The 115,343-nt window shown below is 65.3% G+C and carries 99 protein-coding genes, 2 tRNA genes, 3 pseudogenes and 1 riboswitch (2 of these 105 only partly in view); of the genes and pseudogenes, 54 read left to right on the top strand and 50 right to left on the bottom strand.

Features of this window, described 5'->3' with window-relative positions; genetic code table 11:
• Positions 1-28 carry the beginning of an alpha/beta hydrolase gene (locus F2P44_RS10365; protein WP_167086630.1) on the bottom strand. The gene continues 788 nt to the left of window position 1, outside the view, so the window shows 28 of its 816 coding nt (coding positions 1-28); it begins with the start codon at positions 26-28; the stop codon falls past the left edge of the window.
• A 160-nt stretch (positions 29-188) separates the two neighbouring features.
• Between F2P44_RS10365 and F2P44_RS10370 the strand changes: the two genes are divergently transcribed.
• Positions 189-623, top strand: coding sequence for a hypothetical protein (locus F2P44_RS10370; RefSeq protein WP_167086631.1), 435 nt, complete (start codon positions 189-191; stop codon positions 621-623).
• A gap of 10 nt (positions 624-633) precedes the next feature.
• Here F2P44_RS10370 and F2P44_RS10375 read toward each other — a convergent pair whose 3' ends face one another.
• The 3 genes from F2P44_RS10375 to F2P44_RS10385 form a co-directional block, all read right to left on the bottom strand.
• The gene (locus F2P44_RS10375) at positions 634-1,905 is read right to left on the bottom strand and encodes a hypothetical protein (RefSeq protein ID WP_167086632.1); all 1,272 of its coding nucleotides are present in this window, start codon (positions 1,903-1,905) and stop codon (positions 634-636) included.
• A gap of 237 nt (positions 1,906-2,142) precedes the next feature.
• The gene (locus F2P44_RS10380; protein ID WP_167086633.1) at positions 2,143-2,682 is read right to left on the bottom strand and encodes a hypothetical protein; all 540 of its coding nucleotides are present in this window, start codon (positions 2,680-2,682) and stop codon (positions 2,143-2,145) included.
• A gap of 209 nt (positions 2,683-2,891) precedes the next feature.
• Positions 2,892-3,365 carry a cache domain-containing protein gene (locus F2P44_RS10385; RefSeq protein ID WP_167086634.1) on the bottom strand — a complete coding sequence of 158 codons (474 nt, stop codon included), beginning with the start codon at positions 3,363-3,365 and terminating at the stop codon, positions 2,892-2,894.
• Between the two features lie 136 nt (positions 3,366-3,501).
• Between F2P44_RS10385 and F2P44_RS10390 the strand changes: the two genes are divergently transcribed.
• The 22 genes from F2P44_RS10390 (at position 3,502) to F2P44_RS10495 (ending at position 31,118) form a co-directional block, all read left to right on the top strand.
• On the top strand, positions 3,502-4,074 hold the full coding sequence (locus F2P44_RS10390; protein WP_167086635.1) for a histidine phosphatase family protein: 573 nt from the start codon (positions 3,502-3,504) through the stop codon (positions 4,072-4,074).
• Between the two features lie 147 nt (positions 4,075-4,221).
• Entirely contained in the window at positions 4,222-5,790 is a 1,569-nt protein-coding gene (locus F2P44_RS10395) for a DUF2138 family protein (RefSeq protein WP_167086636.1), read from the top strand.
• A complete protein-coding gene (locus F2P44_RS10400; RefSeq protein WP_229423488.1) occupies positions 5,790-6,455 on the top strand; it encodes a DUF1175 family protein in 666 nt (221 codons plus the stop codon). The genes F2P44_RS10395 and F2P44_RS10400 overlap by 1 nt, the downstream gene beginning before the upstream one ends.
• Positions 6,452-11,041, top strand: a complete 4,590-nt coding sequence (locus F2P44_RS10405; RefSeq protein WP_167086638.1) for an alpha-2-macroglobulin family protein — start codon at positions 6,452-6,454, stop codon at positions 11,039-11,041. The genes F2P44_RS10400 and F2P44_RS10405 overlap by 4 nt, the downstream gene beginning before the upstream one ends.
• Positions 11,041-12,729, top strand: coding sequence for a DUF2300 domain-containing protein (locus F2P44_RS10410; protein ID WP_229423489.1), 1,689 nt, complete (start codon positions 11,041-11,043; stop codon positions 12,727-12,729). The genes F2P44_RS10405 and F2P44_RS10410 overlap by 1 nt, the downstream gene beginning before the upstream one ends.
• On the top strand, positions 12,726-13,499 hold the full coding sequence (locus F2P44_RS10415) for a YfaP family protein (RefSeq protein WP_167086639.1): 774 nt from the start codon (positions 12,726-12,728) through the stop codon (positions 13,497-13,499). Before F2P44_RS10410 ends, F2P44_RS10415 begins: the two co-directional genes overlap by 4 nt.
• A gap of 138 nt (positions 13,500-13,637) precedes the next feature.
• Positions 13,638-14,003: a hypothetical protein gene (locus tag F2P44_RS10420; protein ID WP_167086640.1), complete on the top strand. Its 366-nt coding sequence runs from the start codon at positions 13,638-13,640 to the stop codon at positions 14,001-14,003.
• Between the two features lie 67 nt (positions 14,004-14,070).
• Positions 14,071-14,436 (top strand): hypothetical protein, encoded by a 366-nt coding sequence (locus F2P44_RS10425; protein ID WP_167086576.1) that lies wholly within the window; start codon positions 14,071-14,073, stop codon positions 14,434-14,436.
• A 54-nt stretch (positions 14,437-14,490) separates the two neighbouring features.
• Positions 14,491-14,717: riboswitch (cobalamin riboswitch) on the top strand.
• Positions 14,718-14,868: 151 nt separating this feature from the next.
• On the top strand, positions 14,869-15,066 hold the full coding sequence (locus F2P44_RS10430) for a CbtB domain-containing protein (RefSeq protein WP_167086641.1): 198 nt from the start codon (positions 14,869-14,871) through the stop codon (positions 15,064-15,066).
• The gene (locus F2P44_RS10435) at positions 15,057-15,809 is read left to right on the top strand and encodes a CbtA family protein (RefSeq protein WP_167086642.1); all 753 of its coding nucleotides are present in this window, start codon (positions 15,057-15,059) and stop codon (positions 15,807-15,809) included. The genes F2P44_RS10430 and F2P44_RS10435 overlap by 10 nt, the downstream gene beginning before the upstream one ends.
• Positions 15,810-15,812: 3 nt before the next feature.
• Positions 15,813-16,151, top strand: coding sequence for a (2Fe-2S) ferredoxin domain-containing protein (locus F2P44_RS10440; protein ID WP_167086643.1), 339 nt, complete (start codon positions 15,813-15,815; stop codon positions 16,149-16,151).
• The gene (locus F2P44_RS10445; protein ID WP_167086644.1) at positions 16,138-20,211 is read left to right on the top strand and encodes a cobaltochelatase subunit CobN; all 4,074 of its coding nucleotides are present in this window, start codon (positions 16,138-16,140) and stop codon (positions 20,209-20,211) included. The genes F2P44_RS10440 and F2P44_RS10445 overlap by 14 nt, the downstream gene beginning before the upstream one ends.
• 10 nt (positions 20,212-20,221) lie before the next feature.
• The gene (locus tag F2P44_RS10450; RefSeq protein WP_370662668.1) at positions 20,222-22,105 is read left to right on the top strand and encodes a magnesium chelatase subunit D family protein; all 1,884 of its coding nucleotides are present in this window, start codon (positions 20,222-20,224) and stop codon (positions 22,103-22,105) included.
• A 28-nt stretch (positions 22,106-22,133) separates the two neighbouring features.
• Positions 22,134-22,838, top strand: a complete 705-nt coding sequence (locus F2P44_RS10455; RefSeq protein WP_099880323.1) for a cobalt-precorrin-7 (C(5))-methyltransferase — start codon at positions 22,134-22,136, stop codon at positions 22,836-22,838.
• Positions 22,835-24,445, top strand: a complete 1,611-nt coding sequence (locus F2P44_RS10460) for a precorrin-8X methylmutase (RefSeq protein ID WP_167086646.1) — start codon at positions 22,835-22,837, stop codon at positions 24,443-24,445. The genes F2P44_RS10455 and F2P44_RS10460 overlap by 4 nt, the downstream gene beginning before the upstream one ends.
• Positions 24,432-25,580: a cobalt-precorrin-5B (C(1))-methyltransferase CbiD gene (gene cbiD, locus F2P44_RS10465; protein ID WP_167086647.1), complete on the top strand. Its 1,149-nt coding sequence runs from the start codon at positions 24,432-24,434 to the stop codon at positions 25,578-25,580. The genes F2P44_RS10460 and cbiD overlap by 14 nt, the downstream gene beginning before the upstream one ends.
• Positions 25,577-26,314, top strand: coding sequence for a precorrin-2 C(20)-methyltransferase (cobI, locus tag F2P44_RS10470; protein WP_167086648.1), 738 nt, complete (start codon positions 25,577-25,579; stop codon positions 26,312-26,314). Before cbiD ends, cobI begins: the two co-directional genes overlap by 4 nt.
• Entirely contained in the window at positions 26,315-27,097 is a 783-nt protein-coding gene (gene cobM, locus F2P44_RS10475) for a precorrin-4 C(11)-methyltransferase (protein WP_167086649.1), read from the top strand.
• A complete protein-coding gene (locus F2P44_RS10480) occupies positions 27,094-27,849 on the top strand; it encodes a cobalamin biosynthesis protein (RefSeq protein WP_167086650.1) in 756 nt (251 codons plus the stop codon). The genes cobM and F2P44_RS10480 overlap by 4 nt, the downstream gene beginning before the upstream one ends.
• Positions 27,849-29,402 carry a precorrin-3B C(17)-methyltransferase gene (cobJ, locus tag F2P44_RS10485; protein ID WP_167086651.1) on the top strand — a complete coding sequence of 518 codons (1,554 nt, stop codon included), beginning with the start codon at positions 27,849-27,851 and terminating at the stop codon, positions 29,400-29,402. The genes F2P44_RS10480 and cobJ overlap by 1 nt, the downstream gene beginning before the upstream one ends.
• On the top strand, positions 29,399-30,502 hold the full coding sequence (locus F2P44_RS10490) for a CobW family GTP-binding protein (protein ID WP_167086652.1): 1,104 nt from the start codon (positions 29,399-29,401) through the stop codon (positions 30,500-30,502). The genes cobJ and F2P44_RS10490 overlap by 4 nt, the downstream gene beginning before the upstream one ends.
• 43 nt (positions 30,503-30,545) lie before the next feature.
• Positions 30,546-31,118, top strand: coding sequence for a HupE/UreJ family protein (locus F2P44_RS10495; protein WP_167086653.1), 573 nt, complete (start codon positions 30,546-30,548; stop codon positions 31,116-31,118).
• Here F2P44_RS10495 and F2P44_RS10500 read toward each other — a convergent pair.
• On the bottom strand, positions 31,115-31,831 hold the full coding sequence (locus F2P44_RS10500; RefSeq protein ID WP_167086654.1) for a hypothetical protein: 717 nt from the start codon (positions 31,829-31,831) through the stop codon (positions 31,115-31,117). The two genes, F2P44_RS10495 and F2P44_RS10500, sit on opposite strands and share 4 nt — an antisense overlap.
• A 601-nt stretch (positions 31,832-32,432) precedes the next feature.
• On the opposite strand from F2P44_RS10500, the gene kaiC reads away from it, so the two are divergent.
• The 4 genes from kaiC to F2P44_RS10520 all read left to right on the top strand — a co-directional run bounded on the left by kaiC (position 32,433) and on the right by F2P44_RS10520 (position 38,090).
• The gene (kaiC, locus tag F2P44_RS10505; RefSeq protein WP_167086655.1) at positions 32,433-34,178 is read left to right on the top strand and encodes a circadian clock protein KaiC; all 1,746 of its coding nucleotides are present in this window, start codon (positions 32,433-32,435) and stop codon (positions 34,176-34,178) included.
• Between the two features lie 2 nt (positions 34,179-34,180).
• A complete protein-coding gene (locus F2P44_RS10510) occupies positions 34,181-34,468 on the top strand; it encodes a circadian clock KaiB family protein (protein ID WP_167086656.1) in 288 nt (95 codons plus the stop codon).
• Positions 34,465-37,209, top strand: coding sequence for an EAL domain-containing protein (locus tag F2P44_RS10515; RefSeq protein ID WP_167086657.1), 2,745 nt, complete (start codon positions 34,465-34,467; stop codon positions 37,207-37,209). Before F2P44_RS10510 ends, F2P44_RS10515 begins: the two co-directional genes overlap by 4 nt.
• Before the next feature lie 92 nt (positions 37,210-37,301).
• Complete coding sequence (locus F2P44_RS10520) at positions 37,302-38,090, top strand: substrate-binding periplasmic protein (protein WP_167086658.1); 789 nt, start codon at positions 37,302-37,304, stop codon at positions 38,088-38,090.
• A gap of 24 nt (positions 38,091-38,114) precedes the next feature.
• On the opposite strand, the gene F2P44_RS10525 is transcribed toward F2P44_RS10520, so the two are convergent.
• From F2P44_RS10525 to F2P44_RS10550, 6 genes are all read right to left on the bottom strand, one after another.
• Positions 38,115-39,935, bottom strand: coding sequence for a sensor histidine kinase (locus F2P44_RS10525; protein WP_167086659.1), 1,821 nt, complete (start codon positions 39,933-39,935; stop codon positions 38,115-38,117).
• Between the two features lie 155 nt (positions 39,936-40,090).
• Positions 40,091-43,633, bottom strand: coding sequence for a pectinesterase family protein (locus F2P44_RS10530; protein ID WP_167086660.1), 3,543 nt, complete (start codon positions 43,631-43,633; stop codon positions 40,091-40,093).
• A gap of 12 nt (positions 43,634-43,645) precedes the next feature.
• A complete protein-coding gene (locus F2P44_RS10535; protein ID WP_223165019.1) occupies positions 43,646-44,194 on the bottom strand; it encodes a PEP-CTERM sorting domain-containing protein in 549 nt (182 codons plus the stop codon).
• Between the two features lie 104 nt (positions 44,195-44,298).
• Positions 44,299-46,119 (bottom strand): glycoside hydrolase family 28 protein, encoded by a 1,821-nt coding sequence (locus F2P44_RS10540; protein ID WP_167086662.1) that lies wholly within the window; start codon positions 46,117-46,119, stop codon positions 44,299-44,301.
• Positions 46,120-46,135: 16 nt separating this feature from the next.
• Positions 46,136-48,841, bottom strand: coding sequence for a TonB-dependent receptor (locus F2P44_RS10545; protein WP_167086663.1), 2,706 nt, complete (start codon positions 48,839-48,841; stop codon positions 46,136-46,138).
• 201 nt (positions 48,842-49,042) lie between these two features.
• Complete coding sequence (locus F2P44_RS10550; RefSeq protein ID WP_167086664.1) at positions 49,043-49,747, bottom strand: FadR/GntR family transcriptional regulator; 705 nt, start codon at positions 49,745-49,747, stop codon at positions 49,043-49,045.
• A gap of 273 nt (positions 49,748-50,020) precedes the next feature.
• Here F2P44_RS10550 and F2P44_RS35435 point away from each other — a divergent pair, with 273 nt between their 5' ends.
• On the top strand, positions 50,021-50,269 hold the full coding sequence (locus F2P44_RS35435) for an IS66 family transposase (protein WP_502572631.1): 249 nt from the start codon (positions 50,021-50,023) through the stop codon (positions 50,267-50,269).
• 15 nt (positions 50,270-50,284) lie between these two features.
• Positions 50,285-50,845: a PEP-CTERM sorting domain-containing protein gene (locus F2P44_RS10560; protein ID WP_167086666.1), complete on the top strand. Its 561-nt coding sequence runs from the start codon at positions 50,285-50,287 to the stop codon at positions 50,843-50,845.
• Positions 50,846-51,484: 639 nt separating this feature from the next.
• Here the strand turns inward: F2P44_RS10560 and F2P44_RS10565 are convergent.
• From F2P44_RS10565 to F2P44_RS10590, 6 genes are all read right to left on the bottom strand, one after another.
• Entirely contained in the window at positions 51,485-51,940 is a 456-nt protein-coding gene (locus tag F2P44_RS10565; RefSeq protein WP_167086667.1) for a cache domain-containing protein, read from the bottom strand.
• Positions 51,941-52,040: 100 nt separating this feature from the next.
• Positions 52,041-53,423, bottom strand: coding sequence for an MBL fold metallo-hydrolase (locus tag F2P44_RS10570; RefSeq protein WP_167086668.1), 1,383 nt, complete (start codon positions 53,421-53,423; stop codon positions 52,041-52,043).
• A gap of 12 nt (positions 53,424-53,435) precedes the next feature.
• Positions 53,436-53,939, bottom strand: a complete 504-nt coding sequence (locus tag F2P44_RS10575) for a flavin reductase family protein (protein WP_167086669.1) — start codon at positions 53,937-53,939, stop codon at positions 53,436-53,438.
• Positions 53,940-54,024: 85 nt separating this feature from the next.
• Positions 54,025-54,765, bottom strand: coding sequence for a substrate-binding periplasmic protein (locus F2P44_RS10580; protein ID WP_167086670.1), 741 nt, complete (start codon positions 54,763-54,765; stop codon positions 54,025-54,027).
• A gap of 37 nt (positions 54,766-54,802) precedes the next feature.
• Positions 54,803-55,021, bottom strand: coding sequence for a TOBE domain-containing protein (locus F2P44_RS10585; protein ID WP_054267531.1), 219 nt, complete (start codon positions 55,019-55,021; stop codon positions 54,803-54,805).
• Positions 55,022-55,053: 32 nt separating this feature from the next.
• On the bottom strand, positions 55,054-55,881 hold the full coding sequence (locus F2P44_RS10590; RefSeq protein WP_167086671.1) for a class II glutamine amidotransferase: 828 nt from the start codon (positions 55,879-55,881) through the stop codon (positions 55,054-55,056).
• Positions 55,882-56,092: 211 nt separating this feature from the next.
• On the opposite strand from F2P44_RS10590, the gene F2P44_RS10595 reads away from it, so the two are divergent.
• Together F2P44_RS10595 and F2P44_RS10600 are read left to right on the top strand one after the other, a co-directional pair.
• Entirely contained in the window at positions 56,093-56,902 is an 810-nt protein-coding gene (locus tag F2P44_RS10595; RefSeq protein WP_167086672.1) for an EAL domain-containing protein, read from the top strand.
• 133 nt (positions 56,903-57,035) lie between these two features.
• Positions 57,036-58,766: a TonB family protein gene (locus F2P44_RS10600; protein ID WP_167086673.1), complete on the top strand. Its 1,731-nt coding sequence runs from the start codon at positions 57,036-57,038 to the stop codon at positions 58,764-58,766.
• Here F2P44_RS10600 and F2P44_RS10605 read toward each other — a convergent pair.
• The gene (locus F2P44_RS10605) at positions 58,763-60,838 is read right to left on the bottom strand and encodes a hybrid sensor histidine kinase/response regulator (RefSeq protein ID WP_167086674.1); all 2,076 of its coding nucleotides are present in this window, start codon (positions 60,836-60,838) and stop codon (positions 58,763-58,765) included. The genes F2P44_RS10600 and F2P44_RS10605 overlap by 4 nt on opposite strands.
• Before the next feature lie 179 nt (positions 60,839-61,017).
• Between F2P44_RS10605 and F2P44_RS10610 the strand changes: the two genes are divergently transcribed.
• The 6 genes and pseudogenes from F2P44_RS10610 to F2P44_RS10630 all read left to right on the top strand — a co-directional run bounded on the left by F2P44_RS10610 (position 61,018) and on the right by F2P44_RS10630 (position 67,979).
• Positions 61,018-62,139, top strand: coding sequence for a polysaccharide biosynthesis/export family protein (locus F2P44_RS10610; protein ID WP_167086675.1), 1,122 nt, complete (start codon positions 61,018-61,020; stop codon positions 62,137-62,139).
• A gap of 21 nt (positions 62,140-62,160) precedes the next feature.
• Positions 62,161-64,437: a polysaccharide biosynthesis tyrosine autokinase gene (locus F2P44_RS10615; protein ID WP_167086676.1), complete on the top strand. Its 2,277-nt coding sequence runs from the start codon at positions 62,161-62,163 to the stop codon at positions 64,435-64,437.
• A 291-nt stretch (positions 64,438-64,728) separates the two neighbouring features.
• Positions 64,729-65,685: pseudogene (locus F2P44_RS10620) on the top strand (right-handed parallel beta-helix repeat-containing protein); the annotation flags it as partial.
• A 500-nt stretch (positions 65,686-66,185) separates the two neighbouring features.
• Positions 66,186-66,254: pseudogene (locus tag F2P44_RS36555) on the top strand (hypothetical protein); the annotation flags it as partial.
• A gap of 279 nt (positions 66,255-66,533) precedes the next feature.
• The gene (locus F2P44_RS35445) at positions 66,534-67,211 is read left to right on the top strand and encodes a choice-of-anchor Q domain-containing protein (RefSeq protein ID WP_229423497.1); all 678 of its coding nucleotides are present in this window, start codon (positions 66,534-66,536) and stop codon (positions 67,209-67,211) included.
• A 54-nt stretch (positions 67,212-67,265) separates the two neighbouring features.
• On the top strand, positions 67,266-67,979 hold the full coding sequence (locus F2P44_RS10630; RefSeq protein WP_167086677.1) for a class I SAM-dependent methyltransferase: 714 nt from the start codon (positions 67,266-67,268) through the stop codon (positions 67,977-67,979).
• 377 nt (positions 67,980-68,356) lie between these two features.
• On the opposite strand, the gene F2P44_RS10635 is transcribed toward F2P44_RS10630, so the two are convergent.
• From F2P44_RS10635 to F2P44_RS10705, 15 genes are all read right to left on the bottom strand, one after another.
• On the bottom strand, positions 68,357-69,670 hold the full coding sequence (locus F2P44_RS10635) for an acyltransferase family protein (RefSeq protein ID WP_167086678.1): 1,314 nt from the start codon (positions 69,668-69,670) through the stop codon (positions 68,357-68,359).
• Positions 69,574-70,176 (bottom strand): phosphatase PAP2 family protein, encoded by a 603-nt coding sequence (locus F2P44_RS10640; protein WP_167086679.1) that lies wholly within the window; start codon positions 70,174-70,176, stop codon positions 69,574-69,576. The genes F2P44_RS10635 and F2P44_RS10640 overlap by 97 nt, the downstream gene beginning before the upstream one ends.
• Before the next feature lie 10 nt (positions 70,177-70,186).
• A complete protein-coding gene (locus F2P44_RS10645; protein ID WP_167086680.1) occupies positions 70,187-70,777 on the bottom strand; it encodes a sugar transferase in 591 nt (196 codons plus the stop codon).
• Positions 70,774-71,970, bottom strand: a complete 1,197-nt coding sequence (locus tag F2P44_RS10650) for a DegT/DnrJ/EryC1/StrS family aminotransferase (RefSeq protein WP_167086681.1) — start codon at positions 71,968-71,970, stop codon at positions 70,774-70,776. Before F2P44_RS10650 ends, F2P44_RS10645 begins: the two co-directional genes overlap by 4 nt.
• 453 nt (positions 71,971-72,423) lie before the next feature.
• A complete protein-coding gene (locus tag F2P44_RS10655; RefSeq protein WP_167086682.1) occupies positions 72,424-73,656 on the bottom strand; it encodes a glycosyltransferase family 4 protein in 1,233 nt (410 codons plus the stop codon).
• 28 nt (positions 73,657-73,684) lie between these two features.
• Positions 73,685-74,458, bottom strand: coding sequence for a polysaccharide deacetylase family protein (locus F2P44_RS10660; protein WP_167086683.1), 774 nt, complete (start codon positions 74,456-74,458; stop codon positions 73,685-73,687).
• On the bottom strand, positions 74,455-75,159 hold the full coding sequence (locus F2P44_RS10665) for a hypothetical protein (RefSeq protein ID WP_167086684.1): 705 nt from the start codon (positions 75,157-75,159) through the stop codon (positions 74,455-74,457). Before F2P44_RS10665 ends, F2P44_RS10660 begins: the two co-directional genes overlap by 4 nt.
• Positions 75,160-75,388: 229 nt before the next feature.
• Complete coding sequence (locus F2P44_RS10670; protein ID WP_167086685.1) at positions 75,389-76,534, bottom strand: glycosyltransferase family 4 protein; 1,146 nt, start codon at positions 76,532-76,534, stop codon at positions 75,389-75,391.
• A complete protein-coding gene (locus F2P44_RS10675) occupies positions 76,440-77,705 on the bottom strand; it encodes an O-antigen ligase family protein (RefSeq protein WP_167086686.1) in 1,266 nt (421 codons plus the stop codon). The genes F2P44_RS10670 and F2P44_RS10675 overlap by 95 nt, the downstream gene beginning before the upstream one ends.
• Positions 77,702-78,952, bottom strand: coding sequence for a lipopolysaccharide biosynthesis protein (locus F2P44_RS10680; protein WP_167086687.1), 1,251 nt, complete (start codon positions 78,950-78,952; stop codon positions 77,702-77,704). The genes F2P44_RS10675 and F2P44_RS10680 overlap by 4 nt, the downstream gene beginning before the upstream one ends.
• 13 nt (positions 78,953-78,965) lie before the next feature.
• Complete coding sequence (locus tag F2P44_RS10685) at positions 78,966-80,081, bottom strand: DegT/DnrJ/EryC1/StrS family aminotransferase (RefSeq protein ID WP_167086688.1); 1,116 nt, start codon at positions 80,079-80,081, stop codon at positions 78,966-78,968.
• Between the two features lie 25 nt (positions 80,082-80,106).
• On the bottom strand, positions 80,107-80,712 hold the full coding sequence (locus F2P44_RS10690) for an acyltransferase (RefSeq protein WP_167086689.1): 606 nt from the start codon (positions 80,710-80,712) through the stop codon (positions 80,107-80,109).
• 2 nt (positions 80,713-80,714) lie between these two features.
• A complete protein-coding gene (locus F2P44_RS10695) occupies positions 80,715-81,776 on the bottom strand; it encodes a Gfo/Idh/MocA family protein (RefSeq protein WP_167086690.1) in 1,062 nt (353 codons plus the stop codon).
• A 24-nt stretch (positions 81,777-81,800) separates the two neighbouring features.
• The gene (locus tag F2P44_RS10700; protein WP_167086691.1) at positions 81,801-83,129 is read right to left on the bottom strand and encodes a nucleotide sugar dehydrogenase; all 1,329 of its coding nucleotides are present in this window, start codon (positions 83,127-83,129) and stop codon (positions 81,801-81,803) included.
• A gap of 85 nt (positions 83,130-83,214) precedes the next feature.
• Positions 83,215-85,212, bottom strand: coding sequence for a polysaccharide biosynthesis protein (locus F2P44_RS10705; RefSeq protein ID WP_229423490.1), 1,998 nt, complete (start codon positions 85,210-85,212; stop codon positions 83,215-83,217).
• A gap of 476 nt (positions 85,213-85,688) precedes the next feature.
• Here F2P44_RS10705 and F2P44_RS36560 point away from each other — a divergent pair, with 476 nt between their 5' ends.
• The 3 genes and pseudogenes from F2P44_RS36560 to F2P44_RS10715 all read left to right on the top strand — a co-directional run bounded on the left by F2P44_RS36560 (position 85,689) and on the right by F2P44_RS10715 (position 87,695).
• Entirely contained in the window at positions 85,689-85,925 is a 237-nt protein-coding gene (locus F2P44_RS36560; protein WP_370662670.1) for an Hsp70 family protein, read from the top strand.
• Positions 85,865-86,923 (top strand): annotated as a pseudogene (locus F2P44_RS10710) (Hsp70 family protein); the annotation flags it as partial. The gene F2P44_RS36560 and the pseudogene F2P44_RS10710, both read left to right, overlap by 61 nt.
• A 112-nt stretch (positions 86,924-87,035) precedes the next feature.
• Positions 87,036-87,695 (top strand): glycoside hydrolase family 19 protein, encoded by a 660-nt coding sequence (locus F2P44_RS10715; RefSeq protein WP_167086692.1) that lies wholly within the window; start codon positions 87,036-87,038, stop codon positions 87,693-87,695.
• Positions 87,696-87,783: 88 nt separating this feature from the next.
• Here the strand turns inward: F2P44_RS10715 and F2P44_RS10720 are convergent, their stop codons facing one another.
• The gene (locus F2P44_RS10720) at positions 87,784-88,806 is read right to left on the bottom strand and encodes an N-acetylmuramoyl-L-alanine amidase-like domain-containing protein (protein WP_370662664.1); all 1,023 of its coding nucleotides are present in this window, start codon (positions 88,804-88,806) and stop codon (positions 87,784-87,786) included.
• 630 nt (positions 88,807-89,436) lie between these two features.
• Between F2P44_RS10720 and F2P44_RS10725 the strand changes: the two genes are divergently transcribed.
• Entirely contained in the window at positions 89,437-89,595 is a 159-nt protein-coding gene (locus tag F2P44_RS10725) for a hypothetical protein (protein ID WP_167086694.1), read from the top strand.
• Positions 89,596-89,690: 95 nt separating this feature from the next.
• Entirely contained in the window at positions 89,691-89,867 is a 177-nt protein-coding gene (locus F2P44_RS10730; protein WP_167086695.1) for a hypothetical protein, read from the top strand.
• Between the two features lie 112 nt (positions 89,868-89,979).
• Here F2P44_RS10730 and F2P44_RS10735 read toward each other — a convergent pair whose 3' ends face one another.
• Entirely contained in the window at positions 89,980-90,879 is a 900-nt protein-coding gene (locus F2P44_RS10735; protein WP_167086696.1) for a LysR family transcriptional regulator ArgP, read from the bottom strand.
• Between the two features lie 108 nt (positions 90,880-90,987).
• Here F2P44_RS10735 and F2P44_RS10740 point away from each other — a divergent pair, with 108 nt between their 5' ends.
• From F2P44_RS10740 to F2P44_RS10760, 5 genes are all read left to right on the top strand, one after another.
• Entirely contained in the window at positions 90,988-91,602 is a 615-nt protein-coding gene (locus F2P44_RS10740) for a LysE/ArgO family amino acid transporter (protein WP_167086697.1), read from the top strand.
• Positions 91,603-91,729: 127 nt separating this feature from the next.
• Complete coding sequence (locus F2P44_RS10745) at positions 91,730-92,104, top strand: LiaF transmembrane domain-containing protein (RefSeq protein ID WP_167086698.1); 375 nt, start codon at positions 91,730-91,732, stop codon at positions 92,102-92,104.
• Complete coding sequence (locus tag F2P44_RS10750; protein ID WP_167086699.1) at positions 92,094-92,852, top strand: LiaI-LiaF-like domain-containing protein; 759 nt, start codon at positions 92,094-92,096, stop codon at positions 92,850-92,852. Before F2P44_RS10745 ends, F2P44_RS10750 begins: the two co-directional genes overlap by 11 nt.
• A 17-nt stretch (positions 92,853-92,869) precedes the next feature.
• A complete protein-coding gene (locus F2P44_RS10755) occupies positions 92,870-93,934 on the top strand; it encodes a sensor histidine kinase (RefSeq protein WP_308610084.1) in 1,065 nt (354 codons plus the stop codon).
• The gene (locus tag F2P44_RS10760) at positions 93,922-94,644 is read left to right on the top strand and encodes a LytR/AlgR family response regulator transcription factor (RefSeq protein ID WP_167086701.1); all 723 of its coding nucleotides are present in this window, start codon (positions 93,922-93,924) and stop codon (positions 94,642-94,644) included. The genes F2P44_RS10755 and F2P44_RS10760 overlap by 13 nt, the downstream gene beginning before the upstream one ends.
• Positions 94,645-94,808: 164 nt before the next feature.
• Here F2P44_RS10760 and F2P44_RS10765 read toward each other — a convergent pair whose 3' ends face one another.
• From F2P44_RS10765 to F2P44_RS10805, 9 genes are all read right to left on the bottom strand, one after another.
• A complete protein-coding gene (locus F2P44_RS10765) occupies positions 94,809-97,064 on the bottom strand; it encodes an ATP-dependent DNA helicase (RefSeq protein WP_167086702.1) in 2,256 nt (751 codons plus the stop codon).
• A 7-nt stretch (positions 97,065-97,071) separates the two neighbouring features.
• The gene (locus F2P44_RS10770; RefSeq protein WP_167086703.1) at positions 97,072-98,724 is read right to left on the bottom strand and encodes a VRR-NUC domain-containing protein; all 1,653 of its coding nucleotides are present in this window, start codon (positions 98,722-98,724) and stop codon (positions 97,072-97,074) included.
• Between the two features lie 102 nt (positions 98,725-98,826).
• Positions 98,827-99,621, bottom strand: coding sequence for a hypothetical protein (locus tag F2P44_RS10775; protein WP_167086704.1), 795 nt, complete (start codon positions 99,619-99,621; stop codon positions 98,827-98,829).
• Between the two features lie 443 nt (positions 99,622-100,064).
• Positions 100,065-100,610, bottom strand: a complete 546-nt coding sequence (gene phaP / locus F2P44_RS10780; protein WP_167086705.1) for a TIGR01841 family phasin — start codon at positions 100,608-100,610, stop codon at positions 100,065-100,067.
• Positions 100,611-100,681: 71 nt separating this feature from the next.
• Positions 100,682-100,888 (bottom strand): hypothetical protein, encoded by a 207-nt coding sequence (locus F2P44_RS10785; RefSeq protein WP_099880217.1) that lies wholly within the window; start codon positions 100,886-100,888, stop codon positions 100,682-100,684.
• Positions 100,889-100,971: 83 nt separating this feature from the next.
• On the bottom strand, positions 100,972-102,072 hold the full coding sequence (locus F2P44_RS10790; RefSeq protein ID WP_370662665.1) for an ATP-binding protein: 1,101 nt from the start codon (positions 102,070-102,072) through the stop codon (positions 100,972-100,974).
• A 21-nt stretch (positions 102,073-102,093) separates the two neighbouring features.
• On the bottom strand, positions 102,094-103,149 hold the full coding sequence (locus tag F2P44_RS10795) for a serine hydrolase domain-containing protein (RefSeq protein ID WP_167086706.1): 1,056 nt from the start codon (positions 103,147-103,149) through the stop codon (positions 102,094-102,096).
• Between the two features lie 126 nt (positions 103,150-103,275).
• Positions 103,276-103,360, bottom strand: a tRNA-Leu gene (locus F2P44_RS10800).
• Positions 103,361-103,438: 78 nt separating this feature from the next.
• Positions 103,439-103,523: transfer RNA gene (locus F2P44_RS10805), tRNA-Leu, on the bottom strand.
• A 357-nt stretch (positions 103,524-103,880) separates the two neighbouring features.
• Between F2P44_RS10805 and rnr the strand changes: the two genes are divergently transcribed.
• From rnr to F2P44_RS10825, 4 genes are all read left to right on the top strand, one after another.
• Positions 103,881-106,403 carry a ribonuclease R gene (gene rnr, locus F2P44_RS10810; protein WP_167086707.1) on the top strand — a complete coding sequence of 841 codons (2,523 nt, stop codon included), beginning with the start codon at positions 103,881-103,883 and terminating at the stop codon, positions 106,401-106,403.
• A gap of 3 nt (positions 106,404-106,406) precedes the next feature.
• Positions 106,407-107,156, top strand: coding sequence for a 23S rRNA (guanosine(2251)-2'-O)-methyltransferase RlmB (gene rlmB / locus F2P44_RS10815; RefSeq protein WP_167086708.1), 750 nt, complete (start codon positions 106,407-106,409; stop codon positions 107,154-107,156).
• A 280-nt stretch (positions 107,157-107,436) separates the two neighbouring features.
• Positions 107,437-108,177 (top strand): serine O-acetyltransferase, encoded by a 741-nt coding sequence (gene cysE / locus F2P44_RS10820; protein WP_167086709.1) that lies wholly within the window; start codon positions 107,437-107,439, stop codon positions 108,175-108,177.
• 10 nt (positions 108,178-108,187) lie between these two features.
• Positions 108,188-108,868, top strand: coding sequence for a YceH family protein (locus F2P44_RS10825; RefSeq protein ID WP_167086710.1), 681 nt, complete (start codon positions 108,188-108,190; stop codon positions 108,866-108,868).
• Here the strand turns inward: F2P44_RS10825 and F2P44_RS10830 are convergent.
• Genes F2P44_RS10830 through F2P44_RS10840 form a run of 3 tightly spaced genes read right to left on the bottom strand, consistent with a single transcriptional unit; the run spans position 108,849 to position 109,833 of the window.
• Positions 108,849-109,373, bottom strand: coding sequence for a glycosyltransferase (locus tag F2P44_RS10830; protein ID WP_167086711.1), 525 nt, complete (start codon positions 109,371-109,373; stop codon positions 108,849-108,851). The two genes, F2P44_RS10825 and F2P44_RS10830, sit on opposite strands and share 20 nt — an antisense overlap.
• Positions 109,374-109,428: 55 nt before the next feature.
• On the bottom strand, positions 109,429-109,650 hold the full coding sequence (locus F2P44_RS10835; protein WP_167086712.1) for a hypothetical protein: 222 nt from the start codon (positions 109,648-109,650) through the stop codon (positions 109,429-109,431).
• A gap of 45 nt (positions 109,651-109,695) precedes the next feature.
• Positions 109,696-109,833 (bottom strand): hypothetical protein, encoded by a 138-nt coding sequence (locus tag F2P44_RS10840; protein WP_167086713.1) that lies wholly within the window; start codon positions 109,831-109,833, stop codon positions 109,696-109,698.
• A 6-nt stretch (positions 109,834-109,839) separates the two neighbouring features.
• On the opposite strand from F2P44_RS10840, the gene F2P44_RS10845 reads away from it, so the two are divergent.
• Positions 109,840-110,358: a TetR/AcrR family transcriptional regulator gene (locus F2P44_RS10845; protein WP_167086714.1), complete on the top strand. Its 519-nt coding sequence runs from the start codon at positions 109,840-109,842 to the stop codon at positions 110,356-110,358.
• A gap of 70 nt (positions 110,359-110,428) precedes the next feature.
• Here F2P44_RS10845 and F2P44_RS10850 read toward each other — a convergent pair whose 3' ends face one another.
• Genes F2P44_RS10850 through F2P44_RS10860 form a run of 3 tightly spaced genes read right to left on the bottom strand, consistent with a single transcriptional unit; the run spans position 110,429 to position 112,604 of the window.
• Positions 110,429-111,388, bottom strand: coding sequence for a hypothetical protein (locus F2P44_RS10850; RefSeq protein WP_167086715.1), 960 nt, complete (start codon positions 111,386-111,388; stop codon positions 110,429-110,431).
• Complete coding sequence (locus F2P44_RS10855; RefSeq protein ID WP_167086716.1) at positions 111,385-112,242, bottom strand: ABC transporter ATP-binding protein; 858 nt, start codon at positions 112,240-112,242, stop codon at positions 111,385-111,387. Before F2P44_RS10855 ends, F2P44_RS10850 begins: the two co-directional genes overlap by 4 nt.
• The gene (locus F2P44_RS10860; protein WP_167086717.1) at positions 112,239-112,604 is read right to left on the bottom strand and encodes a GntR family transcriptional regulator; all 366 of its coding nucleotides are present in this window, start codon (positions 112,602-112,604) and stop codon (positions 112,239-112,241) included. The genes F2P44_RS10855 and F2P44_RS10860 overlap by 4 nt, the downstream gene beginning before the upstream one ends.
• Before the next feature lie 212 nt (positions 112,605-112,816).
• Here F2P44_RS10860 and F2P44_RS10865 point away from each other — a divergent pair, with 212 nt between their 5' ends.
• Complete coding sequence (locus F2P44_RS10865) at positions 112,817-114,937, top strand: NHL repeat-containing protein (RefSeq protein WP_167086718.1); 2,121 nt, start codon at positions 112,817-112,819, stop codon at positions 114,935-114,937.
• 130 nt (positions 114,938-115,067) lie between these two features.
• Positions 115,068-115,343, top strand: the start of a protein-coding gene (locus tag F2P44_RS10870; protein WP_167086719.1) for an NHL repeat-containing protein. It continues 1,761 nt past the right edge of the window; 276 of the gene's 2,037 nt are visible here — the first part of the coding sequence; its start codon is at positions 115,068-115,070; its stop codon lies off the right edge, out of view.

Below are 115,343 nucleotides of genomic sequence, written 5' to 3' on the forward strand. Positions count from 1 at the left end.
AGCCGGTCAGCAGACCGACCAGCAGCATGCCTGTCCGCCTGCGGTCAATGATATGATCGAATAGCATTGGGTCGCCATGTTTGAATACTTGATGGTCGATTATTGTCGGAACAGGACCGCATTGCCAAGTTTTAAATGTGCCGTTTCAGGGATTGATCGGGCCGGCCTGCCACCATGAATGAGCGAGTATGACGACTCCAGAGAATCCCTACACACCGCCAGCATCGATGCCGGCCCGCCGCGTTTCCTCGCGCATGCGCCAGTGTGGGTATGCGCTGGGACTGCTGGTTGCGGCGCACCTGCTGGCGGCGATCATGTACGGCAGCGACTACGTGGCGCTGGCGTCTACCGGTGCGGTATCGAGCATCAATCTGTTTGCGAGTACGGCGGCAGGCCTGTGCCTGTATATCGGTACCCTGCGGCTGCTGCGGCTGCTGCGGGAGGGTGGAGGTGGCCGGGTTTTTTTCATCGTTGCCGTGGGAGGATTCGTGATGTCGCTGCGCGGCTGGTGGACGTTCGGCGACGCGTCCATGCTCGTCATCAGCGGCATCGGACTGGCGGCCGCCGGCGCCTGGCTTGCTCACCTTTCGCAGCAACAGCTGCGCGACGCGGAACTGCGCTGACCGGCATCGGTCAGGGCTGTTCGTGCACGAGTTTGCGCAGGTCTTCCAGCGCGTCGAAGCGGCACTCGGCGGCAATGTGCGGCGGCAGGCGGTGCCATTCCTGTAGTTTTTCGACTGCACGCCGGCGGCAAATGGCGCACGGGTTGGTGCGGTAGACCCATTCGGCAACGCCGGCCAGTGCGGGTGAATCGGCACTGTTGCAGATGTCAATGGCGCAGGTCCCGAGATAGTGCGCCTCGTCTCCATCGACCGTCTGCCGTTCCAGCGCGGCCAGGATCAGCGTTTCGTCACCGGGCTGATAATTGTTCTTGAATAGGTCGAGTTCTTCGGCGTAGTCGCTCGAAAAGCCCGGGGCGCCGACGCGTTCAAGCGCCAGTTCGCGTACGCGCGGGTCGCTTGTGTGGGACAGTGCCACGGCTGCCGCGTTGCGTACATCGGCCGCACTGTGGCAGGCCAGTGCCCAGACGCATTCGTCCAGGCGCGGCAGTTGCCTTCGTCTGAACGCCCATAACAATTTTTCGCACGCTTCCGGCTCGCTCTCGATGCGCAGACGGTCGAGGATGCGGTTCAGGTCATCTTCGCTTGCCCAGCGGCCAAACTGCATGAATCGTCCTCGTCCGCCCGACTTGCTTGTAGCGGCGGCCAGGATCGTGTCGAGCGGATTGTCTTGCATGAACGCGTCGCCGCGCCGCCTTGCGCTTGCGGCCGGGTCTTCCTTCGACCAGTCAGGTCGATTGCTGCTGGCGATCCTTTCCGCTTCCTCCTTGGCAACATAGGCGGCAACCGCCTCATCGCAGGCCGCGACCCGCTTGAGTTCGGCAAAAACCTCGTCGAACGGGAATGGATCATCAACCAGGTAATCCAGGGGATCGACCCACGCCTCGGGATCTTGCTGGAGGACTTTGCCCAGGCGTCGTGCGATCTCGACGATGGCGGGAAGCCCGTCGAGGTTTCTGATGGGCCTGGCGCCGAGCACGCGGTCGGCCGAGAACGCCTGCCCCCACACGAACGCGCGCAGGGCAGCGGCTGCCTCAAGGTCGCCATCGCGTCCCATCAGGCTGGCCAGCTCGCGTTGTTGATCGCCATCGTAGTCATCGGTACTGGATATCATTGCCGCGAGGATCGCCGCAGCGAAGCGGGGATGTGCTGGCGTCCCCTTGAACAGGCTGTATATCCAGACGGCGCGGCTGCCCTCGCACTGCCTGTCGTAGGTCTGGTTTTCAAGACAGGCGGCCAGCACCAGGTCTTCCACGCCGTCCAGGCCATGCTCTTGTACATGCATCACCGCAGTGCCACGGCCATGCCGCAGGGCGACGGCGAACGCGTCGCGGCTGAGTTTTGTCGATTGAATAGGGCGCTCCGGGAAGTTGGCATGCGGGCTGCATGCATCGGCCATTGTAAGTGATGCGTCCCCGCGAGCGCCGATGTGAATGCGGCGTGGTGCGCCGGAGCGTCCGCCGCACGGTCGGGGAAGCGTGCTTCCCGTCGCCTGCAGCGGACGCGTTGCTACCTCCTTGGCTTATTTGGGGGCCGGGCAGGAGCCATAGTTGACCGACTGCTTCGACGGATAAGCCGCAACAGGACCGATTCCATTGGTCACATCACTGATGGTGATGTTAGTCCAGCTCACGCTTTCCAGCACCAGTGACATCGAGTCCGGGCATGGGTTTTTGGCCGGTTTTGGCACTTTGAGCGTGATGCATGCGGACACCGTACCGTGCTTGTCGGGCGAGTACGTGGCCGACGTGGCAACGGTTTGCTTGACGACCGTATCCTTGCCCGGAGGGCAGTTGCCGCCGTGATTGCGGCAGGCGTACGATGCCACCACCGATGCCTTGGCGGTGTAGGTGACGGCTTTGTTTTTCAGGTTGATTTCCTTGAAGCAGACTTTCACGTCGCCGGTTTTCGGATCGATCGACGAGGTGACCTTCCCCGAGAACTGAGGTTTATGCTGAGGCTGAGGCTGAGGATAGGTATTGGCCTCGGCCGTGCCGAACGCGCAGATGAGCGCTCCACACACGGCCAGCGTGCGTGCAAAATGGTTGACTGTGGAATTCATGGTGTTGCCCCTTAAAAGGTCCAGGTGTGAATGCCGCTTGACGGCTACCGCGCGCACACGTTTCCAGCGATCAAACGATCAGCCAGACCGCCAGTGCGCGCTTTTAGAGTAGGCCGCTGGAGCTGCGGAACTTTGTCCGGTCGCAGACCATGTGGTTGACGGCGGCGATATCGCGCCAGGAGATTTTTGCCGCGTCCGCCTTGGTGCCGCTACTTGATATACACCCCGCCGCACACCACCAGATCTTCGTACGGTTGGCAATACATCGCCTTGGGTTCGGTCTTTTTGCTCAGCGGATTGGTGAACTTGTACTCTTGCCAGAACGGCGCATTTTTCTTGGCCAACTCGATGCGTTCGCGCACGAATTCCTTGCCCTCGACATCCTTGATCTCCATGAGATTTCGGTTAAGCATTCTGAGATTGGCGCCGTGCGCGCGCACCACGCCGTCGGTGCCGTACACGGTGATGTAGAGGTCGCGGTCGGTGAAGGGACCATCCTTGCGGTTGATCTCGGCGTAGGTTTTTTCCCTGCCGTTGGTCTTGAGGTAGGCAAGGGTCTTCTTCACCATCGCCTCGGCCTCCGGCTTGGTGACGAGCGGGTCGGCGGCAGCGGGCAGGACCAAGGTCGTGCAGAAGATTAGCGGCAACAAGGTGCGCACACGCAAGGCTGGAAGGATGTACATTGAAACTCCCTGGAAAATGCGCCCCGGTGGCGCATGGTTCACGCTAGCAGCCATGTGGCCGTGGCGGTACACTCAGCTCTGCTAGTGGCCCAACACCGCGCCCTGCCCACTGGCGGCGCCCGACCGGAAAAACCCGATGATCAAACACCTGCTCATGCTCCTGGCCTGCCTGGCCATCGCTCCCGCCCGCGCCGCCGGCGACGACGCCTTCTGGGACCTGCTGAAAGGGGGAGGGCAGGTCGTGCTGATGCGCCACGCCCAGACCGATCCCGGCGTCGTCGACCCGCCCGGTTTCCAGCTGGCCGATTGCGCCACCCAGCGCAATCTGTCGGTGATCGGGCGTGCCGATGCCGTTCGCATCGGCGCCCGGTTCCGGCGCCATGCGATCCGGGTAGGCGAGGTGCTGACGAGCCACTGGTGCCGCTGCGTGGACACGGCGCGGCTGGCGTTCGGCAAGGCGGCGCCGGCCGCCATGCTCGACTCTGTCTTCGACGAGCGCGCGCCGGCCACGGCCGACACGAGCAATGCGACCATCGCCTGGCTCGCGCGCCATCCGCGCTCCGCCGCGCGCGGCAACGTGGTGCTGGTCACCCACGCGGTCAACATCCACGCGCTGACGGGCGTCTCGCTCAACCCGGGCGAGATGATCGTTGCCACGCTGGACGGCCCGCGCAGGCTCAAGGTGCTGGCGCGCACCCGGGTGCATTGACTCACGCCTTGTCGCCGAAAACGCACGGCGCGGTGGTATCCCATCGCCTTCCGGAATGTTTCCTTTCTTTCATGACATGAAAATGATACTCTTCGCTATTATGCGAAAAACATCATTCCGACTGTCGCCAGTCACCATCGACACACTATGAACAAGAAAAAGTTGGGTATCATCGCCGCCGGCCTCGCCGTGTGCGTGGCCGCCGTGGCCGGTTACGCCATGTTTGGCTGGAAGCGCCTGCACCATGGCCACTCCCTGAACCTGGACCTGTCGCAGCCCGATGCGCTGATCGTAACCAGGAGCCTGTCGTCGCTGCCGCGCGACCTGCTCGCCATCCCGCTGGCGCGCGACGTGCTGCGCGAAGACTTCGTGTTTTATTATGAGCAGAACGGCGACAAGCTGGGCCTGCAAGGCACTTTACGCCGCATCGCCTACGAACATGAACTGGGCTGGGGCGACCAGATGATCCGCATGGTGCTCGACGAGCCGGCCGACGTGGCCCTGTGGCGCGAGGAAGACGGTTCGCTCAAATACTTCGCCATCGCCGTCTCGCGCAACAGCATGACGCGCATGCTCGAACAGGCCGGCAAGGTCGCGCTCAAGGACACGCAGATGAAGCTGGCCGGCGAGATCCGGGTCGACGGCGACAAGGTGCCGGTATATGCGCTCAACTATGCCCATAAACGCACCTTGCTGATTGCCGCGCGCGGCACGCGCATGGTGATCCTGTCCGATCCGGGCATGGTATTCGGCGCCGACGGCAAGGCTGACGGCAAGGCCGAAACGACGGTGGCCGGCCTGCTGGCTGCCGATCCGAAAAAGCAGCAAGTATTCCGCCAGCAGTTCCATCTCGACGCCCAGCCTACCGATGGCCACAGCGTGGCGGTCAAGGCCGACGTGCTGGCGTTCGGCTATCAGCCCTTCTTCGGCGCGCTGGACGCGCTGCGCTTCGATTTCAGCAAAGGCCAGTGGCAGACGCGCGCGCTGGTCGACGCCGGCAAGCTGGCCGCCGGCGGCTACGACAACAGCGCCCTGTGGCCGGTCCTGCCGCACAATCCGGCCGCCTGCTTCGCCTTGCCCGCCAACTGGGCAGAAATGAAGCCGGTGCTGGGTGACGTCGACGCTTCCGCGCTGACCGAACAACTGAGCGGCCCGGCCGCGGTCTGCTGGTATGGCAGCTCGCGCCTGTACACGCCGCTGGTGGTAGCGACCCGCAAGCCTGGCGGCAGCGATGAACCCTACGGCGCGCTGTTCAAGGCTGCCATCGGCAACAAGAAAAGCGGCGCGGTGGAGAAGCCGGCCGGCCCGAATGGCGCCACCCTGTGGCAGCGCGAAGTCGCCACCGGTATCGGCGCGCAGCATCCGACGCTGGCGGTCAGCGGCCAGACCGTGCTGTTTTCACCCGACCGCAAGCTGGTAGAGCAGGCGCTGGCGGTCAGCCGCAAGCAGGCCCCGGCGATTGCCGACCGCCTGAACGACCCATCGCGCACGGTGGGCCTGATCGCGCCCGCGTCGCTGGCGGAATTGATCCGCAAGGAAGCCTTCGATGCGCTGCCGTCCGCGCGCGAGCCGGTACTGCGCGCCGCCGCCGACGCGCACCTGGTGCCGCGCCTGAACGCGCTCAAGAAATATCCGCCGTACCGGCTGGTGCTCAAGTCGCTGCCCGCCAGCGGCATGGGCTGGCAACCGGTCGAATGGCAGGCGCTGGAGAAGTGATGTCGCCGACTCGCCGCCACCTGCTTGCCCTTGCCGCCGGCAGCGCCGTACTGCCCTGGGGGCGCGCGCTCACCGGCGCGCCGGCGCCCGATATGCCGGCGCGACTGTCGAAGGCGCAGAGCCGCGCCTTCCAGGCCTGGATGCTGCGCATCGTGAACGCCCAGATGGAGCAGGGCCCGTCGCCGCGCTGGCAGCACCGCGACTGTGCGGGCCTGGTGCGCTTCGCCGTGAACGAAGCGCTGACCGTGCACGACGCCAAATGGATGCGCGCCAACGGCATCGGCAGCGATGGCCAGCTGCCGCCCGAACTCGAACTTACTCCGGCCCAGCAAGCCTTGCGCAACCGCTGGGTGCAGACCGGCGGCACGGTCGGGCATTACGTCTCGGCCATCGGCCTGGTTCAAAACAACAGCCGCTTCATCGGACGCGACCTGAATCAGGCGCAGCCCGGCGACCTGCTGTTCTTCGACCAGGGCGACGAGCACCACCTGATGGTGTGGATGGGAGCGCGCATCGCCTACCACACCGGCACCGTCACACCGAACGACAACGGACTGCGTACCGTTGATGTCCCACAACTCAAAACCTGGAAGGACACGCGGTGGCAACCAGCGGTCGACAATCCCAACTTTGCCGGCATGTTCCGGCTGGCGTTTTTAACATGAACAATCCAATCACACGCGCCCTGGCGCTGCTGGTGCTGGTGTGCGGCCTGATGCCCGCGCTCGCGCCAGCCCAGGAAGCCGAAGCGGCCGATACCGCAGCCAAGCCGGCCGGCGCCAGCGCCGCGCCAGGGGGGAGCAATTACAGCACCTTCAAGGGCGAACCCTTTTTCCTGTTGTCCGATGCGGCCTATGGCAGCGGCGACGTGGCCAAGGTGCGCCTGGAAGTGCCGGGACGCGACTATGCACGCTCGAACCTGGAGCAGTACGGCGGCGTCGACGTGCTGGTGTACCGCGTGCCCGAACCGCTCGAATTCCTGAAAAAGCAGCGCAACCTGCACCGCGTGCAGGTCAATGGCAACTACAAGGGCGAGGGCTTGCTCAATACCCTGACCATGCTGTGGGACCGCTGGTGGAAGCAGTCGCGCATGGCCTGGCGCAAGCTGTTCTCGAACGACGCGCGCACCGCCGTCACCAGCGCCCAGCCCAAGCTGGCCACCAGCGACGCGATCACGCGCCCGGTGGCGTTCCGCCAGCAGCCGCAGTACGAGCCGCTCAAGGGCTACGACCTGGTCGACCGCTTCCGCTATCCGGTCTGGAAGGCGCAGATCATCACGCCGCCGGCCGGCTTGAAGATGGAAGGTTCGAGCAGCGAATTCACCGCCAGCAGCGCCGGCAACGTGATGATCCCGATCGGCCAGCGCAAGCCCGGCCTGTACCTGGTCGAGGCGATCATCGGCGAGCACCGCGCCACCACGCTGGTGTTCGTGTCCGATACGATGGCGATCACCAAGGTGTCGGCCAGCCAGATGCTGGTGTGGGCCGCGCGCCGCGATAACGGCGCGGCGGTCGCCGACGTCGACGTCACCTGGACCGACGGCAGTGGCGTGCTGCAATCGGGCCGCACGGGCGCCAACGGCGTCGTCTCGCTCGATCGCGGCAGTCCCGAACACACGTATGTGATTGGCGAAGACCGCAGCGGCGGCGTGTTCGTGTCCGAGAATTTTTACTACGACAGCGAAATCTACAACACCAAGGTGTACGCCGTCACCGACCGCCCGCTGTACCGGCCGGGCGATGAAGTGAACGTCAAATTCATCGGCCGCGAATTCACGGGAGCGCGCGCGTCGCAGGCAGCGGCCAGCGCGCCGCTGTCGCTCACGGTGTTTGATCCGAACGGCACGCCGCTGCTCACGCAGGCGCTGCAACTGAGTGGCGAGACCGGCAGCGACACCCACTTCCGCCTGCCGGACAACGCCGGTGCCGGCGGCTACGAGCTGCGTTTCACTTACCGCGACACTCAGTACGGCGCTGCCTTCCGCGTGGCCGACTACGTCAAGCCGCACTTCGAGATCAACCTGGTTCCGGCCAAGGCCGACTTCAAGACCGGCGAGGACGTCAAGGGCCGCATCGAGCTGCGCTACCCGGACGGCACGCCGGTCGCCAAGGCCAGCCTGTCGCTGACCCTGCGCGCCCAGAAGAACGCCATGGTCGAAGGCGAATTGCGCTACAGCGGCGCGTTCCCGGTCGAACTGAAAACCCAGGAACTGGTCAGCGACGGCAAGGGCAATGTCGACTTCGTGCTGCCGCAGGCCAAGGACCCGTCGCGCTACATTCTCACCGTGCTGGCCTCGGACGGCGCTGCCTACCGCGTCAGGAGCACGACCGAACTGATGATCGAACGTTCCGCCAGCCAGTACACGCTCAAGGCGCAGCGCCGCTTTTCAAGCCCTGGCGAGACGGTGCGCTTCGACGTGGCGGCGGACGGCAGCGCCGGCGCCAAGCCGGTACGCTGGGAGATGATCAAGCTCGAAAAGCAGACCAGGACGGAAGGCACCTTCGACGCCGCCAAGCCGACCTGGGACGTCAACTTCCCCGCATCCGGCTCGTATCAACTGAGCCTGCGCGACGCCCAGAACAACCTGGTGGGCGGTACCAGCCACTGGGTCAGCGGCCAGGGCCTGGCCGCCACGCCGGGCAGCATCGAGATCGTGCTTGACCATGAACGCTACCGCGCCGGCGACACCGCCGAAGCGCTGATCACCTTTGCCGACCCGGTCGAGCAGGCCTTGCTGACGCTGGAGCGCGACAAGGTCGAACAGGTCGGTCTATTGACCGCCGGCGCCGACTGGATCAAGCCGGTGCGCGTGGCGCCGAACCAGTGGCGCGTGCGCATTCCGGTCAAGGACGACTACGGCCCGAACATCACGTTCTCGGTGGCGTACACGCGCAAGGGCGACTTCGTGTTCCAGAACGCCGGCATCCAGATCGTCGAACCGCGCATCGCGCTGCAGTTCAAGACCGACAAGGAAGTCTATCAACCGGGCGAGAAGGTCACCATCGACGTTACCGCGCAGATGGACGGCAAGCCGGTATCGACGCTGGTCACGCTCGGCGTGGTCGATGAAATGATCTATGTGCTGCAACCGGAAATCGCACCCGACATCGGTGACTTCTTCTATCACCCGCGCCGCAACAACGTGCGCACCACGGCCAGCCTGTCATTCATCAGCTACGACCTGGCGGCCGGCCGCAGCGCCGGCGCTCCCGCGCGCCACAACTATAACGAGCGTGGCGTCAAAGTGCTGGAACGCCCGCGCCGCGACAACGTCGATACGGCCCTGTGGGCGCCCGCGCTCAAGACCGATGCGGAAGGGCGCGCGCGCGTCACCTTCACCATGCCCGACGCGCTGACGCGCTGGCGCATCACCGGCCGCGCGATGGATGCGCAGGGCCGCGTCGGCCAGCGCAGCGCCTATCTGCGCTCGGACAAGAGCTTCTTCGCCAAATGGACCGCGCCGGACTGGATGCGGACCGGCGACGCGCCGCAGGCGTCCGTAGCGGTGTTCAACCAGACCGCCAGCGAACAGGCCATCGAAGTGACGCTCACCGCCGGCACCGTCGTCAAGACCGAGAAAATCACCGCCCGGCGCGGTGTGAACTACGTCCAGTTCCCGCTGGCGGCAAGCACTGGCCCGATGCGGCTGGAAGTCAAACAGGGCGGCAAGGTGGTCGACGCACTCGACACCGACGTGCAGGCGCTGCCTGCCGCGTGGAGCAGCCCGCGTACCCTGAGCGTGCCGCTGACCGGCGCCACGGTGCCGCTCAGCCTGCCGGCGGACGCGCGCAATATCCGCGTTTCGTTCGCCAGCGGCGCGGCCAGCCACTTCGCGCGCATCGCCGATGACCTGATCGAGTACCCGTACGGCTGCGTCGAGCAGACGTCGAGCCGCCTGATTCCGCTGGCGCTGGGATTGCAGAACCTCGGCCCCGAAGCCGGCGCGGTCCAGCTGCGTCTTTTGAACACCTTGCAGGCGCAGCGCCTGCGGCTGGTGTCGATGGCCGGCCCCGAGGCCCAATTCGGCTGGTGGGGCAACGCCACGGCCGGCAACTCGCTGATGACGGCGTACGCCTATTACGCCGACTGGTATGCCGCGCGCGCGCTGCGCATCGAGATGCCGCCCGAGCACTGGCAAGGCTTGCTGGCCATGTACGGCAAGGAAGGCCTGAAAGAGCCGGTGCTGCACCGCGCGCTGACCCTGTGGCTGGCGCAGGAAATGGGCTTGCCGGTCAAGACCCTCGCTTCCGGCCTGGCCGACGAACTGGCCAAGACGAAGCTCGACGCCAAGGCGGCCGCGCTGGCCCCGACCAGCAGCATGCTGTTGACGGCGGAAAGCGGCAATTCGCAGGCGCTGACGCTGGCGCTGCTGTCGGTCGTCGCCACCAACGACGGGGTGGCCATGCCGCCCGAATTGCAGGAGCGGATCGGCGCCGCCTGGACCACGCTGCGCGCCAATCCGGCGCCGCTGGCGCAAGCTTTGCTGATGCTGGGCGGGCAACTGCCGGCCAGCCAGGCCGACGCGGTGCTGGGCGCGGTGAGCGCCGACATGGCGACCCTGGACCGTGCACTGACCTTGGTATGGGTGCAGAAGAAGCTGGGCGGCCCGCCGGCGGCGAAGGATGCCGGCGTGGCCTTGAGCGGCACCTGGCAAAAGAGCGCCAGCCCGCTCGGCCAGGCGCTGTTCCGCTGGCAGCCGGCCAAGGGCGCACCAAACCAGCTGCAACTGGCCGAAGCGCCGCCGGCCAACACCGTCGCCATCATCCAGTACGAAAGCCGCGTCGCCGAAACGCATACGCTGCCGGTGAAGATCGAACGGCGCCTGATGCGCATGGAGCAGAAAGACAAGGACTTCACGCCGGTGCCGGTCAAGAACGGCGAAGCCCTGCGCACCGACGCGCTGTACATGGATGAAATCACGCTCACCCCCGCCGCCGGCGCCAAATACCGCTACGGTTTGCTGGAAGTGGCGCTGCCGCCCGGGGCATCGGTCGAAGCGACCACCTGGGGCATGACCCTCGCCGGCGAAAAGAAGACAGCGCTGGAAGCTGCGCGCCATGAGTCGCGGCGCGAAGGCTATGTGGTGCCGGTCGAACCGCTGGCCGAACCGCTCAAGGTCCGCCACCTGCTGCGTTTTGCGCAAAAAGGCAGTTACGTGCTGCCGCCGGCGCGCTACTACCGCATGTACCAGCCCGAAAACAAGGCGCTGGAAGGCGAGGGCAAGACCATGCGCACGCTGCAGGTCGAGTAATGCTGTCACGCGGCCTGGCTCTGGTGCTCGCGATGTCGGCGCCGCTGGTGCAGGCGGCCACGCTCGACGTGGCGTGGTGGCGCGACGGCCAGCTTACCGCGCTCCAGCTGGACGAGCATGGCGCGAGCCGCCGTGCCGCCTTCGACGGCGCGCGCCAGGTTCCGCTGGGCAGCCTGTGGAAGCTGTTTGTGTATGTGTACGCGATCGACAAAAAGGTAGCGACGCCCGACTACACCTGCGGCGGTCAAAAGAACGAGGAAGTGTATTGCTGCGCCGCCGGCAAAAGCATCGGGCGCGACCTGGCGCTGGCGCAGTCGTGCGGCCTGTTCTTTTCGCCGGCGCGGCTGATGCTCACGCGCCGACTGTGGCAGCAATACTGGAGCGAGGTACTGGGACGCGCCCCTGCCGGAGAATACGCCTGGCTCGCCGATCCCGCGCAACTGGCACCGGAACGCCTGGTCAGCCTGCGCAGCCTGATGGTGGCGCTGGCAGCCATTCCGGCCGCCAGCCGGGCCGAGGCCGAGTCGGCGCTGCTGCACGTGGTGCTGGGTGCGCGCGGCGTCAACACGGCCAGCTGGTTCGGCAGCCGCCTGCGCGTGAAGACCTACTCGTGGCACCATCCGCAGCGCAGCGGCGAGCGGCTGGGCGGCGCGGCCGGTTGGCTGGCCGACGGCACGCCGCTCTGGTTCGGCGGCGCCGACACCAGTAGCCGCATCCTGGAAAAATGGGCGCCGCGCCTGGCCAATACCTTGCCGGCGGCGGCACCGCGCGCCGATGCGGGCTGCGTGGTAATCGACTATTTTGCGCGCTATCCGATCAAAAGCGTGGCGGCCGGGCGGACCGCCGCCGTGCCGGGACTGTTGAACGGACCTTACCAGGTGCGTTTCGAGAACGGCCGCAGCCTGGCGTTTTTCAGCCAGAACGACATGCTGCTGGCGCGCGACGCGCAGGGCCGCACGCGCCTGACGGGGCGCTTCGGCGTCAACGATTACGTGGCGCGCGTGATCGACCGCGAGGGCGGCACCGGCGCGCCGGAGGCGGCCAAGGCGCTGGCCGTGGCGGCGCGCACCTACCTGCAACAGAACGCGCAGTGGGCCGAGGGCTGCCAGCGCATTGCCGACAGTAGCGCGACGCAGCGCGTTAGTCCGCAGCCGGCCAGCGTGGAGGCGCGCGCCATCGCCAACTGGACCGACCAGCTGGTGCTGTCCGGGGTGAACGTGCGCTATCACGCCGATACGGCCTCGCAAGACACGATGGCGTGGAGCCAGGCCGTGGCGCAGGCGGGGCAGGGCCTGCGTTTCGACCAGATCCTGGCGTCGGCCTATCCGCGCGCCGACCTGACCACGCTCTCGGGCGGCGACTCGCAGCAGTGCGTGCGCCTGGCCGGTGCCGAAGCGTGGCTGGCGCGCGAACTACCGCAGTGGGAGCGCGTACTGCGCAAGGAAGCGGGCTACGAAAAGCCGTCTGCGCTGCCGGCGGTGTGCCAGCTGGCGCGCGGCACACCGTATTCGGAGCAGTCGCGCAACCGGATTTATGTGCGTGGCCTGGCCAGCCGCGAAGACCGCATCACCCTGGCGCACGAGTTCCTGCATCTGGGTCTGCGCAATCACCCGCGCGGGCAGGATGAAGCGCTGGTCGAACAGCTGGCGCGGCGCCTTGTCGATACTCGCCTCGAAATGAGTCAATGAATACTACGAAGCTGATCATGAAACTATTGCTGATACCCGCACTGCTGCTGTCCACCGCCGCCCTGGCACAGGTAAAAATCGACTCGCCCAACAGCGGCTGGCGTAATTCCAAGGGCGCCAAGGAAGCGTACACGCAGGACGTGAACTATCCGGCGGCGTCGGTCAGCGTGCAGGCGGGGCAAAGCCCGACGGCCGAAATCCGCGGCCGCATCGCCGGCAAGGCCAAGGACAAGCCGGCCACGCTGGTCGTCAACGGCGTGGCGATGCCGATGGCGGTCCAGGAAGACGGCAGCTTCGCGCGGCCGTATGCTTTCGGGCGCGGCTCGAACAGCGTGGAGGTGCGCTCGCCCGACGGCAAGGCGCGCAGCCGCAGCCAGTTCCTCGACTCGTACGCCGGCAAGACCCAGTCGCGCCTGCGCGTAGTGCTGTCGTGGGACAGTCCCGGCACCGACGTCGACCTGCACGTGGTCGCGCCGGACGGCGGACATTCCTGGTACGGCAGCCGCGTGATGCCCAACGGCGGTGCGCTCGATATCGACGTCACCACCGGCTACGGGCCGGAGATCTTTTCCAGCGCCGCACCGCCGAAAGGGAACTACCACGTCTATGTGAACTACTACGGCGCTGGCCAGGACACCGGCATCCTGACGGTCGCGCAGGTGGCCATCATCACCAACGAAAATTCGCCGAACGAGCGCCAGGAAGTGGTCCGCGTGCCGTTGCGCGCGCCGGGAGAGCTGACATTGGTCAAGTCATTCGTGTTTCCGTGACCCGCCGCCAAGCTCTGAAAACAACGCCCCGCATCGACGCTTTGACAGTTTTTGAACGGCATGTAAAACTGTCGTCAGGAAATATGATCCTGGCTGCGCATGGACCGCGATGGCCATTCTGACGAAACGGGAGTGCAAGTGAGTACTGCAGCATGGATCTACGATGCCAGCATCGTTATCAGGAACGCCAGGCAACCGGCGGCGTTCAACGCGATTCGCACATCGTTCGAAGGTTGCGACTCCTTTTTCGCCGAGCGCGCACGCGCCGAACGCGATTTCCCGGCATTCCTTGAATCGATCGGTTTCACCAGCCAGCGCCAGGAGGGCGCGCTGCTGATCGATGGCGGCGACATCGACATCATTACCAACTGGCTCATTCGCCTGTTCGACACGCTCGGGCCGTTCGTCGAAGCCGGCGGTGTGCTGGAAATCCGCGATGAAGAGGGCGAGCAGATGACATTTTGCTACGACGGCAAGCAGATGGACATCGAATTCAGCGAGTAAGGTGGCGCGGCGGCGCGCCGCTTCATGCTACATTGGCACTCCCAAAACCATGCAGGAGTGCCGCCCCATGCATCCCAATCCCAGCATCGCCTCGATCCGCGCCCGCCTGCTAGGCGAGATGGCTGCCTACATGCGGCGCTGCGCCGAAGACCCGGCTAGCGAAGCACCGTACACCCAGGCCGAGATCGACGAATGCGCCAGCATTCTCGACACCTACGCCGCCGCCATGGAAAAGCTCCCCAAACCCGCTGCCCCGGCCGCGATCATGAAAGAAGTCGAACGCGTCGTCCTGGCCCTCAATGCGCTCGATGAACGCGCCAGCATGATCGAGACCGAAGAGCGCGAAAGCCTGTGCGACATCATCTTCCTGATCGCCAAGGACGCCGGCCTGGAAGCCGACGAGGACATCACCGAGCAATGGCGCGATTGGTAAGTCCCCGCCCGATACGCACAACCTTGCATTTTATATAGTCCAGACCTATACTTCGCCGGTAGTCAAGCTTCTGGTTCTGGCAAACGATCGTTTGCCGGATTAAATGGGAAGCCGGTGCGATCCTCCAAAGGAGGCAAAGCCGGCGCTGCCCCCGCAACGGTAAGCGAGTCAAGGATGTGCATGATGCCACTGTGCTTAGCATGGGAAGGCGCATATCCGGGAAGAGGGCGTTTGCCCCACCACTCGCCAGCCCGGAAACCAGCCGAAGCGGTAAGTCGTTTGTATCGCGGAGGGCGATCCAGGTGGATCGCTGCGTTCCGCATCCCATCTTATGTTCCTTCTCCCCGTACAAGCCCCCGGTTGCCGGCCATGGCAAGACGCGCGCGTCTGCATTGGCCAGGCTCTATGCGCAGTGCTTTAGGAAGGAATGCCATGTCGTCGATCCGCAGCGTCATCACCACCGCCGATGAACAAGTCCCGTTTGCCGCCATCAAGGAGCGCATCGTGCAAGCCATGTGCGCTGCCAGCCTTGGCGCCGTGCTGCTGTTCGGCGCCGGCTTCGCCTCGATGGAAGCGCTGCACAACGCCGCGCACGACAGCCGCCACTCGGCCGGCTTCCCATGCCACTGATTCGTACCGCGCCCGCAGCAGGCCTGGGAACCTTCAACCGCATTCTCGCCAGCGCAGCGGCGGCCGGCGTCCTGGCCGGCCTGCTGCTGACCGGCGTTCAGCAACTGCAAGTGGCGCCCATCATCCTGCAGGCGGAGGTGTTCGAGAGCGCCGCGCCGAAGCCATTGGAGGTGGCCGCACCGCACAGCCACGCCGACGCCACCCCGCACGAGCACGCGCAAGAGGGCGCCCATGAACATGGCGGCTGGCAGCCGGACGACGGCTTGGAGCGCACCTTCTACACGGCGGTAGCCAATATCAGCGCGGGCGTCGGCTTCGCGCTGCTGCTGGCGGCTGCCATCAGCCTGCATGGCGGCGCGAGCGGCTGGCGCGCGGGCCTGCTGTGGGGCGCGGCCGGCTACACGGCGTTCTTCGTGGCGCCTTCGGTCGGCCTGCCGCCCGAGCTGCCCGGCACCGTCGCGGCGCCCCTGCTGGCGCGCCAGATGTGGTGGACCGCTACCGTCATGGCCAGCGCCGGCGGGCTGGCGCTGCTGGTCTTCGCCAGGAACTGGCCGCTCAGGATCGCTGGCGCGCTGCTGCTGTTCGTGCCGCACCTGGTCGGATCGCCCCAGCCCGCAGTCCATTCGAGCAGTGCACCGCCCGACCTGGCGCGCAGCTTCCTGTACGCGACCTTGCTGGCCAACGCCGCCTTCTGGCTGGCCATGGGCGCGCTGGCTGGCTACTGCTACAAGAAATTCGGCTGACCGATGCGCACCCATGACCGGCACGTTTTCATGTGCGTGGGCCCGCGCTGCACCGAAAACGGCGTGCAGGCGCAGGCCGTTTTCGAGCACATGGGGCGCGAGATCGACGCGCATCCGGAGCTGTGCGTCAAGCGCACCCGCACGCATTGCATGGTCGCGTGCCGCAATGAAGGGCCGATCGTGGTGGTGTATCCGGAAGGTGTGTGGTACCGCCGCGTCGACGAAGCGGCGGCCGCGCGCATCGTGGCTGAGCACCTGATCGGCGGCGCCGAAGTGGCGGACCTGATTTTCCATCGCATCTGCGAAGGCGACACACTCGTGGCGGACAATGACATCATCTGATTTTCCTCAAGGCCCGGCGCACATCGCGCTGCTTACCCATGCATCGAACGACCTGGCTGTCCTGCACCACGCAGTAGGCCAGCTGCCGCCGGAATTCGGCGCGGTGGCGGGCGTGAGCCTGCAGGGGCTCGACGCCGACGGCGGCGCCACGGCGCTGCTCGCGCGCGAGGTGCAGGGCGCGCGCATCATCATCCTGCGCGTGCTCGGGCGGCTTGGCAGCGTGCCCGGTTTTACCGACCTGGTCAGCCACGCGCGCCGCCACGGCCAGCACCTGATTGCAATCAGCGGCACCGGCGAGCCCGATCCCGAGCTGGCTGCGGTATCGACCGTCGCACCCGACGTGCTGCAACAGACCCTGAATTACTTCCATTGCGGCGGCAGCGGCAACCTGGCGCAGTTGCTGCGCTACCTGTCCGACCATCTGCTGCTGACTGGCTTTGGCTTTGAAACCGCGCTGCCGCTGCCGGAACACGGCATCTATCACCCGGACCTGGCGCAAGGCGCCGGCATCGACGACTGGCTGGCGCTGCGCAAGTCCGGCGCGCCGAGTGCCGGCATCGTGTTCTACCGCGCGCACTGGATGAGCGGGAATACGCGCTTCATCGACGCGCTGCTGGACGCGCTGGAAAAGCGTGGCATGAACGTGCTGCCGGTGTTCACGTCCTCCTTGCGCAGCGGCGCGGGCGCTGGCGGGACGCTGCCCGACGCGCTGCGCTACTTCAGCGACGCGCGCGGCGTGCATATCGATGTGCTGATCAACACCACCTCGTTTGCGATGGGCGAGATCACGCCCGGCGGCCCCACGCCTGCCGGATGGTCGGTCGGCGTGCTGGAAGCGCTGAACGTGCCGGTGCTGCAAGCCATCACCAGCGGCATGACCCTGCCGCAATGGGAGCAGTCCGCGCGCGGCCTCAATCCGCTCGATACTGCCATGAACGTGGTGCTGCCCGAATTCGACGGGCGCATCATCACCGCGCCGGTGTCGTTCAAGTCGCGCGCCGCCGGCTTGCAGGGTGACGCGGTCGAATACGAACCGGTGCCGGACCGGGTGGCGCGCGTGGCCGGCGTCGCCGCGCGCTTTGCACGCCTCAAGCAGGTACCGAACGCCGAGAAGCGCGTTGCCTTCATGTTCACCAATTCGAGCAGCAAGGCTTCGCAGATCGGCAATGCGGTCGGACTGGACGCGCCGGCCTCGCTGATGCGCATTCTCGACGCCATGAGCACCGCCGGCTACGATGTCGGCCAGCCGCCTGCCGACGGCACCACCCTGATTCACGACCTGGTGGCACGCTGTTCGTACGACCAGATTTACGTGACGACGGAGCAGTTGCGCAACGCCGCCGGCCGCGTGCCCGCCGCGCAATACGCAACCTGGTTCGCCGAACTGACGCCCGACATGCAGGAAAAGATGAGCACCCAGTGGGGCGCCGCGCCTGGCGAAGCGTATGTGTGCGACGGCCACCTGGCGCTGGCCGGCATCGAATTGGGCAATACCTTCGTCGCGCTGCAACCGCCGCGCGGCTACGGCATGGACCCGGATGCGATCTACCACCAGAGCGACCTGCCGCCGACCCACCATTACTATGCCTTGTACCGCTGGCTGCGCGATGTCTGGCGCGCCGACGCCATCGTCCACGTCGGCAAGCACGGCACCATGGAATGGCTGCCCGGTAAGGGCGTGGGCCTGTCGCAGAACTGCTTCCCGGACGCCTTGCTGGGCGACCTGCCGCTGTTCTACCCGTTCATCATCAACGATCCGGGCGAGGGTTCGCAGGCCAAGCGCCGCGCGCACGCCGTGGTGGTCGACCACCTGACGCCGCCGATGACCACCGCCGATACCTACGGCGCGCTGGCGCAGCTGACGCAGCTGGTCGACGAGTATTATCAGGTCGAAGTGCTGGACCCGGCCAAGCTGCCGCTGCTCCAGCAGCAGATATGGGAACTGGTCAAGCAGACCAACCTGAATGCCGACCTCCAGGCGCGCCTGCTGCACCACGATCATGACCACGACCACGACCATGGGCACGGCCATCACCACCATCACGATCATGACCATGACCACGACCACGATCATCACCACGAAGACGATGGCGAACTCCCGGCCGCACTGGCGTCGATGGGCGGTTCCGACGTGGCCCACCTGATCGAAGACCTGGACGGCTACCTGTGCGAACTGGGATCGGCCCAGATCCGCGACGGCCTGCACATTCTCGGTGGTGGCCCTGACGCGCAGCAGATGCCGGCCATGCTGGTATCGCTCACGCGCCTGCCCAACCTGGATATTCCGGGCCTTCAGGCCGAGGTGTCGAAGCTGTTCGGCCTGACGATGGACCTGCTGCTCGACCAGAAGGGCCGCCGCATCAACGTGGTTCCCGCACTCGCGCGCCTGGCGCAGTGTGCGGTGGTCACGCGGTCGGACGCGCTCGATGCCATCGATGCGCTGTGCCTGCGCCTGTTTACCGAACTTGCGGCGCGCGATTATCGCCCGGCCGGCATCGATGAAGTGCTCAACCTCGTCTTCGCCGATATCGACGGCGACGCGGCGGCCGCGCCGCTGCTGCAACCGGCCCTGCGCGCCAAATCGACTGTGCTGTCGCAAATGGGCAAGCCGCGCGTGGCGCCGGTGCGCGTCGCCGCAGCCCCGGCCGCGCCGGCATCGAACCGCTTCGACGCGCTGCGCAAGGTGCTCGGTTTCGCCTGCAGCCAGCTGGTGCCGAACCTGGCGCGCGCCACCGACGAAATCGATAACCTGATCAACGGCCTGTCCGGCCAGTACGTGCCGGCCGGCCCAAGCGGCTCGCCTACGCGCGGCATGGCGCACATCCTGCCGACCGGCCGCAATTTCTACTCGGTCGACCCGCGCAGCGTGCCGTCGCAATCGGCCTGGCGCGTTGGTCTGCAACTGGCGCACGAGGTATTGACGCGCCACGAGCGCGAAACCGGTGAGTATCCCGAAAGTGTCGCCATCAGCATCTGGGGCACCAGCGCGATGCGCACCCACGGCGACGACGTGGCCCAGATCCTGGCGCTGCTCGGCGTGCGCCCGGTGTGGCGCGCCGAAAGCCGCCAGGTGAGCGGCGTCGAAGTGATCCCGCTCGACGAACTGAAACGCCCGCGCATCGACGTCACGACCCGTATCAGCGGCTTTTTCCGCGATGCGTTCCCGCAGCTGATCGACCTGATCGACGACGCCGTGAACACGGTAATCCAGCTCGACGAACCGCTCACGCACAATTTCGTGCGCAAGCACTACCTGGCCGAACTCGGTGGCTGGATCGAACAGGGCTTGAGCCAGGAAGAGGGCGCGCGGCGCGCATCGTACCGTGTGTTCGGCGCCAAGCCGGGCAGCTACGGCGCCGGCATCCTGCCGCTGATCCAGCACAAGAACTGGGACGCCGACGCCGATTTCGCCGAAGCCTACGTCAACTGGGGCGGCTACGCCTATGCGCGCGGCGAACAGGGCGCCGACCAGCGCGAGGCCTTCAAGGTGCGCCTGTCCGGCGTGCAGGTGGCACTGCACAACCAGGACAACCGCGAACACGACATCTTCGACAGCGACGACTACCTGCAATTTCATGGCGGGATGATCGCCACCATCCGCGCACTGACCGGCCAGCAGCCGCGCCACTACTTCGGCGACAGCCACGACCCGGCGCGCGCCCAGGTGCGCGACCTGAAAGAAGAAACCCTGCGCGTGTTCCGCTCGCGCGTGGTCAATCCCAAATGGCTGGCCAGTATCCAGCGCCATGGCTACAAGGGCGGGCTGGAACTGACGGCCACCGTCGACTACCTGTTCGGCTACGACGCCACGGCGCAGGTGATGGACGACTGGATGTATGAAGACGTGGCCCAGGCCTACGGCTTCGACGACGACATGCAGCGCTTCCTGGAAGAAGCCAACCCGTGGGCGCAGAACGCCATTGCGGAGCGCTTGCTGGAAGCGGCCAGCCGCGGCATGTGGGCCGAGCCGCGCCCGGAAACGCTGGCCAAGCTGCGCGAGCTGTATCTCGATAGCGAAACCCTGCTCGAAGCGCGCGGCGAAACGGCACGTAATGGATAAGATGAACATCATGAATTTCCCGTTTGCGGCCATCGTCGGCCAGCCGCAGTTGCAGCGCGCGCTGATGCTGTGCGCGGTCGATCCCGGCATGGGCGGTGTGCTGATCCGGGGCGACAAGGGGACCGCCAAGAGCACGGCGGCGCGCGCGCTGGCCGACGTGCTGCCGCACATCGGCACCGTGGCCGGCTGCGCCTACAATTGCAGCGCCGGCGCCCCATCCGAACATTGCGAGACTTGCGCCACCGGCACGCCGCGACTGGCCCCCGTGCCGTTCGTGACCTTGCCTTTGGGCGCCACCGAAGACCGCGTGATCGGCAGCGTCGACCTGGCGCGCGCATTGCAGGGCGGCCAGCGCGTGTTCCAGCCAGGCCTGCTGGCGGCGGCGCATCGCGGCGTGCTGTATATCGATGAAGTCAACCTGCTGGCCGACCATCTGGTCGACGTGCTGCTCGATGTGGCGGCCATGGGCGTCAATTCGGTGCAGCGCGAAGGGCTGTCGATCCGCCACCCCGCGCGTTTCACGCTGGTTGGCACCATGAACCTGGAAGAGGGCGACCTGCGTCCGCAACTGCTGGATCGCTTCGCGCTGATGGTCGAAGTGGCGGCGCCGCGCGACAAGAAGGTGCGTTCCGAAGTCGTGCGCCGGCGGATTGCCTTCGAGGCCGATCCGGCCGCTTTCGGCGCCGCGTGGGACGAACAGCAGCAGGCACTGCACCGCCAGCTGCTTGAGGCCCAGCGCCTGCTTCCGCAGGTAACGCTGGACGACGCCATGTTAGAGCTGATCAGCCATTTGTGCTGCGAGTTCGAGGTGGCCAGCCTTCGTGCGGACATCGTCATGCATAAAGCATCGCGCGCGCTGGCAGCGCTCGACGGCCGGCTTCAGGTGACGCCGGCCGATTTGCGCAGCGCGGCCGAACTGGTGCTGCCGCACCGGCGCCGCCGCAAGCCCTTCGAACAACCCGGCCTCGATCATGACCGGCTCGACGAATTGATGCGTGATGCCGCGCCCCCGCCGCCTGCGCAGGATGACGCCGGTGAAGCGGACGACGGCGAACAAACGCCGTCCGGCGAGCAGGGCGAAGAGCAGGTGTTCGCCGCCGCGGCCAGCCCCGCCGCGCCGCGCATCGTGGTTGAATCGGCCGCAGGCCACAGCAGCGCGGGCCGCCGCAGCGAAGCGATGGGCGCCGCGCGCGGACGCGTGGTGCGGGCCGTGCCCGACGAGCAGCCGACCAGCATCGCCATCGGCGCCACCTTGCTCAGCGCCGCGATGCGCGAGCCGGGCCACGTGCAGGTCACGCGGGCCGACCTGCATCAGCAGATCCGGGTCGGCAAAAGCGCCAACCTGATCCTGTTCGTGGTCGACGCCTCTGGCTCGATGGCTGCGCAACGCCGCATGGAAGCGGTCAAGGGCGCAGTTCTTGCTTTGCTGACCGATGCCTACCAGCGGCGCGATACGGTGGCCGTGATCTCGTTCCGTGGCCAGTCGGCGCACCTGCTGCTGGCGCCGACGGGTAGCGTCGAGCGCGCCGAACAGGGCCTGTCCGAGTTGCCGACCGGCGGGCGCACGCCCTTGCCGCACGCGCTGCACCTGGCGCTGGAAACGCTCGAAAAATCTGCCCATCGCGCTCCGGCGCTGCTGGTGCTGCTCACCGACGGCAAGGCCAACGTGGCGCTGGCGGCCGATGGCGATGCCTGGCGCGAGTCGCTCGACCTGGCCGGAAAGCTGGCCGAACGCGGCGTGCCGGCGCTGGTGCTCGATACCGAGAGCGGCTACCTGCGCCTCGGACGCGCCGCGCAACTGGCGCAAACCCTGGGCGCCGAGTGCCTGACGCTGGAGCAGCTATCGGCCGACAACCTGGCGCTGACGATCCGCGCGCGCCTGGCACCAACCTGACAATACGCATATTTAGGAGCAGTTTCACATGATCATTTGCATAGGCGCGGGACCCGGCGACGTCGGCTACCTGACGCAGCGCGGCGCGCAGCTCATTCGCGAGGCCGATGTGGTGGCCGGTTTCGACGCGGTGCTGAACGTGGTCCAAAGCCTGATTCCGGCCGAGGCCCAGGTCATCGGCATGGCCTACCGCGACCAGGTCGCGCAGCTCGATGAGGTGGCGCGCCTACATCATGCAGGCAAGCGCTGCGTGGTCGTATTCATGGGCGATATCCATTTCAGCGGCTTCCAGTACCTGGAACGGGTCGAACGCGCCTGCGGTCACCCGGTCGAATCGCTGCCCGGCATTTCATCGGCCCAGATCCTGGCATCGCGCGCCAAGGTATGCTTCGACGAGACCACCTTCATCACCTTCCACCGGCGCGGCGACCTCGATCCCTTCAAGCGTCATCTGGTGCACGTGCTGCAGGACCAGCGCAACGCGATCGTGATCCCGTGTCCGTGGGATGCGGCGCGCTCGTTCATGCCGTGGCATATCGCGGCCTACCTGCTGGAAAACGGCATTTCGCCCGATCATCCGACCGAAGTGTGGGAAAACCTGACGCGCGGCGAAGCCGAATGGCATGGCAGCCTGCTGGAATGCGCCAGCCATACCTGTTCCGACATGAGCATCATGCTGATTCGCACGCTTGCGCCGATGGCCAGCCAGATCGAGGCGGCGCCCGCACCATGACCCAAACAGAAAAACCCGGCATTGTCGTCGCGGGCCACGGCAGCCGTGACCCGGACGCCGTGCGCGAATTCGAGGCGCTGGTCGAACTGGTACGCGCGCGCGCGCCGGACGACGTGGTGACCCACGGTTACCTGGAGTTTTCCAGCCCGACCATTGCCGAAGCGGTGCAGGCCAACCTTGCCGCAGGCACGCGCCAGGTGGCAGTGGTGCCAGGCGTGCTGCTGGCCGCGCGCCACGCCAAGAACGACATGCCGGCAGAAGTGCAAGCCATGGCGCGCGATTATCCGGACATCGATTTCCATTTCGGCGCGCCGATGAACCTGCATCCGCAGTTGCTGCAACTGGCGCAGGAACGCATCGTCGAAGCCGAGGCCACGTCGCCGCTGACGGTGCGCCGCACCGACACCTGCCTGGTGCTGGTCGGGCGCGGCACCACCGACCCCGACGCCAATGGCGAAGTGTCCAAGCTGGCACGCATGCTGGAAGAGGGAATGGGCTTCGGCGGCGTCTACGTATGCTATTCGGGCACGGCGACGCCGCTGGTGGCCGACGGCCTGCGCGCGGCTGCCCGCATGGGCTACCAGCGCTTGGTGGTCTTGCCCTTCTTTTTGTTCGACGGCGTGCTGGTCAAGCGCATCTACGCGGCTGCCGACGATTTGCGCGAGCGCGAACCGGGCCTGGAAGTGCTCAAGGCCGGCTACTTCGGCGTGCATTCGCATGTGGCCGACGTGATCATCGAACGCGCGCGCGAGGCGGTGGCCGGGCGCGCCGCCATGAACTGCTCGCTGTGCAAATACCGCGTGCAGATCGTCGGCTTCGAGCAGCAGGTGGGCGAGCCGCAACGCGCGCACCATCTCGCGGTGCGCGGCTTGCTGGCGCAGGTGCCCGCTACGGCGTCCGCTACGGCGTCCGCTACGGCGCCCGCTACGGCGCCCGAGACGGCAGCCGCGCCAAGCTATGCCCCGTACGAGCCGCATCCGATCGAGGCGGAGAGCTTCCGCATCATCGCCGCTGGGCGCGACTGGTCGGGCTTCCCCGCCTCCCATTTGACGGTGCTGCAACGGCTGGTGCACACCAGCGGCGACTTCGGCGCCGTCGACGATATGTACTTTTCGCCGGGCGCGGTGGAAAGCGGCATCCTGGCGCTGCTGCGCTGCAAGCGCGTGCTGACCGACGTGACCATGGTGCAGACTGGCCTGAAGCGCCAACTGCTGGAACAACTCGGCATCGACACCTGGTGCGGCGTGCATGACCGCGAAACGCACCTGATGTCGGCGGCGGAAGGCATCACGCGCTCGGCGGCGGGCGTGCGGCGCGGCTGGCAGAAGTTCGGCAATGACGTGGTGCTGGCCATCGGCGACGCGCCAACGGCGATTGCCGAAGCGGCACGCCTGATCCGCGACCATGGCTGGCGCCCGCAACTGGTGATCGGCCTGCCGGTCGGCTTTGTCGGTACGCGCGAAACCAAGGACGAACTGCGGCGCTGCCTGCAAGTGCCGCGTATTACCAACAGCGGCACGCGCGGCGGTTCGCCATGGGCGGCGAGCGTTGTCAATGGCCTGATGATTGACGCGCTCAATCAGCTTGCAGGGTATGAAGCACGTTGAACGGGTCCAGTTCGATCTTGCCATCCCGGCCTTAAATGGCCTGCGGCGCGGCCGCACGACAGGCAGTTGCGCCACTGCGGCGGTCAAGGCGGCACTCGACCTGCTGCTGCACGGCGCGCGCCGCGATACGATCAGGGTCAGCCTGCCCGACGGTGTGCATTATCTTGAAGTGCCGCTCCAGATGGTCGATTGGACCGATAGCGGCACGGTGCGGGCCGAGGTGCTGAAAGATGGCGGCGACGATCCGGACAACACGCACGGCGCCACCATCTTTGCCGAAGTACGGCGCAACGATGCGCGCGCGGTGCGCTTTTTTGCCGGGCGTGGCGTGGGCACGGCGACCCGTCCCGGCCTGCGTGTCGCCGTAGGCGAGCCGGCGATCAACCCGGTGCCGCGCCAGATGATGCGGCGCGCGGTGGAAGAAGTGCTGGGCGACGCCATGGCGGAGCCGCCCGACAGCGGCTTCGACCTGACCATCGGCTGCGAAAACGGGGAAGTCATCGCGCGCAAGACTTTCAATCCGCGCCTGGGCATCGTGGGCGGTATTTCGATACTCGGCACCTCGGGGATCGTCGAACCGATGTCGCTGTCGACGTGGATTGCGTCGGTCGAGGTGTATGTGCGGGTGGCGCTGGCGGCGAGCACCGAGAGCGTAGCTTACCTGCCTGGGAAGATCGGGCGCGAATTCGCCAGCGGCGTTTTGGGGCTGCCGGACGAACGCTCGGTGCAGATCGCCAATTTTCTCGGCGACGCGCTGGACTTCACCGAAAAGGCGCTGCGGGAGGATCGGCGCAGCCTGGACGTGCTGTGGCTCGCCGGCCACCCCGGCAAGCTGGCCAAGGTGCTCGACGGGTTTTGGGATACGCATTCGAGCAAGAGCAACATGGCAATGGCCGGCGTCGCGCGCGTGGTCGCGCAGATGGGTGGCGACGCGCAACTGGTACACGATATTGAAAATGCAAACACAGTGGAAGCAGCAATGGAACGTTTAAAGAGTGAGCCTTTCGCGCAAGCGGTGTGGATCGAGATCGAACGCCGCATCGGCATGCTCGCGCACGCGCGCGTGCCGTCGGTGAAGCGCCTCGAAGTCCGCCTGTTCGACCTGGCCGGCAACGCGCTCGGGGTGGACGCATGAGTATCGGCACCCGCATCGGCACCCTGTGGGGCATCGGGGTCGGCCCCGGCCCGGCCGGCTACCTGCCGCTGGCGGCGCTGGACGCATTGCGCCGCGCCGACCTGATTTACGCGCCGCGCGCGCGCGGGGCCGAGCTGTCGGTTGCGCTCCAATGCCTGGCCGGGATCGATATCGACCCCGCCAAGCTGCGCGAGATCGAATTCAACATGGACCCGGACCGTTCGGTCCTGAGCGAGCATTATGCGCAACTGGCCGACGCCATCGCGCAGGAGCTGTGCGCCGGACGCGACGTGGCCTACCTGACCATCGGCGATTCGCTGACCTATTCGACCTACGGCTATGTGCTGGCGGCCCTGCGCGCGCGCATTCCGGACCTGCCGCAACGCACCTTCCCGGGCATTACCAGCTACGCGGCCGCCGCGTCGGCGCTGGCATGGCCGCTGGGGGAGGGCAAGGAACGGGTGTTGATCTTGCCATGCCCCGAAACTGCGGAAGAACTGCGCAGCGACATTTTGACCCACGACATCGTGGTGCTGATGAAGGTCGGTGCGCGCCTCGGCTGGGTGCTCGACCTGCTGCGCGAGATGGGCATTGCCGATCACTGTGCTTTTGCGCGCCGCATCGGCCTGCCCGGCGAGCTGCTCGCCTCGGGCGTGGGCGACCTTGTGGCAAACGATGCGATGGGCTACCTGGCCACCTTGCTGGTGCGCCGTCAACCACGGCAGGAGAGATAAATGAAAGTGTACTTCGTTGGAGCGGGCCCCGGCGCCGCCGATTTGATCACCCTGCGCGGCGCGCGTTTGCTTGGCAGCGTCGACATGGTGCTGTACGCCGGTTCGCTGGTGCCGATCGAGATGCTGACGCACTGCCGCGCGGATGCCGAAATCATCGATACCGCCAAGCTCGATCTGGAGCAGCAGCAGGCTTGCTACGTGCGCGCCAAGGAGATGGACATCGACGTGGTGCGCCTGCACTCGGGCGATCCGGCCATCTACGGCGCCACCGCCGAACAGATGCGCCGTCTCGATGCGCTGGGGATCGCGTATGAAGTGGTGCCGGGCGTATCGTCGTTTACGGCGGCAGCGGCGGCCATCAGCGCCGAACTGACCAAGCCGGAAGTGTCGCAGAGCGTGATCCTGACGCGCGTCTCGGGCCGCGCATCGGCCGTGCCGGAACTCGAATCGATTGCGCGCCTGGCCGAACACCGCGCCACCATGTGCATCTTCTTGTCCGGGCCGCACCTGAAAAAGATCGTCGGCGACCTGTCGCTGCACTATCCGCAGGAAACGCCGGTGCGCCTGGTGTACCGCGCCACCTGGCCGGAACAGAAAATCTACCAGGGCACGCTCGGTACGGTGCTGGAAGATACCAAGCGTGGCGAGTGGAACCTGACCACCATGATGCTGGTCGGCGCGGCGCTCGACAAGGAGGTCGCCGTCGAATCGAGCCTGTACTCGAAGGACTTTACGCACCTGTTCAGGGTCGTCAAGAAGAACAAGGCGGAGGCGGCGTCGTGAACCCGGCGCCGGCCATCTGGCTGGTGCGCGCGCATGGCGAGGAACTGGCGGCGGTGCTGCAAGCGGCGCTGGGAGCCGAGGTGTATCGCCCGTGGCTGCGCGATGGTGTCAGCCACAAGGTGCAGTTTGGCGAATGCTACCGCCGCCACGCGCAGTGGATCGTGATCGGCGCGACCGGGATTGCGGTGCGTTTTCTGGACGGCCTGGCGCTTGATAAACACACCGACCCGGCGGTCGTGGTGCTGGACGAAGCGGGGCGCTTTGCCGTGTCGCTGCTGGCCGGGCATGAAGGCGGCGCCAATGCGCTGGCCTACAAGGTCGCGCGGACGGTCGGTGCGGCGCCGGTGGTGACCACCGCGACCGAGGCCCTGAAACCGCTGGTGGTCGGCATCGGCTGCCGCAAGGGCGTGCCGGCCGAGCGGATCGAGGCGGCGGTGCGCCATGCGCTCGGCCAGAGAAGTATTGAAGACGTGCGCGAAATGGCGACCGTGGACCTGAAAGCGAATGAACCAGGCCTGCTGGAATTTTGCAGCCGGTATGGGTTGCCGCTGCGCGTATTCGCGCGCGCCACGCTGGCGGCGCGCCCGTGGGTCAGCGTGCCGTCGGATTGGGTGCGCAGCAATGTGGGCCTCGATGGCGTGTGCGAACCGTGCGCGCTGGTGGCCAGCCCGCGCGGCGCGCTCGTGGTGCCAAAAACGTGCCTGGACGGCGTGGCCGTCGCGGTAGTGGAAGATAAATGGATGGAGATCTGATGAGTGGTGTATTGAATCTGGTGTCGGTCGGTCCCGGTTACGAGGACCTGATCGCACCGCGCGCGATTGCGGCGCTGAAGGACAGCGACGTGATCGTGGCGTATGAACTGTATTTGCGCTGGATCATGCCGCATGTGGAGGGCAAGGAAATCAACACGCCGCCGCTGACGCAGGAGCGTGAACGCGCCTTGCTGGCGATTGAAAAAGCCCGTGGCGGCGCGCGCGTGTCGCTCATTTCGAGCGGCGACATCGGCATCTACGCGATGGCGGCGCTGGCCTACGAAGAAATGAGCGAGGACGACACCTACCAGGTCAACCTGATCCCTGGGATCACTTCCGCCAACGCCTGCGCCTCGCTGCTTGGCTCCCCGCTGTCGCATGACTTTGCCACGCTCAGTTTGTCGGACCTGCTGTGCCCTTGGGAGTGGATCGAGCACCGCGCGCGCCACATCGCCCAGGCCGATTTGGCGTGCGTGATGTACAACGTGCAGAGCGCCAGCCGCCAGCAGGGCGTGTACCGCGTGCTCCAGCTGATGCTCGAATCGAAGGCGCCGCATACCCTGTGCGGCGTGGTCAAAAATGCATATCGTCCCGGGCAGGAAGTGAGCATCCACCGGCTCGACGAACTGCCGTCGCTGCAGTTCGACATGCTTACCACCATCGTGGTCGGCAACCGCTTCACCCAGCGCAAGCGCGGGCAAATCTTTACGCCGCGCGGCTACAACGACTGGGACGCCAAGGCCGACAGCACGCTGCCGCAGCGCCAGGAGCTGCCCGCTGGCGGCGTGTGGGTGTTTTCCGGCACCAGCGACGGCAATGCGCTGGCGGCGAAGCTGGCAACGAGCCAGTCGCGCCCGGTGGTGGTGTCGGCGGCCACCGACCATGGCGGCGACGTGGCGCTCAAGGCCTGTCCCGGCGCCACCGTCTGGGCCGGCCGCCAGGGCATCGAGGCGCGGCGCCAGGCGCTGGTTGCCAGCGGCGCGAAGGTGCTGGTCGACGCCACCCATCCTTACGCGACCAGCATGTCGGAACAGTTGATCGGCCTGTCGCGCGAACTGGGCATCCCCTATCTGCGTTACGAGCGGCCAAGCAGTTTCAGTGCGCTCGACGGCACCTTGTGCACCTCGCCAAAAGACGCCGCCGAACGTGCCATTGCGCTGGGCAAGCGCATATTCCTGTCCACCGGGTCGAAAGACCTTGCGACCTTCCTGCATGCCGATGGCACGGGCGACAAGCAGTGGTTTGTACGCTTGACGGCCGAACCGGAATTTATCGAGCGCGCGGTCGCCCTGGGCATTGCGCGCGAACGCATCTGCGCCATGCAGGGACCGTTTTCCGCCGATTTCAACATGGCCTTGTGGCGCGACTGGCACATCGACTGCGTGGTGACCAAGGATTCAGGCGATGCTGGCGGCTACGCGTCCAAGGTGCATGCTGCAAAAGCCCTCGGCATCCCGCTGCTGGTCATTGCCCGGCCGCGGGTCGACTACCCCGCCATATGCCGCAGCCTGGACGATCTGACCGCGCAGCTGGCGGCGCTGGACCTGGCATGAAGCAGCCGATTCCCGTCACCATCGTGACCGGCTTCCTGGGGTCGGGCAAAACGACCTTGTTGCGCAGCTTGATCGAAAAACGCCAGAGCCGCCGCCTGGCGCTGTTGATCAACGAGTTCGGCGAGATCTCGATCGATGGCGCGCTGGTGCGCGGCGAAGCCGGCCCCGACGACCAGGTACGGGTGCATGACTTTCCGTACGGGCTGATCGCGTACGGCGACGATGAACTGTTTTTGCCGACCATGCAGGCCATCGCCGCGCGCCGTGCGAACGTCGATCACGTGCTGATCGAAACATCCGGCCTGGCGCTACCGACCGCCATCATGGAGATGCTGCAAAGTCCCGAACTGGCCGGTGACTTCATCCTCGACGCGACGCTGGCGGTGGTGGACACGCCGCTGCTGCTGTCGGACCAGTTCGAGGCTGGCACCGGCAGCGACGCCGCCGCCACGGTGTTCGGGCAGCAGCTCGAATTTGCCGATGTGGTGGTGCTTAACAAGATCGACGCGTTAGACGACGACGCGCTGCTGCTGGCCGAGACGCGGGTGCGCGAGCGCGCGCCCAAGGTGCGTTTCCTGGAACTGGCGCACAAGGCCCAACTCGATATCCGCCTCGCGCTCGGCCTGCGCCTGCACCAGCCCACCCGCACCGAGCACGCGCACAGCTATACGCCGCTGGCCACCATGCCCGGCCCCGGCGCCGGGGTGCTGGCCGAGCAGGGACGCCTGAACGGGCATGCGCATTCCGGCCTCGCCGCGCATTCTCACGGGCTGGCCACGCACAAGCATTTTCACGAGCAGGATCCGGGCTGGCTATCGTTCGTGCTGCGCAGCGACGCGCCGCAAAGCGCCGACAAGCTGCGCCACGCCTTGCAGGAAGCGGTACGCCTGGAGCCGGTCTTGCGCAGCAAGGGGTTTATCCGCACCAGCGAGAGCGATCAGGCGGTGCTGGTGCAGGGCGTGCGTTCGCGTGTGATGATCAGCGTCGACGCGGTGCGGCCGGCCGCACGCCGCTCGGAACTGGTCATCATCGGCTATCACGCCAGCCGCACGCGCGTGGCGGCGCTACTATCGGAACTGACCGGCACCAATTGGCGCTAAGCGCGCCAGGCCATTTATTCTTTTTTCCATCTGGGAGCTTCACATGCAATCGACATTCATCCGTACCCTGGCGCTGGCGCCCTTGTTTTACTGCGGCGCGGCGTTGGCCCATCCCGGCCATGACGGCGGCTTGCTGGCCGGCCTGGCGCACCCGTTCTCGGGCCTGGACCACATGCTGGCCGCCGTCGCCGTCGGCATCTGGGCCGCGCAGCTGGGCGGGCGCGCCAGGTGGCTGCTGCCGCTGAGCTTCATCGCCTTGCTCGCCGCCGGCGGCATGATGGGCATGGCGGGCGTGGGCATCGCCGCACTGGAAAGCGCGATTATCGCTTCGGTGCTGGTGCTTGGCCTGTCGATCGCCTTCAAGGTCAAGCTGATGCCGGCGGCCGGCGCTTTGCTGGTCGGCGCGTTTGCGCTCGTTCACGGCCTGGCGCATGGCGCCGAAATGCCGGCGTCGGGCAGCGCCGGCTTGTATTTCATGGGTATCCTGGGGTCGAGCGCGGTGCTGCTGGCCGCTGGCATGCTGGGCGGCGCGGTACTGCGCCGGCAGCAGGCATGGCTGCGTGGCGCCGGCGCGCTGATCGCCCTCGGCGGGGTGTGGATCGGCGCCGCTTTTTAAGCAGGCTGCGCGTCCGCTGCGCTCATTCCCAGGGCCAGCGGGCCGCGCGCGCACAGGGCAATGTCCCAGTGCTGCGTTGTCAGGGCCGGGAACAGGACCGCGCCGGCCAGGACCAGGCGGCTGATCGCTTTCCACAGCGGGACCGGAATGTCGGCATCCATGCCGGCCAGGGTCCACGCGGCACGCAGGATGTGCGGGCCGTGCGCCGACATGGCCACGCTCACCCGCAGGCCGCCATGGCGCTGCGGCGCTGCCAGCTCCCGCAGCAGGTAGCCGCGCGCGCATGGCAGCTCAAGCAGCTGTACCAGATCGGCCAGCGCAATGAGCGCGCCGTTGCCGAGCACCGCCGCATCGCTGCTTCTCTCATAACTGATCGCTGAAAAGGTCTGCGCACCACCGTCGCCGCACACCGGCACGAACTGCAGGGGATAGACCGTCGTGTCGCTCAGGTAGCGGCGCGCATCGGCCGCGGTGTGCAGGGAGCGCACGCCGTCCAGCGCGCGGCCGGCGCAGTTGAACAGGGCGGCCACGCGCGGGCAGGGCAGGCTGTTCTTTTGCAGCGCGGCGTGGAACGCGATCTGGTCGGGCGCGCAGGCGCGCTGCCGCACTGGCGGGGGCGCAGCCGGCACGGCGTGCAAGACCCGCTGCACCAGCTCGTGCGCCTGCGTGAACACGCTTTTGTGCGCGTCGATGGCATCGCTGAGATAGGACATGGCGTTCCCCTTGCTGCGCGGTCGCGATCTGTGGAAATTGTGGAGTTACAATATTTCTTTAGATCAAGGTAACGCGAACAATCTGCAAGGAGTATGAGCTAAGCCAAGGTTTGCGTTGCCAGTGCGAAAAACCCACACCGCACTATCCGCCAGCAATGAATGGGGAATGCCGAAGTGATTTGATATTAACAAGGGATATTGTTGTTTTGGTCTGTTCATCGACACCAAGTAACATTACCGGAGCACGCGCGAGATTATGTCGGGAATGATGCGGCCGTTACCGGCGCCACAGCCGGATTGTCATGGCGCGACAGCGTGCGCGCCGCGCGTGCGCCTTTAAAACCGCCTGTTGTGGTGGCGGTTGTACAAAATTCCGCATTTCAACGTTAGAGCAATATTTCGAAATTTTTCATGCTATAGTTAATTGGCAATGTGTCTCCGAATGCTGCCATGGCAAGTCGCAAACCATCCTTCGGATTCCTGGCTTATTGGACGAAATCAATTTGTTATTTGAATTGTTGACTTGATATCGCGGTGCCCTCACGTGCCGTTTGTCAGCAATGGGACTGAGATGCATTTCTCAAATGAGAGTGAGCCTTCCATGCTACAAGCGCCAGTGTCGATACCGCAGCCGGATGCCTCCAAGGCGCGCTCGGGAATTACCGGGCTCGATGAGATGACCGGCGGCGGCCTGCCCCGCGGGCGCACGACGCTGCTGGCCGGCGGCCCCGGTTCCGGCAAGACCGTCGTGTCGCTACAGTTCCTGGTCAACGGCGCCCGCCAGTGCAAGGAGCCGGGCATCTTTGTCGCCTTCGAGGAATCGTCGCAACGCATCGCAGCCAATGCGCAAGGCTTTGGCTGGGGAATCGATGAATTGCAGAAAAACAAGGAGCTTTACTTCGTCGATGCCCAGCCCGCGCCCGATCTGGTCCTAACCGGTAATTTCGATTTGAGCGGCATGCTGGCGGTGCTCGACGTGCAGGTCAAGGCACTCAAGGCTAAACGGGTGGTGGTCGATGCGCTCGATATCGTGCTGGCGCTGCTGCCCGATCCCATGTCGAAGCGGCGCGAGATTTACCGGCTACACGACTGGTTGCTGGTGAATGGCTTGACCGCCATTATCACGGCCAAGGCTGGCGGCGACGCGACCGGTGCAATGGTCGAGCAATCGCTCGGGTTCATGCAGTTCATGGTCGACTGCTCGATCCTGCTCAATCATGGCGTGGTCCTTGGCGTGTCTCAACGCAATATCCGCATTCAAAAATACCGCGGCGCGGTGTTCGACGAGAATGAATCGCCTTTTTTGATCAGCAAGAATGGCTTCGAAGTTGCCGTCGCGCGGACCCTGGGCCGGCTCGATACGCTGGTCTCCAACGAACGGGTGTCGAGTGGCGTGGAGCGGCTCGATACCATGCTGGGCGGCGGCTATTACCGCGGCGCCAGCGTACTGATCACCGGCTTTCCCGGCACCGCCAAAACCACCCTGAGCGGCGCATTCGCCGAGGCCGCCTGCCAGCGCGGCGAGCGCACGATGTTCGTCAGCTTCGATTCCGACGGTTCCGAAGTCGTGCGCAACCTCAATTCGGTGGGCATCCGGCTCGAACCTTACGTCAAGAGCGGCGTGCTGCGCATGATCTCGGCGCGCACCATCACCGGCAGCGCCGAGACTTACCTGGGGCGCATCAAGGCGCTGGCCGAGGAACACGAGGCGCGCTGCCTGGTCATCGATCCGGTCTCGACCCTGTCGAAGTCGGGTAACGAGCTGACCGCGCACAACGTCGCCGAGCGCCTGATCGACTGGTCCAAGGGGGCCGGCACCACGCTCGTGTGCACCAGCCTGCTCGATGAAATGGCATCCCAGAGCGAGGGCAGCTCGCCGCTCCAGATATCGACCCTGGCCGATACCTGGATTCACCTGAACTACCTGGTCCAGGGCGGCGAGCGCAATCGCGGCATGTCGATCATCAAGTCGCGCGGCACCTCCCACTCGAACCAGGTGCGCGAACTGATCCTGAGCGACAAGGGCGTGACCCTGGCCGACACCTATACCGCCGGCGGCGAAGTCTTGATGGGCACGATGCGCTGGGAAAAGGAGAGCGCGGAACGGGTGGCCGCCGAAGTGGCCGAAGCGGCCGCCAGGCTCAAGAAAGTCCGGCTCGACGCCGAGGAGGCCGAGCTGGAGGTGCGGGTCAAGTCCCTGCAGTCCGAACTGATTGCCAAGCAGGCCGAGAAGGCCTTGCTCGCCAGCACCACCGAGGGCCGGGCCCGCGAACTGACGCGCGGACGCAGCGAGATGGCCGAACTGCGCGGGGCCGATGCGGCGCACCCGCCATCCGGTGCCGCGTAAGCATGCGTACGCCCACCTACATCTTCCACCTCTATGTGGCGGGCGACGCCCAGAATTCGGTGCTGGCGCGGGCCAACCTGCGCGCCTTGTGCGAAACCTACCTGCCCGAGCAGCACCAGATCGAGGTGCTCGACGTGTTTCGCGAACCGACGCGGGCGCTGGAGGATGCCATCTTCATGACCCCGACCCTGATCAAGCTCGCGCCCGCCAGCGTGCGCCGCGTCGTCGGCACGCTCAGCCAGACCGAGTCGGTCTTGCTGGCCCTTGGGCTGGACGATTGCCTGCCATGAACAGCGCCCAGGAGACCGAGCTGCGCTACGCCGAGGTGAGCGTCCTGATCGCCGCGCTGCACGCCAACGTGGCGCGCCTGGAGGAATTGACGGGCGGCGAACTCGATACCATCACCGACCACCAGGGCCAGCCATTCCTGCTGCGCCGCGCCCAGGCGCAACTGCGCCTGAACGATGCCAGCCGGCTCGATGCGATCCTCAATTCGCTGCCCGCCTGTATTGCGATCCTCGACGCCGATGGCGCCATCATGTCGGTCAACCTGGCGTGGGCGGCGTATGACACGCCGCTGGCCCTGGCCGCCGCCGGTCCGGGCCATGCGGTCGGCACCAAAGTCCTTGCGCAATGCGCGCTGGCCGGCGGCGACGGCGCCGCCCAGGCGCGCCAGGTGGCGCACGGGATCGGCCAGGTACTGTGCGGCGCCAGCCATCACTGGTCCTTCGAGTTGGCATGCAGGCCGGGAGGGCTGCCATCATGGCTGCTGCTCACCGTCACGCCCCTGGCCGACGAGAACCTGCACGGCGTGGTCGTGATGTACATGGATATCAGCGAGCGCAAACGGGGCGAGGACGAGCTGCGCCGCTTCCGCACGGCGATGGATTGCACCGATGATGCGATTTTCCTGGTCAATTGCAGCACCACGCGCTTTGTCGAACTGAACGCCGCAGCCAGCACGATGCTCGGCTATTCGCGCGAGGAATTGCTGGGCATGGGGCCGCGCGACGTCAGCGCCGAGTCGACCTGGTCCGAGATGGCGGCACTGTACCAGCGTCTCGTGGCCAATAGCGGCAGCAGCCTGTCGGACGAAATGGCGCTGATCCGCAAGGATGGCTCGCTGGTGCAGGTCGAGTTTCACCGGCAGGCCTTGCAGTCGGGGCCGGACTGGATCATCGTGGCCGTGGTGCGCGATATCAGCGAGCGCAAGGAAGCGGCCTTGCGCCTGCAGTACCAGGCCCATCACGACGGACTGACCGGCTTGCCGAACCGCACGCTGTTCTACGATAGCCTGACCCGCACCCTGCACCAGGCCTCCCAGCATGGCTGGATGGTGGCGGTGCTGTTTATCGATCTCGACAACTTCAAGACCGTCAACGATACCCTCGGCCATGGGGTGGGCGACGACCTGCTGGTCCAGTTCGCCAATCGCCTGCTTGGATGCGTGCGCGCGCGCGACACGGTCGGGCGCCTGGGCGGCGACGAATTCGGCGTGATCCTGGTGATGCAGGATGAAGTGAACGATGCCGCCGGCGTGGCGGGCAAGATCCGCGACGTGCTGCGCGTGCCCTTCGTGCTGGGCCAGCACGAACTGAACGTGACGGCCAGTATCGGCATTACCATGCACCCGCTGGACGCCTCCCAGCCCGACGAACTGATCAAGTACGCCGACACTGCGATGTACCGCGCCAAGCAGGCCGGACGCGATACCTTCCGCTTTTTCACGGCCCAGATGAATGTCGAAGTGCTGGCCCGGCTCGATCTGGAAAAAGCCTTGCGCAGGGCGTTCGAGAATGGCGAATTCGTCCTGCATTACCAGCCCAAGGTCGCGCTCGACAGCGGCTGCGTGGCTGGCCTGGAAGCCTTGCTGCGCTGGGAGCGGCCGGGCTATGGCCTGGTCGCGCCGGATGTGTTCATCGGTTCGCTCGAAGAAACCGGGCTCATCTTGAAGGTAGGCAGCTGGGTCATCGACCAGGCCTGCCGCCAGGTCGGTCAATGGCTGAACTCGTCCGTGGGGGCGCTGCAAGTGTCGGTCAATGTGGCGGGACGCCAGCTGGCCGAGGGCGACGTCGATGGCGATGTCATCGCCGCGCTCGAACGCCATGGGGTGCCGCCCGAACTGCTGGAGCTGGAATTGACGGAAAGTTCCCTGATGGTCAACACGGAACGCACGATCAAGACGCTCAAGGATTTGAAACGGCGCGGGGTGCAGGTGTCGATCGATGACTTCGGCACCGGGTATTCCAGCCTGGCCTACCTGCGCCGCTTCCCCATCGATAAACTGAAAATTGACATCGCCTTTATCCGCGAAGTGATCAGCAATCCGGACGATGCTGCCATCGTGCAGGCGATCCTGGGCATGGCCCGCAGCCTGAAACTGCAGGTCGTCGCCGAAGGCGTCGAGACGGCCGCCCAGCTGGCCTTTTTGAAACGCAATCGCTGCGACCAGGTGCAGGGCTATTTCTTCAGCCGGCCGCTGGCGCTGCCGGAACTGGAGGCGCTGCTGCGCAAGGACCGCCAGATGCAGCTGCCCGCGCCGGCCGCGCCGTCCTACCGCAAGACCTTGCTGCTGGTCGACGACGACACGCACCTGCTCTCCTCCTTGCGGCGCCTGCTGCGCGACGACGGCTACCATATCCTGTGCGCGGGTTCGGCCGCCGAAGGGTTCGACCTGCTGGCGCGGCACTGCGTGCAAGTGATTATCTGCGACCAGCGCATGCCGGACATGAGTGGCACGGAATTCTTCGACCGGGTCAAGGAAATGTACCCGGACAGCTTTCGGATCGTGCTGTCCGGTTATACCGACCTGGACTCCATCATGAAGGCCGTGAACAAGGGGGCGATTTACCGTTTTTATACCAAGCCATGGGATAACGCGGTGTTGCGCGCGGACTTGCGCGAGGCGTTCCGGCACTATGGCCTGTTGCATAATATTCAAGCGGGCGACAACAAGTGCGACTGCTCGGCCGGCGGCCGGCTGCCGGAGGCTGCCGCCCAGCTGTCGGGAGCGGAGAGCCCTCCGGCGTGAGCGGCGGCCCGCGTGCGTCCGCCATACAAGAATGGACGGTCTTGCTCAATCAGCGTATGCGATCCATGACATGCCAGCCAGGATGGCGCCGCTTGGCCGCCATCGCGGCGTTCAAGGGCGTGCTTGCCGGTGCGCTGTGCGGGTGCTGCGCCGCCGCCCATGCCGCGGGCGCGCTCACGCTGTATGCCCTTGAGTGGGCTCCGTATAGCTGGAAACACCCGGGCAGCGGCAAGGTGGGCGGCATCGCAAGCGATATTGTCGAGGAGCTCATGCGGCGCGCCGGTGTGCATGCCGGCCCGATCGACACCGTTCCCTGGGCTCGTGGCCTGGCATTGACGGCGGCTACCCCGGATACCTGCCAGATCATGGTGGGCAGGACCGCGGAGCGCGAGCAAAAATTCAAGTGGATCGGCCCGATCGGTCATAGCCGCTGGATGTTTTTTGGCCTGCGCGACAGCAACATCAGACTGCGCCAGCTGCACGACGCCCGCCCTTATCTGGTTGGCACGATCATCGACGATCTTTCCATTCCCATCTTAAAGAGCAATCACATCCGGGTTGCGCTGGTGGCCGCGGATCATCTTAATCCGCCAAAATTGCTCAGGCGCCGGATTGACCTGTGGGCGAGCGCCGAGCTGCCAGCCACTTATCTGATGCGCGAACAGGGCTTGGGCGAGGTCGCGCCGCTGCTAACGTTTGCCACCATCCCCATGTTCGTTGCTTGCAACAACAGCATGCGCGATGACGAGGTGGCCCGGCTCAATGGCATCGTCAATGCCATGATTGCCGACAAGAGCATCGAGCGGATTTATCACGCGTACGGGTTCAGGGATGCGGCGCCGGGCGCGCCGGTGCCGGAACGGCGCCGCCAGAGCCTGTAGCGGCCGGCGCTGCGGACGGGCGCCTCAGGCCACGCTGGCGCCTTGCGCCATGGGCATCGCGCTCATGTCGGCTGCGCGCATGTCCGCCGCCGGCAGTTCGATGGTGAAGCGGCTGCCCTTGCCCACGCCCTCGCTGTAGGCCATCACGCTGCCGCCGTGCAGTTCCACCAGTTTGCGCACCAGCGCCAGGCCCAGTCCCAGGCCGCCGGTGGTCCGGTCCGGCGTGCGCCGGCCTTGCGAAAACAGCTCGAAGATGCGCGGCAGCAGTTCCGGCTCGATGCCGTTGCCGTTGTCGCTCACCTCGATGCTGATGCGCTCGCCGTCACGCGCCAGCGTCACCCTGATCGCCGATTGCGGCGGCGAGTACTTGGCGGCGTTGACCAGCAGGTTGGTCAGCACCTGGATCAGGCGCGTGGCGTCGCCGCGCACCCAGTATTCTTCCTCGCCGCAGACGGTGTCGAACTGGTGCCCGCCCTTGTGCATGCTGCCCATGGTTTGCTCGACGGCAGCGGCCAGGATGGCGCGCAGCGATACCGGTTTCTTTTCCAGCGTGATCAGGCCGCGCGTCACGCGCGAGACGTCCAGCAAGTCGTTGACCAGGTGGTTCATATGGTCGACCTGGCGCGAAATGATCTCGCCCGCCTGGCGCATCTGCTCGGGCGAGATATTGGGCATCCTGAGCAGATGGGCGGCGGTGCTGATCGGCGCCATGGGATTGCGCAATTCGTGGCCGAGCATGGCGAGGAATTCATCCTTGGAGCGGTTCTGGCCCTCGGCGATTTCGCGCGCCTGCTGCGCTTCGGACAGCAGCCGTTCGCGCTCGGCCGAGGCGCTGGCCAGCAGGTGGGCGCCGAGGTACACGTTCTGGTCGAGCCGGTCGACTTCGGCAATGCCGGAATACTGGGGCAGCCGGGTCGGCCCGCCCACCATCGCCCGCGCCGCGTCGCCGGTGCGGGCAATCGCCTTGCTCACGCGCGCGCTGAACAGCAGGGCGGCGGCGCCGGCCAGCAGCAGGGCGATCAGCAAGCCCGACACCGAATACAGCACCGTGCGCCGCGCGGTGCCGTCGATGGTGGCGCGCGGCGAGGACATGGCCACCCACCAGCCCGACACGGTGGACGCGGTCAGCATCGCGTAGCGGCCGTCCGGCGTCTTGACCAGGCCGTTTTCGCGCAGGCGGATGGCGACCAGCACCGGCGGCGGCGCCAGGCTGCCCACGGCCGCGTGCTTGCCGTTGCTGGCCAGCAGGCGGCCGTTGCGGTCGTACACGGCAAAGTGGTTGCCCTCGGCATCGGGCGCGGGCAGGGCGCGCATCAGGTCGTCGGCGTCAAAGCCGTAGCCGAGCACGTAGCGCACGCCATTCTCGAGGAACACCGGGTAGTTGACTTCGACCACGTACGTGTCGGGCAGTTTGCCTGGTAGCAGGTCGGAGATGGCATACGCCGAGCTGGAGAGCATGTGCTCGATGCGCGCGCGCTGCCTGGCGCGGGTATCGGGCAGGTGGGTGTCGGACGCGATGGCGGTATCGACCAGCAACTGCCCGGTATCGTCGTACAGTTCGATGTAGGCGCCTTCGTTGCCGGCCATGGTGCGCGCCTTCATGCCGAACTGGGCCAGTTGGCCCGATTCCAGCTTGTGCGAGCTGCTCAGCCCGCGGATGAGGCCGATGGCCTGGTGCCACTGGCTGTCGACCGCGATCGAGGTGGCGCGCGCCGCCAGTTTCATGGAGAGGACGGCGGCGTCGCGCTCGGCCTGGATCAGGCGGCTCAGCGGCACGGTGGAAAACAGGATCACCGGCGCCAGCGCCGCCACGATCATCATCGCAAGGAAGGACCGAATCTTCATGTTGACTCTTTCGGGAGAACATTTCAGCGAGCGAACCCGCTTAGGCGTTGCATCCCGTCAAGCTTAGCATGTCTTGACCGTCAACATTCCTATTAGTATTTACCCGTTGTTGGATCGAGGGGTAACGCCACTTGACGCGGCGTTCCCCATGCGTTCTATGGATTCCAGCCGAGTCCGCTATTCCATGCGGAAAACACCTTGGCGCGGGTGGCAAACCCGGCCGCCACTTCCTCGTCGCTCAGCAGGTAGCCGCCGGTGCGCGCCGCCAGGTTCAAGGGCGCGCCTTGCAGGTCGGTGCTGCCATGCTCGCGCCAGCCCGACCCGGCACCCGGCTGGACCGGGTTGGGCGCCGGCTGGCCGTTCACGCCCAGGCCCGCCCAGCCGGCCGGAGCGACGTGCGCATCCATCTTGCAGTTGATGAAGGCGATATTGTCCCAGCTGGCCGTGCCGCCGGGGCTGCGCGCGAGCCAGGTGGCGCCATTGGGGATGTCGCCGTGCAAGGGGCCGGGTCCGGGACCGTGGGTCAGGCTGCTGTTGAGGAAAACGAAACCTTTGTCGGCGGCGTTCGGCACGCGCGCTTGCAGCACGTAGCCGCCACCGGTTGCGCTGGTGCTGTCGCCGACGCTGCGGATCTCGCTTTCCTCGAACAGGGCGGCGCGCGCGCTGCCCCAGATGAAGTCGACGTTGCCCGCCACCAGCGAACGGTAAAACCAGGCGTAGCCCTTGAGGTTCAGGGTGTCCTGCTCGCTGAAGAAGCTGGCGTTGGTGGCTACCAGGCGGCCATCGCTGTTGAAGTAGAGTGCTTCGGCCTGGGATGACATGGCGGGCGAGCGCAGGGTGGTGTTGTTCAGGGTCAGGGTGTCGAGCGTGACCATGTCGGCCGCTTCCACCAGCAGCACGGAACGCCCGCCCAGCGGCGCGCCGCTGGCGCCCGGCGCTTCGCTCGCGCCGGTGCCGGGGTTGAGCGTGTCGTAGTTGGCGTAGTGGATCACCACGCCGTCGCGGCTTTCGCCCTTGATCGTGAGCTTATCCTTGCCGCGCAGGTAGAGCAATTCTTCGTAGCTGCCGTTGCGCACGCTGATGGTCACCGGCTCGGCTTTGGCGAAGGCGGCGCTGGCGTGGTTGAGCGCGCCCTGCACGGTGCGGAAATCGGCCGGGCCGTCGTCGTCCACGCTCAGGCTGGCGCTGGCGGGCGCGGCGGCCTTGGTCGTGAAGCTCCAGCCGCCCGCCTTGCCGATGCCGCGAAACGGCGTGCCGCCCAGGGTGGCGCCCTTGAATACGCCGTCGGCAATGGCCACGTAGTAGGCCGTGCCGTAAGCGAGGCGGTTGTTGTGCGGCTTGATGGTCACCGTGCTGCCGTTGACGTGCAGCGGCAGGTAGCGCACGCGGCGCAGGCGGTCTTGCCCGGCGTGGCCGATGGTATCGACTTCGTCGCTCAGGCGGATCACGTCGACCAGCGCATCGTCGCTCTTGCGGAAGATGCGGATGGTGCCGCCCGTGCCCAAGGTCGGCGGGTGGTCGAAGGTCAGGGTCAGCCCACTGTCGATGGCTTCATCGATGGAACCCACCGCCGGCAAGCTGGCGCCGTCCAGCCGGTAGGTCTGGGTCGGCTGCACGAAGCCCGGCGCGATGGTGGCGCTGATGCTGCGGCTCAGGCTTGGATCGGCGCCGCTGGTGACCACGATTTTGGCGCTGCCGGCTGCCAGCGGGGTCAGGGTGAGGGTGGCGCCATCGGTGGCCACGCCCACCACGCCCGGCCGGCTCGACTCCACCGTGAAGGTGTCCAGGCTGCCGTCGCCTTTTTTCGCGCCCACCTTGACAAGCAGCGGCGCGTCGCCCGCTTCGGCCGTGTAGGCCAGCGGATGCGGGTTCAGGGTCAGCTGCACCGGTTTCATCTGCGGATCGCCCACCCGCACATCATCGATCTGGAACGATTTGTTGGTCGTGTACAGGCCGATCAGGCCGCGCGCGGCGAAGCTGGCGTCGGTCACCGAACCGAGATTCTCTCCATCGAGATACAGGGTCAGGGTGTTGCCGATCATCTCGAAACGCACCGTGTAGAACTGCGCATCCATGGCGATGGCGCGCTTGGCTTGTTTGATCTTGCTCAAGCTATTGCCCAGCATGCGGGCGATGTCGACTTGCGTGCTGCTGGTGGCATTCTGCACGTTCAGGCCCGCGCCGTACCAGTTGGCCGGATCGACGTAGCGCGTGATCAGGTACAGCTGCTTGTTGCCGGTGGTGCTGTTGGCCAGCGGGCGGATGCGCGCTTCCACAAAATAGTCGCCCGATGGCACGCCCTTGAACGCGTCCGGCTTGACCAGCGCCAGGATGCCGCCGGTGCTGGCGGCCGTGTACTGCAGCACCTTGTTGGTGGTGCCGGAGGCGTCCAGCTGCACGCTGAAGGCGCCGTTCGGGCCGGCGAGCGGCAGCAGGTTCCAGCGCGCGCTCGATCCATCCTGGAAGTCGTCGCAAAAATACAGGCCGCTGGCGGGGCAGAACAGGGTCGGCACGGTGTCGGTGCTGGTGTCGCCGCTGCCCGTGATGCTGGTGCTCAGCCTGCCACCGCCGGCTTGCGCCAGGGCGTTGGCCTTGACCAGCGCTACCGGCCGTGGCGTGAACGCGTACGGCGCGCTCCAGGCGGCCGGTGCGACCGCGCACGCTGGCAGTAGCGCGCCGTTCAGCAGCGAGCCCTTGTCGCTGAAGGCGCCGCCGCTGCCGCTGGGCGAGGACACGATATCGGCGCAGCTGCTGGCGCCGGCGATGGCAAAGACGTTGTTATTCGACAGGATTTTGGCGCTCTGGCCCACGCCCACGCTATACATATGGGGATAAATCGGCGCCGACTTGCTGCCGGTGTAGTAGTTGTTGAACAGATGGACCAGCCCGAAGCGCACCCGTGGCGAGCGCTGGGTGACGTCGGCGAACACATTGTTGCTGAAAGTGACGCGCAATTTGCCTTCGTCGGTGGTGGAGGTGTCGCTCGACCCGATCAGGTTGTTCTTGTTGTGCTGGCCAAAATGGTTGTACGACACCGTGACGAAGTCGGACGCGTTGGTGATGTCGACCGTGCCGTCATGGCATTGCTTGTGCTTGCCATTTTCGATGGGCTGCAAGTCGTCGGTCAGCGGGGCGTCGGTAAAGCTGTTGTGGTCGACCCAGATGTGGTGCGAATTGGAAATGCCGATCGCGTCGTAGGCCGAATTCCAGTTGCCGCTGGCGCCGTCGAGCGGGTCCCAGATGGGGCCGGCGTCGCAAGGGTTCATGATGTTCAGGTTGCGAATGATCACCTGCTCGACGTTCTGCACCGCGATGTGGCCGTTGACGATGCCGGCATTGGCGCCGGCGCCGATCAGGGTGGTGTTGCTGCCGAGGCGGATGGCGCCGCGCGCGGCCTGGTCGCCGGTGCTGATGTAGGGCACGCCACCGCTCATGTCGATGACGCCGGTCAGCTTGATGATCTTGCTGATGTTGCCGCCGTTGCGCAGGGCGGCCAGCAGCTGGGCGCGGTCGGCCACGGTGTAAATCTGTTCGGGGACGGCGTTGGCGCCGCCCATGGTGCCGCCGGACTGGCTGGCCCAGCCGTCGGCGGGAGCGCCCTGGCGCGCGGAGTCAAAGGCGGCGCCGGCCTGGCTACAGGCGGCCGCCATCAACAGGGCGGCGCCGATGGCGGCGGCCCTGATAGGTGCTTCATTCATGGGATTCTCCGGTTACTGGGCTGTTGAGGCGCGGCGGCGCGCGAACACGATGCTGGCCAGGCCGGCCAGCATCAGGGTGACGCTGGCCGGTTCCGGCACGGGCGAGGGCGCCGCGTCGAGGCGCGCGCTGAAGCTGGTAAAGCCGGCGCCCCAGTCGAGCGCGGACAGGTCGAGGCTGATGGTGTGGCCATCGATCAGGTTCAGCACGGGAATGCCGCCCACGGCGCTGCTGTCGATCAGCGTGAAACGGGTCAGGGGCGCGGCCAGGCTGGCGCCGAAGTCGAAGCGCATGCTGTACGCCCCGGCGGCCACGGGGCCATTGTTAAAGACCGTCATCACGCCGTCTTCGGCGAAGTCGATCCCGAACAGGAAGTCGGCGCTGAGAAATTCAACCCCGTTGGCGCCGCCGGGATCGATGGCCGTCACGTTCGAGCCGGGCACCGGCGCGAACAGCTGGTCCAGTCCCAGCATGCCATCGGCGGAGCCGTTATAGGCCGCGCTGATGGTGCTGTGTTGCAGCGGCAGGGGTGCCGCATGGGTTTGCCCCGCGGTCAGTGCCACGACCGCGAGTGTCTCCAAGATTATTTTTGTTGTCATTTTTTTGTCGTCCAGTAAAGTGAAACCGCAGGCTACATCGTTATTTCCTCATCAAAAAACAGAATTGCTCACGCCGTCACGGTGGTGTTGTACACCTTGCCGCCGATGGTCACGTTGCTCAGTTTTGCCGACTTCACGTTGTAGGCGAACCAGGGATTCCCGGCGTTGGCGGGGGTGCCGAAGTCGCAGTCGGTGATGGTGACGCCGGTAATCGGCACGATCAGCGACGGGTCGTTGCCGTTGTAATCGAAGGCGACCGGGCCGAGCAGCATGATGGCCTGGTAGCACGAGAACGTGCCGGCCGCAGACTTCACATTGCCGACCTTGACGTTGGAAATGTGCACGTCCGACACCACCGGCGGGCGCGTGCGCACGTTGTCGGCGGTGGGCATGTAATCGCAATCGATGGTGATCACCGCGCCAGCCGAGGACGACACCGTTTTTGGGGCGATGGGCGAACCGGGCAGGGGATTGTAGAACTGCGGCGTGGTCTGCACCCCATTCGGCATGCTCACGTTGCGCACGTAAAAATGCTTGAGGAAGCCGCCCCGGTTCATGTTCGTCTTCATGCGGATGGCCGTGGCGAGCGGGCTGGTGGCCCAGTTCACGTTGCGGAATTCGATATCCTGCGCGTACACATGCTCGATGCCGCCCGACATTTCGCTGCCCAGGGTCACGCCGCCGTGGCCGCTGTTCATGATGCATTTCTGGATCAGCACGTTCTGGGTGGGACCGTATTGCGTATCCAGGTTCTTGCCGGCCTTGATCGCGATGCAATCGTCGCCGGTATTGAAGGTACAGTCTTCGACCAGCACGTTGTCGCACGCTTCCGGATCGAAACCGTCGCTGTTCGGGCCCATGCTGTCCATGTGGACCTGGCGGATTTCCAGGTCGCGGCAGGCCACCGGGTGGTGCAGCCAGAACGGCGCCTGGTTGACCTGGTAGCCCTTGAGCAGCACCCTGGCGCAATCGATGAATTCGATCATGCACGGGCGCAGGTAGTGGCCGCGCCCGAACACGCGCTTGCCGACCGGCACGCCCGCTTCCGACAGCGATGGCAGGTAGGCTTCATCGCTGCGCCAGCGGCTGCTGTCGCCTTCGATCAGCCTGACCTGGGCGGCGCCCAGGTCGGCCGCCACGGCCAGGATGCTGGCCGGGTTGGCCGGGTTGACCGCCACTTGCGAATGCGGCGCGCTGGCTCCGCTGCGCTTGCTCTTCCAGTCCCACCAGCAGTCGCCGCCATTCAGGGGCACGCCGCCCTGGCCGTCGAGAATGCTGGTCCAGTCTTCGCCGGTGAGGGCGATATTGTTTTGCTTGTGCGCGTACACGAGCGGTGAATAGTTCAGGCAATCGTTGCTCTGCCAGCGCGACAGGGTCAGCTTGCCGTTCGGGCCGCAGTCGACCTCGCCGTACCTGGCGAAATCGTCCGGGTCGTTGCTGAAGAAGACGTGCGCGCCGGATTTCAAATGCACGTGCACGTTCGAGCGCAGCACGATCGGGCCTTTGCACAGCCAGGCGCCGGCGGGAATCACCACCCGTCCGCCGCCCGCCTTGGCGCAGGCGGCAATCGCCGCGCGAATGGCCGGATAGCAGTCGTGCGCGCCGGCGGCCGGCGTGGCCACCATGCCGGTCTCGTGGTGGCCGGTGTAGCCTTTCACGCTGCTCACCTTGCACGGCTTGGCGCCGTGCGCGGTGATCGGGAAGTCTTGCTTGCGAAATAGCAGCGGCGTCTTGAAGCTGGCGGCGATGGCTTGCGCCTTTTGCCACGGGTCGGACGGCTGGTCGTTGGCCAGGGCGGGCAGGGCGATGCCGCCGCCCAGGGCCAGGCCGGCGGCCCCGGCGCCGCTCAGGAGGGCGCGGCGCCGGGTGTCAATCGGATGCTTGTTCATGAAAATGCCTTCCTGGTCAGAAGTTGTACGTCATGCGCAGATTGTATGAGCGGCCGATCGGGCTGGCTGCGCTGCTCAGGTACCCGAAGGTGTAGCCGCTGTGGTTGGTGACCGGCGGATTTTCATCGAACATATTGGTGACCCCGGCCACGATGCTGATGTTCTTGAAGCCGCTGTAGGTGCCGGTCAGGTTCCACACCGAGTAGGGCTTGATCTCGCGCTGGTATTCGGCCGCCACCAGGTTCTGGTCGTCGTAGTGGGAGTTGTAGTTCTGGGTCAGCTGCGAACTCCAGTCGCCGCGCTTCCAGTTCATTTTCAGCGTGTGCTTCCAGCGGTAGGTGATGATCGGGAAGTTGCTGGTGGTGCCGTTGCTGGCCAAGCCGAAGCGGCCCACGTTCGACACGTACGGGCTGTCTTTTTCCAGCTGGTTTTCGAACTGGGTCAGGTAGGTGCCGTCGAGCTGGAAGTTGAACTCGCCGATGTCCATGCGCGGCAGCGCGTAGGTGGCGGTCAGGTCGATGCCGGCGGTTTTCTGGCCGCCCAGGTTCATTGTCACGTTCTTGATGTAGGCCAGGGTGCCGTCCGGATTGCGCACGAACAGGTCCTTGTACTTGGCCGGGTCCTGGAAGTAGGCTTGCTCGGGCAGGTTGGCCAGCATGTCCTTCATGCGGATGTTCCAGTAGTCGAAGGACAGGGTCAGGTTCTTGACTGGTTCGACCACCATGCCCAGGGTCCAGCCGCGCGAGGTTTCCGGGGTCAGCTGGTCGTTGCTGCCGGTCTGCTTGGGCAGGGCCACGTTGCACACTTCCGAGGCCACGCTGCCCGCCACGGCGGTGCCGCTGCCGGCCACGCCCGGTTTGCCGCCAGGGCACAGGGTTGGATCATCCCATTTGGCGGCGGTGTTGCCGTTCGCGCCCGGCAGGCGGTAGCCGTAGCGGTCGAACAGGGTCGGCGCGCGGAAGCCGGTGTTGGCCGAGCCGCGCAACATCAGGGTTTTCGACGGCTCGTAGCGGAAGCTCGCTTTCGGGTTGAAGGTGTTGCCGAAGTCGCTGAAATAATCGTCGCGCGCGGCCAGGTTGACCGTCAATTGCTTGCTGATCGGGATATCGAGCTCGGCGTACAGGGCCGAGACGTTGCGCGCGCCTTCGCCGTGCGAGGACGAGGCGTTGGCGTAGCTCACTTCATTGGTGATCGGCAGGCGCGTGTCTTCGGTGGTGTCGCGGTGGATGTCGATACCGACCGCCATTGCCAGCGAGCCGCCCGGCAGTTGCATCAGCGTGCGGCTGGCGGTGGCATCGACACCGGCGAAGGTACTGGTCGAATCGCGGTTCAACTGGCCGTCGACCGAGATGTCGCGCAGGTAGCCTTTGCCGGCTTCGTCCTGCAGGCTGAACGGGTTGAGCACGCCGCTGGCCAGGCCGTTGTTCAAGCCGGGACCGCTCACGTAGCCGGTGTTGTAGTAGTTCTTGCGTCCGCTGTGGCCGTACACCAGGCCGGTCTTGTAATCCCACTCGCCGATCTTGCCTTCATCGACCAGCGCCAGGCGCTGGTTCAGCTGCACGTCCTTGTTGCTGGCCAGGCCGAGGTCGGCCACGCTCCAGGTCACCGTCAGCGGTTCGCCTTTCAGGCCGGCCATGGCGGGCACGCCGCCGGCGCCGCCCGGATACCATTTGCTGCCGGCCGGCACGCGCGCGGGCATGCCCTTGGCGGTCACGCTTTGGGTCGGATTGCGCGCCGAAATGATGGTCGACTCGCCGCGCATGTAGTCCAGGCTCAGGGTATGGTCGTCCGAGATCTGCTTGGTACCGCGTGCGTAAAAGGTCAGCTGCCTGGTTTCGTGCAGGGCGGTGCCGTACTCGTTGTTGTCGATGATGCAGGTGTTCTTGGCGCCCTGGATCGAGTAGGGGGCCTGGCAGCCGGTCTTGTAGTACGGGTTGGCTGCGGTCTTGTTGCTGGGGGTGGTGAAGTTGGCCGGGGATGCGTAGCCGCCGCTGGCCAGGGTCGGGGCGCGCCCGATGCTGGCCAGCAGTTCGTTCGAGCTCAGGTCGGCGCGGTCGCGCGCGGCCAGGCGGCTGCGCTGGCGGCCATCGATGGTGGCGTAGAGATTCCAGCCGTCGCTGGCCAGCTTGCCCTTGCCGAAGGTGGCCGACAGGCGCTGCTCGTCGCCGCCGCCGGATTTTTCAGGCTGCACGTACTGGGCGGTGATGCTGCCGCCTTCGACGCTGCTCTTGGTGATGAAGTTGACCACGCCGCCGATGGCGTCCGAGCCGTAAATCGAGGAAGCGCCGTCGCGCAGGATTTCCACGCGCAGCAGGGAGCTCATCGGGATGACGTCGAGGTTGGCGTAGCCGTCGGCGATCGCTTCATTGGCCAGGCGGCGCCCGTTGAGCAGCACCAGGGTGCGGTTCACGCCCAGGCCGCGCAGGTTGATGTTGGTGCCGGAGCCGGCGTTGGACGGGGCCAGCGAGTTCGATTGCGGCAGCGCCATCATGACGTCGGCCAGGCTGGTCATGCCGCGCTTGGTGAATTCATCGGCCTTGATGGTCGATACCGGCAGCGCCATCTCGGTCGCCAGGCGCTTGATGCTCGACCCGGTCACTTCGACGCGCTGCATGCCGGACTCAAGCTGTTGGGCCGCGGCCTGGTTCATCATCGTCAGCACCGCAAGGGTAATGGACGACAATACGAGTTTCGAATGGGTCGAGCTGGTTTGCTTGTTCATGTGAGACGGTCTCCTGCGGATTATTGTTTGTCATCAAAAGCTCCCGGCCGCGGCGCGGAAGCTGGTCAGGACACCTCGCGTATCCTGTGCCGCGGCGACGAAGGCGTGAGCCGGGGTCGACGTGGTCAATAACGTTTGCCTTGCCTTGTGGTGCGGCGTTCTGCGCGCCTGCTGTCCACTGTTCAAAAGGTCGCTGTGTCTTTATCCTCGCGAAAAGGTGCGCGTGACCCGTTCCAGGTGGGCGCGCATGGCGGCGTGCGCGCCGGCCGGATCGCGTGCCACGATGGCATCGAGGATGCGGCGGTGGTCCAGCAAGGTCGCCTGGCGCAGTTCTTCGGTCTGGAAATGTTCTTTGAGCTTGTGCCACAGGCGCCCGCGCTGTTTCCACAGGTGGTCGACGGCGCCGACCATGGCGCTGTTGCCGGTGGCGCGGGCGATGGCCAGGTGGAAGTTGCGGTCGAGCTGCTCGTTGCTGCTGTAATTGTCGTGCTCGCGTTCCATGTCGAGCACGGCGCGGCGGATGGCGTCGATGGCGCTGTCGCTGGCCATGCGGGCGGCGCTGGCGCACACCTCGGCTTCGACCAGGCGGCGCGCGGCCAGCACTTCGAACGGCCCGGGGCCGCCTTCGTCGATCTCGGCGGAGGGCGGCTGCAGGCGGCTGACATACACGCCGGAGCCGCCGCGTACGTCGACCACGCCGCGCAGTTCCAGGGCAATGAGGGCTTCGCGCAGCGAGGCGCGGCTGACCGCCAAGCGGGTCGCCATCTCGCGTTCGGACGGCAAGCGTTGGTCGGCGCCGATCGCTTCGTCGCGGATCAGTTCCTCGATGCGGCCGGCGACAATGCGGTACAGCCGCGGTTCGTGCGCGGGGGAGCTGTCGGGAGCGAGTGTGACGTTCTTGAGCATGGAGGCCTGCACATCTTTTGGTCAGGCCATTTTAAAGTGGTCTGACCAATCGCGCAAGGTGCTCATGCCAAAATAATCAATATGGGCGTCCAAGGACATGGACAGTTGCCGTACAGTTCAATATACCCGGTTCTTGCATGGACAAGCTGCAAGCTCAAACCCTGAAGAGAGCGGACTGGTAGCGCTTGAGCGCCGTGCGCGCCGCCTGCAGGGCCGGATCGCGGCGCGCCTGCTCGCGCCCGGCCGCCAGCAGGCGTATCGCTGGTCGAACCGATCTTCGCCGCCCAGGTGGAATCGGTGCGGCGCTCGCGCGTGATCGCAAGGGACGAAACGTCGATCAAGGCCGGCCGTGCCGGCGCGGGCAAGATGAAAGCGGCGTATTTCTGGCCCGTGGTAAGTGAACAGGATGAAATCTGCTTTCTGTACCAGCCCAGCTGTATTGAATTAACGACAAATTTAACAAATAATTACTGGTATCGAAAAGTACAGGTAAACCCTGTACCATCATCACCTATCCACTAACATGAAGGAAGCATCATGATTCGCAAGCTAGCCGCATTAGCGGCCCTATTGTCGCCACTGTGCAGCGCACACGCCGAGCAAAACACTTGGTCATTCGTCTATACGGGCTTTGATGTCACCACCATTAGCTGGCAGGGCGACACCACGAAGTGGGATCCCGCCGCCAACATCAAGGGCACGTTCAGCGGTACCGACAGCAATGGCGATGGCAAGCTGGTGTTTTCCGAACTGAGCTTGCTCCAGGTCGGCGGCTTCGACTACGTCGGCTGCTCATGGGGAAAGTGCGGTTCGGACTATACCTTCAGCTACACCCCGAACGGCCAGCTCGATTTCAATGTAAGCCGCTATAGCAACGATCCGGAGGGCTATGTTTTCTGGTCCACCGTGTACGAAACCGGCGCGAGTGCGGATTTCAAAACATACACCTTGGGCACGCCGAGCGGGGCGAGTTATGTTTGGACGCCGCAGACTACCCTGTCGATTACCTCAGCGGTTCCAGAGCCATCGACTTACGCCATGCTTGTGGCAGGCTCGCTGCTGGTGGGCGGCGCAGCACGCGCTCGTCGCGTCAGGTAAGGTGATGTATTTGCGACTAATTTAGCAAATGTTTACCACGTCGAAAAGCGTGCGTACCCAGCCTGTGCCATGAGTGCGTTTTAGTTAAGCCAAATTCGGCATCATGATGCGCAAGCTGGCGGCATTGGTATCTCACTGTGTATCGCCCAAGCTGCGGAAAACACCCAGTACACGGACGGAACCACCGCAACCAAGCACTTGTTCGTTGTCTATGACGCCAGCAATGTCGGCAAGGTCTACAGCGTGGTCGATGGCGCTGCAAGCGCCGTGGCGGTCACGCTGGTAGGCGGCGTGGATTTGTCCGGTACGCCCTGAACGGCCTGATAGCCAGCAACGTCGCCTGGGATCGGCAGCTTGGCGCTGACAGCGCTGGGACATCCGTGATCACCCATGCCCAATTGCTGGGCACTGCGACACCGTTTTGATAGCGCACCCGCTGTGGCTCGTTGTCCATCAGGCCCATGGCATTCTCCCTGCGATCGAGACTGTTGGTCCCCACGGTGAACCGGTTCGAGTTCGCTTCGGAGAACGTGGCCAGCGTGTTTCGGGGTGTTCCCGGCAAACGTCGGTAGATCATCGCGCCCAGCTGCAAGTTCAATCCCATGAGACAGGGCCGGCGGCAAGCGTGTTCGCCCGGCTTTACTTGCCTTTGTAGATCCCGGCCTCGAGGATGACATCGCCGCTCTTGACGAAATACGTCGATTTCTTCTCGATCTGCCCGCTGGTCGGATTGTTATAACGGTAATCAACCCAGCCCTTGCCGCTCTTTTTTGCCTGGTCGATAATGTCCTTGCGGAACAGCTTGCCGTCGGCATCAGGCAGCACCACCATGTTCTTGCCCACCAGCTTGGGATTGGTCGGGTGCGCCAGCTGGGTACCGTCGAGGGCGCGCATGGTCAGGTAGGTCGTCTCGTTGACGAACTCGGGACTCTTGCTGTTGATGGCGGTGAGCAGCGCGTCCTTGCCATTCTTTTGCAGGAAGACCACGCCCTTATTCACCATGGCGACCGCATCGGCGCTGGTGTCGGCCGCCTGCGCAGCAAAGGACGTCGCGAACGCGGCGCCGGCAAGAACGGCCCTCATCATGGCTTTCATGGTCATCTCCCTGTTTTACCGTTACCCGGAATGGGTAGCTGCTGGAGAAAATGTACCATGGGCCGAACTTGCTGCGAAGAAGTATTTACGGTGTTGTGGCTTACTTCGCCATGTGCCGCTGCATGGCCCCCAGGCGGCGCAGCAACCGGCTGATCAGGCTGGCGCCCAGGTAGCGCAGGGTGGCCAGCGGATGCTGCACGCCATAGCCCTGGCGGCCCAGGTTCTGGGGCATGAAAAAGCGGCTGAAACGCTGCACGGCGCCACAGTCGCTGGCGCGGAAGCGGCCGTTGACGTGGGTCGTGTTGAAGCCGTATTCGTTGGCGAACAGGAACACCGCGCTGGGCGAGGTCATCGAGATGTCCGCGAACTCGTCGTCGTGCAGTTCGGCGCAGCCGCGCAGATACGACACGCGGATGGTCATGGCGATGTCGGGAATGCGGATCACTAGCGGCTTGATCAGTCCAGCCAGTTCGAGCAGGCAGGGCAGCCCCAGCAGGTTGGCGATGGCGCCCTTGCGGTATTGCTCGGCGGCGGCGCGCACCTGGGCCGCCGTGGCGGGCGGCTCGGACGGTAGCAAGTCGCACGGCACCGCCAGCAGGCGTTCCCAGTGCTCGACGGCGGCATCGCTGGCCCAGGCCAGGCTTTCGGCCGTGTCCACCCCCAGCGCGATGGTATCGCCCGGTTGCAGGAAGCGCACCGCATCGGTGGCGCGCGACAGCCGCGCCCACTGCGCCACGCGGCGCGGCGTGTTCTGGTGGTCGTTCATGTAGCAATTGTCGATGTGGGAAAAGGCGACGAAGGAAGCGAAGGGCACCGTGATTTTCGGCGTGAAAGCCGCGATCTGAAGCTTGATGCGGTGCAGCTTTTCGGCCGCGGCGGCACAGCGCAGCTCGGCCTGGAAAGGATTGCCGACCCAGTTGGCGTAGCCGAACTGGGTCATCAGGACGTCCACCCGTTCGCACAGCAGCGCGATGCTGGCCTTGACGGCGGCGCACTGGGCGGCGCTGCCCAGGGCGCAGTCATTCAGGTTGAGCAGGTGCCGTCCGTCCGAATTGATCAGGCAGTACGAATCGCCGTCGGCGTGGGGAAACACGGTGATGCGCATCTTGCTGTCGAGTGCGACCGGCGCGCCGGGCAGGCATTCGATGACATCGAAGCCGTTATTGCGCAAGAAATTGAGCACGCGCTTGTCCTTGGTGTGCTGGAACAGCATGGTGAGCTTGCCGGGGAAGTCGCGCCGCAGCCGCTTGACGAAGGGTACCGAAAAATGATCGGGATGCTCGTGCGAGAACCAGATGAAGGTGTTGCGCTTGAGCGCGGCCAGGTCGCGGATCAACGCCGCGTTGGAGGTGCTGGTGTCGAGCAGGCTCCAGCCATTGTTGAAGACCGGCCCCTCGACCCAGGGATCGGCCAGCAGCACGGTGTTGTCGTTGGCGAGGTGGAAGCAGGCGTGGTTGACGAAGGTCAGCAGGTTATGGCTCATGGCGGCACCCGGTCAGCTGATAGCGATAAACCGGCCGCGGTGAAACCCGAGCGGCCGGTGCGGATGGAACTGGCAGCGCTCGACCGCGCCGACGAAAATCACATGGTCGCCCTCGGCATAGCGGCTGCGCGGCCGGCATTCGAATGTCGCCACAGTGCCGGCCAGCACCGGCACGCCTTGCGGCGAGAGCGTGAAATCGACCGTGTCGAAGCGGTCCTCGCCTGGGCGGGCAAAGCGTTGCGCCAGCTCGGCCTGGTTGTCGGCCAGCACGTTGATGACGTAGCCGGCGGCCGCCTGGAACGCGGCCATGCTGCTGGCCGTGTGGGCCAGGCTCCACAACACCAGCGGCGGGTCGAGCGAGACCGAGCTGAAGGAATTGATGGTCACGCCAACCAAGCGGCCGTCCGCCAGCGCGGCGGTGACGATGGTCACGCCGGTGGCGAACTGCGACAGGGCCTGGCGGAAATGCAGGCTGTCGACAGCGGCCGACGGGACGCTCGGAGAAAGGGAAGGCATGGCTGGCCTGCGCGTGGTGGACGTCAGCTCATACTAAATGCGGTCGGGTGCGCGGCTTTGATCCCGCACAAGCGGCCTGAACGGCTCAGTTGGCGGGCTGATAGCTCTCCAGAATGGCTTGCATCCTGCCATTCTTGCGCAGCGCCATAAGGGCGCGGTTTACTTGCGCCAAAGTCAGCTTGCCGCCGGGCGGCAGCGCGCAATAGGTGTCAAACGGTTCGACCACCAGGGCTGCGCGGCTCAGGCGCGCACGCTCGGGATGGGCGCGCCGCTGATAATCGTAATACAGGGAATTGGTGAGCATGTAATCGAAGCGGCGGCGCAGCAGCTTGCGCAGGTTCAGGTCGTCGCTGGTGGTGTCGTCGCGCACGAATTGCGGTCCCAGTTCGTGTTCCAGCGGGGGATAGCGGTAGCCGGTGATGGTGCCGGTGCGCTTGCCGGCCAGTTCGCGCAGGACGGACAGGGGCGCGGTGTCAATGCGGACGACAATGATCTGCTTGTTGGAAAAGACGGTGTCCGACCATTGCCAGCGCTTGCTGTCGAGCCATTCGGGACGCAGGTCGCACAGCAGGTCCACCGTGCCGCTGGCCAGCGCGACTTCGACCCGCTTGCGCGGCAGGGTCAGGTAGCGCGGGCGCACGTTCAGTTCGCGCGCCAGGGCGTCGCCCACATCCTTGAGCAAGCCGCCGGTCAGCTCGTCGTGCTGGAAGCGGGTCATGGGCATGGCGCTGCCGGTCGAGACGCCGAACACCAGCTCGGCACCGCGCGCGGGCAGCGCCATGGCACAGGAAAACAGGGATGACAGCAGCAGGAAGCCAATCTTCATGCCGCCATCATACCTTGGCGTGGCGGACGGGGGCGGCCTACTGAATCTTGGCGATCGATACCTCCGTCGATTTGACCAGGGCGATGACTTCGCTGCCGACTTTCAGGTCCAGGTCCTGGATGGAACGGCTGGTGATGACCGAGGTGACGATGCCATGCGCCGTTTCGACGTCGACTTCCGACACCACCGGGCCGGCGATGATTTCCTTGATCTTGCCCCTGAACTGGTTGCGTACATTGATTTCCGAGATAGCCATGCTGTTCCTTCAGGTTGGTGGGGGAGGGTGAATCAGTAACTCATGAGCAGGCGCAGCGGTTTGCTGCCGCTGTCGCTGCCGGGTCCGGGGTGGACCGCTTGCGGTGCGCCGCCGGCAAACAGTTTCAGTTCGCCCGGCTCGAAGCGCTGCCACTGCTCGCCGGTGGTCAGGGGCAGGGTGGCGATCACGCCGATCTGGTCGTCCAAGTGGTTATGCTGGCGAAAATCGATCTGCAGGTCGCAATCGACCAGGCTGGCGCTGGCGAAGGGGTAGGCGCGCACCACGTAATGCAGCTGGGTCGAGCAGTGCGCCAGCAAGAAGTCGCCGTTCGACAGGATGACATTGAAGCTGCCGTGACGGGCGATCAGCGCCGCCATCGTCTGCACCGCTGTAAACAAGGCTGCGCGCGAGGGCGGCTGCACCGGAAAGCGGCGCCGCAGGCCGGCCAGCAGGTAGCAAAAGGCGCGCTCGCTGTCGGTTTCGCCGGCCGGGACAAAATGCGGGTCGGGCGCCGGGCGGAAGCTGCTCAGGTTGCCGTTGTGGGCGAACGACCAGGTCGTGCCCCACAGCACGCGGGTGAAGGGATGGCTGTTTTGCGGCGCCACTTCGCCCTGGGTCGCCTTGCGGATATGCGCCACCACATTCCTGGCCTTGACCGGATTGTGCTTGAGGGCGTGCGCCAGCGGCGAATCGATGGACGGGCGGTGGTCGACGATCAGGCGGCAGCCGGACGGTTCGTGGAAGGCGATGCCCCAGCCGTCGCGGTGCTCGCCGGTGCGCCCGCCGCGCTCGCTGAAACCGGCGAAGCTGAAGTTCAGCGCCGCTGGCTTGCTGCTGTTCATTCCGAGTAATTCACACATGGGCATCGCTTCCTTTCTGCATCTGTCGCCCCCAGCGTAGCCTTGCCGGGCGCATCTGCAAACGACTATTTTCGCGTTTCGATAGATGCATTTTGCGCATAAGAACTTGGGGCGATATACGCCGTCCGCATATCGATTGGCGAAACGATTCCTTCGCCGGCGCAAGGGGCGGGGCTAGACTTTCCGCTTTATACCAATAGCGAGACATGCAATGCCTTTCCCTACCTTGAACACTTACCTGGCCCATTTGTCCGATCCGGACCGTCCGGCCAGCAGCGTCTGGCTGGACTCGGCGGGCCGCGCCCAGGGCAAGTATTTCAACTGCACCATCACCAGCGCTTTCCAGCCGATCCGCGCGCTTGGCAGCAGCCGCATCGTGGCCTACGAGGGATTGGCGCGCAGTGCCTCGGCGGGCGATGCCGGGCTGTCGCTATGGAAACTGCTCGACCATGCGGCCAGCGACGACGAGTCGATCGAGCTCGACCGGCTGTGCCGCATGCTGCACGCGATCAATTTCTTCCGCCAGGACGAGGCCGGGCAGAGCGACCTGTACCTGAACGTGCACGACCGGCTGCTCAGCGCGGTCAGCAGCAACCATGGGCATGCCTTCAAGCGCATTCTCGACGCCCTCGACCTGCCACTCGGCCGCATCGTGCTGCAACTGCCCACCACCACGCCGCAGCAAGGGTGGCTGCTCAATTACGTGGCCGACAATTACCGGCGCAACGGCTTCCGGCTGGCGCTCAACGCGGCCTCGCTGGCGCAGGCGCTGGCAATGGTGTCGGAGCAGCGGCCCCATGCGATCAAGCTCGACGCGCGCTACCTGTCGGGCGGCGTCTCGCTCGAACCGCTGGTGGATGCGGCGCAGGCGGCCGGGGTCAGGCTGATTTTCAAGCGGGTCGAGACGGCGCCGGCGGTTGCCGCGGCTGCCGACATTCACGGTTTGCCACTGTACGCACAAGGCTACTTCCTCGACCAGCCGCAAGCGGGTCTGGTGAGCGACGCGGCGCTGGCCGCCTGAGCCGGGGGTGCACGGGACGCAAGTTTATTCCTCAGCGAAATGGGCTTTTCGCTTAGAATTCGGGGGCTATTAACGAATTTTGGGCAGGGGCAGGTATGGCATCAGCGGCGATTTGGCGTAACGATATGGTCGCATGCGTCCTGGCGCGGTAGGGCGGCGCCGCCCGCCGCGCGAGCAGGGCACGCGCCGCCTGCTCGGCGCCGTGCTCGTTTCGCTGCTGGTGCACGGCGTGATCTTGTCGCTCCAGTTCGGCATTCCCGCGCTCGGCTTGCCCGGTTCGGCCACGCCGATCGAGGTGCGCCTGCTTGACGCCGCGATCGATCCCGTGCCCGCGCCGACGCCGTCGGCGCCTGTCGTGGAAGTTGCGCCATTGCCGCTTCCGGCGGGCGCGACGCCGCCGGCGCCGGCCAGCGGCATGCGCCTGGTCGATCCCGTGCCCGCGCCGGCACCCGTTCCCGCTCCCGTCACGCCGCGCCTGGCTGTCAAGAAGGATAAGCCGCGCAAGGCTAAACGCATCAGCCCGCCATTGCCGGCCAGCGACGCGCTGGCGATGGATACCCGCGTGATCGCGCAAGATGCGATCGTGAATGAGTTCTCGGTGCCGATGCCGCGCCCGGAAGAGGCGCAGCAGAAAACCATCGATCTCAAGGAAGCCCAGCACGGCACCGACGATGGCACCGAGGCGACCAGTGCGGCCGATGTTGCAGAGGCGGCGCGCGCGGCCCAGCTGGCCGATACCCTGCGCAAAGAGGAGAAAGCCGCGCGGCAGGCGGCGCAACGCAAGCTGGACGAGGAAGAGAAGGAGCGCAAGCTGGCCGAGCTGCAGGCACGCCAGCGGCAGGAACAGGCGGCGGCCGAGGCTTCCCAGGAGCAGGAAACGCAAGCGCGACTGGCGCAGCAGGTGCAGGCCGAGGCCGATGCCGCGCGCGAGCGCGCATCCGCGCTCAAAGCCGAACAGCAGAAGGCGGAACAGGTGGCCGCCCAGCAGAAACTGGCGCTTGAAAAGGCCGATCAGCTGCGCGCCGACCAGCTGAAGGCGGAACGGCAGAACGCCGATCAGCAACAGCTGGCGCAGAAACTGGCGGAACAGCAAGCTGCACAAAAACTCGCGGAGCAATTGGCAGCCCAAAAACTGGCGGAGCAGCAAGCGGCGCAGAAGCTCGCGGAGCAACAGGCCGCGCAGAAACTGGCCGAACAGCAGGCTGCCCAAAAACTGGCGGAGCAAGCCGCCCAGAAACAGGCCGCCGAGCAGGCTGCGCAGAAGCAAGCCGCACAAGCCGCCCAGGCGGCCCGGCAGGCTGCGCTGGAACGCGGGCGCGAAGGCAGCGGCAGCCAGGCCGCCATCACGCCTCCCGGCGGCACGGCGGCGGGCGCGGGCAGTGGCGCGGGCGGCAAGATCATGGTCCCCAAGAACCTGCTGGGCAGCGACCTGTCGAACCGCGCGCGCGAGATGGTCAAGGGCCTCGACATCCTTTCCGGCACGCCGCCACCGCCGATGCGCGACGAGCGCCGGGTCGCCGTCGGCGCGGCCGAACGCGATGTGCCGCTGCGCATGTACGTGGAAAGCTGGCGCCAGAAGATCGAGCGCAATGGCAGCGTGAACTATCCGCGCTCGTGGGCCGACGTCGAACACACCGATGCGCTGGTCAACGTGGCGGTGCGCAGCGACGGCAGCGTGCAGGACGTGACGATCCTGCGTTCGAGCGGGCGCGCGGACATGGACGACGCGGTGCAGCGCATCGTGCGCGTCAACGCGCGCTACTCGCCGTTCCCGCCGAATATCGCCTCGCGCTACGATGTGATCGATATCCGCCGCGTGTGGCGTTTCGACGAGTCGCTCAAGCTGATGGAAGAACTGCGCTAGCCTTTGCGGCTGGCTGCCAGGCCGGCCAGCAAACGTTCCACCGCCTCCAGGTTGGCCGGTTTGATCAGGTGATGGTCGAACCCGGCCGCCTTGCTGCGCGCGCGGTCGTTGTCGTCGCCCCAGCCGGTCAGCGCCACCAGCACCAGCGGTTCCAGGTGCGTCATCGCGCGCAGGCGCTGCGCCGTTTCATAGCCGTTCATGCCGGGCATGCCGATATCGAGGAAGACCACCTCGGGCCGGAACTGTTCGGCCAGCGCCAGCGCGCGCATGCCGTCGTTGGCCACGCGGCTGGTGTGGCCGATGATATCCATCAGCTCCGAGAGCATGTCGGCGGCATCATGATTATCGTCGACCACCAGCACGCGCAAGCCGCTGCCGCGCGGGTCGGCGCCCTGGCCGGCGCTGGGCGCCTGCGCCGCCACCTCGGGCGCGAGCGGCAGGCGGATGTCGAAGCGGCTACCGCTGACCGTCTCGTCGCGTACCAGGTCGATGGTGCCGCCGTGGAGCTCCACCAGCCGGCGCGCCAGCGACAGCCCGATTCCAAGTCCGCCCTGGGCGCGGTCGAGCGAGGCGCCCACCTGCGAAAACATCTCGAATACCGTCAGCGCCGATTCGGGTGGGATGCCGATGCCGGTATCGCGCACCGACAGCACCGCCTGCGCGCCGTCGCGCCAGCCCAGCAATGTGATGCGCCCGCCGGCCGGCGTGTACTTGGCGGCGTTATTGAGCACATTGCCGATCACCTGGGCGATGCGGGTCGGGTCGGCGTCGAGCATGAGCGACTCGGGCGCCACGTCCACCGTCAGCGCGTGGCGGTTGGCGTCGACCAGCGGCATCGAGGTTTCGACCGCGCTCGATATCAGCTCGCGCAGTTCGACCCGCACCGGCTTGAGTTCCAGGTTGCCGCGCGTGATGCGGGCGATGTCGAGCAGGTCGTTGACCAGGGTGACCATCTGCGTGACTTGGCGCTCCATCATGTCGCGCACGCGCGCCACGGTGGCCTGGTCATGTTCGGCCATGCGCATCACTTGCAGGCCGTTGCGGATGGGAGCGAGCGGATTGCGCAGTTCGTGCGCGAGGATGGCCAGGAACTCGGTCTTGCGGCGGTCGGCCTCGCGCAGCGCCTCGGTGGCGCGCACCCGTTCGATGTGGGCCCAGGAGCGTTCGACGGTCTGTTCGACCAGCGCCACGTCGGCATCGGTCCACTGGCGCGGACGGTCCTGGTGCACCGCCATCATGGCCACCAGCTTGCCTTCCTTGACCAGCGGGCAGCAGATGATGGCACGGCAATCGATGGCGTTGAACATGGCGGCGCCGCCGGCTGCATCGAGTTCGCGGTCGACGTCGCAGATGCGCAGGGTGCGGCCTTCGCGCATGTCGCTGGCGGCGCGCGCGCCGAACAGGTCGAGCGAATAGACCCCGACGGTGCTCATGGCGCCGGGCGCGGTCCAGTCGTGGCGGATGGTGAAGCGGTCGTTGTCGGCTTCGACGTCGGCGTAGGGACAGCGCGTGACGTCGAGGTGCTGGCCGAGCAGGCGCGTGGTGACCTCCATGATGGTCTTGGGATCGTCCGCGTTGCGGGTGGCCTGGCTCATGGCGTCGAGCAGGCGCAGGCGCTCTTCGACCCGTTTGCGCTGGTCGATGTCGATATGGATGCCGATCCACTCGGTGATGGCGCCGGCGGCGTCGAAAATCGGCACCGCGCGCGCACTCATGTAGCGGTAATGGCCGTCGGCGCGGCGCAGGCGGTGTTCGATCTGGTACATGCTGCTGGCGGCCAGCGCGGCGCGCCAGGCGGCCGCCGTACGCTCGCGGTCGTCGGGATGGATGGCGTCGAGCCAGCCCCAGCCGCCGAGCTGCGCGCCCGACTGCCCGGTAAATATGCTCCAGCTGGGCTGCTCGCCTTCGAGCTGGCCGGCCGCCGAGGCCAGCCACATGATGGTGCTGCTGGCCTGCACCAGCGAGCGGTAGCGCGCCTCGCTGGCGCGCAGTTCGTCGGCCGCCTGGCGGATGGCCGCCAATTCGGCGGCTGCGGACAGGCTGGGGTCAAGCGGGGGCAAGTCTGGAGACATGGTTCTGTTTGCACGGAGAGAAAGGCGGTCGCATTTTAGCCATGAGCTTGCCAGAAAACGATTTTTCCTGTCGCCACTGCTGTAAAAAAATGCTTACAGACGGGGTTTGATGTGCAGCAAGACCGGGCCGGGTGCGCTCACTTACTCTGAACTGGACAATGTTGATCTTGACAAGCACCATGAAAACTCACACAAACTCACTCAAGACGCTGGCGGCGCTGCTCTTGCTGGCCAACCTGGCCGGCTGCGCCGGCGTTCGCATCGGCGGCGACGCGCGCTGGGGCGACCCCCGTTCGGGCATCGCCAGCGAGCCGGTGCCGCCGACCCAGCTGATCACCACCGAACTGATCGACGCCGAAAAAGCCTTGCGCGCGCGGCGCAGCAGCGACAGCCTGGCCCACCTGATCGTGCGCGATCCGCCGCCCTACGCGATCGGGCGCGGCGACATTTTGTCGATCGTGGTGTGGGACCATCCGGAACTGGCGGGCCAGGGCGTGGCGGCCTCGGCCACGGCGGCCGACGCCCAGGCGCCGAGCGCGCCGGCGGCCGGCTTCGTGGTCGACCATGAGGGGCGGGTCCAGTTCCCCTTCGCCGGCCCGCTCACGCTGGCCGGTTTGACCGAGGACGAGGCGCGCACGCTGCTGACCAAACGGCTGGCGCGCTACATCGCCAATCCGCTGGTGACCTTGCGCGTGCAATCGTACCGCAGCAAGCGCGTGTACGTCGATGGCGAGGTGCGTTTGCCTGGCTTGCAGTCGATTAACGATATTCCCATGACCCTGCTGGAGGCGCTCAACCGCGCCGGCGGCATGCTGCCCAGCGCCGACCAGAGCCGCATCGTGCTGGAGCGGGGTGACGCCCGCTACCAGGTCGGCCTGCGCGGTTTGGTGGCGCGCGGCATCAATCCGGGCAGCATCCTGCTGGGGCCCGGCGACGTGGTGCGGGTCCACTCGCGCGACGAGAGCAAGGTGTTCGTGTCGGGCGAGGTGGTCACGCCCAAGGCGCTGACCATGCACGATGGCCGCCTGACCCTGAACGAGGCACTGGGCGAGTCCGGCGGCATCAGCCCGGTCAGCGGCGATGCGCGCCAGGTGTATGTGATCCGCAGGGCGCTCGACGGCACCCGCGTCTACCAGCTCGACGCGCGCCGCGCAGGGGCGCTGGCGATGGCGGAAGCCTTCGAGCTCGAACCGCGCGACCTGATCTACGTGGCTGCCTCGCCGCTGGCCAACTGGTACCGCAGCGTGAGCATGCTGTTCCCGGGCGCGCTGACGCAGGTGGTCAATCTCAGCCGCCCCTGAACCCGCTTCAAGGACCTTCCCATGAACCATGCCGACCAAGCTCAACCGCTTTCATCTTCCCCCAGCACCTTGCCGATGCCCGGCCTGCCGCCGGCCGCGCCGCCGTCCGGATGCGAGGCGCAGCCGCACGACATCGACTTGCAGGGCTATGTCAATATCCTGTACGACAGCCGCTGGCTGATCGGCGCCGTCAGCGCGCTGGTGACCTTGCTGGCGCTGATCTACGCGCTCGTCGCCAGCCCGGTGTACGAAGCGAACCTGATGATCCACGTCGAGGAAGAAAGTCCGAACGCGTCGAAGAATATTCTCAGCGAAGTATCGTCCCTGTTTGAAACCAAGAAGGCGGCCATCGCCGAAATGGAGCTGCTGCGCTCGCGCATGGTGATTTCGCATGCGGTCGACAACCTGCAGCTGTTTATTGACGTGCGGCCCAAGTATTTCCCGGTGGTCGGGTTCTGGTTTGCCAACCGCAAGTCGGACGAGTTGTCCGAACCCGGTATCTTCGGGCGCGGCGGCTACGTGTGGGGGCCGGAAAAGGCCGAGGTGTCGGTGTTCGAGGTCCCGCAAGCCTGGTACAACCGCGAATTCACCGTGACCGCACGCGGCAACGGGCGCTACCACCTGTCCGGCGGCGGGCTGGCGGCCGTCTATGAAGGCATGGTCGGCACCACGCTCAGGATCACGGCCCGCGGCGCCAGCCTGGAATTGCGGGTCGACCGGCGGCGCGCGCAGCCGGGCGCCCAGTTCCGCCTGATGCGCAGCTCGCGCCTGGCGGCGATCGAGCGCATCCAGACGGCGCTGATCATTACCGAGCAGGGCAAGCAGTCGGGCATCATCGAAGTGCGCTTGCAGGGAGCGGATGCGCAGCGCATCAACAGCCTGCTGGCCGAAATCGGACGCGAATACATGCGCCAGAACCTGGCGCGCAAGACCGAGGAGGCCGAAAAGTCGCTGGCTTTCCTGAACTTGCAGTTGCCGGCGCTCAAGCGCCAGCTGGAAGAGTCCGAGGAAAAATACAACGGTTTTCGCAACAGCAAGGGCAGCATCGACATGCGCGAGGAAGCGCGCATCAGCCTGCAACAAGCCGCCGCGGCGCAGACCCGGCGCCTCGAACTGGAGCAGCGCAAGACCGAGTTGCTGACGCGCTTTACCGAAAACCATCCGGTGGTGCTGGGGATCACCCAGCAACGGCGCGAAGTCGATGCCGAGATCGCGGAAGTGGCGCGGCGTATTCGCACCCTGCCGGTGCTGGAGCAGGACGAATCGCGCCTGCTGCGTGAGATCAAGGTCAATACCGACCTGTACACGGCGCTGTCGAACACGGCCCAGCAGCTGCGCCTGATTTCGGTCGGCCGGGTCAGCAATGTGCGCCTGATCGATGCCCCGATGGCGCCGGAGCGCGCGCTCAAGCCGAACCGGCCGCTGATCGTGGCGCTGGCGGTGGTGACCGGCATGTTCCTGGGCGTGATGCTGGCGTTTGCGCGCAAGGCCTTCTTCGGCGGCATCGACAATCCGCAGCGCATCGAAGCGATGCTGGGCGCGCGCATCGTGTATGCCAGCATTCCCCACAGTACGCTTCAAGGGCGCCTGCTGCGCCGCGCCCGTGGCGGCACCGTGCTGCCGATCCTGGCGCAAGAGGCGCCGGAAGATATCGCCATCGAGAGCTTGCGCAGTTTCCGCGCGGCACTGACGTATGCGATGCCTTCCCTCAGGAACAATATCGTGATGCTGGCCGGGCCGGGCAGGGAGTTGGGCAAGTCGTTTCTGTTGGTTAATTTCGCTGCCGTGATGGCGGCCAGCGGCAAGCGCGTGCTGCTGATCGATGCCGATTTGCGCAATGGCCACTTGCACCGCTATTTTGGCGTCAGCCGCGAGCAGGGGCTGACCAAGGCGATTGCCGGCTCGCTGCCGCTGGACCAGGTGATACATCGGGGTGTGCTGGACAACCTCGACTTCATTCCCACCGGCGCGCTGCCACCGAACCGCTCCGAATTCCTGCAGCACTTGAATTTTGCCAATCTGCTCGACGTGGTCAGCAGCCAGTACGACATCGTGCTGATCGATCCGCCGCCGATCCTGGCGGTGTCGGATGCGCTGATCATCGGCGCCCACGCCGGTGCCGTGTTCATCCTCGCGCGCGCCGGGGTAACGACCGAGGGCGAGATCACGGAATCGATCAAGCGCCTGAACCATGCCGGCATCGCGCCGCAGGGCGTGCTGTTCAATGACATGGCCTTGCGAGTCGGCAGCTATGCATATCAATTCAAGTACACCCAGGCGCCGCAGCTGGAGCGCTGAACGACTTGCCATGCGGATAGTGACTGGCGCGGCGGGCGCAGTCCACCCATCATAAAAATCTTTCCCTTCGAGAAATGCGACATGCCATGCCGGGCGTGTCGCGTTTTTGCGTTGAAATTTCTTTCAGGAAAATGATTTTAATCATTTGATTACGGAGGTAAATTTACTTGGGTAAACGCTGAACCTAAACATTTGACGCAGATCAAACCTTGTTCATTTACTTGATTGAACGAGGAACTTTTGATGAACAAGCTATCCAGTTTTGCGTCTGATTTCCGCTTCAACGCCACCATGTGCAGCGGCGTCGCCGTGCTGCTGACCGCGTGCGGCGGCAGCACCAGCAACAACGGCAATAATGCGACTCCGGCCCCGCAGTTCGCCGCCGTCACCTACAACGGCACCCTGGCGCCGCTCGACCTGTATGTGTCGCCCAGCGGCGCCGACACCAATGCGGGGACCCAGGCCGCGCCGTTCAAGACCATCGCCCGCGCCGCCCAGGCGGCCACGCCGGGTGTCACCATTCGCGTGCTTCCGGGCACCTACGCCGGGGGCTTTCGCACCACTGCCAGCGGTACCGCCGAAGCGCATATCCGCTATGTGTCCGAAGTGAAATGGGGCGCCAAAATCGTGCCGCCGGCCAACTCCGCCAGTACCTTCGCCTGGGACAACCGCGGCAGCCATGTCGACATCGACGGCTTCGAGGTCGATGGCAGCGCCGCCCAGGCCGGCGTCAAATGGCTGATCGGCCTGTACACCGCCGGCTCCTACAGCTCGCTGCGCAACAATCACGTGCATCACATCGCGCGTACGGTCCCCTGCGCCGGCAGTGGGGGTGGCATCGGCTCGGACAGCTATTACAAGGGCAGCGCCAACGATGTCAGTGCGAATGTCGTGCATGACGTCGGACCGGCCGCCTGCGCCAGCTATTTCGGCATCTTCATCAACACGGCCAGCAGCCGGGTGGATAACAACCTGGTGTACGCGGTCAGCGAAGCTGGCATTCGCTTGTGGCACGACGCCACCCGCAATGTGGTGGTCAACAACACCGTGTTTAACGCCAGCACGGGGATCGTGGTCAGCGGTGATGGCGGTTACAACGGCAGCGTGCCGAACGACAACACACGTGTCAGCAACAATATTCTTTACGACAATACGCGTTATGGCGTGCTGGAAGTCGGCCCGACCGGCGTTAACAATCGCTACAGCAACAACCTGGTTTTTCGTAACGGCACGCCATTCATGCTGAACAACGGCTTGCAGCCGGTCGCCACGGTGGCGGCCGAACCCCAGTTCGTGAACTACGTGCGCAGCGGCGGCGGCGACTATCGTCCGGCCGGCACATCGCCGGCAAACGGCGCGGCACTGATGGCGGACGCGCCCGCCACTGACCTCGACGGCAAGCCACGGACGGCGGAGACCGGTTTCGACATCGGCGCCTATCAGCATGCGGGCGGCACGACGCCAACGCCAACCCCAACCCCAACCCCGACGCCAACGCCGACGCCGACGCCAACGCCAACCCCGACGCCAACCCCGACGCCGACGCCCACCCCCGCCCCCGCGCCCGCCCCGGCGGCGGCCCCGGGCCCGGCGCCCGCGCCGGCGTCGGGGCGGGCCACGCCCCGCCCGCGCCGGCGGAGCCGCGGGCGCCCACGCGCCCCCCTCCGCCAACGCCGACGCCGACGCCAACGCCAACCCCGACGCCAACCCCGACGCCAACCACGCCGCCAACCACGTACAACTATTACGTGGCGACCACCGGCTCGGACACCGCAAACGGCACGTCGGCGGCGCCGTTCAAGACGATCGCGCGGGCGTCGCGCAGTGCGCTGCCCAGCACCACGATTCACGTGGCGGCGGGTACGTATCCGGGCGGCTTCAAGACCACGGTCAGCGGCACCGCTTCCGGGCGTATCTATTACGTGTCAACCACCAAATGGGGTGCTAAAATCGTGCCCCCGGCGAACTCCTCGAACGATACCGCGTGGGACAACCGTGGAAACTATACCGACATCATCGGTTTCCATGTCGACGGCACGACGTCGCAGAGCGGCACCAAGTGGACACACGGCATCTACAACGGCGGTTCTTACGACATGATCCGGGGTAACTGGGTCCATCACATCGCCAAGACCGTTGCCTGTACCAGCGCGGGCGGCTCAGCCATCGGGGTGGACAGCTACTACCACGGCATCAAGTCCGATGTGGTCGGAAACCTTGTTCATGATATTGGACCAGCGGGCTGCCGATTCGTTCAGGGCATTTACGTCAGCACGTCGGGGACCGTCAAGAACAACGTGGTCTACCGCGTGGCGGAAGGGGCGATTCACCTCTGGCATGATGCGAACAATGTGATCATCACCAACAACACGGTGACCGCATCGCACACCGGCATCATTGTCGGCGGTGGCGACTACTACCACACCACCGGCCCCAACAACGACACCATCGTCGCCAACAACATTGTCTACGACAATGCGATGGGCATTTCGGAGCAGGGCCAGACCGGCACGCGCAACCGCTACACGAACAACCTCGTGTTCCAGAACTCGACGTACAACTTCAGTCTCAAGAATGGACTGAAGCATAGCGCTACCGTGAGCGCCGATCCGCAATTCGTCGCCTACACGCGCACGGGTACGCCGGACCTGCACCTGCGGCCGACATCCCCTGCCATCGGGAAAGGCACCGCCACCAATGCACCGCCGAGCGATTTCGACGGCAAGCCGCGCAATGCGGACACTGGCTACGACATGGGGGCGTACCAGCACTGACCGGCTTGTGGCTGGTGTCAAAGGGGCCCGTGTCATCGTCGTTAAGATGGTGGCATGGACCTCCCCGACGATCATTCCTCGGAACAGCAACGCATCCGTTCCGTCTACCGCGATTGGCTGGCCGACGAGCGCATCGCCGCGTACGCCTGGCACCGGGCCGACATCATCGAACAGGATGCGGCACGGCGGCGCGTGGCCGGCACCTTGCTCGCGCAGACGCTGGGGCCTGACCTTGGCAAGCTGCGCGTGGTCGATGTCGGCTGCGGCACGGGCGGCTTTCTGCGGCAACTGGTCGACTGGGGCGCCGACCCCTGCAGGCTGGCCGGCACGGAGTACCAGGAGCAGCGGCTGGTGCTGGCGCGCATGCGCAGCGCACCGGGCATTCGCTGGCACCTGGGCGACCTCGACTTTGCCGTGCCGGGCAGCTTCGACCTCGTGGTGGCCAATACCGTCTTTTCGTCGATCCTCGCGCCGCACGCAAGGGCGGCGCTGGCAAGCGATATGTGGCGCAGCGTGGCGCCCGGCGGCTGGTGCATGCTGTTCGACTTCCGCTACAACAATCCCCGCAATCCCAACGTACGCCGCGTGACGCGTGACGAGCTGCGCCAGATGTGGCCGGCTGCGGAGAGCCGCTATCGCAGCCTGCTGCTGGCGCCGCCGATCGCGCGGCGGCTGGCGCGCGCACCGCGCATCGTGGCCGAGCTGCTTGCCACGCTGGCGCCACCACTGCGCTCGCACTTTATCTACATGGCGCGCAAGCCAGCCTGACGGCGTTCGCCGGAACGCACGCCCACAGCATTGGGCTCCCGCCGAACGGACCTGCCGGCGCGCCTCATGCCGGCACTCACGCGCCAAGTGGCGCTGCCGCTGCGTCCGCACTTCATCCGCATGGCGAGCAAGCTTCCTGGCGATGTCCGCGTGAGCGTACGCCCGCCGCATCGGCGTCCAGATGGCCGGATGCTGACCACGCCTCATGTCGACACGTACCGGCCATTGGGTATGTGCGGGCTGCCGACGCATCGCTGCGCACCGGCAATCGAAGCCCACGCCGGAGCGTCGCACGCGTCGGCCCACGTCGCGCGGCCCGCCGGCACGTTCCGTCGAACGTGGTGAGCCGGCTGAATCTCCCTCAGCGGGCTTTGCGTTCACTGCTTCGCGGGCGAGGTTCTCTGCGCGACAATCTCCTTTCCCATCAACAGGTTCTTTAGCCAGCGCCGAACCGCATACGTACGCGCCTCGAACAGCAGATAAAAGCCGTACGCGCTGACGAGCACCGTGACCAGCATGCCGAGGTAAGCGCCGAGGTCGCCAAGGCTTTCAGCTTTCCAGTGACGGTACCCGAACAGCGTTGTGCCAACATAGCCGATAATGCCCAGTACAGGAATGTGCACGACGTACAGCGTGAACGAAAAATTGGAAAAGAACACCGCTACCCGATGCACCGACGCAAGGAACCTTTGCTTCGCAGGAAGCGGATTCACCGTACTCGACAAGAACAGCAAAAACAAGACGCTCAGCAGCAGATCTTGCGGGAACGACTCGACGACCATATCGTCGTTACGTCCTTTTAACCTGAAGACCACCGACGCGATCGTCAGCACAAGCAGCATCATCATGCGCAGCGGCGTTCCGCACTCGATCCGCACGCGCGAGAACGCCGCACCCAGCAGCCAGATCGTGAAATACAGCACCATCTCGCCCGGCAACAGGACGCCCACAGCCAGCAATGCGCTTGCCGCCAGTGCGCGCCGCACGCCGGAACTGGCCGCCACGCACATCAGCAGCAGCGGAAACATCACGTAGTACCACGTTTCGTTGGACAGGCTCCAGAGCGGGAAGTTCCCTCCGAATTCAGGGACGACGACGGTTTGCAGGCCGACCAGATTGCCGGCCAGCGCCGTCGCCGAATAGTCGTTTGCCGGCGCGAAATCCGGTGCACGCGGATCGATCACGCCGCTGACGATGCCGCTGGCCAGAATGAGCACGAAGGTGGGCAGCAGCACAGTCCACAGGCGCGTGGCGCGGTCGATCGCATACAGCCCGATGGCGTGCGGCTGGCCGAGCTTGTTGAGCAGGCTGCCGCCAACCAGCCAACCGCTGATCAGGAAAAATACCACCACGGCCTGGTGCGCAAAACCGGTCAGGAAAGCCAGTCCCTGGTACCACAAGGTCGGGTTTTCCAGCGTGCGCAGGCCAGGAAAGAATTCATTGCGCAGGTGGGCGGCGGCCACTTCGATGGCCGCCAGGCCGCGCAGCAGTGAAATAAGCAAGGAATGCCAGGAGTTTTCCCCCAGCTGGCTTTCCTTCAGAAAGCGGATGCTTGGCATCGGATGCGAGTTCATGGTGCGATATCCCGGTGAAGTTAGTCGATGGAGAGCGGGTAGACGCGCGCGTTGCCGGACAACAGGCGCGCGGCGCGGATCATCCAGTAGCCCAGGTGCGCCGATTTCATGAACCACGCCGCCGCGATCAGCGTCAGCAAGGCCCACAGCAAACCGTGCGGCGGCAGGGTGGACACGCTGGCGCCGCCGAGGCGGATGCTGCCGAGGCTGACCGCCGCGCCCAGCAGCGAGCCGGCCACGGCTTCCGCCACGCTGTGCTGGCCGTCCGCGACCAGCAGCGCGCAGACCAGTGCGCCAAGCGCCAGGCCGAGCGCGATCCCGGCGCGGCGCCAGCCATCGGCGCGTCCGTGCAGCAGCATCCAGAACAGCATCGGAAAGAGCGCGCTCGCGCTCGCGGCATGTCCGCTGAGCGCCTTGAAGTTGAGCGGCGGCACGCCGCCGCCCCAGCCGAGGAAGACGATCTTGCTGGCGCCGACCAGGGCCAGCCCGGTGCCCAGCAGCACGCCCCAGCAACACGCCATGCGCCACGCGCGCGCGGCCAGCAGCCAGGCGAACAGGGCGGCGCCGAGGGCGATGGCCAGGCGCGGATCGCCAAGGTGCAGCAGGGGCATGACCATGTTCATGGCAGTGTCGCTAGCGCGCCAGCGCGGCCAGGGTGCTGAAAATAATGCGCAGGTCGGTCCAGAACCCGCGCTCGCGCACATAGCGCACGTTGTAGTCGAGCTTGGCGGGCAGGATGGTGTCCAGGTAGGCCCGCTCCGGATCGGCGCTACGGCCGAGAATGGCGTTTTCGTCCTTGTAGCAGATCGACGCCCAGTCCGTGATGCCCGGCGCGACCGAGAGCACGATGGCGCGCACCTCGGGCGGATAGCAGGCGACGTAGCGCGGCACTTCGGGACGCGGCCCGACCAGGCTCATGCTGCCCTGGAGGACGTTGATCAGCTGTGGCAATTCGTCGATCTTATAGCGGCGCAAACAGGTGCCGACGCGCGTGATGCGCGCATCCGCGCCGACGGTGAGCTGGGCGCCGTGGCCGCAGTCGACGCGCATGGTACGGAATTTGATGATGTCGAACAGCACGCCGTGACGGCCGACGCGTTGTTGACGGAACCAAGCCGGCCCTGGCGAGTCCAATCGAATACAGACAGCGACGACGGCGAACAGCGGGGCCAGCACCAGCAGCCCGGCCAGCGCCGCCACGATGTCGAAAAGACGCTTGCTCATGTCAGCAACTCGCTCAGGGTATCGATGATGCGTTGCTGGTCGGCGTCGCTCATGCGCGTGTACAGGGGCAGGGACAGCATGCAGCCGAAGCTGGCCTCCGCCACGGGAAACTGTTCCGGGCTCAGGCGGCAGCTGTCGCGCCAGAACGGATGGCGGTGCAGTGGAATGAAATGCACGCTGGTACCGATGCCGCGCTCGGAGAGGCGCGCGATCAGTTCGTCGCGGCCGAGCCTGGCGCCGGGTTCCAGCCGCACCACGTACAGGTGCCAGGCGTGGCTGCTGCCGGGCGCGGGCACCGGGGGCAAGCGCAGCGGCAAGCATTGAAGGCCGCTGGCGTAGGCTTGCGCCAATTGTTGGCGTCGTAACAGGAAGCGGTCGATCTTGCGCAACTGCTCGATGCCCATGGCGGAGGCAAGATCGGTCAGGTTGTACTTGAAGCCGGCCGCGACGACATCGTAGAACCAGGCTGGCGTGCGCGAGGTGTAGCGGTCGAAGGCGTCCTGGCTGATGCCGTGGATGCGCATCAGGCGCACGCGGCGGGCCAGGTTGGCGTCGCGCGTGACGACCATGCCGCCTTCGCCGGTGGTCATGGTTTTGTTGGCGTAGAAACTGAAGACGGTGGCGTCGCTCGCCAGGGTGCCGACCAGGCGGCCCTTGTAGCGCGTTGGGAAGGCGTGCGCGGCGTCTTCGACGACTTTGAGCTGGAAGGCGGCAGCCAGGGCCAGCACGCCGTCCATGTCGCAGGCCAGGCCGGCGTAATGCACGGGAATGATGGCGCGCGTGCGCGGCCCGATTGCGGCCTCGACCGCTGCCAGGTCGAGGTTCAGGGTATCCGGGTCGGCGTCGACCAGGACCGGGTGCGCGCCGAGATAGTGCACCACTTCGGCGGTGGCGGTAAAGGTCAGGGTCGGCACGATGACTTCGTCGCCGGGGCCGATGCCGAGCGCTTCGAGCGCCAGATGCAGGCCGGCGGTCGCTGAGTTGACGGAGATCGCTTCCAGGCCGCCCCCGAGGTAGGCGGCGAAGTCGTGTTCGAACTGGCGGGTGCGCGGGCCGGTGGTAACCCAGCCCGAGCGCAGGCATTCGACCACGGCGGCGATTTCCTCGTCGCCGATATCGGGCAGGGCAAAAGGGAGAAAGGGCGGTGCGGCTGGTAGGGCCGGGCCCGGCTTGGGTGTCAGGTCTTCAGGCATGATGGGTGCTCCGTGAAGTTGGTAGTCGCGTGCGGGCGCGCCGCGCGTAAGTTTTTATAGGAGGGAGAGCAAGCGTGGCGGTTGATTGCGCATTCGCCACCGTCGCCCCCGCGAAGGCGGGGGCCCAGGTTGCCTTGACAGCCGGCGATGGAACGACACCAAGCGCATCGTCGCGATGATTCCCCGGTGCGCCTTCTGTGGCCGTTGATACGGCATCCCCCACCGTCGCCTCCGCGCAGGCGGGGGCCCAAGTTGCCTTGACAGCCGGCGACGGAACGACACCGCGCACATCGTCGCGATGAATCCCCGGGGCGGGCCCTGCCGGCAAAGTCGCACCCGCCTGTGGCATCAGCGGCCGGGCCGAGGCCGCTGCTTGGACGAGGCAGGCGCACGCTCCCGCAGCGCACGCGCCTGCTCCGTCATGTGCCGGCCGCTGGGAATGAGCGGTATGCATCACGCGCACGCCTGCAAAAAGCGCCGGCCCAGCACCGGGTAGCTCAGGTTGGCCAGCGCATACGCGCGGCCACGTTGCCCCGCCGCCTCTCGCTCGTGCTGGTCGAGCGTGAACAGGGCCAGCAGGCCATGGACGACGGCGGCCGGGTCCTGCGGCGCCACGGTCAGGCCGCAACGCGCTTCGGCCACCGGATCGTTGCCGGCCTCGACCGAATGCAGGATGGGCCGGCCAGCCATCATGTAGTCGATCAGTTTGTTGGGGGCGATGCCATACCGGTACAGGCGCTGGCGCTGCCAGCCGATGTAGGCGACGTCGAAGCCGGCCAGCAAGGCCGGCACCTGTTGCTTGGGCACCGGATCGAGAAAATGGACATTGTGCAAGCCCCGTTCGCGGGCCAGTTGCGTCAGCCGGGGCTTGGCGGGGCCGCCACCGGCCAGTACGAAGGCAATGCGCTGGTCGTCGGCCACCAGGGCGGCGGCGTCGAGCAGGGTGTCGAGGGCATTGGCGACACCGTGCGTGCCGGCATAGCCGACGATGAATTTGCCTTCGCGCCGCAAGGTCGCCAGGACGGCGCCAGCCTGCCCGGCAAGCACAGGCGGGGCGCACAGCCATTCGGCCGGGTCGGCGCCGTTCGGCACGATATGCAGTTTATGCGGCGCCATGCCGTGCGCTTCCAGATGGTCGCGTACCTTGGGCAGGATCGAGACGATGGCGCAGGCATTGCGGCAGGCATAGTTTTCGGCGGCCTGTAACAACATGATGAAAGGATGCCAGCGAGAATAGCCGCCCAGTTCGATGGGCGAGAGCGGCCACAGGTCGTGCAGCTCGAACAGCAGGCGCGCGCCGGCCAGGCGGGCGATGCGGTGCGCCGGCCAGATGTCGAGCGGATAGGTGCTTGAGGCAATGACGACGTCGGGCGCCATCTCGGCGGCGAGCTGGGACGCATGCCATTGCAGGTAGCTGACGAAGGCCAGCATATTGAGCACGCGCGCCGCGCCGTTGCCGCGGTAGTCCGGGGTGGCGACCCAGCGGTAGCCGACCCCGTCGATGGTCTCGTCGAGTTGCGTGCGGCCGTGCAGTTGCGGCGCCTGGGCCCGGATGTGCGAGCGGGCCGAGGCGATGATGCGCACCGTGTGGCCCAGCCGCACCCATTCGCGCGCCAGGTAAAAGGGGCGGTATTCCATGCCGTGCCGAACCGAGCCGGCGTAGTGGTTGATGAGGAGAATGTTCATGCTGGAACCTCCTGCGGGCGGCGTGCGCTTACCATGTCAGCCCCTCGGCCAGGCGGCGCAGGTTGCAGCGCGTGGTGTCGCGCCAGTTGGTTTCCCACTGAACCGGATGGGTCAGCAGGCAGATGCTGCGGTAGCGCCCCAGCGCGGCATGCGGGGACATCGGGTGGTACAGCTGCGGCGGCGGGCGGTCGCTGATATACAGGTCGAACTTGTCGAGCAAGGCGCTGTCATACGTTTCACAGGCGATACCGCAGCGCGCGCGCAGGGTGTCATCGGCCAGGATTTCATTGTTGATGAGCTTGAGCCGGCGGTTGGCGAAGTCGCCGTGGCTGGCCACCGTGCGCAATTTGACGCCGAGTCCCTCTTCGATGCGGCGCAGGTTGGCGGCGAATTCCTCGCGGATGGCGGGCAGGTGGCGCCGCACTTCATCGGCATCCTTGATGTGCTGCCGTTTGGCGAAGGTGGCGATTTCCTCGAAGTGGTAGCTCGCTTCGCTGCCATAGTCTTCGATGTCGCGCATGAGGCCGAAGTCGAGCGTCGACAGGCGGAAGTAAAAGCTCGACCGTACCCCGTGCCGCACTTCGCACGCGAACATCCTGGCCGCCGTGCGCAGGTCGCTGTCGATGTCGTGCCGGTGCACGATGGTGGGTGCGCGCCCCTGCGCCGGCGGCGGGCGCAGGAAGTCGCGCACCGACACTTGCGCGTAGCCGTGTTCGGCCGCGTCGCGCAGCAGGACCTCGTATTCGGGGAGGCGCGACGGCATCAGGTAATCGCTGTACAGGCGTCGGAAAAGTCGTTTCATCGGAGGTGGTAGAGCGCGCGATAGGGGGTGAAACCGAGCATGGTCTTGAACTGGCGCAGCCCGGGCAAGGCGCCGAAGTAGGTGTCGTACATCAGGTAGCGCGCCAGGCCCTGGTCGATCAGGCCGGCGGCGATGTCGCCCACCAGCAAATGCATGATGCCGTCGTTGTTGCGGTAACCCATGAGCTGCTCGAAGGCGTGGAAATTTCCATAGCGCCCAAGGTTGGCGTAGGCCACCAGTTTGCCGTCGGCGTCGAGCACGCCGTAATAGGTGAAGTTGCTCAGCTGGTCGTAGCAGCGCTGTTTTTCCAGGTATTGCTGGTCCATGGGACGCCCCTGGCGCGCCGCGACCGAGGTGTTGATGGCGAAGATGGCGTCCACATGGTCGTTGCGGTCGATCCGGGCCAGGGTGTAGCCGCGCGCGCGCGCCCGCTTGATATGGTGGGCGCCCCAGTTCCTGCCTTTGATGCTGTCGAGATAGGCGCTGCGTCCCTGGAAACGCTGCAGGTCGATCAGCGCGGCGCCCCAGCTCTTGTGCTGGATGATCTTGTAGCGCGGGTGGCGCTTGGTGTAATACCGGTAGGTCGAGCGCACATTCGCGGGAGCAATGGACAGGTCAAAATACAAATGCGCGACCGGGAGCCGCAGCAATTGCCTGAAGGTGGAGACATGGTCCGAAACGGTGGCGAGTAAGCTGTTCATTGGCGTTCATCGCGGCATAAAACCGGCTTTCCTTGTTTGTCAAAATAAAGATCGGGCGCATTGGCTCCTGCGCCTGCGGGCCGGAAAAGGTTCGGGCTTTTCTTACTGTAGCCAGATGAATCGGCGGCTGTTTGAAGTTGCGTAAATCGATACGGGGCAAGCGCGGTGTTTTGTTATCAATCAGGGTCGCCGCATCATTTCATTTCGATGGAGACACGAATATCGACCGCTATGTGCCGTGGCTGCCGGCTAGCCGCCGCTGGCCGGCCGCTGCTTGCATATCCTGATATAGCTGGATCAGTTTTTCCGATTCGATCGGCCAGTTATATTTTTCGAGAATCGCGCGGCGGCCATTGCGTCCCATGCGCCGGGCAATTTGCGGATTGCGTACGAAATAATCGATGGCGGCGGCAATTGCGGCCGGATCGAGCGGGTCGACGCACACGCCGCATTGATGATTTTGAATAATCGCGCGCCACAGGGGAATATCGGAAGCGATCACGGGAATGCCAGCTGCCATGTATTCGAACATCTTGACCGGCAGGGCGTCGAGGTAATTGGGTTCCGGGTGCAGCGTTACCAGCCCGGCCAGGGCGCGCGCCATCACGGCGCGCACGCCCTCGCGGTCCAGATGGCCGGGACGGTTCAGGCGCTGCCAGCCGGGCAGCGCGCTCAGGGCGTTTTCCAGCGCCACCTCGGAAAAGCGCCCGGCCAGCGTGATGCGGGCGGGCGACTGCAACAAGTGCGCCGCCTCGACCAGTTCGCCGATGCCGCGCAGGGCCGACAGGCTGCCCACGTAACACACTTCCTGCCCTTTCTCGCGCCAGGGGGCGTCGGCGTCGAATTCGCCGGGCAGGGGGTAATTGTTGACATCGACCGTGTTTGGGTTGATTCGCAAGAACTTGTCCCTGATAAACGGTGTCGCGGCGACAATCGCATCGAAACGGCGGCAAGCGTGGCGTTCGGCGACGGCACAGGCGGCGGCGAGCAGGCGGCGCAGGAGTGGCGTGAGGTAGGGCTTGCCCAGCAATTGCAGCGGCAAGTCTTCGTGGGCGTCGAAAATGACGATTTTGCCGAGCCGCTTGAGGCGCAGCCCGGCGGGAATCAATTCCGGATCGTGCAGGTGATAGATATCGGCATCGATCTGGCGCGCGCGCTGCAAGACGCGGCGCGTACTGCCCAGCATGCGTCCCAGGCGTCCCGGGCTGTGCCCGACGTCGGTGATGTGGACGCCGCTGTCGCGCTCGTCCCCGAGGCCGTCGGCCACGACCAGCGTGACCCTATATCCCTGGCGCGCCAGCGCCCGGCATTGCTTGACGAAGATCCGGGTGTCGCGGCGCGGATGGGCCGATGTCAGATGTGCGATTGAAAGCATGTGTCATTCCATACCGGTAGGATGAATACGCCGCCATGGTGGCGCCGATGAGCATGTCGGTAAAATAGTGCGCGGTAATCAGGAGCAGCACCGTGATGCAGCAAAGCGAGAAGCCCAGGATGAATTCGCTGGAGCGCTGCTGCGCGAAATATCCTTTGAAAAACATGGGAATCGCGGGCACGATCAGGATGCCCAGCACAAACAGGAATCCGACCAGGCCGGTATCGACCCAGGCCGACAGCACGTTATGCGAATACAGGCCGGGAGAATAACTGGCGTAATCGCCGAAAATGGGAAACTGGGCGATCGAATTCATCGCATACTCGCTCAGATGATGACGCTTGTTGGCCGAGCTCGAATGTGACAAATCAAGCAGCTCCAATACCCGGTTGCTGGGCAGCATGGATAATAGTTGGTCCAGGTTCGAGTAAATCAGCAGGAACAGGACGATAAAGATGGCGGTCATCAAGGATTTATGCCGCGCATGATACAGCTCGATAATGGGAATCATGAACAGCAAGGCGGCAAATTCGCTGCGTGCGGTATTGACGAACAGGGTGGGCGCGGCCAGGCAGTACAGCACGATGCGCAGCTGCACCGGGCGGGTATAGGCAATCGCCGCAGCGAAGGTAAACAAATACGAGCGCGAAAACCCCTGGTAGGACGCCAGGCTCTCGGGATTCTTGGCCGTGCCGAGCGGCGCCAGGTAGAACGAGCCATCGACCGCGTAGGCAAACACGATGGCCGACATGGCCAGCAGGCTCCCCAGCGCCATCTGGCGAAAGCGCCGCTCGCCCAGGTCGCACAGGCGGAACGCAAAGAACACGTTCAGCATGAAAATGATGCCCAGCACATGATTGCTGACGATCACGAGATTCGCGCCCGCCGCGGCGTTCACGCCGACGATCAGGGCGAAATACGCCAGGTACAGGAAGAATGCGACATCGCTCTTGCCCAGGTAATCCATGTTGCGCCGGACTTTGCTGGCGTAGACGAAAAACAGCATCGGCAAGAGCAGTAGCGATACCGGCGCGAAATAGCCACCCAGCACGGCCGGAATCTTTCCCAGCCCAAGTGCGGTGTGATAGAAGAAGAAGCCGGGAAACAGTGCAAAGAAGGCCAGCATCCCGGCCCGATGTTCGCGTCCCGCCGTGCGCGTGATCGGTTTCATGCGGCCGCCATGCGGTTTTGCGAGCACTGATACGACATGTGCAAGTAGACAAGATAGAGTGCGGAGTAGCCGGCCGCATACCACAGCACGCTTTGGCGCAGGGTGCCGGGCGCGGCGAACACCGACACGGTCATCGCGAACAGCGCCACCTGCCACACCAGGTCGATCTTTTGCTTGCCGGCGACAATGAACACATAGCTCAGCGGGCTGGCGATGAAGTTGAGGAAGTACAGCGGCGCCAGGATTTGCGCCAGCTCGCCGGCGGCGCGCCAGGTCTCGCCGAACACAAAGGCGAACAGTGATGGCGAAAATAGCAGCAGCACCAGCGAGGGCGCGATTCCCAGCAGCACCAGCGCCTTGAAGGTGTAACGGTAGGCATCGCGGCAATGGCCGTGCGCCTGGAAGTCGAGCACCGACTGGCGCTTGAACACTTCCAGCACGGACGAGGCCAGCAGCGCAATCGGTGCGCCCAGCACGCGCTGGGTGAGGGCGAACAGGCCGGCCGCCAGGGCGCCATGGCGGGCGCCGATCATTAGCAGCGGCAATTGTCCGACGATGACGTTGAGCAGGTTCGACGGCAGCGAGAAGCGCCAGAACTTGTCGTGGCGGCGCAGGTAGCGGCGCTGGCCGTCGTCAAGGCGCCAGCCGGGCCATGCCTGCGGCGGCACCAGCAGCAGCATGGCGGCCAGCAATCCCGCCGCCAGCCCGATCAGCTGGCCGGCGACCAGGGCCACGCCGCCCATGCCCAGCGCCAGCAAGCCCACCTGTGCCAGCGCGATCACCCCGGCGCTCCAGACGCGCGCGCGGGCAGCTTTGCCGAAGGCATTGCGCGAGGTGGCGTAGGCGAGGGTGGTTTGCATGTAGGCCGTCATCCAGGTGGCCAGGCCGAGCGTCCATAGCGCCGGCCACGACAGGTGTTCCGCGATGGGTAGCCCGAGCAGGCGCGCCAGCAGCGCGCACCCGGTCATCAGGATGGCGGTGACGCTGGCGCTGTAAGCCACCACCGAAAAGCAGGTGCGCTGGGCTGCGCTGTCGTGGTCGAGGATCATGGCCGCTTCCAGCCGTAGCGTGGCGCCGATGGCCGCCACCGCCACCATCCCCAGCCAGACGCTGAACGCGCCCACGTCGGCCGGCGTGCACAGGCGCGTGATGAGCGGCGCTGCCAGCAGCGGCAGGGCTTGCGCGCCCAGCGCACCGCCGAGCACGGTCATCACATTGCGCCAGTAGGCGGGCAGGCGCGCACTCATGGCCGTCTCCATGTCAATCCGGGCGGCACGCCGCCGCATCGGCGCCCACCGCGCGCAGCAGGGTGGCGCACACCTGGCCGATGCTGGCGTCGTCCAGGTAAGGCCCCATCGGCAGGCTGAGCACCCTGGCGGCCATGGCTTGCGCGACCGGCGCGCTGTGCGGGTCGCTCCAGCGCGCGTAGGCGGGCTGCAGATGCATGGGCACGGGATAATGGACGGCGCTCGGAATGCCGGCCTCGTGCAGCGCGGCGCGCACCCGCTCGCGCTCGTCCAGCACCACCGTGTATTGCGCCAACACGCTGCTGCGGTCGCGCGGACGCGCCACCAGGCCGATTTTTCCCGACAGCAGGGCGTCGTAGCTGGCGGCGGCGCGCGCGCGCTGCTTCAGTTCCCAGTCGAAATGGTCAAGCTTGGCCAGCACGATTGCGCATTGCAAGGTATCCATGCGGCCGCCGACGCCAATGCGCGTGTGCACATAGCGCTGCGACTGGCCGTGCACGCGGATTTCGCGCATGGCCGTGGCCAGTTGCGCATCGCTGGTGAAGATGGCGCCGCCGTCGCCGTAGCAGCCGAGCGGCTTGCTGGGGAAAAAGCTGGTGCAGCCGATGGCCGACAGGTTGCAGCTGTGCTTGCCGCCATAGGTGGCGCCGAAGCTCTGGGCGGCATCTTCGATCACGCTCAAGCCGTGGCGGCGGGCAATCGCGTTGATCGCTTCCATGTCGGCCGGCTGGCCGTACAGCGATACCGGCATGATGGCGCGCGTGCGGCCCGTGACTTTTTCTTCGATCAGCGCAGGATCGATATTGCAGGTGGCCGGGTCGATGTCGACGAACACCGGGGTGGCCCCCAGCAGCACGATGGCCTCGGCCGTGGCGATGAAGGAAAACGGCGTGGTGATCACTTCGTCGCCGGGTTCGATGCCGAGCGCCATCAGCGAAATGAGCAGCGCTTCCGTGCCCGACGACACCGTGATGCAGTGGCGCGCGCCGGTCAACGCCGCCAGGCGCGCTTCGAGCTCCGCCACTTCCGGTCCCATGATGTACTGGCCGTGATCGAGCACGGCCTGGATGCGGGCATTGATGTGCTCGCGGCCAGCCTGGTATTGCGCTTTGAGGTCGATGAATTCCATGATGGAGGGTCCGTTCGCTGACAGGTCAATCGTTCAATAAACAGGCGCGCTCGGCGGCCAGGGCGCACACCCCGCCGCGCACCTGGTAGCGCTCGCCCGTATGGGGGCAGGTGGCCACGCCATCCCGGCCCATGGGCAGCGCCAGGCGTTCGCCAGAGCGGCTGATCCAGCCGCTCTGGCGCGCCGGCACGCCGGCCATGAGTGCATAGTCGGGCACGTCGCGCGTGACCACGGCCCCGGCCCCGATAAAGGCATAGCGGCCGATGGTCACTCCGCACACGATAGTGGCGTTGGCGCCGATGCTGGCGCCGCGCCGTACCAGCGTGCGCCGGTAGGCATCCTTGCGCGCGATGGCGGCGCGCGGGTTCCAGACGTTGGTAAACACCATGCTGGGGCCGCAGAACACCTCGTCCTCGATGGTCACGGCGTCGTACACCGACACATTGTTCTGGATCTTGACCCGGTCGCCGATCAGCACATCGTTGCCGACGAACACGTTCTGCCCCAGCGAACAGCCGGCGCCGATGCGCGCGCCGCCGCACACGTGGGCGAAATGCCAGACGCGGGTGCCCGCGCCCAGGGTGGCGCCGGGGTCGACGATGGCGCTCGCTTCGATGATGGCCTGGTCCATGTTCAATACTCCAGCGGCAAGGCCACGCGCTTGCCGTCGCGCGCCGATTTGTAGGCGGCGATGAGCACTTCGAGCGACTTGAGTCCCTCGCGGCCATCGGTTTCCGGCTCGGCTTCGCCGCGCAGCACCTTGATCACATTGTCGTAATACAGCGGATGGCCGAAGCCGTAGACCGAGGTGGTCTGGTAGCTGGCGTCGCCCACCAGGGCGTCGTCGGGGTCGGCTTCGGCAAACTCCCAGCGCTGCACTTCATTGACCGCCACGCCGCCGATGCGCACCGTGCCGCGCTCGCCCAGGATGGTGATCGAGCCCTCCATATTGCGCGGATAGGTCAGCATGGTCACGTTCATCGACCCCAGTGCGCCGTTGCGCCAGCGCAGGCTGATCACGCCGGTATCCTCCACCTCGATATCGCGCGCCAGGGTGGCCGTGTACGCTTGCAGGCTCTCGACCGGGCCGACGATCCAGTCGATCAGGTCGACGTAATGGCTGGCCTGGTTCATGAAGGCGCCGCCATCGTACTCCCAGGTGCCGCGCCATTTGGCGCTGTTGTAATACTCGTCCGGGCGGGTCCAGAACACGTTCAGGTTGACCATGTAGATGCGCCCGAAGCGCTTCTTGTCGACCGCGTTTTTGAGCAACTGCAAGGTGGCGTTGCGGCGGTTCTGCTTGACCACGAACATGCGCACCCCGGCTGCGTCGCAGGCGGCCACCATGCGTTTGCCATCTTCCCAGCGCGTGGCCATGGGTTTTTCGGTGATCACATGGCGCCCGCTAGCGGCGATCTGGACCGCCTGTTCCGGATGCAGGCCGGACGGGGTGCAGATGACGAAGGCGTCGGCGTTGCACTTGGCCAGCATCTGGCCCAGGCTGCGGTAAGCCCGCGCCCCGGTGCGCTCGCTGGCCGCGGCCAGTGCCACCGGGTCGATATCGCACACGCCGGCCAGCTCGCAACGGTCTTCGTGCTGCGCGATGGCATTGAAATGGTTGTTGGCGATGCGGCCGCAACCGACCAGCGCAAAGCGGATGCGGCGGTCGAGAACAGGGGGCGGGAAGTAGCGCATGATCACTCTCCAAAGCGGTGCGGTTCAAGCCTTGACGACATTCGGCAGCCGGTCCAGGTAAACCCCGCGGGTGTCGATAATCAGGGTGGCGTGCTGCTGGATCAGCGCGTAGTCGAAGGCGCTGTGGCTGGTGGCCAGCAGCAGCACGTCGTAGGACGCGATGGCGGCCGCCGTCAATGGCACGCTGGCAAGATCGAAATGGTGTTCCCGCATGGGCGGAAACACCGGCACGTGCGGATCGGAATAGTCGACCACGGCGCCCTTGGCGCGCAGGATTTCCATCAGTTCGACCGAGGGCGATTCGCGCATGTCCTCGACATTCTTCTTGTAGGCGATGCCGAGCACCAGCACGCGGCTGCCGCGGATCGCGCGCGAACGCTCGTTGAGCGCGTCGGCCAGCTTGCCGATGACCCAGTGCGGCATATCGCTGTTGATCTCGCCGGCCAGTTCGATAAAGCGCGTGTGCAAGCCGTACTGGCGCGCCTTCCAGGTCAGGTAAAACGGGTCGATCGGAATGCAATGCCCGCCCAGGCCGGGGCCGGGATAGTAGGGCGTGAAGCCGAACGGCTTGGTGGCGGCGGCGCGGATCACCTCGTGGATATCGATCTCCATCTTGTCGGCGATGATTTTCATTTCATTGACCAGGCCGATGTTGACGGCGCGGTGGATGTTTTCGAGCAGCTTGGTCAGCTCGGCGGCGCGGGTGGAACTGACCGGCACCACCTGGTCGATGGCCGGGCTGTACAAAGCGATGCCGGCGCGCAGGCAGGCAGGCGTGTCGCCGCCGCATACCTTGGGAATGGTGCGCGTTTCGTAATCGGGGTTGCCGGGGTCTTCGCGCTCGGGCGAAAACACCAGGAAGATATCCTCGCCCACGGCCAGGCCGCGCGAGGCCAGGCGCGGGCGCAGTTCCTCGTCGGTGGTGCCGGGGTAGGTGGTGCTTTCGAGCGAGACCACCTGGCCGGCGCGCAGGTAGGGCAGCAGGGCGTCGGCGGTGGCCAGCACGAACGACAGGTCCGGCTCGCGGTAAGCGTTGAGCGGGGTCGGCACGCAGATGATCAGGGCGTCGGCCTCGGCCGCGCGGGCAAAGTCGCTGGTGGCTTCGAAGCCGGCCGCCAGCGCGGCCCCGATGGCGGTGGTGGAAATATGCTCGATATAGCTGGCCCCGGCATTCAGGCGCGCCACCTTGGCCGGATCGATATCGATGCCGAGCACCCGGAAACCCGCTTCGGCATAGCGCAGGCTGAGCGGTAATCCGACATAACCCAGTCCGATAATGCCGATGACAGCGCTGCGCCGATCGAGTTTATCGATTAACCGCGCTAAATGGCGGCTTGAATGTTGGTCGCGCATGGACATAATCTCCGTACTGAATGCGGGGCGCATCCGGAGGTGAATCAGGATGGCATCCCGGTGTTTTGTTTATCCCGGCCGGTATTTATTCGATGCGGTCGGACGATAATCTGCGCAATAGCGCGGGCCGGCTTTTATCGGGCGCGGACACCACCGCCGGTGAATGGTTGCCTGGCGCGCCATTCGGCCGCGGCGTATATTCCGCCACGATTGCCTTGACCATCGATTCGATCATGCCGCGGTCATGGGTATTGCATGCCAGCATCAGGCAGGTTATATAGGTATCGAGCACGCCGGGATCGAGCGCGTGTTCCTTCATGCGCATGATGCGCGGATGGTCGCTGGGGAAAACTTTGCCGTCAGTAAGCAATTCCTCGTACAGCTTTTCGCCGGGAAACAAGCCGACGAACTTGAGGCCGATGTCGCCGGCCGGGTTCTGCGCCGTCTTTTCGGTCAGTCCCGACATCATGATCATGCTGCGCGCCAGGTCGACAATGCGGATCGGCTCGCCCATATCGAGCACGAATACATCGCCCCCCTTGGCCATGGCGCCGGCCTGGATCACCAGTTGCGCCGCCTCGGCGATCAGCATGAAATAGCGCGATACATCCGGATGGGTGATCGTCAGCGGCCCGCCGTGGGCCAGCTGGCGCTGGAACAGGGGGATGACCGAGCCGGACGAGCCCAGCACGTTGCCGAAACGCACCATGCAAAAGGTCGTATCGGCCCCGTGGGTGGTGGCTGCCGCCTGGAAAATCAGCTCGGCGATGCGCTTGCTCGCCCCCATGATATTGGTCGGGCGCACCGCCTTGTCGCTGGAAATGAGCACGCAGGTGCGCACCTTGAAGCGGGCGGCGGCGGCCGCGATCACTTGCGAACCGAGCACATTGTTGCGCAGGCCGGCCACGATATTGCTTTCGACCAGGGGCACATGCTTGTAGGCGGCGGCGTGGTAGATCGTGTCGATCGGGTTTTCCTGCAGGATGCGCTCGACCAGGCGCGCGCTGCATACCGAGCCCAGGTGCGCGCTGATGCGCATCTCCGGGTGGCGGCCCAGCAATTCCTGGCGGATCGTGTACAAGGCAAACTCGGAATGGTCGACCAGGTGCAGGTGGGCCGGCGCCAGGGTGACGATCTGACGGCACAGTTCGCTTCCGATGGAGCCGCCGGCGCCGGTGACCAGCACCCGCTTGCCGCGCACGCAACGGCCGAACAGCTCGGTGCGCGGCGGCACGGGCTTGCGGCCCAGCAAGTCCTCGAACTTGAGGTCGCGCACCGCTTGCAGGGGCGTGGCGTCGTCCGCCAGGTCGAGCAGGCGGCACAGGATGCGGGTGCGCACCCCGGCCATGGCCAGGCGCTCCATGATGTCGCGCAGGCGCTGGGGCGATACTGAAGGCAGGGCGATGATCACGGAACGTACCCCCAGGCTGCGCACCATCTCGGCCAGGTTGTCGGTGTGGAATACGCGCAGGCCGGCGATGGTGCGCTGGTTCAGGGCGCGTTTGTCGTCGAAAAAGCAGACGGGCCGGTATTGATTGCTGGTGCGCATGGTCATTGCCAGCTGCGCGCCCGGTTCGGCGGCGCCGTAGATGGCCACGGCATGGTCGGCCGCCGGCGTGCCGCTCATGTGCTTGCGCAGGAAGTTGCGCACCGTCATGCGCGAGGTGACGACGTAGGAAAACGCGATAAACCAGTAAATGACCAGCGCGCTGCGCGGAAACTTGTCATCGTTGATGCCCATCATGACCAGGTATACCGCCAGGGTCGCCATGGCCAGCGTGCATCCCGTCACCGCCAGCATGCGCTGGTCGATGAAGCGGATCACCGCGCGGTACAGGTCGGACAGCGAAAACGCCCCCACCGTCAGCAGCGCCACCAGCAGATAGGCGGCGGCCGGGTAGTGCATGGCCGCGCCGGCATCCCCGACCCGCAGCAGCATCGCGATCAGAAAACAAAACGGCAGGGCCAGCAGATCGACCACGACCATCAGCGCGATTTTGGCGGTGCGGTTAATGGCGACCAGCTCGGTACAGAATTGGCTGAGCGGTTTTGTCAGGAGCGTCGGCATGGTGGTAATAGGCATTCGATTAACTTGGGGTTGATATGGCGAATAACGGGAGGTGCGCGGTTGTTATTTCTGGATATTGAAAAGACGGGGCGGCGATCATGCGGTACTTGCAGCACTTTTCCAAGCGTAAGTTTATTATCCTGCCGGCTTGATCGTGTCGATTTGATCATTCGCAACGGCTGACTTAGCGTAAAAATTGCCAATGGGATTTGATTGGGATTTAGAATGAATTGCTATTGGAAATATTATCAAGCGCCGCGCAGAGGGGGGATTGGCGGATTATCCGAACGGGAGTGGGAAAGCGCGGCGAAAATAGCGGACTTTGGCTATCGGACCCGGTCGCTGTCGGTGTCGCGAAAAGCACCAGGTTTGATCCAGATCGTGTTTCCCAGCGTTAGCGGGATTGTTTTGGCCGGCGCGCGGTCTATCCAACTCCGACCGCGCGGCGCCCGCTGGGTGCGCGCGCAAGCATGTCTTTCAAGGAGGAGGAAATGAGCAAGATCATCGGTATCGATCTCGGCACCACCAACTCTTGCGTCGCGGTGATCGAAGGCGGCCAGGCCCGGGTGATCGAGAATGCGCAGGGCGCGCGCACCACGCCCTCGGTGCTGGCCTACCAGGACCATGGCGACATCCTGGTCGGTGCGCCGGCCAAGCGCCAGGCGCCCCGGCCCACCTCAACCTGCGCCTGTCGCGCGCGACCCTGGAAGCGCTGGTCGACGAGCTGATCGAGCGCACCATCGCGCCGTGCCAGCTTGCCCGCAAGGATGCCAACCTGAGCAAGGAACAGATCGCCGCCGTGATCTTGGTGGGCGGCATGACGCGCATGCCCAAGGTGCAGGAAAAGGTGCGCGCATTTTTCGGGCGCGAGGCGCGCAAGGATGTCAACCCCGACGAAGCGGTGGCGGTGGGGGCGGCCATCCAGGGCGCGGTCCTGGCCGGCGAGCGCTCCGACGTGCTGCTGATGGACGTGACCCCGCTCTCGCTGGGCATCGAGACGCTGGGCGGGGTGATGACCAAAATGATTCCCCGCAACACCACGATTCCCACCAGGTTCAGCCAGGTGTTTTCGACCGCCGACGATAACCAGCCGGCCGTGACCGTCAAGGTTTACCAGGGCGAACGCGACATTGTCGCGGGCAACAAGCTGCTGGGCGAATTCAACCTGGTCGGCATTGCGCCGGCGCCGCGCGGCATGCCGCAGATCGAGGTCAGCTTCGATATCGACGCCAATGGCATCCTGCACGTCAGCGCGCTCGACAAGGCCACCGGCAAGGCCAGCCAGGTCACCATCAAGGCCAATTCGGGGCTGAGCGAAGCCGAGATCCAGAAAATGGTGCAGGACGCACCGGCCCACGCCGACGAAGACCGGCGCGCGCGCGAACAGGCCGACGCCCGCACCCGTGGTGATGCGCTGCTGCACGCGACCCGCAAGCAACTCGACGAGCATGGCGCCGGCCTCGACGCTCCGGTGCGCGAGCGCATCGACGCGGCCATCGACAGCCTTGACGCCGCCTTGTGCAGCGGCAGCAAGGACGACATCGAGACCCGCATCGCGGCCTTGTCCAGCGCCGCGCAGGGGATCGGCGAAAAGCCGTACCAGCAGCCAGCCGACGCAGCGGGCCAGGGGCAGCGGGGCGGGGCGCAGGCCGCTTCCGGGCAGGCATGCGCGGGACGCGGCGACGATGTGGTCGATGCCGATTTCCGCGAGGTGGGCGGGGGCTGAACGCGATGATCAATGGCCAGGCGAGGCTAACGCCGCATCATTTGATGCGCTTGGTGTCCGGCGGCGGCAAAGCCAATACGATGGGAGCTACCGCACAGCGAAGGAGTTCGCCATGGCCGAGACGGTTGTCATCACGCTCGGCCAGATCGACCAGCTCGCGCCGCGCGCGCTCCCCGTCTACCGCGCCGCATTCGGCACCGAGCAACACTTCCTTGTTCATTTCGGCATCGCCGCGTCCGCGTTGCGGGTCAGCCATTTCATGGCGCAGGTCTTGCACGAAACGGTGGCCCTCACGCGGGAGCTGGAAAACCTGCGTTACAGCGCGCAGCGTTTGTCCAAGGTGTGGCCGCAGCGTTTCTTGCCGCGCGGCCCGCTCGATCCGGCCAGCTACGCCTACGATGAAGTCCGGCTTGCCAACGTCGTGTACGGCGGCCGTTTGGGCAACGTGCTTCCCGGCGACGGCTACCTGTACCGCGGTCGCGGATTATTGCAGCTGACTGGAAAGGACAGCTACGCACAGGCGACCGAGACCCTGAGAACCGGTTATCCATCGGCGCCGGACTTTGTGGCCGACCCGGATGCGGTGCTGTCGGCACGCTGGTGCCTGGGCGTGGCCGCCGCCATCTGGATCGCGAAAGGCTGCAACGAGGCGGCGGATGCCGGTGATATCGTGGAGGTCAGTACGCGCATCAACGGCGGTACGGTGGGACTCGCCGAGCGCCGGCGCTGGCTGGCGCGCACGCGGGCCGTGTGGCGCGACGAGCGCCAGTGAGTCATGCCGCCGTCGCGCCGCGTGCCGGTGCCGGTGCCGGCGAGCGCCAGTCCGCCACGGCGCCGTCGTTCCGCGTGCCCGTGCATCGTCAGCGGATCGCCGCTGCCTGCCCTTTGATGGCCGCCGTCGCGCTGACGGTTGCGGTAGCCTTCGGCACCACTGCCACCGGCGGGCCCGGACGTGGCTGGGGAGCCGCCGGTGGCACCACGATATGGTCGTTCAAGCGCAAGAATTTGAAGCCCGCCAGCTTCATTCCATTCTTGCCGTTGCGCTCCTCGCGCGCCGCCGTCCGCGCAAAAAATGCCTCGAAGCTTTCTTCGCGCACCTGCGGTTCGGCCGAGTTCAGGAAATTGCGCTGCCCATTGGCATCGACCACGATGATGCCGACATGCGAGGCCCAGAACTTGCCTCCGCGCGTGGAAATGACGTTGACCAGGTCGCCGTCCTGCAATTGCGCGGCCACGCTCGCCACCCTGTCCTTGGCCACGTACGCTTCCTGGCTGAGCTGCACCGGGATGCTGCTGGCCGTGTTGTGCCGCATCTTGAGAAAGGCCGCGCGGTCGATCTTCATTTCATACGCCGGTGCATCGGTTCCGGCCAGCAGCGCACTGACGTCGGACACCAGCCAGGCGTTATTCACATTCCAGTCCACCTCGGTGTAATGATTGCGCGTTGCCACGCCGATCACGCCATCCTTGTAGCGGATGCGTTGCAGCATCCAGAAAAATTCCTCCCACGACTGGCTCAGCGCCATCGCATACGTGTGTTCGGCGAACACTACGCAGTCGCTTGCCTGCAGGCTGAACATGGGCAGGTTGTCGTGCAGCTCATACGGATACTCGCCCAACAGATTAAGCACATAAGGTTGGCCGATATTCTTGCGTCCGATCGCGGCGATGCGCTTGCGCAGGTCCGGTTCGGCGGTATGCATATAGGCGATGTAACGTCCGACTTCCGCCGGCGTCATCTGATAAATCTGCTTGCGCTGCAAGGTGGCGAGGTCGAACGGCGCTGCCGCAGGGGCCAGCGGCGCCGCGGCGACAGGCTCGGGCGCCGGCAGCGCAACCGGTTCAGGCGCAACTGGCGGCGGCGCGACCGCAACCGGCGCCACGACAGGTGGAGCGGGCGGCGCACTTGCGCAACCAGCCAGGACGGCACTAAACAAAACGAGGGGAGCAAGACGCATCGGGAATCAATATTGAACGCTAAAGCCACACGCTAACCGCTGGCACGGTGTTTGACAATGGAAATGTGTTGCGCACAGACGAGGAAATTGCAGGCTTGCCGTTCCGGCATTGCCTGCTTTGATAGATGACATGACACAGGCGAGGCCATGGTCGGCGACAGCGTGAGCCAAGCGCGCCGCGAAGGGATTCATCATGAGGCGGACGATGGAGAGGGGCGATGGCGGCCCTTCCGGCGTCATGGATTCCGGCACACGCAGCGCAGTGATGCCGCAGACGGAAACGCCGCGTCATCGCATGGTGCCCTTAGGTACGGGCGTTCTGCGGATTGCCGCCACCTGCGCGAGGATAATTTTCACGCCAGTGTGCGGCAACGAACGGTTGGATTTCAGCTCAGCTCTTAAGATGAAGCTGTGTGAGTGAGGGGCCAGCGGCGAAGTCCAAAGGTGATTCCTCCTCAGCAGGTTAGCCGGTCGCCTCAAGGATCGGCACCAATTCTTCATGCCAGCGCAGGCCATCGCGCTGGCCTTGATCAACAAACGGAAGCGGAGGTCATCATGCCTGCCATTACCCAGCCACCCAAGCATCTGGTACGGGAATACCTTCAGCGTCGTGCGCGCGATCCCAAACCGCCGCCATCGCCTGAAGAAATCCGACGCGAGCTTGGATGGGGATTGCTGATTCCAGGCTTTAAGCTGGCCCCGCGCAGCAACTGACCTCCTCCTGTCCTACAAGAACCTTGCACTTTGTCCTATTTTTTCTGTAGCACCTCTCTACCATAATCCTAAAAACGTCAACACAGGAGTATCAAATGACAAATCGAATCGGTAACAAAGACGAAGCCCAGCATCGTGGCAAAGCCGAGAAAAAAGACATCAAGCGTACCAACATCGCGCGCGAAGCCGTCAAGAAAGCCATTGCCGCTTCCAAGTACCGCAACCAGGTCCGCAATCAGCCAGCGCCAGAGGCCTTCCTGCCACCGGCCTGATGCCTTCCTGACGCAGCACAGAAAACCCGCACCGGCGACGCTGCGGGTTTTTTGTTAGGTGTTACCCCGCCGGTAGAATCCCCCGCACCATGGACACGCACCTGAGCGGCGCTCACGCAGCTTGCCGCAACGCCGCCCGCGTCACCGCAATCAGCCGCGCGCTGAGCCGCTCCAGCTTGGGCGACTGCACTCGCCAAGCGTGCCAGTACAGCATCACGTCGGTCGGCTTGCCGGGCGCCAGGTCGATCAGCACGCCCTTGTCGATATCGTCGCGAAACTGCTGTTCCGGCACCATGCCATACCCCAGCCCCAGCCGTACCGCGTGGGTGAATGCATCGCTCGACGGAATGTAGTGGCAGGGATAGCTTCCCGCAGGCAGCCCCAGCTCGCGTTGAAGAAACGCCGCCTGCAAGGCATCCTTGCGGTCGAACACCATCAGCGGCGCCCGCCGCGCCGCCTCGCGCTGCAAGCCGTCGGGAAACCAGCGTGCGACGAACGCGGGCGTGGCGAGCAGGCGGTAACGCATCGCGCCCAGCCGCTCCACCGTGCAGCCGCGCATCGGCTGCGCTTCGCTCGACACCCCGGCCAGCGCCGCTCCCTGCGACAGCAAGGTGTACGTGTGATCCTGGTCGTCCAGCGCGATGTCGAGCAGGATCTGTTCCTCGATCAGGAACGATGCCAGCCCCGGCAGCAGCCAGGTGGCCAGGGTATCGTTGTTGACGGCCAGGGCAATCGTCAGCGGATGGGCGTCGCTGTCGGCCGATTCGGCCAGGAATTCGGCTTCCAGCAGCCGGCTGCGGCGCAGGTATTGCACCAGGCGCTGGCCGGCCGGGGTCGCGCGGCAAGGCTTGCTGCGGATCAGCAGCGGCATGCCCAGCTCGTTTTCCATGGCGCTGACCCGTTGCGATACCGCCGACGGGGTCAGGTGGAGCAGGGCGGCGGCCTGCTCGAAACTGCCGCTGTCGATGACGGCGAGCAGGGCTTCGCCCTTGCGAGTATCGAGCACATCCATCTCCCGGATTAGAAAAATTTAATTATACGTAATTGGATTAAATTTGCTTCACTTGAGGGCTTCCCTCCTGCAAACTTCCAGCTCATCCAGTTAGCGCCAGGAGTTTGCATGCCCTACGTGTCCACCTTTTTCAACGGCCTCGCCTTGTGCGCCGGGCTGATCGTCGCCATCGGATCGCAGAACGCGCACGTGCTGCGCACCGGCCTCAAGCGCGAACACGTGGGTTTGACCGTGGCTGCCTGCATTGTCATCGATGCCGTGCTGATCGGGCTTGGCGTGGCCGGCGTCGGCACCGTGGTGCAATCGTCGCCCCTGCTGCTGGGCGCGGCGCGCTGGGGCGGGGCGGCGTTCCTGCTGTGGTACGGCTTGCGCAGCTGGCGCGCCGTGTTCGCCAGCGCCGCGCTGACGGTGGCGCCCGAGGCCGCCCGCACCGGCGCGCGCCAGGCGCTGGCCAGCGTGGTCGCGCTGTCGCTGCTCAATCCGCATGTCTATCTCGATACGGTGGTCTTGCTTGGCGCCATAGGCGGAAACTTTGCCCCGCCAGAACGCCCAGCCTTTGCGCTGGGCGCGATGAGCGCCTCGGCCCTGTGGTTCTGCGCGCTCGGCTATGGCGCAACGCGCTTGTCCGGCCTGTTTGCCCGTCCCGCCGCATGGAAATGGATCGACGGCCTGACCGGCACCATGATGCTGGCGCTGTCGGCCTCGGTCGCATTCGGCACCTGACGCCCGGCGCCGCCGTTCGCCGCTGGCGCTGTCATTCACCGGCCGCCATACGCCATTCGCCGAAATCCGCTGTGCAGCGCCGCCGCCCCGTTGTATCGTTGCGCCTGAACTGACTACAGGAGCACACGTGTCTAATAAATCCTCTTACGAATGGCGCAAGCAATTGATGTGGGGCTTGCTGCTGATCGGCTTCGGCACCGTCGTCCTGCTCGACCAGATGGACATCGTCCAGGTCGATGGCCTCTGGCATTACGCGCCGCTGGTGATGACCGTCATGGGCCTCAACAAGATGATCGGTTTTCCGACCGCCAAAGACTTTACCGCCGGCCTGTGGATGGTCTTCCTGAGCCTGTGGCTGCTTGCCGTGTTCGAAAACCTGTTCGGACTGACCTTCAGCAACGGCTGGCCGATCCCCGTCATCTTTTGCGGCGTCACCATGATCCTCGAACCGTTCATCGAACGCCGCCTCGCACCCGAACAGGAGCCCCTCGATGAAAAATGATACCCCCAACTCCGGCGTGCCCAACCAGGTCTGGGTCGGCCTGGCGGTGATCGGCTTCGGCTTGCTGTTCCTGCTCGATAACCTGAACATCATCGACCGCCACCGCGTGCTGCACTTCTGGCCCGTGCTGGTCGTTATCGGCGGCCTGGTCAAGTTTTCTGGGGCCGAATCGCAGCACGAGCGCATGGTGTTCGGCCTGATCGCCGCCGCCGGCGTTGTCCTCACGCTCAACCGGCTTGGCTACGGCTACTTTTTCAACGCCCGCACCTTGTGGCCAGTGCTGCTGATCCTGCTCGGCGTCGGTGTTATCCACCGAGCCATGCGCAAGGGCCGCACGCCGCACGCCGCGCCGCTCAAGGCCGATACCGATGCCAAGCCGGATGCGTATGCCAAGCCGGATGCATTTGCCAGGCCCGATGCCGACGCCGTGGTCGATATCACGGCCATCCTGGGTGGCTTCGAGCGCCGCATCAGCACCCCGGCCTTCCGTGGCGGCGACATTTGCGCCATCATGGGCGGCTGCGTGCTGGACCTGCGCGAATCGTCGATCGTCGGCGACGCCGAACTGAATGTGTTCGCGGTCATGGGCGGCATCACCATCAAATGCCCGCCCGACTGGAGCATCGTGCTCAAAGGGGTGCCGATTCTCGGCGGCTTCGAGGAAAAAACCTCGCCCGCGCCGGGCTCCGGCAAGCGCCTCACCATCCGAGGCTACGCAATCATGGGCGGCGTGGAAGTGCGCAATTGATGCAGGGGCCGTTTTCCATGCGGCGCGGCGCGGGCCTGTATTTGCTCGCGTGGCTGCTGCTGGCGATCCTGTTTGCTGGCCTGATCATGGCAGCAACCGGCGCCGCATGGACCAACGGCTTGCTCCTGGCCGTACCGGTGACGCTGGTGTATGCCTGCGCGACCGGCTTTTCAAGCTACTATCTCTGCCGCGCCTATCCGCTGGGCGAACGCAGCGCCATCTCCGTGCTGCTGGTCTTCGCCGTCGCATCGGTATGGGCCGGCGTGCTGTGGACCACGCTGAGCACCGCCTGGAACAGTGCCTGCGGATCGCTTGGCCTGCCCTGGGCCGGCGTCCCGATGACTACCCCTTTGCAGGCGATGATTGTCGGCCTGGGCGTGATTCTGTATGCCATGTCGGCGGTGGCGCACTACCTGGCGCTCGAATTCCAGCGCGCGCGTGCCGCCGAACGGCGCGAACTCGAAGCTGCGCTGATGGCGCAGGACGCCGAACTGCGCATGCTGCGCACCCAGATCGATCCGCACTTCCTGTTCAACAGCCTCAATTCGATCAGTGCGCTCACGTCCATCGATCCGGCCCGCGCGCGCGACATGACCTTGCGCCTCGCGGATTTTTTCCGTCACAGCCTGGGACTGGAAGCGAGCCGCAAAGTGACCGTGGAAGCGGAAGCGGCGTTGGCGATGCACTTCATCGCCATCGAAAAAGTGCGTTTCGGCGCGCGCCTGAACGTCGAGCAGGTCATCGACGCCGGCGCGCTCGATTGCCTGCTGCCGCCGATGATCCTGCAACCGCTGGTCGAAAACGCCGTCAAGCACGGCATCGCCAACCTGACCGGCGGCGGCACCATCCGCATCGCGGCGCAGCGCGCCGGCCCGGTCCTGGAAATCGTCGTGGAAAACGACATCGACGTCGAGCCGGCCGTCGCAGGCAAGGGGATTGGCCTCGCCAACGTGCGCCAGCGCCTCGCCGTCGCCTACGGCCACGAGGCCGGCATCGTCTGGACGCGCGAGGCGCGCCTGTTCCGGGTCGCGCTGTCGCTGCCCGCCCACACCAAGGAATCGGAACCATCATGCGCGTCATAATCGTCGACGATGAAGAGCTGGCGCGCGCCGTGGTGCGCGAGTTTTTGGGCAAGCATGCCGGCATCGAGATCGTGGCCGAATGCGCGAACGGCTTCGACGCCGTCAAGGCCATCACCGAACTGGAACCGGACCTGGTTTTCCTCGACATCCAGATGCCCAAGCTGAACGGCTTCGAGGTGGTGGAACTGGCCGGCGCCAGGTCACGCTATATTTTTGTGACCGCTTTTGACCAGTACGCGCTCAAGGCCTTCGACATCCACGCCGTCGACTACCTGCTCAAACCCTTCAGCCAGCAGCGCTTCGACGCCGCGCTGGCGCATGCGCGCACCAGTGCCGCGAAAGACGGGGTCGACGCCGTGCTGCGCGAGGCCGCGCTGCGCAGCAAGCCGCTGGAGCGGGTCCTGATCCGCGACGGCGGGCGCGTGCACATCATCGCGGCCGGCCAGATCGACTACATCGAAGCGCAGGACGACTATGTGCGCATCAGCGCCGGCGGCAAGCATTACATGAAAACCCAGCGCCTGTCGGAACTCGAAAGCCAGCTCGATCCGGCCCTGTTCGTGCGCATTCACCGCTCCTGGCTGCTCAACCTCGGCGCCATCGACCGCATCGAGCAGGGCAGGGACAGCCACACCGCGATCCTCAGGGATGGCGCCCGCCTGCCGGTCAGCCGCAGCGGCTTCCAGAAGCTCAAGGGCCTGACCGGCTGATACCCGCCGCGTCGTTCCCTCCGCCACCACCGCCGTCGTTCCTACCACCACCACCGTCGTTCCCGCGCAGGGCTAGGCGCCCCCACGGCAACCCAAGTATTTAGCGCCGCCGCTGACCACCGAACTTGGGTTCCCGCCTGCGCGGGAACGACGGGGGCGGGTTTTTAAGTCAACGCAATGCGCGTCTGGTCGACGTGCCACCAGCGCGGCAGCAGCTCGCGCACTTCGGGCTGGGCGAAGCGGTCGTCGATCAGGTACACCACGCCACGGTCGCCCTCGGTGCGGATCACGCGGCCCGCCGCCTGCACCACCTTTTGCATGCCCGGATACAGATACGTATAGTCGTAGCCCGCCCCAAACGTGGCCTGCATGCGCTGGCGGATCTGTTCATTCACCGGGTTCATTTGCGGCAGTCCGAGTGTGGCGATGAAGGCGCCGATCAGGCGCGCGCCCGGCAGGTCGATGCCTTCGCCAAACGAGCCGCCCAGGACCGCAAATCCAACCCCACGGCTCTCCAGCGTAAAGCGCCCCAGAAAAGCGTCGCGCTCCGTTTCCGCCATGCGGCGCGGCTGGCGGAACACCGGGATGTCGGGAAAATCGCGTTGCACGCGGTCGGCCACCTGGTCGAGATAATCGAAGCTGCTGAAAAACGCCAGGTAATTCCCCGGCGCCTGCGCGTACTGGCGCGCGATCAGCGCCGCAATCGGCGCCACCGAGCTGGCCCGGTGCGTAAACCGCGTGGAGATGTCGCGCACCACGTGCACGCTCAACTGATTGGCCACGAAGGGCGAGTCGATGTCGACCCAGGCCGTATCCGGCGGCAGGCCGAGTGCATCGCTGTAGTAGTTCCATGGACTGAGCGTGGCCGAAAACAGCGCCGTCGCATGGGCCAGCGCAAAACGCGGCTTCAAGAAGGGAGCCGGCACGATGTTGCGGATCGCGAGCGTCGACGCGTGCGCGCCATCGCGCGTGCAGTCGACCATCGAGTGCTCGGCAAAGGTTTCGGCCAGGCGGGCAAAGTGCAGGGCGTTGAAGTAAAAACGCTGCAAGTCCGGCTCCATCGGCCCCGGGTTCTCCGCCAGGAAATCGGTGATCGCGCTCGATGCGGTTTGCAGCGCGTCGAGCAGCTTTGCGGGCGGCGCGTCGAGCACCTCGTAGCCGGCGCCGTCCTTCGACGGCCAGCTGCGCCCCACCTTGTCGAGCGCCTTTTTCAGGTGCGCCGGCGCCACCGCGCGCGCCGCCCGCAGCGCTGCGCGTTCCAGGTCGGCCGAATACATCTTGCGCGCGCGCGACACCATATTGTGTGCCTCGTCCACCAGCACGCTGACCCGCCACTGGTTGGCCAGGGCCAGCCCGTAAAGCATCGCGCCCATGTCGAAGTAGTAGTTATAGTCGCCCACCACCACGTCGCTCCAGCGCGCCATTTCGCTGCCCAGGTAGTACGGACATACCTGGTGCGCCAGCGCGACCTCGCGCAAGCCTTCGCGGTCGAGCAGGGGAAGCTCGCGCGCCGCACTGCGCGCCGCCGGCAGCCGGTCGTAGAAGCCCCTGGCCAGCGGGCAGGAGTCGCCATGGCAGGCTTTGTCGGGATGCTCGCAGGCCTTGTCGCGCGCGACCAGTTCCAGCACGCGCAGCGGCAGGTCGGGGGCGCTGCGCTTGATCGCCTGCGCCGCGTCGAGCGCCAGCTTGCGGCCCGGGGTCTTGGCCGCGAGGTAAAACACCTTGTCCAGCCGGTGCAGCGGCGCCGCTTTCAGCACCGGGAACAGGGTGCCGACGGTCTTGCCGATGCCGGTCGGCGCCTGCGCCAGCACGCAGCGCGCGCCGCTGTTGGCGCGGAAGATGGTTTCGGCCAGGTCGCGCTGGCCCGGACGAAAGGCTGGATGCGGGAAGCGCAGCGCGGCCAGTGCCGCGTCGCGCGCTGCGCGGTGCGCCAGTTCCTGAGCGGCCCACGCCACGAAACGCTCGCACTGGTCGGCGAACATGGCGCGCAGGTCGGCCGCGCTGCGGGTTTCGCGCAGCACGGTTTCGGTTTGCTTGCCGATGTCGAAGTAGACCAGGGCCAGCGACACATGGTCCAGACCGAGCTGCGCGCACAGCAGGTGCCCGTATACGCGCACCTGGGCCCAGTGCAGGTGACGGTGGTTGGCCGGCATGCGCTCAAGGTCACCCCGATAGGTCTTGATTTCTTCGATCAGGTTCTGGGCCGGGTCGTAGCCGTCGGCCCGTCCGCGCACCAGCAGCGGGCCGTATTCGCCGGTCAGGCTGACCTCTTTCTGGTAATCCGGGCCGCGCCGCTCGGTCACAACGGCGTGGCCGGCGATGCCTTCCTGGGCGGTGGGCGAGGGCGTGAAGCGCAGATCGAGATCGCCCTGCTTGGCTGAAAATTCGCACAGGGCGCGCACCGCGACGACGTAGCTCACGCGCGCCTCACGAACACGGCGGCGCCCACTGCAGGTAGCACACCGAAATCGGCATCTGGTGCGCGGCGCAGTATTCGATCCAGCGCAGCTGGTTGTCCTGCAGGCGGTCGCCCGGGCCTTTGACTTCGATCATGTTGTAGCGCCGCTCGACGGGCCAGAACTGGATCAGGTCGGGGAAGCCGTTGCGGTTGGCCTTGATGTCGAGCAGGATGCGTTCGCACCATTTTTTCAGGTGCGGCGCCGGGATGCAGGCCAGCGCCATGTCCAGCAGGCCGCTGCTGAGCGCTTCCCAGGCCACGAACGGCGAGGCGATGCCGCGCTTGCCGTCGTAGTTGGCGCGGATGGTGTCCTGGTAGCGGCCGTCGTCGAGCTGGTCGAGGCAGGCGCGGAATTCGCGCTCGCGCCGGCGGTAGAAATCGGCGCTGTGCAGGTCGGCCGGGCCGCGGTGGAAGGGGTGGAAAAACGCTCCCGGGATGGCGCTGAACACCGGGCCCCAGCACAGCAGGCCGAACAGGGAATTGATCAGCGCGTTCTCGACATAGAACACGGGCGCGTCGGCGCGCGCCAGGTGGTCGCGCACGATGCCCTCCACCCACCAGCCCGGTTCAGGCGGCATCGGCAGGCTCAGGTCGAGGCGCTCGACGACGGGATTGCGGCGCGATGGCAGCGGCTGGTGCCCGAGCTTGCGGCGCAGGCGCGGGGCAATGCGCAGCAGTTGCTGGCGCTCGGCATCGCTTTCGGGCGCGGCCTCGGCCCGTTCCAGCAGCGCGTGCGCCTCGGCATAGCGCGCGTGCTTTTCCAGCACGCGGATGGCGCGCGCCCGCGCACCGGGATAATTGCAGCAGGCGTACAGCTCGAACGCCTGGCCCCACTCCTTTTGTTTTTCCACCTGCTGGGCGATCTGGAACATCAGCCGTTCGCGCCGGCTGTCGATCCACTCGTTGTCGAACGCGTCACGCGGCAAGCTCGCCAGCACCTCGGGCAGGGCCTCGCCGGCCCGAAAGCGTTCCTTGCACTGGTGCAGCGCCAGGTAGTCGTCGACATCGCGCCGCGTGCGAAAGCCGCGCGAAGACGCCGAAAACTCGACTTTTTCGTACTGGAACAAGCCCAGGTCGGACAGCACGAATTCGGTCCAGTCCTGGCGCAGGTTGCCGAAAAAGATCAGACGCAGGCGGTCGCACAGGTCCTTGACGGTAATGCTGTAGACGGTATCGGGCGAGTCGCGGTACCAGGCGGAAAACGCGCGGGCGTCGCCGAACGCGTCGCGCAGGGCGGCCAGCTGCTCGCCTTTGCGCGCGCTCTTTTCGTGCAGGGACAGGCTGAAAATGGCGCCGATTTCGGCCTTGAGCAGCAGCTCGAACAGTTCGTCGAGCGTGATCACCGGGTCGCACCGGACCCAGCCGGTGGGCAGCAAGTGGCGCGCGGCCTCGATCGCGCAGCCGATTTCCGCGTAGTTCAGTTTGCTCGCGCGGAACACCGTGCCCTTGCGCATGACCATGCGCACCAGCAGCGCGCGCGAGGCTTGCGGCAGCGACGGGAACGTGGCGATAAACGCTTGCTCCTCATCGGTGAGCAAGTCGCTGTACCGCCCGGCAATCCATTCCAGCACCCGGTGGAAGTTGTCCAGGTAGTAGAACTCATTCTCAAGAACTTTGCGCATCGTACTGCGGGCAACCGACCGATACCTGTAATTATGTACAGTATATCGTCAGTGGCCGCCAAACCCCAGCAAAATCGCCGCGCGTGCATCGGTCCGTGGTTTTCAGGGTTCGCCCAGGTAGCGCCGGCCCGGCAGCGCCAGCCGGGCCGCCATGAGCGGCATCGGCTGGCCAAGGTAGCGCCGCCGCAGGCTGGCGTAGGAGCGCAGGGTGTCGAGCACGCCGGCGCCGGCATACTGGACGGGTGCGTCGGGCTGGGCAGGGACGGCGGCTGCGGCCGCGACCTTGCGTTTCACGGGGGCGTGCGGCGGCGCCTTGCGCGCGGCCTTGCGCGCCGCCGCGCCGCTTGCTTGCGGATGGGACGGTTTTTTCGCTTTCAGGGCCACATGCTTGAGCGCCGCACTGGCCGGTTTGCCGTGTTCGCGCACCTTGGCCGGCATCCTGAGCGCTGCCACCGGACGCGCCTGGAGCAGCGCCGGGGTGGGCTGCGCCGCAGCCGGCGCCAGCAGCACCAGCGGGGGAATCGGCTCCGGGGCGAGCACCGGCCGGGTGGGCGCCTCGTCCTTTTCATCGATGATCACCACCGGCTTGCCCTTGGCCGCATGGGCGGGGGCGGCCGGGTGCGGCGCGCCCTTGCCGGCGGCGGCGACCGCGCGCGCGCGCGGCGCGCTGGCGTTTTCGTGGGCCAGCAGGGCCACCAGCGCGATCAGGACCAGGACCGTGACGGCCGCCGCCACGGCCAGGCCCGCGCGCAGCTGGCGGTTTTTTGGCGCGCTGCCGGACGCGAAGCTGCGCCCGACGGCGGCGTAGGCGCGCTGCTCGATATCGTGGGCGCGCCGGGTGTTCCGGCGCTGTTCGGACGGGGTGCCGGGATAGGTATTCGGGGCGGGAATGGACACGGAGGACTCCTGGAGGTGGGAACACGGACATTCCGATTAGAAACAATTCCCGCTGGAATGCTTCTGATATTTGTCGTGCTTTCGGGTCCGGCTGCACAGTCAGTTGCGGCGCATCAACGATCCGTGGATTTTGCAACACTGCTGTAGTAACCAATCGTGTATTGAGCGATCGCAACCGACAGTATCATCGCCGATCCAATAATGGTGTTGGCACGCAAATGCCGTGGCGCGGGTCGCGGCTCCACCGGGAGAACACATTGAGAGATTTTGCACACATGGCGGTCGACCGCCTCGCGACGCGCAAGCGCATTGCCTTGCTGGTGCTGGTATTGGTGGTGTGCGGGGGCGTGGTGGCCTGAAGCGCGCTGGTGGAAAAAAGGAACCGCCGTTGCCGCAAAGCGCGGCCACGGCGGTTCTTTATCGAGGGGCTGGAAGGGCGCTGGTCAGGCGGCGTTCTTTTCAGGCGGCACCACTTGCGCAGTGGCCTTGGCGATCTGGTCTTCCACCACCTGCACCGCCTGGCGCGTGGCCTTGGTTACCTGTTCGTAGCCCTGGAATGCATTGTCGATCGCGGTCTTGATGATTTCCACCGCATTTTCGCTGCCCGGCTTGACGTTTTGCGTCACGTCGTAGATCAGCGCCGTGAGGGTACTTTTGGCTTCGGCGATATGGGCGTCGGCAGCCTGCGTGAATTCGCTGTGGATGTCGTCGATGATCACCTTGAGCTGTTCGCCGTACACCACCGCGCCCGCCATCGGCCTGGCGTGGGCCGCAGCGACGTCCATCGCCGCTTTCGGGTCCTTGGCCTGGCTCATTTCCTTGCCCATGGCCATGCTGCCTTGCACCGAATTTTTTGCAGTCGTCATGTTCAGCGAGACGACCTGTTCCACGCCCTGCACCGCTTTGCTGGTGAGCGCGTTAAAAGTCATCATCTGGAGTTCAAAAAGCGTCTTGGTGGCGGATGCAAATTGTTCGGGATTCGTAAACATTGACTTCTCCTCAGTTGGAATGGATGCAACGGACAGCTTTCAACCTTCTCCTCTGTATGTTTTTTTTCCTATTATTTAGCAATAAGCAACTTCATGCAATGGCTATCTCGATAGGGGCCGCCAGCCTTTTCCCAGCCGGGTCCGAGCGGGGTCTGGTGACAGACCAGCTTGCCGTCGGCCTTGCTGCGCCAGGTGAACCATGGTGCGGGCGCGGCAAGCAGCGCTGCGCAAGCGCAGGCGAGCAGGGCGGTGACACCGAGTTTGCGGAAAGTGATCATATGCCAGAGCGAGCATAGCCTGTTCGCGCCGCAAGTCAAGCGTGGCGCGCAGCTGGCCGGTTGTCAGCCGCTATCCCGGCCAGTCACGGCAGGCGCAGGCGGAAGATGGAGCCCTTGCCAGGTTCGCTATCGAGTTCGATGCTGCCGCCCAGCACGCCGCTGACGATGTTATGCACCACGTGCAATCCCAGCCCCGATCCGCCCGAGCCGGGCTTGGTGGTGACGAAGGGGTCGTACACGCGCAGCATCAGCGGCGGGGCGATGCCGGCGCCGTTGTCGGCGACCGACAGGACGATGCTCGCCGCCGGCCCGGCGCTGGCGCCGATCACGATGGTGCCGCGCGCATCGCCGGCAAAGGCATGCACCAGCCAATTGTCGACCAGGTGGGTCCGCACCTCGGCCAGCGGGCCCGGATAGCTGTCCATCGCCAGCCCCGGCGCCACCTCGGTGCGGATCTCCACGTCGCGCTGGCGCGCCAGGATGCGCAGCGGCGGCAGCAATTCGGCGACCAGTTTGCACAGCATGAAGGCGCGCCGCTCCGAACCATGGCGGTCCACTGCCACCTGCTTGAAGCTGGCCACCAGCCGCGCCGCGCGTTGCAGGTTGCGCGCCAGGATCTGGGCGGCGTCGTCGGCCTTGAGCGCGGCGCCGCGCGCGATCATTTCCAGCAGACGATTCTGGCCGTGGCGCAGTTCGTCATCGAGAACGCGGCGCGTGACGTCGACAAAGCGCGCATGCACCAGGCGGGTGTGCGGCGGCGGCAGCGGCAGCAGCCGTACTTCGCAGGTGATCCGGCGCCCGCCGGCGGCAAGGAAGCCGGCCTCGAACTGGCCCGCACGGCCGGCCAGCGCGCGCTCGATACGGGTGGCCAGCAGCTGCGCCGAGGCCTGCCCGTCAGGCTGGAACGGCGGGCACAGGTCGGCGAATGCGCGCGTCAGCGGTGTCGGTTCGTCCATGCCGAACAGCGCGCACGCGCCATGGTTGGCATCGGCCAGGCAGCCGCTGGAAACGTCGACGAGTACCACATTATCGGGCGAGCGCGCGAGCAGGGCGCGGTAGTTGACGTGCAGTTGGGCGCTCGCGCGCGCATCGGGCGGCGCAACACGGGCGTTGCTGCATTCGGTTTCGGACGGCGACTTCACCACGCAAACCATGGTATCCGGACAGGCTCTCAGTGTAGCCACGCCGCACCGCCAGCGCAAATGTCAGCGTGCCGTGCGCAGGTAGTGGGCCGCGACCAGTTCGAGCAGCTTGTCGACCTGGGCTTCGGAGCGGTTGGTCAGCACCACGACCGCCAGGCCATCGTCGACGAAGCGCGTGCTTTGCGTGGTGAAACCCTGCCACGCGCCATCGTGCCAGAGCGAGCGCCGTTCCAGGGTCGGCGAGGTTTCCCAGCCGAAGCCATACGGAACGACGCTGCCGTCTTTCAGCGTGGCGGGCGTCCACATGGCTTGCTTGATGGCCGCGCCGAGCAGCTGGTCGCCGTCGAGCGCGATATGCCACTTCGCCAGATCGCGCGCGGTCAGGTACAGGCTGCCGTCGGCGGTGGTGTTGAGCGTGGGCGAAACCCATTCCTGGTTCTTGAATGCGCCGTTGACCACGTCGTAGCCAGCGGCGCGGTGCGGCACGATGTCCCGTTCGCTGATGATGCGCGCCTGCATGCCCGCCGGCGCAAAAATGCGCTCGCGCAGCTGCTCGCCGTAAAACTGGCCGCCCACCCGGGTGCACAGGATGCCCAGCAACTGGTAGCCGAAATTACTGTAGGCCCATTTCGTGCCCGGCGCCCACTGGAGCGGCAGCGCGCTGCCCGCGCGTTGCAATTGCGCGTCGGTGTAATTCTGGTTCAGCTTGAGGATGTCGTCCGGATCGCGCAAACCGGCGGTGTGATTGAGCAAATGACGCACCGTGATCTTTTTCCAGGCCGGCGGCGTGCCCGCAAGGTGGCGCGAAATCGGATCGTCCAGTCCCAGTTTGCCGTCGGCGGCCAGCAGCAGGACCAGCGCGGCGGTAAATTGCTTGCCGACCGAGCCGGATTGAAACACGGTATCGGGCGTGACGGCGACCTGGTGCTCCAGATTGGCCATGCCATAACCGGCTTGCTTGACGATCTGGCCATTCTTGACGATGGCGATAGCGGCGCCGGGAATCTGCTGGCGCGCGATTTCGGCATGGACGATATCGTCCACGGGGTCGGCGTGTACGCTGACGGACAAGGTTATCAAGAAAACGGCCGCCAGGCGGCCAGGCAAACGAGCGGTCATGGCGACTTTCTGAATGAAACAGATGGGGAGCGCATAAATGCGGGCGCGCAACGCAAAACGCCGCAGCCTTTATGCAAGGACTGCGGCGTTTAAGGAATTTTGCGGGAATATACTAACCCGGTAGAGTGGTGCCCACGGAGGGACTCGAACCCCCACACCTCGCGGCACATGGACCTGAACCATGCGCGTCTACCAATTCCGCCACGTGGGCACTGATACAGCTACTACAACAGTTTTACTGCCAACTACTTTACTACTTGGTACTCTCAGGAAAACATCTTCCAGGGAGTGGTGCCCACGGAGGGACTCGAACCCCCACACCTCGCGGCACATGGACCTGAACCATGCGCGTCTACCAATTCCGCCACGTGGGCATTATCTTGCCTACTTCTTTTGCTGCAAGCCGGCGTTGCCGCCGACTTCTGCTATCATACTCGCTTTCGGAGTTTTGCGCCAGACTAACTTTCGTTACTCTTTTTGCTCTACACCATGCAGATATGCTGCGTTTTTCTTCCGCGTCGACGTTGTGTTTCCGCGAAAGACCAAAATTATAGCCGAAAATTTGGAAATGTCACAGGCCTGAGCGAAGAATCTTTCAAAGCACGCTTCGGTTAGGCGAATCGGACCGACCTCCGTTACACTACGCCTATCACCGTGTCAATAATCACTGTGTCAGCTATCCGGTCAGGCATTTCCCGCGAGCGCTGCCAAAAACAATTATAGAAAACCATTTGAACCAAATTACTCATACCATTCCCAGCCGCGAGGACATTCTCGGCATTTTCCGCAACGCGGGCACGACGCTTGATCTTGAAGCCATCGCCCGCACGCTCAAGGTCAAGCCAGCCGCGCTGGAGGTGTTAACCAGGCGTTTGAATGCCATGCAGCGCGACGGCCAGATCCACGCCGACGCCGATGGCAATTACGCCCTGGCCGACCATTCCGGCTTCATCGCCGGCAAGGTCAGTGCGCACCGCGACGGTTTCGGCTTCGTCATCCCTGACGAACCGGGTGAAGACCTGTTCCTGTCCGACAAAGAGATGCAGAAAGTCCTGCATGGCGACCGTGTGCTCGCCAAAGTCACAGGAACCGATCGCCGCGGCCGCCTTGAAGGCACCATCGTCGAAGTCGTCACGCGCGCCAATAGTCATGTGATCGGCCGCCTGCTCAATGAGAACGGCGTCTGGATCGTCGCTCCCGAAGACAAGCGCATCGGCCAGGACATCCTGGTGGCCGGTTCGCCGGGCAAGGCCAAGGCGGGGCAGATCGTCAGCGTCGAGCTGAGCGAGCAGCCATCGCGCTTCAAGCAGCCGGCCGGCCGCGTGGTCGAAGTGCTCGGCGACCTGGACGATCCCGGCATGGAAATCGAAATTGCCGTGCGCAAGTTCGGCGTGCCGCATATCTTTTCCGCCGCCGCGCTCAAGTCCGCCGCCAAGCTGCCCGGCGAAGTGCGCGAAGCCGACCTGCAAGACCGGGTCGACCTGCGCGATGTGCCGCTGGTCACCATCGACGGCGAAGACGCGCGCGACTTCGACGATGCGGTGTACTGCGAGCCGGTCAAGGTCGGCAAGGCCAACTGCTTCCGCCTGATCGTGGCGATTGCCGACGTGTCCCATTATGTGAAGCCGAACGATGCGCTCGACGTCGATGCGCTCGAACGCAGTACGTCGGTGTATTTCCCGCGCCGCGTGATTCCCATGCTGCCCGAGAAGCTCTCGAACGGCCTGTGTTCGCTGAACCCGGCCGTCGACCGCCTCACGCTCGTCTGCGATGCCGTCATTTCGGACAAGGGCGAGATCAAGGCGTACCAGTTCTATCCGGCCGTGATCCACTCGGCCGCGCGCCTGACCTATAACGAAGTGGCCGATATCCTCGGCAACACCGCCGGTCCGGAAGCGGCGCGCCGTCCGGCCATCGTCCCGCACCTGCTCAATCTGTACGACGTGTATCACGCGCTGCACAAGGCGCGCCAGGTACGCGGTGCGATCGATTTCGAAACCACCGAAACCTATATCGTCTGCAATGCGCTGGGCAAGATCGAAAAGATCATTCCGCGCACCCGCAACGATGCGCACAAGGTGATCGAGGAATGCATGCTGGCCGCCAACGTTTGCGCGGCTGACCTCTTGATCCGCCACAAGCATCCGGGCACCTACCGCATCCACGCCTCGCCGACCAAGGAAAAGCTCACCCAAGTGCGCACCTTCCTCAAGCAGGTCGGCCTGAATCTGAACGGTGGCGACAAGCCGACCGCCAACGATTACGCCGAACTGATGAAGCAGATCAAGGACCGTCCGGACGCCTCGCTGCTGCAAACCATGCTGCTGCGTTCGATGCAGCAAGCGGTCTACAGCCCGGACAATATCGGCCACTTCGGCCTGGCGTACGAGGCATATGCCCACTTCACCAGCCCGATCCGCCGCTATCCCGACTTGCTGACCCACCGCGCCATCAAGGCCATTTTGCTCGGTAAAAAGTACGAGCCGAAGGGCATCGACCTGACCGGCTTGAATTCGACCGTGTCGAACGCCGCGCGCAAGCAGCAGGCCAAGGACAAGGCCGATGGCAAGCAAAAGAACGAAAAAGACCTGACCATCTGGGACGCCCTGGGCGTGCACTGCTCGGCCAACGAGCGCCGTGCCGACGAAGCGTCGCGCGATGTCGAAGCCTGGCTCAAGTGCTACTTCATCAAGGACAAGCTGGGTGAGGAATTCACCGGCGTGGTCTCGGGCGTGACCACCTTCGGCATCTTCGTGCAGCTCGACGCGCTGTTCGTCGAAGGCCTGGTGCACATCACCGAACTCGGTACCGATTACTTCCAGTACGATGACGCGCGCCACGAACTGCGCGGCGAACGCACCGGCAAGCGCTACCAGCTGACCGACCGCGTGACGGTGCAGGTCTCGCGCGTCGACCTCGAAGCGCGCAAGATCGACCTGGTGCTGGCCGGTAGCAGCGTGCAGGCCGATAGCGGCGCGGGCAAGCCGAAAAGCGCCGCCCACAAGGCGCTCGACGCCAAGCCGGCCAAGTCAAGCAAGTCGGGCCGCTCGTCCGGCAAGAGTGCCGGTGGCAGCGCGGGCAACACGCCTTCGCGTTACGAACTCGACGAGAGCGTCGGCGCGGAAGCATCGGGCAGCAAGCCGAAACGCAGCAAGTCCGGGTCGACGGCCAGCAAGGCGCCATCCCGGTCGGCAAAACCAGCAGTTGGTACGAGCAATAAAACATCAAGCAAAACGAATAAGAGCAAGCGATAACACATGAAGAATAAAATGATTTTCGGGTTCCACGCGGTGACCTCGCGTCTGCGTCACGAGGCCTCGTCGGTGGAAGAAATTTTTGTCGATGCGACTCGCCAGGATCGCCGCATGCACGATCTCATCGCCAACGCCAAGGCGCTGGGCGTGCGCGTGATGCCGGTCGATTCGGCCCGCCTCGACAAGATCGTCGGAACCCGCCGCCACCAGGGCGTGATTGCCTTTGCCAGCCAGCTGGCGCTGGCGCGCAACCTGGATGAACTGCTCGACGCCATCGAAGGTCCGCCGCTGTTGCTGATCCTCGACGGCATCACCGATCCGCACAACCTGGGCGCCTGCCTGCGCGTGGCCGACGGTGTCGGCGCGCACGCGGTCATCGTGCCGAAGGACCGTGCGGTCGGCTTGAATGCCACGGCGGCCAAGGTCGCCAGCGGTGCGGCTGAAACCGTACCGTACATCACGGTCACGAACCTGGCGCGCACCATGCGCGAGCTCAAAGAGCGCGACATCCTGCTGATCGGCACCACCGATGATGCGGACAAGGGCTTGTACGAAGCCGATTTCAGTGGTCCGGCCGCGCTCGTCATGGGTTCGGAAGGCGAGGGCATGCGCCGCCTCACCCGCGAAACCTGCGACGTGCTGGTTGGTATTCCCATGTTCGGCTCCGTCGAGAGCCTGAACGTCTCGGTCGCGTCGGGCGTCTGCCTGTACGAAGCACGCCGCCAGCGCATCGCGCGCGAAGGCCAGGTCTAAGTCCAGGACCGGGCACGCCGGCGCGGAAATATCCGTGCCGGCGCGCCGCTCCTCCCCCTATTTGCAGGTTCTCATCTTGTTGGTGCTGTCCGTGGTGGACTTGCACGCATTGGCCACGTCGGTATGCGCGCCAATGTAGTCCACCCCTTGCATGGCGACGCAACACTGTAAATTTCTTGCAAGTATCGTCATGCGCATCTGGCAAATTGACCATACATAAGCGGGAGGCGGTCGGATACGCTACCATGCCTGTATCGCAACTGTCCCCACGTCCCTGTTTATGTTTTTACACCTGCGCGAAGATATCAAGAGCATCATTGAACGCGACCCGGCCGCCCGTAACGGATGGGAAGTGTTCACTTGTTATCCCGGCTTTCAGGCCATCATGATGCATCGCTGGGCGCAGGCTTGCTGGACCCGCAAGCTGAAATGGATCGGGCGCTTCATCTCGTATCTGGCGCGCATCCTGACCGGCATCGAGATCCACCCGGGCGCCACGATCGGGCGGCGCGTGTTCATCGACCATGGCTTCGGCGTGGTCATCGGCGAAACCGCCATCGTCGGCGACGACTGCACCATCTACCAGGGCGTGACCCTGGGCGGCACCTCGCTCAACAGCGGCACCAAGCGCCATCCGACGCTGGAACGCGGCGTCATCATCGGCGCCGGCGCCAAGGTGCTCGGCTCGTTCACGGTGGGCGAGTATGCCAAGGTCGGCTCGAACGCGGTGGTGATCAAGCCGGTGCCGGCCGGCGCCACGGCGGTCGGCAACCCGGCCCACATCGTCCAGAAAGAGGCCGACACGCGCTCGAGCGCGCATCTGTTCTCGGCCTACGGGGTCACCCCGAACGGCGACGATCCGCTCTCCAAGGCCTTGCATGGCCTGATCAATCACGCGGCGCGCCAGGACGAACAGCTGGACCGGCTGATGGCCCTGATGAAGACCGCCGGAATCGCCTGCCAGAGCACGCCCGAGTGTGATAAATTGGATTCGGTAAAGCTCAATAAACTGGTCGAGTAAGGACACACGCATGACACTAGAAACAACGGGCGGCGCCGACGGCGCTGCCTTGCTGGACCCGTTTGAAATCCGCGTGCTGGCGGTGCTGGCCGAGAAAGAAGGCCTCACGCCCGACAATTATCCGATGTCGCTCAACGCCATCACCAACGGCTGCAACCAGCTGTCGAGCCGCGATCCGGTGATGCAGCTGTCGGATGAAACCGTGCAGGATGTGCTGCAGCGCCTGATGCAGCGCAAGTTCGTCAACGGCATCACCCAGGCCGGCGCGCGCGTGACCAAGTACGAGCACCGCATGCGCATCAAATGGTCGCTGGAGCAAGACAAGCTGGCCGTGCTGACGATCCTGATGCTGCGCGGTTTGCAGACGGCGGGCGAAATCCGCACCCGCAGCGGGCGCCTGCACGAATTCAAGTCGGTGGCCGATGTCGAGGCTTGCCTGCAATTTCTGATCGATAAATACCCGCCGATCGTGGCCCGCCTGGCGCTCGCGCCGGGCACCAAGGAGCCGCGCTACGGCCAGCTTCTGGGCGGCGACGCCGCGTTGTCGCAGCAGGAATCCGCGTTCGGGGTGGTCAGCGCGCCAGCCCAGGGCAGCAGGGTGGCGCAGCTGGAACAGGAAGTGGCTTCCCTGCGCGCCGAGGTCGACGACCTCAAGCTGCAATTCCTGGCGTTCACGACGCAGTTCGAGTAACTGGCGCCGGGCTTACCCCGGCCAGTACCTTCTCCACCAGGTCGCACGCTTCGCCCACCCCGGCGCTGGCGGCGGTCATTGCGGCCACCGCCTTGCAGCGGGCCGTGAGCGCCTGGTCGGCCGTCAGCCGCTTCAACTGGTCCGCCACCGCGCTGGCCGTGTAGCGTTTCGGCGCGATACAGCGGGCAACGCCAAGCCGCAGCGCGCGGCTGGCATTGTCGAACTGGTCGAACGCCATCGGCTGGATCAGTTGCGGCACGCCGGCCGCCAGCGCCTGGCTGGTCGAACCGATGCCGCCGTGATGGACAAACGCCGCCACGCGCGGCAACAGTGCCTTGAATGACACGTAATCGGCATGCGCCACGCCCGGGGGCAGCGCGGCCGGCAGCTGCGCTGTATGCGGGGTGATCAGGATGCCGCGCTTGCCGGACAGCCGGCACGCCTCGGCCGAGGCGGCATAAAACACGTGCGAGGTGGCGTTGGCGGTGCCGCTGGTGAACGCCACCGGCGCCGCGCCAGCATCGAGGAAAGCCTGGAGCTCCGCGCTGAGTGGGGCGCCGTCATCGAACAGCGGAAATGGGGTGGGATGAAAATTGGCCGGCGCGCAAGCGATTGAACGGAACGCCGTAGAGCGGATCGAGGAACTTGCGGTCCAGGGTGCGCCAGACCAGGCGCTCGACGGCGCGCGGCAGCGTTTCCATGTGGCCGAGCGGCGAAAAGCGCGGCGCCATGAACGCCGACCTGCTCACCGATGGCGACAAGTGCACCACCGCGCCGGGCATGTTTTTCCCGCACCAGGGGGCTGGCGAAGGCCATGGTCGAACCGATCACCAAGGTCCGGCCCGGCCCGGAATAATATCGGCGCACATGGCGTCGTGGAAGAGCGGGACATAGCTCATGATCCCGGCGGCAAGGAGGGCCATCGCCTTCTTCGGATCGGTCGCTTCCGGCGCGTCCAGGATCATGGCGATTTGCGGACGGCCTTGCTGGACGCGGCCGAGGACCTGGTCGATGAAACGGGGGCTGGCGCGATCAGCCTGCGCGAGGTTGCGCGCCGGGCCGGCGTATCCGCCACGGCGTGCTACCGGCATTTCGAGGGCAAGGAAGCGTTGCTGGCGGCGCTGGCCGCCAAGGGCTACGCGGACTTCGCGCTGTACATCGAACAGGCTGCGGGCGGGGCGCAGGATGCCCTGGCCGCGGTCGGGCAGGCTTATGTCCGCTTCGCGCTGGAGCGCCCCGGGCGCTTTCGCCTGATGTACGGGCCGCTGATCGCCGACCGCAGCCGCCATCCCGGCCTGCAGGCGGCGGTGCAAGGCGTGACGCAGGCATTTGCACGCATGCTGCAAGGCAGTGGCGGGGAGGGCAAGGATGTGGCGGTGATGAGCCTGAAACTGTGGTGCATGGTGCACGGCCTGGCCCAGTTGCTGCTCGACGGAATGTTGCCGGGCCATGAGCCCGAGGTGCTGGCGCGCGCGCTGAGCGCGCGCTGAGCGGGCGCCGTTCCCGCGCGGGGTCCGGCGCCCCGGGGTAACGGCGCGCTCGCGGCAAATGGGCCGGGCGTCAGCCTTCGTCGCGCAAGCGGCGCAGGCGGATCGCGGCGTACATCATCGCCATTCCGGCAACCGCCCCGACCCACGCGCCGGGCGACGCCAGGGTAGCCCAGGAATCGGCCAGCAGCCCATTGACGCGGTCGATCGCGACATGCGCACCGTGGCTACCCATCGCGCTGGTCTCGCCGCCCAGCCAGCTGCCGGGCGCCAGGCCGAGCAGGATCCGCCCCACCACCGTTTGCATCAGCGTGCCGGCAGCGGGTCCGGCCCCCAGCACATAGGTGATCCACTTGACCAGCACGAGCGCAATCACCGGCACGCCCACGGCCCACAAAAAGACCTTGGAGCGGGCCCAGGCCGACACCATCAGCAGCCAGCCGACCGTCGGCAGCGCCCAGATCACATACACCGGCAGCATGCCCAGCGAGCGCAGCGGGGCCAGCAGGAAAATCGGGCTGGAGAGCACCGGGCCGAACAGGTTCACCCCGTTCAGCGCCGCGATCGCGCCGGCGAACAAGACCAGCAGCACCGAGGTCGCCGTGCTCACGCCAATGACGATCAGGGGCGCCACCATGGTCACCGTGATCACTTTCGACAGCACCGTATGCGTGTCCGACAGCGGCAGCGACTTCCAGAACAGGATGCTGCGGTCGCGCCGCTCGTCATACAGCGCGGCCAGGCAGTAGAAAAACGTGGACGCGGCCAGCAGCAGCAATAGCGGCGAGGCGGCCAGCAGGCTGAGCGTGGCGAGCAGGTCGCCCACGCCGGCCAGGCCGCCGGGCATGGCCGCGCGGCCCGCTGCCGCTGCCGCCAGCAGGTGGCGGAAGGGCGCTTCGGACCAGTACATGCCAAAGCCCAGCGTCAGGGCGGTGACGCCGACCATCACGACCGCGAGGATCACGGGCGCGTAAAAAAACGCTCCCTTGTGCTCCCAGAACTCGCGTTTAAGCAGCCATTTCAGGGTATTCATGCGTAGCTTCCTTTCATGGTCGCGACGAACAGGTCGGCGACGCTGGGATTGCGGGTCTCGCCCAAGGCGGCGAGCTGCTCGCGCGCCACGCCGTCGAACAGCATGACCGACTTGCCGAACACGGTGCGCTGGTCGATCGGCTGCAAGGCGCTGGCGGCGTTGACTTTGTCGGGTGCGACCATGACCTCGACGAAACGTGCCCCGACCTCGTCCATCGAGGCCGACAGCACGATCTTGCCGTCGCGGATGAACATCAGGTCGGTGAGGATGTGCTCGACCTCCTCGACCTGGTGGGTGGTGATGATGATGGTCTTGTTCTCGTCGAAATAGTCTTCCAGCAGGTTCTGGTAAAACTGCTTGCGGTACAGGATGTCCAGGCCCAGGGTCGGCTCGTCGAGCACCAGCAGCTTGGCGTCGATAGCCATCACCAGCGCCAGGTGCAGCTGCACGATCATGCCCTTGGACATGGCCTTGACCTTCATCTCCGGCTTGAGCTTGGTCGCGGCCAGGTAGCGTTCAGCCTTGGCGCGGTCGAAGCGCGGGTGCACGCCGGCCACGAAGGCGATCGCCTCGGATACGCGCAGCCAGCGCGGCAGGATCGCCACGTCGGCGATGAAGCACACTTGCTGCATCAGCGCATCGCGCTCGGTGCGCGGGTCGAAGCCGAGCACCGACAGCGTGCCCTCGAACGCGGTCAGGCCGAGCGCGGCCTTGAGGGTGGTGGTCTTGCCGGACCCGTTGGGGCCGATCAAGCCGACGATCCTGCCGGCGGGAATCTCGAAGCTGATGTTGTCGATCGCTACCGACTTGCCGTAGCGCTTGCTCAAGCCACGGGCTGTCATGACGGCGCTCATGATTTGTCTCCGTCTTGCCGGCGCAGCAATTGGTCGACATCGAGGCCGAGGCGGCGGATACGTTCGAGCATGGCCGGCCATTCTTCGCGCACGAAGCGCTCGCGTTCGCTGGCGAGCAGTTTTTCGCTCGCGCCTTCGGTCACATACATGCCAATTCCCCTTCGTTTTTCCACAAGTTGCTCGTCCACCAGTTCCTGGTAGGCGCGCGAGACGGTGATCGGATTGAGCTGGTATTCGGCCGCCACCTGGCGGACCGAGGGCAGGGCGTCGCCGGCTTTCAGGGCGCCATCGAGCATCATGCCGATGACTTTGTCCTTGAGCTGGCGGTAGATGGGCGTGTTGTCGTTCCAGCCGATCGTCATGGCGGGCCCTTCCGGTGGTGTGGTGCTGCCTGGTGAGACATGATTCCTCCCTGTTGGTGAGGTGGTGAGGTGATTTGATGGTGATGTAGTGAACTATAACACAGAAGCTCAAAAACGGAAGAATAATTTGACGGGGCAAGGGAGACGCGGCTCGACCTTGAGTGAGGGAATGGCTGGTTCGCTTGCAGCTCAGGGCATTTCCGGGAAATGGCGTGAGTCGGGTCTACAAAGAAAGGTGTGGTTTATTTTCTTCGTGTAAATATTATCAAGAAGTTTCTGTTACATTCACGACCACAAGTATCTTTAAGGACAACAACACCATGCGGCATTACTCGATCCAGTCGGTTTCCCCTCGTTTTCAGGCGCTGTCGCGCTCCACGGCGCTGTTGCTCTGCTGCGCGCTGGCGGCATGCAGCGGCTCTGGCGGCTCGTCGCCTGCGCCTTCGGCGGTACCGGCACCGACACCGGAAACGCCGGTGGTTCCCGTCGCGCCACCGCAGGCGTCACGTTTGCCGCACGTGCTCTCCGGAGTGCCATCCTTGTTGCAATCACCGGCGGGCGTTGCCGTCGATAAGGATGGCAATACGTTTGTGATCGATTCGACCAGGCAGCTTGTCCTGAAAATAACGCCCGCAGGGGTAGTCACCACGCTCGCCGGCTCCGACTTGTCGTACGGCAGCCAGGATGGGCAAGGGGCCGACGCCAGCTTTCGGTTCACGAAAAACTCCGGCATGCTGATCGACAGGGCAGGGAACCTGATTGTCGCGGACACTTGCAATTTTTCGATACGGCGGATTACCCCCCAGGGAATGGTGAGTACCGTGGCCGGTACTCGTACGGCAGGGTGCTCTGGCCATCCGGAAAGCCGCGACGGCGTGGGGGCGGGCGCATTGTTGCAGGCTCCCGAGAGCATTGCGCTCGACATCAATGGGGATTATCTGGTCGCGGAAGGCGCGACGCACGTGGTGCGGCGCGTCACGCAGGACGGCACGGTGACCACCATAGTGTGGGCCCAGCCCGATATGAGTGGTCCGACCGTCCCCAGCAAGCTCCGTGGGCTGGCCGTTGACCGGAACGGCATCATTTATTTCTCCAGTCGGGAATTGATCTATCGGATCAAGGATGGGGAAGCCTTGCGCTGGGCAGGTACGTTGGAGCGTAGCGCACCCGACGGGCCACGTCTGAACGCCAAGCTCGATATGGTCACCCACATGGCATTCAATGCATCCGGCGATCTGTACCTCAGCGACTCTTCGTCGGTCCGGAAAATTTCATCCGACGGCATCGTGAGCACCGTGGCGGGGAAGTTCGACAGTCCAGGCGCCGGCGATGGGAATAAAAACGTTGCGCGTTTCAGTAGCCTGGGTGCGCTGGCCTTTGATCCCCAAGGGCAGATGATCGTTGTCGACGGTTCCGTCATGCGCAAGGTGTCGATGGGGGGCGACGTCAGCACCTTCGCGGCGACGCCAGCGACCAGCGGCATGGTGGACGGACCGGCTGGCGTAGCGCGCTTCCAATACGGGATCAGCATGGCAGCCGATTCCAAAGGAAACGTTTACGTTCTCGACCCCCATGCGAACGTGGTGCGGCGGGTCAGCCCCGACGGAACGGCGAGCTTGTTGGCGGGGGTTGCAGGGGTCCGCAACAGCGCGGAGCGGGGACGCGTTCGCGCCGACGCGTTTGCCGAACAAAAATCGATCGCGGTCGATGCCAGGGACGTGGTGTATGTCTCCGATGTCGACCGGATCGTCAGGATCGAGGACGGTGTCCTGATCACGGTGGTGGCGCAGGACGAGCGCACGATGGTGGAACATATTGCGGTCGATTCGGTCGGCAATATCGCCACGGTCGGGCGCACGGGGGTGCGCGTGCTGAACCCGCGCGGCGATATATTGATCACGGTCGAACAGAGCGATGTCGCCAAACTGGCACCGCCCGCGCGGGAGTTGTATGGCTACCGCCCCGCCGGGGTTGCCTTCGATGGGGCTGGAAACCTGTATATCGCCGATCTGGAAAGCCATACGATCCTCAAGCGCGACACGCTTGGCCATTTCTCGGTTTTTGCGGGCACCTTCGACGGTGACGGCAACGCCGATGGCGCCCCCGGCAAGGCACGCCTGGGCTTCGACGGCCCGGTGCACATGACGTTTGTCCCGAATGGCGACATGTACCTGACCGGCTCGGGCAAGGTGCGCAAGATCACCCCGGATGGCACGGTATCGACGCCTGTGCTGGCCTGGGGCTACCCCAGCCTGACCAGCATCGCGTACAGCCAGAAACGGTTGCTGGGCATGACCGGCTTCGCCGTCCTCGAGACCCCGCTGCCGCAGTAAGCAGCGCCGCGCGCAGCCGGCCTTGTTGGCGGCTGCGCGGCGCCCCGGTCCGAACATATGAGTAGTGTTGCGCAAGCAAAATCGGTATATTCCGCCTTCTCAGATATTTTCCAGATAGATAAAAGACCCAATGCCACACAACCAACTGCCTTTTCCCCCTTCGACGGCAGCGCGTCGCGGCGCTGCACTGCTTGCATGCCTGTTTTTCACGGCCTGCGGTGGCGGCGGATCGGGCGGGTCGTCCACCCCGGCCGCTCCCGTTGTGGTGGCGCCCCCGGCGTCCAAGTGCGGCGCCGGTGCCGTCGACTATATGGCCGCGGGTGACGAAGACATGGCCGCGCTCGGCATCACCTGTATGCAATCCGTGCGCGCCGGCAAGGAAACCGTGCTTCAGACACCGAGCGGC

Source organism: Massilia frigida (assembly GCF_011682175.1).
Classification (GTDB): Bacteria; Pseudomonadota; Gammaproteobacteria; order Burkholderiales; family Burkholderiaceae_D; genus Telluria_A; species Telluria_A frigida.

Coding starts and splice junctions, on each gene's coding strand:
- F2P44_RS10425 (WP_167086576.1), top strand. CDS start 14,071: ATGCATCCCAATCCCAGCATCGCCTCGATCCGCGCCCGCCTGCTAGGC.
- F2P44_RS10770 (WP_167086703.1), bottom strand. CDS start 98,724: ATGCGCAAAGTTCTTGAGAATGAGTTCTACTACCTGGACAACTTCCAC.
- cysE (WP_167086709.1), top strand. CDS start 107,437: ATGTTTTTACACCTGCGCGAAGATATCAAGAGCATCATTGAACGCGAC.
- F2P44_RS10370 (WP_167086631.1), top strand. CDS start 189: ATGACGACTCCAGAGAATCCCTACACACCGCCAGCATCGATGCCGGCC.
- F2P44_RS10405 (WP_167086638.1), top strand. CDS start 6,452: ATGAACAATCCAATCACACGCGCCCTGGCGCTGCTGGTGCTGGTGTGC.
- F2P44_RS10515 (WP_167086657.1), top strand. CDS start 34,465: ATGAACAGCGCCCAGGAGACCGAGCTGCGCTACGCCGAGGTGAGCGTC.
- cobM (WP_167086649.1), top strand. CDS start 26,315: ATGAAAGTGTACTTCGTTGGAGCGGGCCCCGGCGCCGCCGATTTGATC.
- F2P44_RS10400 (WP_229423488.1), top strand. CDS start 5,790: ATGTCGCCGACTCGCCGCCACCTGCTTGCCCTTGCCGCCGGCAGCGCC.
- F2P44_RS10750 (WP_167086699.1), top strand. CDS start 92,094: ATGAAAAATGATACCCCCAACTCCGGCGTGCCCAACCAGGTCTGGGTC.
- F2P44_RS10375 (WP_167086632.1), bottom strand. CDS start 1,905: ATGCATGTACAAGAGCATGGCCTGGACGGCGTGGAAGACCTGGTGCTG.
- F2P44_RS10755 (WP_308610084.1), top strand. CDS start 92,870: ATGCGGCGCGGCGCGGGCCTGTATTTGCTCGCGTGGCTGCTGCTGGCG.
- F2P44_RS10395 (WP_167086636.1), top strand. CDS start 4,222: ATGAACAAGAAAAAGTTGGGTATCATCGCCGCCGGCCTCGCCGTGTGC.
- F2P44_RS10705 (WP_229423490.1), bottom strand. CDS start 85,212: ATGCCTATTACCACCATGCCGACGCTCCTGACAAAACCGCTCAGCCAA.
- F2P44_RS10715 (WP_167086692.1), top strand. CDS start 87,036: ATGGCCGAGACGGTTGTCATCACGCTCGGCCAGATCGACCAGCTCGCG.
- F2P44_RS10585 (WP_054267531.1), bottom strand. CDS start 55,021: ATGGCTATCTCGGAAATCAATGTACGCAACCAGTTCAGGGGCAAGATC.
- F2P44_RS10695 (WP_167086690.1), bottom strand. CDS start 81,776: ATGCGCTACTTCCCGCCCCCTGTTCTCGACCGCCGCATCCGCTTTGCG.
- F2P44_RS10860 (WP_167086717.1), bottom strand. CDS start 112,604: ATGACGATCGGCTGGAACGACAACACGCCCATCTACCGCCAGCTCAAG.
- F2P44_RS10545 (WP_167086663.1), bottom strand. CDS start 48,841: ATGAACAAGCAAACCAGCTCGACCCATTCGAAACTCGTATTGTCGTCC.
- F2P44_RS36560 (WP_370662670.1), top strand. CDS start 85,689: ATGAGCAAGATCATCGGTATCGATCTCGGCACCACCAACTCTTGCGTC.
- F2P44_RS10600 (WP_167086673.1), top strand. CDS start 57,036: ATGCGTCCTGGCGCGGTAGGGCGGCGCCGCCCGCCGCGCGAGCAGGGC.
- F2P44_RS10450 (WP_370662668.1), top strand. CDS start 20,222: ATGAATTTCCCGTTTGCGGCCATCGTCGGCCAGCCGCAGTTGCAGCGC.
- F2P44_RS10385 (WP_167086634.1), bottom strand. CDS start 3,365: ATGTACATCCTTCCAGCCTTGCGTGTGCGCACCTTGTTGCCGCTAATC.
- F2P44_RS10690 (WP_167086689.1), bottom strand. CDS start 80,712: ATGGACCAGGCCATCATCGAAGCGAGCGCCATCGTCGACCCCGGCGCC.
- F2P44_RS10785 (WP_099880217.1), bottom strand. CDS start 100,888: ATGATCACTTTCCGCAAACTCGGTGTCACCGCCCTGCTCGCCTGCGCT.
- F2P44_RS10415 (WP_167086639.1), top strand. CDS start 12,726: ATGAATACTACGAAGCTGATCATGAAACTATTGCTGATACCCGCACTG.
- F2P44_RS10430 (WP_167086641.1), top strand. CDS start 14,869: ATGTCGTCGATCCGCAGCGTCATCACCACCGCCGATGAACAAGTCCCG.
- F2P44_RS10630 (WP_167086677.1), top strand. CDS start 67,266: ATGGACCTCCCCGACGATCATTCCTCGGAACAGCAACGCATCCGTTCC.
- F2P44_RS10575 (WP_167086669.1), bottom strand. CDS start 53,939: ATGCCTTCCCTTTCTCCGAGCGTCCCGTCGGCCGCTGTCGACAGCCTG.
- F2P44_RS10825 (WP_167086710.1), top strand. CDS start 108,188: ATGACACTAGAAACAACGGGCGGCGCCGACGGCGCTGCCTTGCTGGAC.
- F2P44_RS10455 (WP_099880323.1), top strand. CDS start 22,134: ATGATCATTTGCATAGGCGCGGGACCCGGCGACGTCGGCTACCTGACG.
- F2P44_RS10725 (WP_167086694.1), top strand. CDS start 89,437: ATGCCTGCCATTACCCAGCCACCCAAGCATCTGGTACGGGAATACCTT.
- F2P44_RS10510 (WP_167086656.1), top strand. CDS start 34,181: ATGCGTACGCCCACCTACATCTTCCACCTCTATGTGGCGGGCGACGCC.
- F2P44_RS10850 (WP_167086715.1), bottom strand. CDS start 111,388: ATGAATACCCTGAAATGGCTGCTTAAACGCGAGTTCTGGGAGCACAAG.
- F2P44_RS10680 (WP_167086687.1), bottom strand. CDS start 78,952: ATGAGTGCGCGCCTGCCCGCCTACTGGCGCAATGTGATGACCGTGCTC.
- rlmB (WP_167086708.1), top strand. CDS start 106,407: ATGAAGAATAAAATGATTTTCGGGTTCCACGCGGTGACCTCGCGTCTG.
- cobJ (WP_167086651.1), top strand. CDS start 27,849: ATGAGTGGTGTATTGAATCTGGTGTCGGTCGGTCCCGGTTACGAGGAC.
- F2P44_RS10390 (WP_167086635.1), top strand. CDS start 3,502: ATGATCAAACACCTGCTCATGCTCCTGGCCTGCCTGGCCATCGCTCCC.
- F2P44_RS10610 (WP_167086675.1), top strand. CDS start 61,018: ATGAAAACTCACACAAACTCACTCAAGACGCTGGCGGCGCTGCTCTTG.
- F2P44_RS10580 (WP_167086670.1), bottom strand. CDS start 54,765: ATGAAGATTGGCTTCCTGCTGCTGTCATCCCTGTTTTCCTGTGCCATG.
- F2P44_RS10670 (WP_167086685.1), bottom strand. CDS start 76,534: ATGCTTTCAATCGCACATCTGACATCGGCCCATCCGCGCCGCGACACC.
- F2P44_RS10590 (WP_167086671.1), bottom strand. CDS start 55,881: ATGTGTGAATTACTCGGAATGAACAGCAGCAAGCCAGCGGCGCTGAAC.
- F2P44_RS10835 (WP_167086712.1), bottom strand. CDS start 109,650: ATGCCCGGCGCGGTGGTGCACTTGTCGCCATCGGTGAGCAGGTCGGCG.
- F2P44_RS10605 (WP_167086674.1), bottom strand. CDS start 60,838: ATGTCTCCAGACTTGCCCCCGCTTGACCCCAGCCTGTCCGCAGCCGCC.
- F2P44_RS10840 (WP_167086713.1), bottom strand. CDS start 109,833: ATGATCCTGGACGCGCCGGAAGCGACCGATCCGAAGAAGGCGATGGCC.
- F2P44_RS10460 (WP_167086646.1), top strand. CDS start 22,835: ATGACCCAAACAGAAAAACCCGGCATTGTCGTCGCGGGCCACGGCAGC.
- F2P44_RS10855 (WP_167086716.1), bottom strand. CDS start 112,242: ATGAGCGCCGTCATGACAGCCCGTGGCTTGAGCAAGCGCTACGGCAAG.
- F2P44_RS10495 (WP_167086653.1), top strand. CDS start 30,546: ATGCAATCGACATTCATCCGTACCCTGGCGCTGGCGCCCTTGTTTTAC.
- F2P44_RS10700 (WP_167086691.1), bottom strand. CDS start 83,129: ATGCGCGACCAACATTCAAGCCGCCATTTAGCGCGGTTAATCGATAAA.
- F2P44_RS10730 (WP_167086695.1), top strand. CDS start 89,691: ATGACAAATCGAATCGGTAACAAAGACGAAGCCCAGCATCGTGGCAAA.
- F2P44_RS10490 (WP_167086652.1), top strand. CDS start 29,399: ATGAAGCAGCCGATTCCCGTCACCATCGTGACCGGCTTCCTGGGGTCG.
- F2P44_RS10660 (WP_167086683.1), bottom strand. CDS start 74,458: ATGAAACGACTTTTCCGACGCCTGTACAGCGATTACCTGATGCCGTCG.
- F2P44_RS10645 (WP_167086680.1), bottom strand. CDS start 70,777: ATGAGCAAGCGTCTTTTCGACATCGTGGCGGCGCTGGCCGGGCTGCTG.
- F2P44_RS10640 (WP_167086679.1), bottom strand. CDS start 70,176: ATGAACATGGTCATGCCCCTGCTGCACCTTGGCGATCCGCGCCTGGCC.
- F2P44_RS10685 (WP_167086688.1), bottom strand. CDS start 80,081: ATGGAATTCATCGACCTCAAAGCGCAATACCAGGCTGGCCGCGAGCAC.
- F2P44_RS10540 (WP_167086662.1), bottom strand. CDS start 46,119: ATGAACAAGCATCCGATTGACACCCGGCGCCGCGCCCTCCTGAGCGGC.
- F2P44_RS10380 (WP_167086633.1), bottom strand. CDS start 2,682: ATGAATTCCACAGTCAACCATTTTGCACGCACGCTGGCCGTGTGTGGA.
- F2P44_RS10675 (WP_167086686.1), bottom strand. CDS start 77,705: ATGAAACCGATCACGCGCACGGCGGGACGCGAACATCGGGCCGGGATG.
- F2P44_RS35445 (WP_229423497.1), top strand. CDS start 66,534: ATGATCCGGGGTAACTGGGTCCATCACATCGCCAAGACCGTTGCCTGT.
- F2P44_RS10795 (WP_167086706.1), bottom strand. CDS start 103,149: ATGACCGCTCGTTTGCCTGGCCGCCTGGCGGCCGTTTTCTTGATAACC.
- F2P44_RS10740 (WP_167086697.1), top strand. CDS start 90,988: ATGCCCTACGTGTCCACCTTTTTCAACGGCCTCGCCTTGTGCGCCGGG.
- F2P44_RS10655 (WP_167086682.1), bottom strand. CDS start 73,656: ATGAACATTCTCCTCATCAACCACTACGCCGGCTCGGTTCGGCACGGC.
- F2P44_RS10650 (WP_167086681.1), bottom strand. CDS start 71,970: ATGCCTGAAGACCTGACACCCAAGCCGGGCCCGGCCCTACCAGCCGCA.
- F2P44_RS10530 (WP_167086660.1), bottom strand. CDS start 43,633: ATGAATGAAGCACCTATCAGGGCCGCCGCCATCGGCGCCGCCCTGTTG.
- kaiC (WP_167086655.1), top strand. CDS start 32,433: ATGCTACAAGCGCCAGTGTCGATACCGCAGCCGGATGCCTCCAAGGCG.
- F2P44_RS10735 (WP_167086696.1), bottom strand. CDS start 90,879: ATGGATGTGCTCGATACTCGCAAGGGCGAAGCCCTGCTCGCCGTCATC.
- F2P44_RS10570 (WP_167086668.1), bottom strand. CDS start 53,423: ATGAGCCATAACCTGCTGACCTTCGTCAACCACGCCTGCTTCCACCTC.
- F2P44_RS10525 (WP_167086659.1), bottom strand. CDS start 39,935: ATGAAGATTCGGTCCTTCCTTGCGATGATGATCGTGGCGGCGCTGGCG.
- phaP (WP_167086705.1), bottom strand. CDS start 100,610: ATGTTTACGAATCCCGAACAATTTGCATCCGCCACCAAGACGCTTTTT.
- F2P44_RS10500 (WP_167086654.1), bottom strand. CDS start 31,831: ATGTCCTATCTCAGCGATGCCATCGACGCGCACAAAAGCGTGTTCACG.
- cbiD (WP_167086647.1), top strand. CDS start 24,432: ATGAAGCACGTTGAACGGGTCCAGTTCGATCTTGCCATCCCGGCCTTA.
- F2P44_RS10560 (WP_167086666.1), top strand. CDS start 50,285: ATGATTCGCAAGCTAGCCGCATTAGCGGCCCTATTGTCGCCACTGTGC.
- F2P44_RS10615 (WP_167086676.1), top strand. CDS start 62,161: ATGAACCATGCCGACCAAGCTCAACCGCTTTCATCTTCCCCCAGCACC.
- F2P44_RS10760 (WP_167086701.1), top strand. CDS start 93,922: ATGCGCGTCATAATCGTCGACGATGAAGAGCTGGCGCGCGCCGTGGTG.
- F2P44_RS10665 (WP_167086684.1), bottom strand. CDS start 75,159: ATGAACAGCTTACTCGCCACCGTTTCGGACCATGTCTCCACCTTCAGG.
- F2P44_RS10435 (WP_167086642.1), top strand. CDS start 15,057: ATGCCACTGATTCGTACCGCGCCCGCAGCAGGCCTGGGAACCTTCAAC.
- cobI (WP_167086648.1), top strand. CDS start 25,577: ATGAGTATCGGCACCCGCATCGGCACCCTGTGGGGCATCGGGGTCGGC.
- F2P44_RS10550 (WP_167086664.1), bottom strand. CDS start 49,747: ATGCTCAAGAACGTCACACTCGCTCCCGACAGCTCCCCCGCGCACGAA.
- F2P44_RS10440 (WP_167086643.1), top strand. CDS start 15,813: ATGCGCACCCATGACCGGCACGTTTTCATGTGCGTGGGCCCGCGCTGC.
- F2P44_RS10410 (WP_229423489.1), top strand. CDS start 11,041: ATGCTGTCACGCGGCCTGGCTCTGGTGCTCGCGATGTCGGCGCCGCTG.
- F2P44_RS10565 (WP_167086667.1), bottom strand. CDS start 51,940: ATGAAAGCCATGATGAGGGCCGTTCTTGCCGGCGCCGCGTTCGCGACG.
- F2P44_RS10445 (WP_167086644.1), top strand. CDS start 16,138: ATGACATCATCTGATTTTCCTCAAGGCCCGGCGCACATCGCGCTGCTT.
- F2P44_RS10595 (WP_167086672.1), top strand. CDS start 56,093: ATGCCTTTCCCTACCTTGAACACTTACCTGGCCCATTTGTCCGATCCG.